Source organism: Chitinophaga sp. S165 (genome assembly GCF_003182155.1).
Classification (GTDB): domain Bacteria; phylum Bacteroidota; class Bacteroidia; order Chitinophagales; family Chitinophagaceae; genus Chitinophaga.
This window is the reverse complement of the sequence record NZ_QGTG01000008.1, coordinates 115,343-230,685: the sequence shown is the minus strand read 5'-3', so window position 1 is coordinate 230,685 and position 115,343 is coordinate 115,343. Positions and strand designations below refer to the sequence as shown.

At 45.9% G+C, this 115,343-nt stretch carries 91 protein-coding genes and 1 pseudogene (2 of these 92 running past the window's edge); 35 read left to right on the top strand and 57 right to left on the bottom strand.

Going from position 1 to position 115,343, the window contains the following annotated elements; translation table 11 throughout:
- From C7475_RS25875 to C7475_RS25855, 5 genes are all read right to left on the bottom strand, one after another.
- Nucleotides 1–2,325, bottom strand: the 5' portion of a protein-coding gene (locus tag C7475_RS25875) for a SusC/RagA family TonB-linked outer membrane protein (protein ID WP_110056314.1). Its footprint begins 798 nt before the window's first position; only the first 2,325 of its 3,123 coding nucleotides appear in the window; it begins with the start codon at nucleotides 2,323–2,325; the stop codon falls past the left edge of the window.
- A gap of 163 nt (nucleotides 2,326–2,488) precedes the next feature.
- Nucleotides 2,489–3,235, bottom strand: coding sequence for a DeoR/GlpR family DNA-binding transcription regulator (locus tag C7475_RS25870; protein WP_110056313.1), 747 nt, complete (start codon nucleotides 3,233–3,235; stop codon nucleotides 2,489–2,491).
- A gap of 113 nt (nucleotides 3,236–3,348) precedes the next feature.
- Entirely contained in the window at nucleotides 3,349–4,542 is a 1,194-nt protein-coding gene (locus C7475_RS25865; RefSeq protein ID WP_110056312.1) for an anhydro-N-acetylmuramic acid kinase, read from the bottom strand.
- Nucleotides 4,539–5,342: an N-acetylmuramic acid 6-phosphate etherase gene (murQ, locus tag C7475_RS25860; protein WP_199236290.1), complete on the bottom strand. Its 804-nt coding sequence runs from the start codon at nucleotides 5,340–5,342 to the stop codon at nucleotides 4,539–4,541. The genes C7475_RS25865 and murQ overlap by 4 nt, the downstream gene beginning before the upstream one ends.
- Before the next feature lie 25 nt (nucleotides 5,343–5,367).
- A complete protein-coding gene (locus C7475_RS25855) occupies nucleotides 5,368–6,864 on the bottom strand; it encodes a sodium:solute symporter (protein WP_110056310.1) in 1,497 nt (498 codons plus the stop codon).
- Between the two features lie 146 nt (nucleotides 6,865–7,010).
- Here C7475_RS25855 and C7475_RS25850 point away from each other — a divergent pair, with 146 nt between their 5' ends.
- Nucleotides 7,011–9,458: a glycoside hydrolase family 9 protein gene (locus tag C7475_RS25850; protein WP_110056309.1), complete on the top strand. Its 2,448-nt coding sequence runs from the start codon at nucleotides 7,011–7,013 to the stop codon at nucleotides 9,456–9,458.
- On the opposite strand, the gene C7475_RS25845 is transcribed toward C7475_RS25850, so the two are convergent.
- Both C7475_RS25845 and proB read right to left on the bottom strand, forming a co-directional pair.
- Nucleotides 9,451–10,698 (bottom strand): glutamate-5-semialdehyde dehydrogenase, encoded by a 1,248-nt coding sequence (locus C7475_RS25845; protein WP_110056308.1) that lies wholly within the window; start codon nucleotides 10,696–10,698, stop codon nucleotides 9,451–9,453. The genes C7475_RS25850 and C7475_RS25845 overlap by 8 nt on opposite strands.
- A 21-nt stretch (nucleotides 10,699–10,719) precedes the next feature.
- A complete protein-coding gene (gene proB / locus C7475_RS25840) occupies nucleotides 10,720–11,754 on the bottom strand; it encodes a glutamate 5-kinase (protein WP_110056307.1) in 1,035 nt (344 codons plus the stop codon).
- Nucleotides 11,755–11,905: 151 nt separating this feature from the next.
- Here proB and C7475_RS25835 point away from each other — a divergent pair, with 151 nt between their 5' ends.
- The 6 genes from C7475_RS25835 to C7475_RS25810 all read left to right on the top strand — a co-directional run bounded on the left by C7475_RS25835 (nucleotide 11,906) and on the right by C7475_RS25810 (nucleotide 18,350).
- On the top strand, nucleotides 11,906–14,215 hold the full coding sequence (locus C7475_RS25835; RefSeq protein WP_110056306.1) for a GH92 family glycosyl hydrolase: 2,310 nt from the start codon (nucleotides 11,906–11,908) through the stop codon (nucleotides 14,213–14,215).
- Between the two features lie 97 nt (nucleotides 14,216–14,312).
- Nucleotides 14,313–14,816, top strand: coding sequence for a hypothetical protein (locus C7475_RS25830; protein ID WP_110056305.1), 504 nt, complete (start codon nucleotides 14,313–14,315; stop codon nucleotides 14,814–14,816).
- Nucleotides 14,817–15,582: 766 nt separating this feature from the next.
- A complete protein-coding gene (locus tag C7475_RS25825) occupies nucleotides 15,583–16,041 on the top strand; it encodes a hypothetical protein (RefSeq protein WP_110056304.1) in 459 nt (152 codons plus the stop codon).
- Between the two features lie 158 nt (nucleotides 16,042–16,199).
- Nucleotides 16,200–16,895, top strand: a complete 696-nt coding sequence (locus C7475_RS25820) for a hypothetical protein (RefSeq protein ID WP_110056303.1) — start codon at nucleotides 16,200–16,202, stop codon at nucleotides 16,893–16,895.
- Nucleotides 16,865–17,701 (top strand): sensor histidine kinase, encoded by an 837-nt coding sequence (locus C7475_RS25815; protein WP_110056302.1) that lies wholly within the window; start codon nucleotides 16,865–16,867, stop codon nucleotides 17,699–17,701. Before C7475_RS25820 ends, C7475_RS25815 begins: the two co-directional genes overlap by 31 nt.
- Nucleotides 17,673–18,350: a response regulator transcription factor gene (locus tag C7475_RS25810; protein ID WP_110056301.1), complete on the top strand. Its 678-nt coding sequence runs from the start codon at nucleotides 17,673–17,675 to the stop codon at nucleotides 18,348–18,350. The genes C7475_RS25815 and C7475_RS25810 overlap by 29 nt, the downstream gene beginning before the upstream one ends.
- Here C7475_RS25810 and C7475_RS25805 read toward each other — a convergent pair.
- The 6 genes from C7475_RS25805 to kduI all read right to left on the bottom strand — a co-directional run bounded on the left by C7475_RS25805 (nucleotide 18,347) and on the right by kduI (nucleotide 24,780).
- Complete coding sequence (locus C7475_RS25805; RefSeq protein ID WP_110056300.1) at nucleotides 18,347–19,603, bottom strand: DUF2264 domain-containing protein; 1,257 nt, start codon at nucleotides 19,601–19,603, stop codon at nucleotides 18,347–18,349. The genes C7475_RS25810 and C7475_RS25805 overlap by 4 nt on opposite strands.
- Nucleotides 19,603–20,802 carry a glycoside hydrolase family 88 protein gene (locus C7475_RS25800; RefSeq protein ID WP_110056299.1) on the bottom strand — a complete coding sequence of 400 codons (1,200 nt, stop codon included), beginning with the start codon at nucleotides 20,800–20,802 and terminating at the stop codon, nucleotides 19,603–19,605. The genes C7475_RS25805 and C7475_RS25800 overlap by 1 nt, the downstream gene beginning before the upstream one ends.
- A gap of 120 nt (nucleotides 20,803–20,922) precedes the next feature.
- The gene (locus C7475_RS25795) at nucleotides 20,923–21,987 is read right to left on the bottom strand and encodes a LacI family DNA-binding transcriptional regulator (protein ID WP_110056298.1); all 1,065 of its coding nucleotides are present in this window, start codon (nucleotides 21,985–21,987) and stop codon (nucleotides 20,923–20,925) included.
- 23 nt (nucleotides 21,988–22,010) lie between these two features.
- Nucleotides 22,011–22,775 carry an SDR family oxidoreductase gene (locus tag C7475_RS25790; protein WP_255412669.1) on the bottom strand — a complete coding sequence of 255 codons (765 nt, stop codon included), beginning with the start codon at nucleotides 22,773–22,775 and terminating at the stop codon, nucleotides 22,011–22,013.
- Nucleotides 22,776–22,795: 20 nt separating this feature from the next.
- Nucleotides 22,796–23,938 (bottom strand): DUF4861 family protein, encoded by a 1,143-nt coding sequence (locus C7475_RS25785; protein ID WP_110056296.1) that lies wholly within the window; start codon nucleotides 23,936–23,938, stop codon nucleotides 22,796–22,798.
- A gap of 5 nt (nucleotides 23,939–23,943) precedes the next feature.
- Complete coding sequence (kduI, locus tag C7475_RS25780) at nucleotides 23,944–24,780, bottom strand: 5-dehydro-4-deoxy-D-glucuronate isomerase (RefSeq protein ID WP_110056295.1); 837 nt, start codon at nucleotides 24,778–24,780, stop codon at nucleotides 23,944–23,946.
- A 277-nt stretch (nucleotides 24,781–25,057) separates the two neighbouring features.
- On the opposite strand from kduI, the gene C7475_RS25775 reads away from it, so the two are divergent.
- Nucleotides 25,058–26,704 (top strand): UxaA family hydrolase, encoded by a 1,647-nt coding sequence (locus C7475_RS25775; RefSeq protein WP_110056294.1) that lies wholly within the window; start codon nucleotides 25,058–25,060, stop codon nucleotides 26,702–26,704.
- Between the two features lie 87 nt (nucleotides 26,705–26,791).
- Here C7475_RS25775 and C7475_RS25770 read toward each other — a convergent pair whose 3' ends face one another.
- The 5 genes from C7475_RS25770 to C7475_RS25750 all read right to left on the bottom strand — a co-directional run bounded on the left by C7475_RS25770 (nucleotide 26,792) and on the right by C7475_RS25750 (nucleotide 33,216).
- A complete protein-coding gene (locus tag C7475_RS25770) occupies nucleotides 26,792–28,144 on the bottom strand; it encodes an MFS transporter (RefSeq protein WP_233259964.1) in 1,353 nt (450 codons plus the stop codon).
- 474 nt (nucleotides 28,145–28,618) lie between these two features.
- Nucleotides 28,619–29,284, bottom strand: a complete 666-nt coding sequence (locus tag C7475_RS25765; protein ID WP_110056292.1) for a bifunctional 4-hydroxy-2-oxoglutarate aldolase/2-dehydro-3-deoxy-phosphogluconate aldolase — start codon at nucleotides 29,282–29,284, stop codon at nucleotides 28,619–28,621.
- A 3-nt stretch (nucleotides 29,285–29,287) separates the two neighbouring features.
- Nucleotides 29,288–30,286: a sugar kinase gene (locus tag C7475_RS25760; protein WP_110056291.1), complete on the bottom strand. Its 999-nt coding sequence runs from the start codon at nucleotides 30,284–30,286 to the stop codon at nucleotides 29,288–29,290.
- Nucleotides 30,287–30,300: 14 nt separating this feature from the next.
- Nucleotides 30,301–31,695, bottom strand: a complete 1,395-nt coding sequence (gene uxaC, locus C7475_RS25755) for a glucuronate isomerase (RefSeq protein ID WP_110056290.1) — start codon at nucleotides 31,693–31,695, stop codon at nucleotides 30,301–30,303.
- 15 nt (nucleotides 31,696–31,710) lie between these two features.
- On the bottom strand, nucleotides 31,711–33,216 hold the full coding sequence (locus tag C7475_RS25750) for a tagaturonate reductase (protein ID WP_110056289.1): 1,506 nt from the start codon (nucleotides 33,214–33,216) through the stop codon (nucleotides 31,711–31,713).
- A 179-nt stretch (nucleotides 33,217–33,395) separates the two neighbouring features.
- Between C7475_RS25750 and mnmA the strand changes: the two genes are divergently transcribed.
- Nucleotides 33,396–34,499 (top strand): tRNA 2-thiouridine(34) synthase MnmA, encoded by a 1,104-nt coding sequence (gene mnmA, locus C7475_RS25745; protein ID WP_110056288.1) that lies wholly within the window; start codon nucleotides 33,396–33,398, stop codon nucleotides 34,497–34,499.
- Nucleotides 34,500–34,561: 62 nt separating this feature from the next.
- Here the strand turns inward: mnmA and C7475_RS25740 are convergent, their stop codons facing one another.
- From C7475_RS25740 to C7475_RS25725, 4 genes are all read right to left on the bottom strand, one after another.
- Nucleotides 34,562–35,431, bottom strand: coding sequence for a hypothetical protein (locus tag C7475_RS25740; RefSeq protein ID WP_110056287.1), 870 nt, complete (start codon nucleotides 35,429–35,431; stop codon nucleotides 34,562–34,564).
- Nucleotides 35,432–35,445: 14 nt separating this feature from the next.
- Entirely contained in the window at nucleotides 35,446–36,606 is a 1,161-nt protein-coding gene (locus C7475_RS25735; RefSeq protein ID WP_110056286.1) for an RsmB/NOP family class I SAM-dependent RNA methyltransferase, read from the bottom strand.
- 112 nt (nucleotides 36,607–36,718) lie between these two features.
- Nucleotides 36,719–38,290 carry a 2-oxoglutarate dehydrogenase complex dihydrolipoyllysine-residue succinyltransferase gene (gene odhB, locus C7475_RS25730; RefSeq protein WP_110056285.1) on the bottom strand — a complete coding sequence of 524 codons (1,572 nt, stop codon included), beginning with the start codon at nucleotides 38,288–38,290 and terminating at the stop codon, nucleotides 36,719–36,721.
- 67 nt (nucleotides 38,291–38,357) lie between these two features.
- Nucleotides 38,358–41,108: a 2-oxoglutarate dehydrogenase E1 component gene (locus tag C7475_RS25725; RefSeq protein ID WP_110056284.1), complete on the bottom strand. Its 2,751-nt coding sequence runs from the start codon at nucleotides 41,106–41,108 to the stop codon at nucleotides 38,358–38,360.
- Between the two features lie 313 nt (nucleotides 41,109–41,421).
- On the opposite strand from C7475_RS25725, the gene rpsT reads away from it, so the two are divergent.
- Nucleotides 41,422–41,676, top strand: coding sequence for a 30S ribosomal protein S20 (rpsT, locus tag C7475_RS25720; protein WP_089815682.1), 255 nt, complete (start codon nucleotides 41,422–41,424; stop codon nucleotides 41,674–41,676).
- A gap of 277 nt (nucleotides 41,677–41,953) precedes the next feature.
- Here the strand turns inward: rpsT and C7475_RS25715 are convergent, their stop codons facing one another.
- Nucleotides 41,954–42,493: a hypothetical protein gene (locus C7475_RS25715; RefSeq protein WP_110056283.1), complete on the bottom strand. Its 540-nt coding sequence runs from the start codon at nucleotides 42,491–42,493 to the stop codon at nucleotides 41,954–41,956.
- Nucleotides 42,494–43,014: 521 nt separating this feature from the next.
- On the opposite strand from C7475_RS25715, the gene C7475_RS25710 reads away from it, so the two are divergent.
- On the top strand, nucleotides 43,015–44,754 hold the full coding sequence (locus C7475_RS25710) for a M14 family metallopeptidase (RefSeq protein ID WP_110056282.1): 1,740 nt from the start codon (nucleotides 43,015–43,017) through the stop codon (nucleotides 44,752–44,754).
- Nucleotides 44,755–44,836: 82 nt separating this feature from the next.
- Here C7475_RS25710 and C7475_RS25705 read toward each other — a convergent pair whose 3' ends face one another.
- The 11 genes and pseudogenes from C7475_RS25705 to C7475_RS25655 form a co-directional block, all read right to left on the bottom strand.
- The gene (locus C7475_RS25705; protein ID WP_158286620.1) at nucleotides 44,837–45,862 is read right to left on the bottom strand and encodes a beta-ketoacyl synthase chain length factor; all 1,026 of its coding nucleotides are present in this window, start codon (nucleotides 45,860–45,862) and stop codon (nucleotides 44,837–44,839) included.
- A 16-nt stretch (nucleotides 45,863–45,878) separates the two neighbouring features.
- Nucleotides 45,879–47,093 (bottom strand): beta-ketoacyl synthase, encoded by a 1,215-nt coding sequence (locus tag C7475_RS25700; RefSeq protein WP_110056280.1) that lies wholly within the window; start codon nucleotides 47,091–47,093, stop codon nucleotides 45,879–45,881.
- A gap of 15 nt (nucleotides 47,094–47,108) precedes the next feature.
- A pseudogene (locus tag C7475_RS25695) lies at nucleotides 47,109–47,375 on the bottom strand (phosphopantetheine-binding protein); the annotation flags it as partial.
- A 127-nt stretch (nucleotides 47,376–47,502) separates the two neighbouring features.
- Nucleotides 47,503–48,789, bottom strand: coding sequence for an ABC transporter permease (locus C7475_RS25690; protein WP_110056278.1), 1,287 nt, complete (start codon nucleotides 48,787–48,789; stop codon nucleotides 47,503–47,505).
- 10 nt (nucleotides 48,790–48,799) lie between these two features.
- A complete protein-coding gene (locus tag C7475_RS25685; RefSeq protein WP_233259963.1) occupies nucleotides 48,800–49,546 on the bottom strand; it encodes an ABC transporter ATP-binding protein in 747 nt (248 codons plus the stop codon).
- Entirely contained in the window at nucleotides 49,546–50,571 is a 1,026-nt protein-coding gene (locus C7475_RS25680; RefSeq protein WP_110056277.1) for a BtrH N-terminal domain-containing protein, read from the bottom strand. Before C7475_RS25680 ends, C7475_RS25685 begins: the two co-directional genes overlap by 1 nt.
- Nucleotides 50,572–50,605: 34 nt before the next feature.
- Nucleotides 50,606–51,004: a hypothetical protein gene (locus C7475_RS25675; protein WP_110056276.1), complete on the bottom strand. Its 399-nt coding sequence runs from the start codon at nucleotides 51,002–51,004 to the stop codon at nucleotides 50,606–50,608.
- A 108-nt stretch (nucleotides 51,005–51,112) separates the two neighbouring features.
- Nucleotides 51,113–52,249, bottom strand: a complete 1,137-nt coding sequence (locus C7475_RS25670) for a beta-ketoacyl-ACP synthase III (protein WP_110056275.1) — start codon at nucleotides 52,247–52,249, stop codon at nucleotides 51,113–51,115.
- A 290-nt stretch (nucleotides 52,250–52,539) separates the two neighbouring features.
- Entirely contained in the window at nucleotides 52,540–53,460 is a 921-nt protein-coding gene (locus C7475_RS25665) for a hypothetical protein (protein WP_110056274.1), read from the bottom strand.
- Nucleotides 53,461–53,865: 405 nt separating this feature from the next.
- Nucleotides 53,866–54,534, bottom strand: coding sequence for a class I SAM-dependent methyltransferase (locus tag C7475_RS25660; protein ID WP_110056273.1), 669 nt, complete (start codon nucleotides 54,532–54,534; stop codon nucleotides 53,866–53,868).
- A gap of 43 nt (nucleotides 54,535–54,577) precedes the next feature.
- Nucleotides 54,578–55,294 (bottom strand): head GIN domain-containing protein, encoded by a 717-nt coding sequence (locus C7475_RS25655; protein WP_158286619.1) that lies wholly within the window; start codon nucleotides 55,292–55,294, stop codon nucleotides 54,578–54,580.
- 134 nt (nucleotides 55,295–55,428) lie between these two features.
- Here C7475_RS25655 and guaA point away from each other — a divergent pair, with 134 nt between their 5' ends.
- The 5 genes from guaA (at nucleotide 55,429) to C7475_RS25630 (ending at nucleotide 62,007) form a co-directional block, all read left to right on the top strand.
- Nucleotides 55,429–56,967 carry a glutamine-hydrolyzing GMP synthase gene (gene guaA / locus C7475_RS25650; RefSeq protein WP_110056271.1) on the top strand — a complete coding sequence of 513 codons (1,539 nt, stop codon included), beginning with the start codon at nucleotides 55,429–55,431 and terminating at the stop codon, nucleotides 56,965–56,967.
- 116 nt (nucleotides 56,968–57,083) lie between these two features.
- Nucleotides 57,084–58,406 (top strand): ABC transporter substrate-binding protein, encoded by a 1,323-nt coding sequence (locus C7475_RS25645; RefSeq protein WP_110056270.1) that lies wholly within the window; start codon nucleotides 57,084–57,086, stop codon nucleotides 58,404–58,406.
- Nucleotides 58,407–58,768: 362 nt separating this feature from the next.
- Nucleotides 58,769–59,833 (top strand): ligase-associated DNA damage response exonuclease, encoded by a 1,065-nt coding sequence (locus C7475_RS25640; protein WP_233259962.1) that lies wholly within the window; start codon nucleotides 58,769–58,771, stop codon nucleotides 59,831–59,833.
- Nucleotides 59,830–61,422, top strand: a complete 1,593-nt coding sequence (locus C7475_RS25635; protein ID WP_110056269.1) for an ATP-dependent DNA ligase — start codon at nucleotides 59,830–59,832, stop codon at nucleotides 61,420–61,422. The genes C7475_RS25640 and C7475_RS25635 overlap by 4 nt, the downstream gene beginning before the upstream one ends.
- Before the next feature lie 81 nt (nucleotides 61,423–61,503).
- Nucleotides 61,504–62,007 carry an Lrp/AsnC family transcriptional regulator gene (locus C7475_RS25630; RefSeq protein ID WP_110056268.1) on the top strand — a complete coding sequence of 168 codons (504 nt, stop codon included), beginning with the start codon at nucleotides 61,504–61,506 and terminating at the stop codon, nucleotides 62,005–62,007.
- A gap of 5 nt (nucleotides 62,008–62,012) precedes the next feature.
- Here C7475_RS25630 and C7475_RS25625 read toward each other — a convergent pair whose 3' ends face one another.
- Complete coding sequence (locus C7475_RS25625) at nucleotides 62,013–62,600, bottom strand: hypothetical protein (RefSeq protein WP_110056267.1); 588 nt, start codon at nucleotides 62,598–62,600, stop codon at nucleotides 62,013–62,015.
- 72 nt (nucleotides 62,601–62,672) lie between these two features.
- Here C7475_RS25625 and C7475_RS25620 point away from each other — a divergent pair, with 72 nt between their 5' ends.
- From C7475_RS25620 to C7475_RS25590, 7 genes are all read left to right on the top strand, one after another.
- Nucleotides 62,673–63,719, top strand: coding sequence for an LD-carboxypeptidase (locus tag C7475_RS25620; RefSeq protein WP_110056448.1), 1,047 nt, complete (start codon nucleotides 62,673–62,675; stop codon nucleotides 63,717–63,719).
- 142 nt (nucleotides 63,720–63,861) lie between these two features.
- The gene (locus C7475_RS25615) at nucleotides 63,862–64,542 is read left to right on the top strand and encodes a hypothetical protein (protein WP_110056266.1); all 681 of its coding nucleotides are present in this window, start codon (nucleotides 63,862–63,864) and stop codon (nucleotides 64,540–64,542) included.
- Between the two features lie 127 nt (nucleotides 64,543–64,669).
- A complete protein-coding gene (locus C7475_RS25610) occupies nucleotides 64,670–65,389 on the top strand; it encodes a hypothetical protein (RefSeq protein ID WP_110056265.1) in 720 nt (239 codons plus the stop codon).
- A gap of 8 nt (nucleotides 65,390–65,397) precedes the next feature.
- Nucleotides 65,398–66,102, top strand: a complete 705-nt coding sequence (locus C7475_RS25605) for a hypothetical protein (RefSeq protein WP_110056264.1) — start codon at nucleotides 65,398–65,400, stop codon at nucleotides 66,100–66,102.
- Between the two features lie 40 nt (nucleotides 66,103–66,142).
- A complete protein-coding gene (locus C7475_RS25600; protein WP_110056263.1) occupies nucleotides 66,143–68,605 on the top strand; it encodes a ligase-associated DNA damage response DEXH box helicase in 2,463 nt (820 codons plus the stop codon).
- 33 nt (nucleotides 68,606–68,638) lie between these two features.
- Nucleotides 68,639–69,286, top strand: a complete 648-nt coding sequence (gene pdeM / locus C7475_RS25595; RefSeq protein ID WP_110056262.1) for a ligase-associated DNA damage response endonuclease PdeM — start codon at nucleotides 68,639–68,641, stop codon at nucleotides 69,284–69,286.
- A complete protein-coding gene (locus C7475_RS25590; protein WP_110056261.1) occupies nucleotides 69,286–70,185 on the top strand; it encodes a histone deacetylase in 900 nt (299 codons plus the stop codon). The genes pdeM and C7475_RS25590 overlap by 1 nt, the downstream gene beginning before the upstream one ends.
- Before the next feature lie 31 nt (nucleotides 70,186–70,216).
- On the opposite strand, the gene C7475_RS25585 is transcribed toward C7475_RS25590, so the two are convergent.
- Both C7475_RS25585 and C7475_RS25580 read right to left on the bottom strand, forming a co-directional pair.
- Nucleotides 70,217–71,194, bottom strand: a complete 978-nt coding sequence (locus C7475_RS25585; RefSeq protein ID WP_110056260.1) for a hypothetical protein — start codon at nucleotides 71,192–71,194, stop codon at nucleotides 70,217–70,219.
- A gap of 365 nt (nucleotides 71,195–71,559) precedes the next feature.
- Nucleotides 71,560–72,312: a LexA family transcriptional regulator gene (locus tag C7475_RS25580; protein ID WP_110056259.1), complete on the bottom strand. Its 753-nt coding sequence runs from the start codon at nucleotides 72,310–72,312 to the stop codon at nucleotides 71,560–71,562.
- Nucleotides 72,313–72,423: 111 nt separating this feature from the next.
- Between C7475_RS25580 and C7475_RS25575 the strand changes: the two genes are divergently transcribed.
- The gene (locus C7475_RS25575; RefSeq protein ID WP_110056258.1) at nucleotides 72,424–72,888 is read left to right on the top strand and encodes a hypothetical protein; all 465 of its coding nucleotides are present in this window, start codon (nucleotides 72,424–72,426) and stop codon (nucleotides 72,886–72,888) included.
- A gap of 91 nt (nucleotides 72,889–72,979) precedes the next feature.
- Here C7475_RS25575 and C7475_RS25570 read toward each other — a convergent pair whose 3' ends face one another.
- Nucleotides 72,980–73,654, bottom strand: a complete 675-nt coding sequence (locus C7475_RS25570; RefSeq protein WP_110056257.1) for an SdpI family protein — start codon at nucleotides 73,652–73,654, stop codon at nucleotides 72,980–72,982.
- A gap of 274 nt (nucleotides 73,655–73,928) precedes the next feature.
- Between C7475_RS25570 and dinB the strand changes: the two genes are divergently transcribed.
- Nucleotides 73,929–75,140, top strand: coding sequence for a DNA polymerase IV (gene dinB, locus C7475_RS25565; RefSeq protein ID WP_110056256.1), 1,212 nt, complete (start codon nucleotides 73,929–73,931; stop codon nucleotides 75,138–75,140).
- A 13-nt stretch (nucleotides 75,141–75,153) separates the two neighbouring features.
- Entirely contained in the window at nucleotides 75,154–78,099 is a 2,946-nt protein-coding gene (locus tag C7475_RS25560) for a DNA polymerase III subunit alpha (RefSeq protein ID WP_110056255.1), read from the top strand.
- 74 nt (nucleotides 78,100–78,173) lie between these two features.
- Here C7475_RS25560 and C7475_RS25555 read toward each other — a convergent pair whose 3' ends face one another.
- The 11 genes from C7475_RS25555 to trpS form a co-directional block, all read right to left on the bottom strand.
- Nucleotides 78,174–79,496: an aspartate kinase gene (locus tag C7475_RS25555; protein ID WP_110056254.1), complete on the bottom strand. Its 1,323-nt coding sequence runs from the start codon at nucleotides 79,494–79,496 to the stop codon at nucleotides 78,174–78,176.
- A 78-nt stretch (nucleotides 79,497–79,574) separates the two neighbouring features.
- Nucleotides 79,575–80,648 carry an Ldh family oxidoreductase gene (locus tag C7475_RS25550; RefSeq protein ID WP_110056253.1) on the bottom strand — a complete coding sequence of 358 codons (1,074 nt, stop codon included), beginning with the start codon at nucleotides 80,646–80,648 and terminating at the stop codon, nucleotides 79,575–79,577.
- A gap of 60 nt (nucleotides 80,649–80,708) precedes the next feature.
- Nucleotides 80,709–81,023, bottom strand: a complete 315-nt coding sequence (locus C7475_RS25545; protein WP_110056252.1) for a DUF3467 domain-containing protein — start codon at nucleotides 81,021–81,023, stop codon at nucleotides 80,709–80,711.
- A gap of 87 nt (nucleotides 81,024–81,110) precedes the next feature.
- Complete coding sequence (locus tag C7475_RS25540) at nucleotides 81,111–82,451, bottom strand: SusD/RagB family nutrient-binding outer membrane lipoprotein (protein ID WP_158286618.1); 1,341 nt, start codon at nucleotides 82,449–82,451, stop codon at nucleotides 81,111–81,113.
- Nucleotides 82,452–82,469: 18 nt separating this feature from the next.
- Complete coding sequence (locus C7475_RS25535) at nucleotides 82,470–85,703, bottom strand: SusC/RagA family TonB-linked outer membrane protein (RefSeq protein ID WP_110056250.1); 3,234 nt, start codon at nucleotides 85,701–85,703, stop codon at nucleotides 82,470–82,472.
- Nucleotides 85,704–85,957: 254 nt separating this feature from the next.
- Nucleotides 85,958–87,394 carry a SusD/RagB family nutrient-binding outer membrane lipoprotein gene (locus C7475_RS25530; protein ID WP_110056249.1) on the bottom strand — a complete coding sequence of 479 codons (1,437 nt, stop codon included), beginning with the start codon at nucleotides 87,392–87,394 and terminating at the stop codon, nucleotides 85,958–85,960.
- 30 nt (nucleotides 87,395–87,424) lie between these two features.
- Complete coding sequence (locus C7475_RS25525) at nucleotides 87,425–90,619, bottom strand: SusC/RagA family TonB-linked outer membrane protein (protein WP_110056248.1); 3,195 nt, start codon at nucleotides 90,617–90,619, stop codon at nucleotides 87,425–87,427.
- A 460-nt stretch (nucleotides 90,620–91,079) separates the two neighbouring features.
- Nucleotides 91,080–93,095, bottom strand: coding sequence for a helix-hairpin-helix domain-containing protein (locus tag C7475_RS25520; RefSeq protein ID WP_110056247.1), 2,016 nt, complete (start codon nucleotides 93,093–93,095; stop codon nucleotides 91,080–91,082).
- Nucleotides 93,071–93,889: a hypothetical protein gene (locus C7475_RS25515; protein ID WP_146217650.1), complete on the bottom strand. Its 819-nt coding sequence runs from the start codon at nucleotides 93,887–93,889 to the stop codon at nucleotides 93,071–93,073. The genes C7475_RS25520 and C7475_RS25515 overlap by 25 nt, the downstream gene beginning before the upstream one ends.
- Before the next feature lie 150 nt (nucleotides 93,890–94,039).
- Nucleotides 94,040–94,705, bottom strand: a complete 666-nt coding sequence (locus C7475_RS25510) for a deoxynucleoside kinase (protein WP_233259961.1) — start codon at nucleotides 94,703–94,705, stop codon at nucleotides 94,040–94,042.
- A gap of 107 nt (nucleotides 94,706–94,812) precedes the next feature.
- The gene (gene trpS / locus C7475_RS25505) at nucleotides 94,813–95,817 is read right to left on the bottom strand and encodes a tryptophan--tRNA ligase (protein WP_110056244.1); all 1,005 of its coding nucleotides are present in this window, start codon (nucleotides 95,815–95,817) and stop codon (nucleotides 94,813–94,815) included.
- Between the two features lie 108 nt (nucleotides 95,818–95,925).
- Between trpS and gatC the strand changes: the two genes are divergently transcribed.
- The 3 genes from gatC to C7475_RS25490 are packed head-to-tail and all read left to right on the top strand — an operon-like array spanning nucleotide 95,926 to nucleotide 97,554.
- Nucleotides 95,926–96,216, top strand: coding sequence for an Asp-tRNA(Asn)/Glu-tRNA(Gln) amidotransferase subunit GatC (gene gatC, locus C7475_RS25500; RefSeq protein ID WP_110056243.1), 291 nt, complete (start codon nucleotides 95,926–95,928; stop codon nucleotides 96,214–96,216).
- 25 nt (nucleotides 96,217–96,241) lie between these two features.
- Nucleotides 96,242–96,967, top strand: a complete 726-nt coding sequence (locus C7475_RS25495; RefSeq protein ID WP_110056242.1) for an ABC transporter ATP-binding protein — start codon at nucleotides 96,242–96,244, stop codon at nucleotides 96,965–96,967.
- Nucleotides 96,968–96,978: 11 nt separating this feature from the next.
- Nucleotides 96,979–97,554, top strand: coding sequence for a cob(I)yrinic acid a,c-diamide adenosyltransferase (locus C7475_RS25490; RefSeq protein ID WP_110056241.1), 576 nt, complete (start codon nucleotides 96,979–96,981; stop codon nucleotides 97,552–97,554).
- Nucleotides 97,555–97,898: 344 nt separating this feature from the next.
- Here C7475_RS25490 and C7475_RS25485 read toward each other — a convergent pair whose 3' ends face one another.
- Nucleotides 97,899–98,561, bottom strand: coding sequence for an ABC transporter ATP-binding protein (locus C7475_RS25485; RefSeq protein ID WP_110056240.1), 663 nt, complete (start codon nucleotides 98,559–98,561; stop codon nucleotides 97,899–97,901).
- Nucleotides 98,562–98,661: 100 nt separating this feature from the next.
- Here C7475_RS25485 and C7475_RS25480 point away from each other — a divergent pair, with 100 nt between their 5' ends.
- Nucleotides 98,662–98,883, top strand: coding sequence for a DUF2795 domain-containing protein (locus tag C7475_RS25480; RefSeq protein WP_012794455.1), 222 nt, complete (start codon nucleotides 98,662–98,664; stop codon nucleotides 98,881–98,883).
- Between the two features lie 319 nt (nucleotides 98,884–99,202).
- Here C7475_RS25480 and C7475_RS25475 read toward each other — a convergent pair whose 3' ends face one another.
- From C7475_RS25475 to C7475_RS25455, 5 genes are all read right to left on the bottom strand, one after another.
- On the bottom strand, nucleotides 99,203–100,015 hold the full coding sequence (locus tag C7475_RS25475) for an enoyl-ACP reductase (protein WP_110056239.1): 813 nt from the start codon (nucleotides 100,013–100,015) through the stop codon (nucleotides 99,203–99,205).
- A gap of 81 nt (nucleotides 100,016–100,096) precedes the next feature.
- A complete protein-coding gene (gene recN, locus C7475_RS25470; RefSeq protein ID WP_110056238.1) occupies nucleotides 100,097–101,746 on the bottom strand; it encodes a DNA repair protein RecN in 1,650 nt (549 codons plus the stop codon).
- 88 nt (nucleotides 101,747–101,834) lie between these two features.
- The gene (locus tag C7475_RS25465) at nucleotides 101,835–103,322 is read right to left on the bottom strand and encodes a lipopolysaccharide assembly protein LapB (protein WP_110056237.1); all 1,488 of its coding nucleotides are present in this window, start codon (nucleotides 103,320–103,322) and stop codon (nucleotides 101,835–101,837) included.
- 145 nt (nucleotides 103,323–103,467) lie between these two features.
- Nucleotides 103,468–104,220 carry a zinc ribbon domain-containing protein gene (locus tag C7475_RS25460; protein ID WP_110056236.1) on the bottom strand — a complete coding sequence of 251 codons (753 nt, stop codon included), beginning with the start codon at nucleotides 104,218–104,220 and terminating at the stop codon, nucleotides 103,468–103,470.
- Between the two features lie 8 nt (nucleotides 104,221–104,228).
- The gene (locus tag C7475_RS25455) at nucleotides 104,229–105,323 is read right to left on the bottom strand and encodes a Nif3-like dinuclear metal center hexameric protein (RefSeq protein ID WP_110056235.1); all 1,095 of its coding nucleotides are present in this window, start codon (nucleotides 105,321–105,323) and stop codon (nucleotides 104,229–104,231) included.
- A 42-nt stretch (nucleotides 105,324–105,365) separates the two neighbouring features.
- Here C7475_RS25455 and C7475_RS25450 point away from each other — a divergent pair, with 42 nt between their 5' ends.
- On the top strand, nucleotides 105,366–106,880 hold the full coding sequence (locus tag C7475_RS25450) for a carboxypeptidase M32 (RefSeq protein WP_110056234.1): 1,515 nt from the start codon (nucleotides 105,366–105,368) through the stop codon (nucleotides 106,878–106,880).
- Here C7475_RS25450 and C7475_RS25445 read toward each other — a convergent pair.
- Nucleotides 106,875–107,543 carry a rhodanese-like domain-containing protein gene (locus tag C7475_RS25445; protein ID WP_158286617.1) on the bottom strand — a complete coding sequence of 223 codons (669 nt, stop codon included), beginning with the start codon at nucleotides 107,541–107,543 and terminating at the stop codon, nucleotides 106,875–106,877. The genes C7475_RS25450 and C7475_RS25445 overlap by 6 nt on opposite strands.
- Before the next feature lie 216 nt (nucleotides 107,544–107,759).
- Between C7475_RS25445 and C7475_RS25440 the strand changes: the two genes are divergently transcribed.
- From C7475_RS25440 to C7475_RS25425, 4 genes are all read left to right on the top strand, one after another.
- Nucleotides 107,760–112,628, top strand: coding sequence for a PKD domain-containing protein (locus C7475_RS25440; RefSeq protein WP_146217649.1), 4,869 nt, complete (start codon nucleotides 107,760–107,762; stop codon nucleotides 112,626–112,628).
- A gap of 51 nt (nucleotides 112,629–112,679) precedes the next feature.
- Complete coding sequence (locus C7475_RS25435) at nucleotides 112,680–113,717, top strand: PorP/SprF family type IX secretion system membrane protein (protein ID WP_158286616.1); 1,038 nt, start codon at nucleotides 112,680–112,682, stop codon at nucleotides 113,715–113,717.
- Nucleotides 113,718–113,774: 57 nt separating this feature from the next.
- A complete protein-coding gene (locus C7475_RS25430) occupies nucleotides 113,775–114,245 on the top strand; it encodes a redoxin domain-containing protein (protein ID WP_110056230.1) in 471 nt (156 codons plus the stop codon).
- 138 nt (nucleotides 114,246–114,383) lie between these two features.
- Entirely contained in the window at nucleotides 114,384–114,734 is a 351-nt protein-coding gene (locus C7475_RS25425; RefSeq protein WP_110056229.1) for a T9SS type A sorting domain-containing protein, read from the top strand.
- Nucleotides 114,735–114,820: 86 nt separating this feature from the next.
- Here the strand turns inward: C7475_RS25425 and C7475_RS25420 are convergent, their stop codons facing one another.
- Nucleotides 114,821–115,343, bottom strand: partial view of a class I SAM-dependent rRNA methyltransferase gene (locus C7475_RS25420; RefSeq protein ID WP_110056228.1) — the final stretch only. 650 nt of this gene lie beyond the right edge of the window; 523 of the gene's 1,173 nt are visible here — the last part of the coding sequence; its start codon lies off the right edge, out of view — the gene reads right to left on this strand; its stop codon occupies nucleotides 114,821–114,823.

Genomic DNA, 115,343 nt, shown 5'->3' with positions numbered 1-115,343 from the left:
CAGTACAACTTCGATCCCTTTGTTCTGCAATGAACCGATGTTATCCAGTCTTGTGCTGTAACCTTGTGTCGGTGCAATAGCGCGGGCTATCAACAGATCTTCCACTTTCTTGGTATAGTAGTTAAAAGACAGATTGATACGGTTATTCACGAATGCCAGATCAGTACCGAACTCCAACTCCTGTTGCCTTTCAGGTTTGATATCAGGATTAGTATAAGTCGTTGGAGAAGTGAAAGAAGCGGCTCCGATAAAAGCTACTGCTCTATAGGTATTGAAGCGGCCATAAGCAGGAATACCTGTCAGGTTACCCGACTGACCAAAGGCAGCCCTGAGTTTAAACAGGTTCCACCAGCTTGATACGTTCAGGCTTTTCCAGTAATCAGTGCCTGACAAAACATAACTACCACTCAGTTTAGTATAAAGCTGATTACGCTCATCTTCACCAAATACGGAAGAACCGTCTACTCTCAATGCACCTGTAATGAACAACTGATCGCGGTATTTAAAGTTCTGCTGAATGTACTGACCGGAGATAGATAAACGTGTACGTTCATCCGACCCTGTGATAGGAGTAGCAGCACCACTCACTGTTTGCACAAAAGGAGGTAAACCCCTTCCCTGCTGCAGGGAATAGTGTTGACGCTGATATTGCAGTGAATATCCCAGCTGTGTAACTGATGACAGATCAGAGGTGATCTTAGCATCATAAGTGACGTTCACATCATGGTTGATCAGGAAGGAATTATTAATACCCGTACTCGCGTACCCATTCTGCGTAGGGTCCAATGATGCGCCGCCGCCGAAGAAACCGAGGCTTACATTATATGCAAAAGGAGGAATAAAAGTAGTACCGTCCTGACTGTAATTATCAATACCCATGTGATAATCGATAGTCAGGTTCTTGATCGGGGTAATTTTTAAACCAGCACCTGCGATCAATCTGTTGGTTTGTTGTTGCTGTTGAAAATCCTCAATAATAGAAACCGGATTAACACGTCCGCGTTCACCTACCGCCAGCAGATTGCCCAATGAATTGCGTTGATGAATATCATAATAGTTACCAATGATGGTCACTGAGTTAGTTGGTGAGAAGAAGGAGTTACCGTCAGGTTTCTCATTTGTTTTACTATAGATGTAGTTCATGGAAGCATTAAAACTGATCCATTTGGTAAGCTCCTGGTCCAGGTTCAAACGGAAGCTGTAGCGGTTGAAATCAGTATTTCTGATGATACCCTGATTATATAGATATCCTGCGGATGCATAATATCTTGTTTTATTCTGACCGCCTGTTACTGACACGTTATTATCAGTACCTACACCTGTTCTGAAGATGTAATCCTGGTAGTCATAACGTTGTACCGGTGTTGTACGGACAATGGTGTCTGTAAGAATGGTTTGCGTAGATATATCAGGTGTACCACCAAACTTAACAGGCGCCTGATTTACATCCAGTCTTTTACGAAGTTCGTTGATATTGAAGCTGGTAGAGAAGCTGACAACCGGAGCACCACCTTTCCCTTTCTTAGTGAAGATCTGTACTACACCGGCATTAGCGCGTGAACCATAAATAGCAGCGGCAGCAGCACCGTTCAGGACTTCTATACTTTCAATATCTGAAGGGTTGATATCCACCATACGGTTCTGACCAACGTTACCTGCGAAGTTACCACCTGCATACGAAGCATCTGCATTTGTTACGCGGGTAGTAGAGTTATCGATGATCACCCCATCAATAATATACAAAGGTTCAGTAGAACCGCTGATGGTACTGATACCGCGTAGTTTTACAGACATACCGCCAGCAGGATCGCCGGAGTTCTGTGTGATCTGTGCACCGGCAGTCTTTCCCTGCAATGCAGACAAAACGTTACCTGTAGCCCCTTTACTCAACTCTTCCGCTTTCACGGTGCTGATGTATGTACCCAACTGCTTACGTGTAGTACCAAGAGAGGCGCCAGTTATCACTACTTCATCCAGTTTAGAAACGGATGTGGTCAACTGCTGATTAAGTGAATAAGAGGTAGCACTACCAATGGTCACTGCATCCTCTTTTTGTTCAAAACCTATCCCTGTAAACACCAGTGTATAAGTACCTGGTTTAAGATCGGCATTGATAGTGTAGATCCCATCTATTGATGTGGTAGCACCAAGTTTAGTTCCTTTAATAGTCACGGTGATACCGGGCAATGTGGCTCCCGTTTCATCGGTTACTTTACCGGATAGCTTTACCTGCGCAAAAGCAGCAACGGCAGTAAAGCATTGCATGACCAGCAAAAGCAGCAGATACCTGCATCTGGCAAGCCGGAATAATTGATACATTCTCATAACTGATTTTTAATAGTAAGCGAAAAGTAATAGCATGGATATCTCCTGTTCTTCAGGAATATTTGCCTTGAATAACTGATTGATTACAGGCTGGTTGATAAGCGCTTTTACGTATTTCGTTAAGCCCCCGTAATATCGCCGGAATAAATAATAAGCTGTTTTATTATAAAATCTGTATACCCTTCTTTCTATATGGCTGCAATTTCTTGGCGTTTGGTGGCAGCTCTGTAATTAATATATCTATCTCTTCCACATCGCAGATCTTCAACTGTTCGGATGTATCTGTTTTTTCTGAAATGGTTAATACCACTACTTTTTTAGCGGTGCTGATCATCGCTCTTTTTACCTGTACTACATCCCAGTCATTGTCGGTTAACCCATCTTCCACATCAATAGCATTGTTTCCCAGAAAACACAGGTCGGCTTTGATCATCTTTATCTTTGAAATGGCCTCACCTCCTACTGTTATCTTTGATCCTTTTGATAACTTATCGCCGATCACGATCACCTCTATATTCGGGTGATTGGCATATTCAAAAGCTGCAGGAAGGCTTACGGTAATAAAAGTAGCCTGCAGGTCACGAGGCAACACACGCGCCAGTTCTGCGATAGTGGTACCTCCCGTAGTTAATACAAACATACCGTCATGTATCAATTCGACGGCTTTTAAAGCAATGGTTTTTTTATCTTTTACGGCATATACATCCTGTGATGTTATACCCTGATGAAATGAATTGGATAATGCGCCGCCATGTACCTTGATGATCTTTCCATCCTGTGCTAATTCCGCAAGGTCACGGCGAATGGTATCTTCTGATACCTGTATCTGTTCACTCAGATGAGAGGACAACACCTTATTGTGCAGGTTTACCTGATGAAGTATATAAGCGTGGCGTTCTTCCTTTAACATCTAAGATGACTTTGGTTGAATTCAAGTTGAATTTCGGCAAAAAAACGCAGAAAGCAAAATATAACCCGCACTTTTTTGCTGCTTTTAGCAGGAATAATTTAAATAATGCGGGTTTATGCGGGAAATGACAGCTTTCCCATTGTAATTGCAGGCATACCGGATTTGCCGAAGTTGATACATTCTCCGCAGATCGCTTCATTGGCAAGTATGGCGAATAGTACTGCTTCCTTCGCATCACCTGCTATACCCAATTCTCCGGTGGTATGCATTTTCAAACGGGGTAAGCTTTCCCTGATCCAGCCCGTCAATAGTGGATTGTGTGCGCCTCCTCCACTTACATACACCGCATAATCCTTGCCCTCCTGAAGTATGCTCTTCAGTGCATCCGTGATCGTATCTGCACTGAAACGCGTGAGTGTAGCCATCATATCATAAGAAGAAAGCGCAGTAGTGTTGGTAGAATCCTGTGCAGCTCTTACATATGCCTTGCTGAATAATTCAGGTCCTGTGGTACGCGGAAATGGTTCTTTGAAAAATGGATTCGCCTTCAGCGTTGTTAACAAACTTTCATTCACAGTACCTTGCCTGGCGAATGATGCGTCTTTATCATATTCCACCTGGAAATACTCTCTTGCAAATGTATCCAGTAATGTGTTTCCCGGACCTGTATCTGTTACGAACACACCTCCCGGATTGAGATCTCCAGGCAGATAAGTAAAGTTAGCGATACCTCCCATATTCAGCATAACCCTGTCCTCTCCTTTTTCAGAGAAGAGACAATAATCGCCATATAAAGCCAGTGGCGCACCTTCTCCACCTGCTGCAATATGTTTCTGTCTGAAATCGCTTAAGGCGATGATGCCTGTTTTTACAGCAATATGATCACCATCTACTATCTGCAAAGTAGCATTCGGAAATTCCGGCAAGCGGTGTAATATCTTCGGACTATGATAAACTGTTTGTCCATGGGACGCGATCAGGTCAACTTCCCTTGCTGCAACATTCCATTTCTTCAGGCACTCTAATATCCATTGTGCATGCAGACCAGCCAGCCATGGATTCAACAGGCAGAGCTGCTGAAAAGATATCATATCCTTTGCAAATACTTTCCTGATCTCATCTTTCACTGCTACCGGATAAGGAACAGTGTCAAAATGTTCCAGCGTAACCCTTGTATCCATTCCGCTTCCGGTGATGGCACACAATGCAACGTCCAGTCCATCCAGCGATGTACCGGACATTAATCCAATAATACGTCTTACCGGCTTTTGTGCAATGGTAAATAGTTGCTGTAGATTTCTGTTCATGATTTCCTGCTTTCTATTGCTGCCCTTACACTTCCTTTTTCTGCTATCAGCTGACGTGCAGTTGCTTCGTCTACGCCTAGTTCACTCATCACCATCCGTGTAGCACGATCCACCAGCTTATGATTGCTCAGCTGCATGTCGACCATCTTATTCCCTTTTACTCGTCCTAACTGAATCATAATAGAGGTGGAGATCATATTCAGGATCAGCTTCTGTGCCGTGCCCGATTTCATGCGGGTACTGCCGGTAAGGAACTCCGCTCCTACTTCCGCTTCAACAGGATATTCTACTGCTGCAGCAAGCGGACTGCCTATATTACAGGTAACACAACCCGTCATAAACCCTCTTTCACGCATGGTTTTCACACCACCGATCACGTAAGGCGTAGTGCCTGATGCGGCAATACCTATTACGACATCTTTGTCATTGATGTTAAAACTATCCAGGTCTTTGGCTGCCTGCTGCTTATCATCTTCTGCAAACTCTACCGCCTTACGAATGGCTTTATCGCCTCCTGCAATGATACCCACTACCAGTTCATGCGGCACACCAAATGTCGGCGGACATTCAGATGCATCAACGATGCCTAATCTTCCGCTGGTACCGGCGCCTATGTAGAACAGGCGCCCGCCCTCTTTCATTTTCTCCACAGCTGCCATTACCAGTTTTTCTATCTGCGGAATTGCTTTCGCTACTGCCTGTGGCACCGTAGCATCTTCGCTATTTATCCCTTCCAGCAGGGCACGGACACTCATCTTCTCCAGGTCATTAAAACGGGAAGACATTTCAGTTGTAAGCATAGCTCTTAACATTAAGTTTTACAGATCAGGATAGCTGTCCTTTTTTCTTTTTCTTCTTTTTCTTATAGACGTCGGAAGTCATCCATAACCCAATAAACATCAACAATCCGTTGATGACAAGTAATTCCAAACCGATCTTATAGTCTTTGAAAAGATATGTCTGGAACATTTCAAGCACATAACAAAGAATAGGCGCTGCGACTGCAATTGCCGGCACCATATTATCTTTCACTACACGTTTGGTCAGGATACCGAAAGCAAATAGCCCCAGTAGAGGTCCGTAAGTATACGATGCTACCTTCAGTATCACAGATATCATACTATGGCTGTCGATATACTTAAACACCAAAACTATCAGCAGGAATATGAAGGTAAAGCCCAGATGCACATACTGTCTCGTCCTCTTCCGCTCCTTCTCTGACAGATCATTCCTACGTTGTATATTCAGGATATCGATACAGAATGAAGAAGTCAGCGCGGTAATAGCGCCATCTGCACTGGGGAATAATGCCGAGATCAATGCAATGATAAAGATCACAGAAATAGCCGCCGGCATACGCTGTGCATCCAATGCGAGTGTGGGGAACAACTGGTCGGAAGCTGCTGTTACACCGATAGTTTCAGCATAGAGGTATAATAATCCACCGAGGAACAGGAACATGAGGATCACTACACCGAAGATCAGGCTTAATGTCATTACGTTCTTCTGTGCATCCACCAACCGTTTAACAGAGATGTTCTTCTGCATCATTTCCTGGTCCATTCCTGTCATTGTGATCGTTATGAACGCCCCACCGAGCATCTGTTTGAAGAAGAACAACGGACTATTCGGATCAGTAAAAAATATCTGAGACATTCCTCTCTCTCCCATCGCCTGCAGGCTACTGCCGATGTTCAGATCAAGGCGGTTAAGAATATAAATAATACAGATCACAAGTCCTGCCAGCATACAAGTGGTCTGCAAGGTATCAGTATACACGATCGTTTTCACACCACCTTCAAAAGTATACAAGAGGATCATCAACAGGATGATCGCTGTAGTTAGCCAGAAAGGCACCTGGAACTGATCCTTGAATGCTTCTTCCAATAAGTTCTGCAGGATATTTACCACAAGGTATAACCTGGCAGTAGCGCCCAACGTTCTTGATAAAATAAAGAAGGAAGCGCCGGTCTTATAAGACTTGTTACCAAAGCGAGTACTGAAATAATTATAGATAGAGGTCAGCTTTAACCGGTAATATAAAGGTAGCAGCACAAATGCGATCACAACATACCCCATCATATTACCCAATGCAACCTGCATGTAACCGAAAGCGGTCTTGCCTACATCTCCCGGTACACTTACAAAAGTGACGCCGCTCAGTGAAGTGCCGATCATGCCGAAAGCTACCAGCATCCAGTTACTATTACGGTTGCCTATGAAGAAAGATTCATTGTTTGAATTGCGGCCAGTGTACCAGGCTACGATCAATAGAATAACGAAATAGGCAATGACAATAGAAAACAAAAGGCCTGGTGTCATAAAGTAGAATTTCAGTTGATTAAAGCCGCATAAAAACGCACATTCACATTTCAATATAAATACAAAAACGCAAAAAACGCAGAATTCTATGCAGAAAAACGAATAAATTTATATTTTCACAGTACTTCCACCAAAACCACGTGCATATGAAAAAGCTGTTCCTGCTGGTATTGTCTGCATTTATCAGTCTTCCTATGTTTGCCGGCTGGATACGCATTAACCAGCTTGGTTATGCGCCTCAGGGCAGCAAAGTTGCAGTATGGTGCAGTAAAGAACAAGATACATTAAAATATTTTGAACTGGTTAACGCCGGCACCGGCCGTGTTGTATTCAAACATGCGGCAGGCAGGGCTGCAGGAGCATATGGCCCTTTCCGGCAAACCAGCCGGCTGGACTTCTCTGCTTTTACTGCCGCCGGCCAGTATTACCTGCAGGCAGGTGGAGCAAAGTCCCCTGTATTTACCATTAGCGATGATGTATATAAAGGCGCTGCGGACTTCTGTCTCCGTTACATGCGTCAGCAGAGGAATGGCTTTAATCCTTTCCTGAAAGATTCCTGCCATACACATGATGGCTTCCCGGTATATGGACCCGATAGCGTGTTTGTGCCTGTTTCAGGGGGGTGGCATGACGCTTCAGATTATCTGCAATATGTTACCACCTCCGCTAATGCTACCTGGCATCTGCTGGCAGCGCACCGGGACTTCCCAAACGTATTTACAGACTCATTACAGGCCAATGGACTGTCGGGCAACAATGGTATTGCCGATGTACTGGATGAGGCAAAATGGGGCCTGGATTGGCTCATTAAAATGAATCCGCAGGATGACAGGATGTACAATCAGGTAGGCGATGATCGTGATCACCAGGGGATGCGTATTCCAAAGCAGGATACGAATTTCTATGGCCGCGGACTGGAGCGCCCTGTCTACTTCTGTACCGGCGAGCCCCAGGGATTATTAAAGTATAAGAACCGCAGTACAGGCGTAGCTTCCACCGCAGGAAAATTCAGTAGCTGCTTTGCACTTGGCACACAGCTATTCAGTCCCTTGCAACCATCTTACGCCGATACATTACAATATAAAGCAAAGGCTGCCTATCAACTCGGTATCAATAAACCTGGTGTTTGTCAGACAGCCCCTGGACGTTCGCCTTATTTCTATGAAGAAGATAACTGGACAGACGATATGGAACTGGCAGCAGCTTCTCTGGGTGGCGTCTATCTCGATAAAGCCTGGACCTTCGCGCGACAGGAAGCAGTTACTCCCTGGCTGGGACACGATACTGCCCGACATTATCAGTGGTACCCGTTCATCAATCAGGGGCATGCAGAGCTGGCCAAACTATCAACCGGAACGAAAAAAGATACGTTGATCAGTTACTATAAAGAAGGTATTGAACGTGTTTGGCGTAAGGCTTCACAAAATGCTTTCTACCGTGGTATTCCTTTTATCTGGTGCAGCAATAATCTTACTGTGGCTTTTGCTATCCAGTGTTACTGGTACCGGCAGCTGAGCGGAGATACGACATATCTACAACTGGAACAGGCCTGCTTTGACTGGATCTTCGGTTGCAATCCGTGGGGCACAGCTATGGTCTACGGACTACCAGAACATGGAGATACACCGGCAGATCCTCACTCCTCTTTTACTCACCTGAAACAATACCCGATTGACGGAGGATTGGTAGATGGCCCTGTGTACACCAACATCTTTAAAAACCTCATCGGCATACAATTGCAGGACGCTGATGAATACGCGGAATTCCAAAGTGACCTGGCTGTATATCATGACGACTATGGCGATTATAGCACCAATGAACCTACCATGGATGGTACTGCAGTGTTGATCTATCTCCTTGCTGCACAGGAAAACGCTGCCAGACAAAAAGGTTATACCGTTACACAAGGTGGCATTACAAGAATGGATAGTACCAGAAAGGAAATTGCTTTAGTGTTTACCGGCGATGAATTTGGAGATGGCTTAAGTCACATCACCAATACACTACAGCGCCAACAAGTGAAAGGTTCGTTTTTCTTTACGGGGAATTTCTATAGCAATACACACTTTCAACAGGATATTAAACGATTATATGCCAATGGGCATTACCTGGGGCCACATTCAGACAAACACCTGTTATACTGCGACTGGAAAAAGCGGGACAGTCTGCTCGTAACACAAGAGCGATTTACGGCTGATATAAAAGCGAACCTGGTTAAGATGCAACAACTCGGTATTGATACAGCAAAGGTGCATTCTTATATTCCGCCTTATGAATGGTGGAATAATAAGGTCGCTCAATGGTCTGAAGAACTAGGGTTACAGATCGTCTGTTTTACACCAGGAACGGGCAGTAATGCGGATTACACCTATCCGCAGATGGGCGCCTCTTATAAAAGCAGCGACGCCATTTTAAGATCTGTAAAAGCATTTGAAAAGAACAGGCCGGGAAAGTTAAATGGGGTGATACTATTGATCCACGCCGGCACTGATGCCAGAAGAAAAGATAAATTCTACCTGCAGTTAAATGCGTTGATCAGTTATCTGAAACAACAAGGTTATGATTTTAAAAAGGTAGATGAGCTGGTTATCTAACCTGCCCATCTCCTCTTACAAACCATTTTTCAGTCACCAGTTTCTCCAATGCAAACGGCCCGCGTGCATGTAATTTCTGCGTAGAGATGCCTATCTCGGCGCCTAAACCGAATACGCCACCATCTGTAAACCTGGTGGAAGCATTCACATATACTGCAGCGGCATCCACTTCATTCAGGAAGCGCTCACTGATAGCTGTATCTTTTGATATAATTGCTTCTGAGTGTTTAGATGAATATTCCTGTATATGTTGCAGGGCTTCCTCTACGCCATTCACTATTTTAACAGAGCATTTGAAGTCAAGGAACTCACGTCCGAAATCGGCGGGTGTGGCACGTATCAGATATGGATATTCCAATGCCTGTAATATGTTGTATGATGTTTCATCGGCAAAGATCTCCACATCATAATCCTGCAATGAATCGGCCAGTAACCGCAATAGTCCGGGTGCTACCTGTTCATCTACCAATACAGTATCCAGCGCATTACATACAGAAGGACGGGATACTTTTGCATTCGTAATGATCGCACTTGCCTTTTCGATATCGGCAGTTTTCTCTACATAGGTATGACACACACCAGCACCTGTTTCAATCACAGGGACTTTGGAATTAGCGCGTACATAGTCTATCAGTTGCTGAGAACCACGGGGAATGATGATGTCAATATATTTTACTGCTGTCAGCATTTCGCCGATCAGCGCTCTGTCTACCGGCAATAACTGCACAGCATTTACGTCCACTTTAAACTCCTCCAGCACCTCGCGGATCAGTTTTACGAGAATGATATTCGTATGGAAAGCATCTGTACCGCCACGCAGTACAGCAACGTTGCCAGACCTGATGCAGAGTGCCGCAACATCCAGTGTAACATTGGGACGTGACTCATAGATCACACCTACCACACCCAGGGGCGCAGTACGTTTCTGAACATATAAACCATTATCCAGCGTTCGTTCCAGCACCAGCTGATTAGCGGGATCGGGTAACTGTGCGATATCTTTCAAACTGTCTGCCAGCTGTTGTATACGGCTGGCATTGAGCAATAACCTGTCTTTCTTCGGGTCCTGGTCAGACATCTTATCCAGGTCCTTCTTATTCTCCGCCACGATATCAGCGGTGTGTTCTACGATGCGGGCAGCCAGCTTATGCAGCAATTGCTGTTTCTGTTCGTCAGGCAGTGTCTTTACAGAACGTGTGGCTGCCTGCGCCTGCACCAGTAGTGGTTGTATAGATTCCATCTTCCGCTTGTTTTACATTATTTATAACAACACAATATCATCTGCGTGTGCGATCTCAAGGTTTTGTGTTTTGCCATCTTCTGACAACAGGTCAGACGAAACCTTTGCACGCGCTACTGCGATCACATTATGTTCTTCGTCGACGATCTCAAAAACCTCTCCTCCTTCAAATGGCTCCAATACGGTCAATACACCGACAGCCAGCAAGCTACGCCTTTTCTGCAGAGCTGACAGCGCACCCTCGTCAACCAATACCCTGCCGGTCACCAGACTGCCGCTGGCCAGCCACTTCTTACGGGCAGGCATGCTGCAAGGCTGTGGCAGGCACAAAGTACCTGTTTCTCCGGCGATAGCATTCAGAATGCCATCCTGGGTATGGATACCAAATATCACCACCTTGATCCCCATGCGGGTGGCCAGACGGGCGAAAGTCAGTTTAGACACCATACCTCCCAGTCCCAGGTTTGATTTTTTGGTATCTGCCAGTGATAAAATCGATTCATCGATCGCATCTATCTTAGGCACCACCTTACCTTCCCTGTCCAGTACCCCGCCTACGGAAGTACTGAACAACAGCATGGAAGCACCAAAACCAACAGCGATCAGGGTTGCCAGTTCATCGTTATCGGAGAATTTCAGTTCGAGGTCGCTCACCACGTCATTCTCATTCGCCACCGGTATTACGCCGCTGGCCCAGAGTTCCTCATATGTTTTTTTCAGTTGCAGAAACTGCGCCCTGTTACTGAAATGTCTGCGTTCACAAAGGCTTTGCGCAATGGCGACGTCATACGGGGCGAAATACCGGGCGTACTTGCTCAGCAACAACGGGTTACCAATGGCGGCTGCCGCTTTACGCTCGCTCATAGTGCCACTGTAGTGTTTCAGGTACTTTTTGCCCGCGGCCACTGCTCCGGATGATACCAATACGATATTGTATTCTTCCTTCAGGTCCGCTACCTGCCTCGCTATGGAGGCTACTATTGTTTCATCCAATTCCCCATTTTCATGTGTAATGGAGGCTGTTCCAAATTTTATTACTAATATCGGTTTCGTCACTGCTCGCTGAATTTGCCGACAAAATATTGAAAATGCCTCATTTTTTCATTATTTACATTTCATTTAAAGTCTTTTACCTGTCTGTGACATCCTGTTAAGGCCGGAACTATTATTTTGCAAGGTTATCTAATCGTTAAAACACTTATTGACAATGGGCGCACGCTTGGCTACTCGTCTTTCTTTATTCACCGCATTTTCTTTATGCACCCAGCTTTCCCTGCAGGCGCAGGACAAAAACCTGGTACAGTACGTAAAACCCATTATCGGTACTGAAAAAATGGGTCATACTTATCCCGGTGCTACCGTGCCATTCGGAATGGTGCAACTGAGCCCGGAAACAGATACGCTTCCATATGAGATGAACGGCCGTTATAATCCGGACGTTTATAAGTACTGTGCAGGTTATCAGTATGTTGATAAGACCATTACAGGATTTAGTCATACTCATTTCAGCGGTACCGGTCACTCTGACCTGGGCGATTTCCTGATCATGCCGACTACAGGTAAACTGTACCTGAATCCCGGCACTGCCAGCAATCCTGAAAGTGGTTACCGCTCCACCTTCTCACATGATAACGAAATAGCCGAAGCAGATTACTATAAAGTAAAACTCGATAAATATAACATCACTGCTGAACTGACCACTACCAACCGTGTGGGCTTTCACCAGTACACTTTTGCTGAAGCAACAGACCAGGCACATATCGTACTGGATCTGATGGCAGGCATTTACAACTATGGCAACAAGAACGTCTGGACATTTGTAAGAGTGGAGAACGATACCCTGGTTACAGGTTATCGTCAAACAAACGGATGGGCGCGTACAAGGACAGAATACTTTGCCATGTCTTTTTCCAAACCTATCTCCCACTACGGTCATCAGAACTATGCTAATGATGTGTACAAAGGTTTCTGGCGTAAGTTTGATGTAGCGCATGATTTCCCTGAAATGGCGGGAAGGCAGATCAGAGCATGGTTTGACTTCAAAGTACAGGCAGGCGAAAAAGTGAAGATCAAGTTTGCATTGTCTCCTGTAAGTACTGAAGGCGCACTGGCCAACCTGCGTGCTGAAATACCAGGATGGGATTTTGAAAAAGTAAAACAGGAAGGACAGGCTCAGTGGAATAAAGAACTGCATAAAATCACCGCACAGCTTAACAGCAATGAGGAAATGATCAGTTTCTACACCGCTATGTATCATGCATTCCTGAGTCCAACAACCTATATGGACATTGATGGCAGCTACCGCGGACTGGACCAGAACAACCATAAAGCAGAAGGCTTTACCAACTATACTACATTCTCACTGTGGGATACTTACAGGGCGTTGCATCCATTATTCAACGTGATACAGCCTAAACGTAATGCTGACATGATCCGGTCAATGCTGGCGCATTACGACCAGAGCGTACAGCACATGCTGCCGGTATGGTCACACTACGCGAACGAGAACTGGTGTATGATCGGTTATCACAGCGTGTCTCTTATTGCTGACGCGATCATTAAAGGCAATGCACCTTTTGATGCAGAGAAGGCGCTGGAAGCGTGTGTAACAACAGCCAGACATCGTACTTACGATGGTATTGGTTATTACATTGATAAAGGTTATGTACCTGAAGATAAAAGCGGCGCATCTGTGTCCAAGACGCTGGAGTATGCTTATGACGACTGGTGTATAGCGCAGATCGCGAAGAAACTGGGCAAACAGGATATCTATGATGAATTCATCAAACGTTCACAGAATTACCGCAATGTATATGATGCGAGCATTGGTTATATGCGTCCGCGTTTGAATGACGGTACATTCCGTGCAGCATTTGATCCGCTGAAAACTGACAACCAGGGCTTCATTGAGGGTAATGCCTGGAATTATAGCCTGTATGTACCACAATATCCTGCAGAGCTAATAGCACTTAACGGAGGTAAGAAAAGGTTCTCCGGACATCTGGATTCCCTGTTCACTATGCATCTTCCGGATGAATTCTTCGCTGAAACTGAAGACATATCCCGTGATGGTATTATCGGTAACTATGTACACGGAAACGAACCATCACATCACGTAGCCTACCTTTACAACTGGACAGGTGAACCATGGAAAACACAGGAAAGAGTGCGTATGATCCTGAAGAAAATGTATCACACCGGCTCAGCAGGATTAGGAGGTAATGACGACTGTGGACAGATGAGCGCCTGGTATATTTTCACTTCTCTCGGTTTCTATCCGGTATGTCCTGGTTCTGATCAGTATATACTGGGAAGTCCAGCTGTTAAGGAAGCTACCATTCAACTGGAGAACGGTAATACATTCACTGTAGAAGCACCTAACCAGAGTGATAAGAACGTATATGTGCAGAAAGTGACGCTAAACGGTCAGCCATTGCAGACCAACAGTATCAGCCATGCAGACATCATGAAGGGAGGACGTCTTGTCTTCCAGATGGGAGCAAAACCAAAAAAATAATCCGCTTTTCACATAGCAAAGAGGGATGGATGGGAGGATAGCCTCTTATCCATCCCTTTTTCTTTTTACGTAAATTTATATGTACTAACCCACATATATGAAAGCGATCCCACATCAGCACAGCTTCAGGTTCCACAACCTGGGCATTGGTGATATACAGCTGGGCAAAAAGCCGGGGCAGATACCCGGCATGTTACCTTTTCCCTCCTATACCGGTAAAAATAAGTTCCGGGTTTACCCTGATGCCGCTCACTATCATGCATTTAACGGAATAGCCAGAGGCACAATTGAGCGGGATGATCCCGGCATCGACCTACAGCATTTGTTTACCGGCGTTAATGAAAATGGATTTATCAATCGCATTTTTCTCTATCCGCAGGAGGCTAATGAACAACTGGCATGGCGATTGAGTCAGTTGTACGGAGAGCCGTCTATAGGGAAGGCACAGGCAGGAACACAAAACGCCTGGATTACGGAGAGTGAAACGGAGGTGACACTATTTAGTCCGGCAGCAAATGCAACAGCCGAAACTGTCATTTCGTTCCGTTTCTTTCATGATCTTCCGGCGCTGAAGGAGTATATCATTGAAGGTAGAACGTAGTTTGTAAGCAGACATTATACAAATGAAAAGGCCTGCTAAAAAGCAGGCCAGTTATGGTACTTTGGGGGGGACAATACAATTAGGGTTTTCAAAGGGTACAATATTTTAAATCAGCATTCAGGCTTAATTGCCTTCTCAATATTAGAGAAAATAAACTTCCGGTAGACGTCAACGGAAGCGTAAACGGGACACCAGATTCTTCACTTAGAGATACCTGTTACAACACCAAAATAAATATCGGTGGAGCAAAATGCTTGTTAGTCATGCCAATAGAGCATTTCAAAGAGATAAATACCTGATAAACAGCAATTCCTATACAGGTAAGTGGGGAGAAAAAACCGGCAATGAATCAAGAGGAAATGTATAAACATGTGAATGTAAACTGCGTGAATCACGGTAAATAGATAACCGGTATTTCACGGTCTAACGCTCACCGATTTTCAGGCTATATATAATAAGTGCCCAATTTTGAGGTCAAAGGCTCAGAAAAAGCTGCAGTTATATGTGAATTTTTTTTCACACCGATATTGTACGGTAAATTTACACCGTTATTAACGCAGAAAATTCTTCATATTTATACAAAAAAGTAGCATAAATACACGGTTTTTATATTATATAAAATTATATATAACCTGAACTAAAAGTAATTATAAATTTCTCATGATTGTAATGTTATGATTATCATAAGATTACAGAGATTCCCATATCTTTTAAAACCTAGTTTTAGGTTGTTAATGAGATTCAGTAAACCTAAAATAAATATCTTATGTCAGCCGCAAAAACCATGAAAGCAGGTCAGTTCGTAGACAAAAAGCACGTTACCATGCTGCGCGAAAATTATGTAGAGAACAGGTGGAAGGCTAATTCAGAGCGCTTGGGCAAGCCTGACTCTCTCAGCGTATGGTACAGCCTGGAAGGGTTGAAGCAATATATTGAGACTGCTGAAGCGGCTGGTGCAGATGGTATCAGGGTTTATTTTGGGGTTTACCCATCTGTTTTCCCTGAAAACATCCTACTTCAGGACAGACAGACGGTGGTTTTTGTAGCTACTCAACAGAAAGCCAGTCAAACCGGTAAAACCGAAAGTAAGGACCTGTATATTTCTACACCGGAGGGGCCTGAAATAATAGCCTTTAACTTTGCGCTGCCCTGTCCACCGGCATGTACAGGCGATCAAAGCAGAATGGGCCAGAGAACTGTTGAGCTTCAGCCTGCTGGAAATTAGCGTTTCCCCATCCATATAAATCGTACTCCTAGCTGCCGGATTAACCATCCGGCAGTTTTTTTACCAGAACGCGAAATTATTTTACCTACACTTTTACTAATTTACCAGCCGCATACAAGTCATTAGTAACAGTTTAAAACATTTGCCACCAATATTCTATGTCCTGCGTACATACACATATACTCCTGTTTTCCCATACTTCTCTGTACCGGTTGCCAGTGGCTGTAGTGATCATGATCATCTGTTTTGTTACAGCACTGCTGGCTAAACTACAGAAAGATCCGCCACGGTATCTGAACTCATTCATTATATATATCCTGGTAACTATTGTCGTGGAAGTGATTGCCTGGTGGTATAGCATCCATAGTAAACGCAACCTGATCTTCTATAACTTTTATGCGATCATCAACTTTACCTACCTGATCTTCCTGCTCAGGTCTTTTATGATCAATGCAAGAATGATCAGTATTATGGGAGTGCTCATGATAGTATATCCGGTCTTGTCACTTATAAATCTGTTCCTTATCCAGGGACTTAACACTGCTTTCAATACCTATACTTTTCTATCCGGCTGTATTATTGTAGTAACAGCCAGCATCTGTTATTTTTATGAGCGTATCAAATATCCCGGACCGCATAGCTTGTTAAAGGAGCCTGCCTTTTGGGTATCTACAGGCCTGCTCTTTTTTTACACCTGCAGTCCGCCATTGACGGGAGTACTGAATGCAATATCACTAATGCCATTTTATAACTATAAGACGCTTTATTTCATCAACCTTATGGTAAATATTATCCTATATTTATTGTTCAGCATTTCGTTCATATGCAATCTGATTTTCAGGAGGTATTCCTAGTCATTTTTACGTCCCTCTTCCTGCTTGTTTTACTGGTAGGCTTCATTGTTATTATGTTGATACTTAATCAGAAGAGCAGGCAGGCACAGGTGCAGGAACTCAGCTTAATGAAAGAAAGGTATGAACAGGAACTATTAAGATCACAACTTGAAATTCAGGAGAATGTGTTCGGGCATTTGTCTCAGGAGATACACGACAACATCGGGCAATCCCTCACATTCGTAGCACTATCTTTATTGACAGTACCGGTAGAGAACAACAGCGAGGCGCAGGAATACATAGAAGAAAGCAGGAAGGCTTTGCAAAAAGCCATCACAGAACTAAGAGATCTTTCACGCAGTTTACATACTGACCGTGTCACCGAAATAGGCCTTGCCAACTCCATTGATTTTGAACTGGAGCGACTGAAGAGGACCAATTTGTACGAAACTTCTTTTAATTTTGCCGACATACGGAACCTGCTGGACCATCAGACGGAAATCATACTCTTCCGGATTGTTCAGGAAATGCTCAACAATATCGTGAAACATGCCAAAGCGAGCAAAGTAGAAGTAAGACTATCCCATAAAACAGATGTTATCGTCCTGGAGATAAAGGACAATGGCGTCGGATTCGATCCTGAGGCCTTATTTGCCCAACAGGAAAGTTTAAAAGGACTGGGATTAATGAACATTCGAAAAAGAGCATCCCTGATAGGAGGCACCTTCCATATCAATAGTGCGAAAAATAGCGGAACCGCCATTCGTATCACTATACCCGTAAATAAACAATCATTCCATGAGCATAACCAGGAAAGCGAAATATAGTGTTGCCATTGCCGATGACCATGTGCTCGTTAGGAAAGCACTTGGCAGACTGATTAACACCTTTGCCGACTACTTCATTCTTTTTGAAGCCAGTAACGGAGAAGAAGTGATTAAGATCATTAATAACCGTGAGTTACAATTACCCGATATACTCATACTGGACGTGAATATGCCCGGTATGAACGGTTATGAAACTGCTACCTGGATCAACAACCATTTCCCTCAGATCAAAGTGCTCGCGCTCTCCATGCTGAACGACGAGTCAGTAATCATTAAGATGTTAAAATCCGGCGCCAAAGGATATATCATGAAGAACGTTGAACCAGACGATCTGAAAGAGGCCTTTGATTCTATTATTAAGAAAGATTTTTATCTGCCTGATTACATCTCAGGAAAAGTAATATCCGGACTGCAGAAAGATGTATTATCACTCAGCGAAAAAATAGAACTGACACCAAAGGAAAAGACATTCCTGCAATTTCTTTGTACAGAATTGTCGTATAAAGAAATAGCACAAAAGATGTTTGTAAGTCCCAGAACCATTGATGACTATAAAAGCAGTCTTTGTGACAAACTGAAAGTTAAGACCCGTGTAGGGCTTGTTATTTTCGGCATCAGGTATGGACTGATAGACATCAATACCGACTAAAGCGCATGGTCTTTCTTCACTGTTTTGCCCGCCCATGCTTTTTGCGCGGTCCACTCTTCGGAGGAAGCCGTCCAGAAAGCATTTTCATCTGGTAATCCTAATGCCAGGAAACCTGTGGTACACAGGTATAAACTGCCGGTGGATGTATATACATCTGCTATTTCCGGCTGATGGCCACAAAAGCCTAATTGCAGCCAACCATCTTTGTCGAACGTACCAGGCGTTTCAAAGATGTTCTTCATTACAGCGGTCAGTGCCGCCCGCACCTGACCAGGTTTCAGTTCCGCCGGTAATTGCTCATATAATGCCAGTTGTACCAATGGCTGAAAAGCAGCATTCCGGTACGTCATTGAACGGCCTACAACCGGGAACGTACCTTCCGGAGATATCAGTCGTTCCTGGATCACGCCATAACGCTGCATCCTCGTGATGGTCTGATCATACTCCCTTGAGTTGATCTTACCTGCCCCGGACAAGACTTTCAGAATATCCGCCAGCATGGGTTGTATCACGAAACCATTGTAATAGTCAAAATGGAAGTCAGCCCCATCGCCATACATACCGTCCCCTTTATACCATTCCTGGTGTTTCTTCACGGCGTAATCCACCCGCATGCCATCCCACTCTTCTCCAAACAACAGCAAGGCAGCTTCAATGATAGCGGCAAATAATAACCAGTTATTATATCCCGGTCTGATACTGCGCAGGCTTTTAAAGCCATCTATCACCCGTTGCTTCACGTTGGCAGGAAGAGGATGCCACAATTGTTTGGGCGCCCTGATAAAGGCATGTGCCAGGAAGGCGCCATCTACTAATGGCTGACCATCAAATTGCCCCGTGAAGTTCATAAAATCAGGTCCACCCGGTTGCACTGCCTGTGCGGTCGCCTTTAACGCATAATCGATAAAACGAGCCCTTATTTGCCCTTCGGCAGTCTGGTCGACCCCAAGTTCCAGCCAGGGAGAAATACCGGCCATAGTACGCCCAAAAGCCTCAAGGTAAGTCACCTTTTCAACAGGCTTATTGTAACCCGGCGCTTTTTCTGTAGGCATCCTTTGCCGGAGTTGCCCCTGGCTCAGATTTTTCATGACCGGTTCTGCTATACGGGTCAACAGCTGTACCCAATATTCCCTGTCTGCCTTAAAAGCAGCACTTCCTGCAGGCATTTGTGCTGCCTGCAGGAAGTTGCCTGATTTTACCGCTCCGGCCATACCGGCTAATGGAACAGCTTTTATGAAGTGACGTCTGTGCATTACTTAGCCCATTGTTTATATCGTAACAAAGCTTCAACAAAATAATAATCTGCATAAGTGAGTGGTACATCCACTTCTGAATTGTGCGGGATTGAACCTACGCTATGCATCAGGATGAAATTGTTATTCTCCCCTTCCTTTGCCAGGTAGGCTGGACTAGCCAGGCTTTCCAGCATATTCTCCCCTGCCTTCCAGTAACGTGCAGACACGTCACCTTTTGTATAACGGCTCAGTTCAAGCAGTGCAGATGCAGCTACCGCACCTGCAGACGCATCTCTTTTTGCATTCGGGATACCGGGAGCATCATAGTCCCAGTAAGGGATCAGATCTTCCGGCATGCGTGGATGCCCCAGGATGTAATCTGCAATATGTTTTGCCTGTTCAAGGTAAGCCTTGTCTTTCGTTTCACGGAACATCATGGTATAACCATACAGTCCCCAGGCTTGTCCGCGTGACCATGCAGAAGTATCGTTAGCTCCCTGGGCGGTATTCCTTGCTACTACAGCACCTGTTGTGGTATCATATCCAATTACATGATAGGAGCTGTAATCAGGTCTATAATGATTTTTGATAGTCGTATTAGCATGTGTACGTGCAATACGGTCGAAAGAAGGATCTTTACTCACCCTGGTAGCCCAGGTCAGTAATTCCAGGTTCATCATGTTATCGATGATCACCGGGAACTGCCATTTACCATGGTCCCATGATTTAATACAACCTACTGTAGGATTGAAACGTGTAGACAGTGAACGGGCACTTGTCAGCAATATCTCCTTATACTTAGGATCTTTGGTGATACGATACGCGTTCCCGGAACTGCAGTACAACATAAAACCCAGGTCGTGCGTTCCCTTGTTGTTCTTTTCTTTTTCCACCTGCGCGGTACGCTTAATTGCCTCCTCTTTCAAAGTATTATCCTTTGAATATTCAAACAGGTACCAAAGTGTACCGGGATAGAAGCCTGCAGTCCACCAATTTGTTTTAGCCGTCACCATACTGCCATCAGCATTGTTGGTAGTACGGGGTAATACGCTATCGGGTACATGCTGCATCATTTGTTTATACTGGCGTACAGCCAGGTCGAGCGTCTTATTTGCAAGCTCGGTCATTTGCTGCTTGCGGCTGTTTTGTTGGGCATATACAGTAGTGATACTACCCGACAACAGGAATGCACAGAAAAGGAGTTGTAGTTTTTTCATCTCGTGTAATTTTATTGACCGCAATACTAATTCTGCGGTTACTTACCAATTATATTTCCGCAATCGTTTGCACTCATGCAGATAGTGATGAACAGGCATGTTGCGGGGAACCGGCCTGCTTTATTTTGCTTTCTTCTTTACGGTCGTTTTAGATGTTGAAACAGGAGCAGCTGAAGAGGCGCGCTCTATCAGCTGGATAGGCACCAACTCTTCAGAGTAACGTTGCGGCGCTCCCGGTTGTTGTAATAATTCAAGTAATGCCTTCGCCACACGCTCTCCCATGATGGCAGGGAACTGGTCAACAGAAGTAATAGAAGGCGTAATGATCTCTGCACGCGGGTCATTGGAATACCCTACTATCTTGATATCTTCAGGCACGCGTAGGTTCTTCTTCCGGCAATACTCAAGAATAGTGATCGCTGTAGTATCATTGGCAGCAAATACACCATCCGGATAAGGGGGCCGGGCAAAGATCTTTTCACAGGCTTGCAAGGCATTTTCTTTGGTAAGTTCCTGGTAGAAGATCCTTGATTTCTTAAACGGGATCTTATGTTTGCGCAAGGCATTTTTATATCCGGCCACACGTTCTGTATACAGACTACATGTTAATGGGCCGGAGATATGCACAATGTCTTTACATCCCTTTTCAATCAGGTGCTCTGTTACTGTATAACCACCCAGATAATCGTCCCCCTTAACCACTTTTACCTTGTAGTCTTTCGGTACACGGTCAAAGAATACCAGGGGAATATTATTATCCTTGAAGATATCAAAGTGTGAAAAATCAGTTGTGTAAAGTGTACTGGAAACAGCAAGTGCATCTATCCTGGTAGAATATAAGGTTTCTGCCAGCGCTATCTCCTGTTCCAGTGAATCATTGGATTGACAGATCAGCACATGATACCCATGTTCGTGCAATTTATTCTGGATGACAGTACTGATCGTAGCAGGAAAGAACATGGAGATACGTGGCACTACCAGTCCGATGGTGCGGCTTTTATTGTTCCGCAAACCAGCAGCCATGGCATTGGGCCGGTAACCGAGCTTATTCGCCATCTTCTTCACCTTTTCCTTTGTGCGTGTGCTGATGTTCGGATGATTGTTCAGCGCACGGGAAACGGTAGATACGGAAAGTTTCAGCTCCTCCGCAATATCAACAATTGTCTTTTCTGTTCTTTTGCTCATAGATCATTATTCAGGTGCAATTTTTATCGCCCCATCCATCCTCCGTCAACAGTCAGAATGGTACCATGCACATAGTCGGATGCGGCAGATGCCAGGAACACAGTAGGCCCTTTGAAATCGGCAGGTTCGCCCCAACGGCCTGCGGGGATACGCTCCAAGATAGAAGCACTGCGCTTTTCATCTGCACGTAAGGCAGCTGTATTATCAGTAGCAATATATCCGGGAGCAATAGCATTTACATTCACGCCCTTACCTGCCCATTCATTGGAAAAGGCCTTTACCAGTGAACCTACGGCTCCTTTGCTGGCGGCATAACCAGGTACATTAATGCCCCCCTGGAAGGTGAGCAGCGATGCTGTAAAGATAATCTTTCCGCTGCCACGGGTTATCATTCCTTTACCTATTTCGCGGGTCAGGATAAACTGTGCGTTCAGGTTGATATTGATCACTTCATCCCAGTACTCATCCGGATGTTCTGCTGCAGGCTTGCGCATGATAGTGCCTGCATTGTTCACCAGGATATCTGTTACAGGATGCTTTTCCGTCACTTCTTTAATGAAAGCATACAGTGCTTCACGGTTGCCAAGATCACACTGATAACCGTAGAACTTACGTCCCAAAGCCTTCACAGCCTTTTCTACTTCGCTGCCTTCCTTTTCCAGCGATGCTGATACGCCTATTACGTCTGCTCCTGCTTCAGCCAGCGCTACGGCCATGCCCATTCCTATTCCTCTTTTACAACCTGTTACCAGCGCTGTTTTACCTGTCAGGTCAAATGATTGTAAGATCATGTTAGTATCTATACTGTTTACTGATTGATATTTACTTCCAGCGGAGCGGATAACTTAGCTGCAAATGCCTGCAAATAAGCGAACCATTGATCAGCACTGGTATAGCGGCCTGCCTTGTTCCAGGCGGCGCCAAAATAATATACGAAGGGTGCTTTGCCACTGGCTTTTGCTTTTGCAAGCAAATGCTGATCCGTGACCTGCATGCTACCGGCATGTACCGGTAATACCAGCCCCAGTCCTGTGATACCATCTGCTCCATGTTCAGGCTCCCAATAACCTGTAATACCTGTATTCTCATCCAGCAGGATAGTACCAGGCGTTGGCCTTTTCACAATACCTGCTGCTACCGGCAAACTATCACCTTGTTTCAGGGTGTATTGCACACTCATTTTATTGAGCTGGGAACCTGCGTCGAGACTGATCGTTTTCACGACAGAGACTGTTGTATTGCCCACCTGCCAAGCTTCATAACCCAACTGGAAGGTGCAACGTAACGGACCACTGTCTAGTACTTTCCATGTTCTGTAATTACGCGGATAGTATATAGAGTCGTTCAGATAAGGAGCTATATCACCACCGCCCAGCGTCATACCGACATGATAATAGTCAAGTCCCTGGCCATTGTCATGATGATAGTCGTTTGTTTTATACCACCTGTTCAATACAAGGTCACTGGTACGTTTTGTCCATACATCAATACCATGTGCATTTTCAGCCGGGAAATTTTCCAACGCTGCTCCATACATACGGAAAGCAACACGGTCATTTTCCCAGGCAAAATCATCCTTACGCTCGGGTACAAAACGTGCGTATGTACGGGCCGGCACTGTAGCAGGTTTACCTGCTACGGCAGTGAGCACCACATTGGCATGTGCAGGAACACTCACCTGCACCAGCAGCAACTGGGGCTGTGGCGTACCTTCGTATGCCAGCTGGTAGGGTACTTCTTTGCCGGTTTGCTTATTGATCAGTTTAAAAGGGCCAGCTACAGCATTGAGTTTAGCATAAGGTATTTCCACGATCTCTTCATTGCGTGCAATAGCAGAAGTATTTTTAATCGTGATACTTACCGGTGCGATAACTGGTTTATCCGTGGAACCGGCCAGCAGGTTAGAGTGCCATAATCCTGCGACCATTAACAATAAAAAGATCCGCTTCATGGTTTTTATTTGAGATCAGGTATTGCGCAAACATCCATATCCCCATAATCAAGATTTTCACCAGCCATGCCCCAGATGAAAGTATAGTTGCTGGTGCCTGCACCGGAGTGAATGGACCACGGCGGTGATATCACCGCTTGTTCGTTCTGCATCCAGATATGTCTTGTTTCCTGTGGTTGCCCCCAGAAATGGCATACAGACTGACCCTGCGGCACTTCAAAGTAAAAATATACTTCCATACGTCTGTCATGGGTATGAGCAGGCATGGTGTTCCATACGCTACCGGGTTTCAGTTCTGTCATTCCCATCTGCAACTGGCAGGTAGGCAGTACAGTACTAACCAGTAATTTATTGATAGTACGGTGATTAGCTGTTTCCATGGCTCCCAGTGTCACTACTTCCGCGTCTTTACGGGAAACATGCCGAGTAGGATATTCATGGTGAGCGGGCGTTGAGTTCAGGTAGAACTTCGCCGGAGCACTATTGTCTTTACTGCTGAATAACAATTCCTTTTTGCCTTTCCCTACATATAAAGCTTCTTTGAATCCGATCTCAAACGTCTCTCCGTCCACTTTTACTACGCCGGCGCCACCAACATTGATAATACCCAGCTCTCTCCTTTCCAGGAAGTAAGCGGCTTTAAACTGGTCGGGCGGAGTCAGTGTCAGGGTCTTTCCAACAGGAAAGATCCCTCCGGTCACAAAGCGATCATAATGACTGTAAACCAGTTTGATCTCATCCTGTACAAAAAGCTGTTCTATCAAAAGTTCCTTCCGGGTCTGTGCTGTGTTCCAGCTCAACACTTCTGCCGGGCTGGCGGCATACCTGGTTTCTGCAGTCATAATCTCGACATATTAAATTAAGAAATGATAATTCATGATGGGGATGCTGTATCAGTGCATCTTTTTTCATAACCTGAATGAAAGGTAACGCATAATGCCGAAAATTGCAAACGTTTGCATAAAATACCGGCAGGTGCCAGAAGCACCTGTCTCAACAGGGCTGAAATGGTTTGGTTGAACACTTGTACGGCCCTGGTTGTTCTAAAGGTAAAATCTCATCATGGATTAAGATTTTAGTATTAACAGTGGGTGAGGTTATTTCATACTTTAGCTTATTATGAATACGTTTCTACAAATACATCCTGGCGACAATGTACTGGTAGCCCTGCAAGACCTGCAAAAAGGCTCAGAAGTCAGGTTTAATGGTTCCACAATTACTTTGCTGAAAGATGTTCCCGCTAAACATAAATTCATGATCACCGACGCTCAGACCGGCGATCCTATTACTATGTACGGTGTACTGGTAGGTAAAGCGAATACCCCCATTCATAAAGGGGAGATCATTACTACTGAAAATGTTAAACACGATGCCAATGCTTTCCATGAAAAAGACGGTATTATAGAATGGCAGAAACCTGACGTTTCAAGCTGGAAAAACCGCACCTTCATGGGCTTTCCCCGTAAAGACGGACAAGTGGGTACCCGTAATTACTGGCTGGTGATCCCATTGGTTTTCTGTGAAAACCGCAATGTAGGTGTTATTAAAACTGCCTTTGAAAGAGGCCTGGGATTTGCTCCAACCGAAATATACAATGAGCAGGTACAAGATCTCGTATCACTATACAAAAGCGGCGACCTGGATGCGATCAAAACATATAAAGCAGAAGCAGTAACGCTGACCAACAAACGCAATACCGTTTTCTCCAATATTGATGGTATCAAGTTCCTGACACATGAAGGTGGCTGCGGCGGTACACGCCAGGACTCAGATGCGCTCTGCGCCCTGCTGGCAGGTTACATACACCATCCTAATGTGGCTGGGGCCACTGTGTTAAGTCTGGGTTGCCAGCACGCACAGGTATCCATCCTGCAGGAATCACTGCGTAAACTGAACCCTGATTTTGATAAACCGGTATTGGTATTCGAACAGCAGAAAAGTGCTTCCGAGTTTGAGATGCTGTCTGACGCGATCAGGGATACATTCCTGGCACTGGTAGAAGCCGATAAGATCTCCCGCCAGCCAAGCCCCCTGTCGAAACTGGTGATCGGCCTGGAATGCGGTGGTTCTGATGGGTTCTCCGGCATCTCTGCCAACCCTGCTGTTGGACATACTTCTGACCTGCTGGTAGCTTTAGGAGGCAGTTCTATCCTGTCTGAGTTCCCGGAACTGTGCGGTGTAGAACAGGAACTGATCAACCGTTGTGTTGAAAAACAAACTTCTGATAAATTCATCCACATCATGCGGGCTTATGAAAGCCAGGCAGAGTTGGCGGGATCAGGCTTTTATATGAACCCTTCACCTGGCAATATCAAGGACGGTCTGATCACTGATGCTATCAAGTCGGCCGGTGCTGCTAAAAAAGGCGGTATTTCCCCTGTAGTGGATGTGCTGGACTATACAGAATATGTCACCAAACCAGGACTGAACCTCCTATGTACCCCTGGTAATGACGTGGAGTCCACTTCCGCAGAAGTAGGTTCAGGCGCTAACATCGTTCTATTCACCACAGGTCTTGGTACGCCAACCGGCAACCCGATCGCCCCTGTTGTTAAACTGGCTACCAATACCAAGCTGGCGACGCGTATGCCGGATATCATCGATATCAATACCGGTACGATTATCAGCGGTGAGAAAACCATTGAACAAATGGGAGAAGAGATCCTCGAATATGTGATCCAGGCTGCAAGCGGTGAGGTTAAAACAAAGGCTGAACTGTTAAATCAGGATGACTTCATTCCATGGAAACGCGGAGTAAGTCTGTAAACAACATAACTTCTTCAAGCATAAAAGATAAGGCTCAATTTTACGTGGTAAAATTGAGCCTTATCTTTATAATGAGTTCTAATCCTTTTAAAGCTTTACCTGCTCCATTCTTGGCGCGAACAGGTGCATGATGAGCCAGGCTAACAGATACATGCATCCACTGATAATGAACAGGATATTGTACCCTGCACCAATGTTGCCCTGTTCTTTATAGTAATCCAGCAAGTAGCCTACCACTATCGGAAACACACTCCCTCCTATGGACCCGGCCATGCCACCGATTCCTACTACTGAGCTTACCGCGTGTTTAGGGAACATGTCTGATGCAGTTGTGAAGATATTAGCAGACCATGCCTGATGTGCTGCCGCCGCTAAACTTATTAAACCAACTACTACCCAAATATTGTTAGTGGTTTTTGCAAACATGATCGGTACTACACAGATAGCAAAAAGCAACATGGACGTCTTACGTGCTTTGAACACAGGCCATCCCTTTTTGATCAGCCAGGACGATAAATATCCACCGCCAATACTTCCTACCGTAGTAGCGGTATAAATAACGAATAACTGCAAATTCGGCTTTTTGAAATCCAGGTTAAATGTAGTGGCAAAGTAAGAAGGCAGCCAGAACAGGAAGAACCACCAGATGGGGTCTGTCAGCAATTTACCGAATACGAACGCCCATGTTTGTTTTACTCCCAACAACTGTTTCCAGCTTACGCTCTTATTTTCATGAGGAGCGGACGCTGATGCTACTGCAGCTGCGGTTACCGGTTTAACTCCTGCCGGGATCTCTTCAGTAGTTACAGCATCATCACTGTGGATATGATCGTATTCTGCCTGAGTCAGTTTTTTATGACGGGCAGGGATCTCATACATAACCGCCCAGAAGATCAGCCACACAAATCCTATTAATCCCGTCCAGATAAACGCGTGTTGCCAACCGTAATTACCTGCAAGCCATGGAACTACAATGGGAGCAATTACAGCGCCGATATTAGCGCCGGAATTGAAAATACCGGTTGCCAGCGCACGCTCCTTCTTCGGGAACCATTCCGCTACGGTCTTAATCGCAACAGGGAAGTTGCCGGATTCGCCCAGACCGAGGAATACACGCGCCATTCCAAATCCAAATGTTGTTTTGGCCAGGGCATGTCCCATTGCAGCGATACTCCATACTACAATGGAGAGAATATATCCCATCTTCGTACCTATCTTATCTACAAGACGGCCGAACACTAACAGGCCCACTGCATATGCGGCCGCAAATGCGGACATCATATTACCAAAATCTTTCTCCGTCCAGTTAAATTGATCTGGCCCCATTAATATAGGCTTCAACAGCCCAATTACCTGGCGGTCTATATAGTTAATTGTAGTTGCAAAGAAGAGTAATGCACAAATGCGCCAACGATATTTTCCTATGGTAGTGGAATCCATGCCTTTCATTTTGGAATTTATAAAGTGCTATCAATTTACAACACTCTGCTGAATAATGCAAACGTTTGCATCTTTTGATGTATGAACGGTATTTTAGTTTGAATCGGACTTATGCGGAGCGACGGCAGTGGTACGCGGCTTTCAGGTGGGATCCCTGGCTGTAGTTCTTTGAAGTTCTTTACTATCAGGCGTTGGCAGACGGTTTAGCTTTGGATTATCCATTAACCCCCTGGTTGATCGCGTCAGCACACTTCAAATAACTAAGGCCAGGGATCTCCACCTGAAACCGCCGGATGCTTTTGGTCTTACTATCAAATTAAGGAGGCACAGCCGGACCTTTGTCTGTTTGACAATAATATATTTTCCTGTTTAGCTTTACTGATCCTTCTGTCTGTTGCTTAACAGTGGAAGCCGCTATAATTATCAGTAACCAGCATGGTTATCGTATGGGTAACAGCTGATCCTTGATCGTTATTATTTACTTATACTTTTCACCAGCTCTACGAGGCTTGACATCTGCGCACGCAATGCAGTCCAGTCCTTCTTGTCTATCAGGTCTTTATTCAGCAGGTTAGAGCCCATCCCTACACATACTACTCCTGCGTCCAGCCAGGATTGTACGCTTTCCTTCGTGGGTTCTACACCACCTGTAGGCATGAACTTCATTTTAGGGAATAAGGGCTTGATAGCTTTTACGAAACCTGGTCCCAGTACATTGCCGGGAAATAGTTTTGTTAACGGCGCCTGATGTTTTTCCGCTATGGCAATTTCAGAAGGCGTCATACAACCGGGTATCCATACAATGTTCTCTTTCCTGCAACTCTCTGCTACACCGGCATCTATGATAGGGCTTACAATGAAATCAGCGCCCATATCTGCAAATGCTTTTACATCTTCCCCATTCTTAATGGTACCAATACCCAGATACATATCTGGCATAGTAGCTTTCTTCTTTTCCTGCATGGCGGTGAAATTACGTCGTGCTCCTTCTCCGCGGTTGGTAAACTCAAACACACGAAGTCCGGCGTCATAACAAGCCTGCAGTACTTCTATACATACTGCTGCATCATCATGGTAGAATACAGGAATTACTTTACTACGCTCAAACGCGCCTATGATCTCTGCTGCTGGTGCTGCCATGTCTTATATCAGTTTTAAGATGTCTGCTTTATCTGTTAAATTAAAATCTCCTTTCAGGAATAACTTTGACCAGGCTGCGGCTGCAGCAAACGAGATCGTTTGTTGTGCGTCCATACCGCTTACCTGCGCATGTATCAGTCCTGCCATAAAACTATCTCCACTACCCACACGGTCCACTACTGCATTTGTTTCATATTGTTTTGATACTTTCAGTTCTCCTTTTTCATACCAGGTAGCATAGTAGAGGTTATGCGTAAATGCATTGGAAAAACGGAAGGTGAAAGCTACCTGTTTACAGCGGGGATATTTCTCGGTAATATCTTTAGCAACAACTGCTGCTTCCGCGAGGTATGTTTCTTTACTAGCTGTTTCCAATGCTACAGTGTTCAATTTGGTATCCAGCATCTGATGGGCGGCCCATATGTTACCCATGATCACATCGCAATACTGCACCAGTTCCGGCATCACTGCAAACGGCTGCTTGCCATACTGCCACAACTTACTGCGATAGTTCAGATCTGTAGATATCTTCAATCCTTTACGGGATGCTGCTTCTAACACTTCTTTACAGATAGTGGCTGCATCTTCATTCAACGCAGGTGTTAGCGCACTCCAGTGAAACCACTCTGCATCTCCCAGCAAACTATCCCAATCCACCGTACCTGGCTGGATCTGGCTGAAGGAAGAATATTTTCTGTCGTATACTACGCCTGCATTTTTCAGGTCAGTGCCTTGTTCCAGGAAATAAATGCCGATACGGTCACCTCCTTTCAACATGCGGTCTGTTGCTATTCCGAGCGACTCCAGTTGTTCCAGTACCTGCGTGGCAATACCATTGTCAGGTACTTTACTGATGTATGATACCGGTGTGCCCCAACGCGCCAAAGCAGCTGCTACGTTGGCTTCCGCGCCGCCTACATACAAGGCTGCGCTGTTTTTGCCCCACTCCGGCGACAAGCGTAATAATATCTCTCCGAATGAAATTACTTTAACTGGCTTCATGCTTCTTGTAGGGTCTAAAATCCAAAATACGATCTGGCGTTATTGTAACTGATGTCCTGCACCATCTTGCCCAGCCATTTAATATCTGCGGGCAACTCGCCGTTTTCTACATCGTTACCTATGAGGTTACACAAAATACGGCGAAAATACTCATGTCGGGAATACGAGAGGAAACTTCTTGAATCGGTCAGCATTCCTACAAACCTGCTTAATAGGCCCATATTGCTCAACGTATTCATCTGCTTCTCCATCCCGTCTTTCTGGTCCAGGAACCACCAGCCGGAACCGAATTGCATCTTTCCCGGAACAGTGCCATCCTGGAAGTTGCCTACCATAGTGGCAAACACTTCGTTGTATGCAGGGTTCAGGTTATATACTACCGTCTTTGCAAGTTTATCTTTTTTGTCCAGCCTGTCCAGGAATGCTGACATTGCCTGCGCTACCTGCCAGTCGCCGATCGAATCCACACCGGCGTCTGCACCTACCCTGCTTACCAAACGGCTGTTGTTATTGCGGATGGCGCCTACGTGGAACTGTTGTACCCAGCCACGTTCATGGTTCCATTCGCAGATAATATGTAGTGTGCCTGCTTTAAAAGCATCTGCTTCTTCCGGTGTCAGTGGCTGTCCCTTACGCAGTTTTGCGTAAGATGCAGCCAATCCTTCCTGCGTAAAATTACCCGCGTAGAAGGTGCTGATGCCATGATCGGACAGGCGGCCTCCGTTTGCATGGAAATAGTCGTGGCGGCTGCGTAACGCGTCTATGAACTGGCTGTAGGTATCTGTATTGACACCTGCTGCCGCACCTAGTTTATCTGCGTAAGCATTAAATGCTGCAACGTCCTCCACTCCTATGGCCCTGTCGGGTCTGAATGTCGGCAATACACGCACTTTAAAAGAAGATCGGCTGATCTCTTTATGATGCTCCAGGGAATCACAGGGATCATCAGTAGTGCACAATGTGTCTACTTTAAAATGCTGCAATAATGCCTGGGTCGTCCACTTAGAAAGTTGTTCGTTACAATGCTCATACACCCGCTCCGCACTGTCCTTATCTAACAATTGCTTTACGCCAAAAGGGTTCAGCAATTCCATATGTGTCCAATGGTACAACGGATTCCTCATCGTATAAGGCACCGTTTCCGCCCATCGTATGAATTTGGTATAGTCATCTGTATTGCCCGTGATATCCTCTTCCGCTACCCCATTTGCACGCATAGCGCGCCATTTATAGTGGTCGCCTTTCAGCCACATGGCTGTCAGGTTCTCAAACTGACGGTTAGCGGCAATCTCGTCCGGCGGCAGGTGATTATGATAATCGATGATAGGCATCTCTTTTGCATAATCGTGGAATAGCTGTTTTGCCGTTTCTGTCTGTAACAGAAAATCAGCACCTAAGAATTGTTTCATAAACGATCTGGTTCCTTATAATACTTTACTATAGCTGTCTGCATATGCTTTCACTCCTTCCTGTAACATACCGGTTAAGTGAGCGGCTACCGCATCCACAAAACCAGGGATCTGCGACAGGTCAGTTTCCCATAAACGCTTGTCGGCACTGACAGCGTGTACCATTTCCGTAACAGCTGCACTTCCCTTACCGGTTATGCCTGCCCAATACGCTGCAAAGATGGCGATATTATCATCTGTGATGGCATAATATTCTGTTCCCCGCTTACCAAAATACTGCCCGTTCTCCTGCTTTTCAGGTCGCAGGAACAACAGCATTGCTGCAAAGCCCAGACACATGGACGCTGGTAATGCCTGCTGCTGCTCATAATAACGGGTGATGGTACGCACGTTCCTGGCATTCATCTTCATACTTTCCTGGAAGGTGATGCTCAACAGCTTATGCGCAATGTTCGGATTGGCAAAGCGGTCCAGTACATCTTCTGCAAATTCAGGCGCCTGCGGACAGATCCCCTTCAGCGTAGGCAGGATCTCATCTATGACCACTGTACGGAAGAAGGAACGCATATACGCATCTTCCATACATTCAACAACGGTGTTCAGACCACTGAGATAACCCAAAGGCACTGATATTGTATGGCTTCCATTCAGGATCCTGAGTTTCTGTTCGCGGAAAGGCGTAATGTCCGGGGCTATCAGCATCCGGGCGTCCGTTTGATGGAATCCGAGGATGTCCTTTACCCGTACATCTCCTTCTATCGCCCAAAGCAGGTATGGTTCAGCGTCTATCCACAGGCTGTCCTTATATCCTGCTTTTTCTTCCAGGGCTGCCAGTTCTTTTGGTTTGCCAGGTACGATCCTGTCCACCAGTGAACTGCAGAAATGATTGTACTTTTCGACCCATTCCGTGAAAGCCGGTGGCAGATCGTTATATTTTGCCAGTTTCAGCACGATCTCTTTGAGTAACTGTCCGTTATTTACGACCAGCTCTGTCGGTACGATCACAAATCCGGTGTTAGAAGCGCCTTTGAAGTACTGGAAGCGCTTCCAGAGCACTGCCAGCAGCTTTCCGGGAAATGATGCCGGTACGCCGTCTATTTTTTCTTCCACATATTGGATCCCTACCTCAGTGGTATTGGAAATGATCGTTTGCAGGGTTGGCTGGTGCACAGCCTCCAAAACCTTCTGCCAGTCTGCATTCGATTGCAAAACACGGCTAACAGAAGCATTGATAAGCACATCATTCACCAGTTCCCCCTGGGAAATCCCCTTAATATTAGTAGTATATAAGTTATCCTGCTGGCTGAACTCCAGGGTATCGCCCCCCGTAGACTTCACCACTACGATCCTTCCCTGGTATACTCCCTGTTTGTTGGCTTTATCCACCAGGTAATCCACAAGGCCCCGTAGCAGCACTCCTGTGCCAAACTGTAAAATTTTCTCCGGATAGTTGAAATAGCTCTCTGACACCCCCAGTTCCGGATGCTTCAATACATGAGCTTTATTTAAAATAGGTAACATATTAGGTTTTTTAATAAACGCAGAACTCCGACCATTAAATATAAAACGAATACTTGACAGTCCATAGCCATTACTCAATATCCGGATAGATTTACTCTTTCCGATTCATGTCATAATATTACCCCCAGGGAGGTGTCTCGACTAATTTCTGTAATTTTGCGCACTTAATATTAATAACAATGAGCAGACATGGTAAGGTTCTGGTAGCGATGAGCGGCGGTATAGATAGTACCGTTACCGCCCTGATGCTCCATGAACAAGGGTATGAAGTGGTGGGTATCACCATGAAGACCTGGGATTATGCATCTGCCGGCTCCAGCAAGAAAGAAACCGGGTGCTGTAACCTGGATTCCTTTAATGATGCCCGCGCAGCAGCCGTACACCACGGTTTCCCGCACTTCGTACTGGATATCAGGGACGAATTCGGGGATTTTGTTATCAATAACTTTGTAGACGAATATATAGCAGGCCGCACGCCCAATCCTTGCGTTCTGTGCAATACCCATATAAAATGGCGCGCGTTGATGAAACGTGCCGATGCCATGGACTGTGCCTTTATTGCAACAGGACACTATGCACAGATCAGGGAAGAAGACAGCCGCTTCGTACTCAGCAAGGGTATTGATGAACTGAAAGACCAGAGCTACGTATTGTGGGGCCTCCAGCAGGATGTGCTGGCCCGTACCATACTTCCCCTGGGTAAATACCGCAAAACGGAGATCCGCCAGATGGCGTTTGACTTCGGCTACCCGGAACTGGCAAAAAAAGCAGAAAGCTATGAGATCTGCTTTGTACCTGACAATGACTACCGCGGTTTCCTGAGACGTAAAGTGGATGGCCTGGAAGAACAGGTCAATGGCGGCAATTTCGTACTGAGAGACGGCACGATCGTAGGTCATCATAAGGGTTACCCCTTCTACACGATCGGACAGCGTAAAGGGCTTGATATTGCCCTGGGACGCCCGGTGTTCGTTACCGAGATCATCCCCGAAACCAATACCGTTGTATTGGGTAATGAAGATGAACTGAACAGGAACGAAATGACCGTTTCAGGTATCAACTTTATCAAGTACGATCACATTCCGGAAGGTATGGAAGCGATCACCAAGATCCGTTATAAGGATAAAGGCGCGCTCAGCAACCTGTATAATGTAGACGGTAAGGTGAATGTGAACTTCTATGAGCACGTGAAAGGTATCGCTCCGGGTCAGTCAGCCGTCTTCTATGAAGGAGATGATGTGATTGCAGGAGGTATTATTCAGAGAACTGTTCTACCACAGTAATATTTACATCCAGATATAAAAAAGGTGCTTCAATAAACTGAGGCACCTTTTATTTTTATTTTCTACCTGTAAGTGATCTTTCTCGTTGTCACTCCGGACCAGCCTTTATCTTTCGGCTGCTCTTTCTTCATTGTCCAGTTACCCGTGTTATCGTATGTATATTCTGTCGCATAACTGAGCGCCTCATTCATCATCTTACCAAAGCCTTCTTTCGTCATATGATCACCTGTGTATTGTTCCCATGATACAGGATTCCCCTGACTGTCATATTTCCTGGTCACTTTATACGATGCCTTATTATCCTCGTACACATATATTCCAACCAGCTGATTATGCTGATCAAATTCATATACTATTGTTCCCGCATTGATAACGTTCGTTACAGTTATGTGATCTTCCTTTGTACCAATATAAATGTCCTTAATTTTCACACCATCCGCTCCATTAACGACTAAGGAATCGCCTGCCTTATTATACACGTACGAACGACGGCTTTCTGTACTATAAACACGGTTCGTTTTTTCTATCCGTCTGCCGGAAGCATCGTATTTAAAACGATCTACATTATAAATGACCCGACGATCATCAGAATTGATCAGTTCAAATATTCTTCCTGCCGAATCGTACCGGATGGTCAGTGTATCATAGGGCATTCTTTTAGTCACAGTAGCAATCTGGTACAAACGATGGTCCTTAAACGAATACTCCTTTAATGTCGTATCTCTCTTCACATAACCATCGCCTGCTTTGAGCTCTCTGCAATAAACTTCTGAGATGTGTGCAATGTCACCTTTGAATGTCTCAGGGCGGTATGCCACAGTGATATCCTCATTCAGTACTCTTTCCCTGATCAAAGCGATCCTGTCAACTTCTTCCTGCGATGATGATTTACATGCTGTAACGAACAGCAACAAATACAGTACTTTTTTCATGAAGCTTTTAGGGTTTATTTCTTTATCATCTTTACTGCAAACATACTGTCTGCACGCTGTCCATAGCCCGTTATTACGCCACCTTCCTGTTGTTCCAATCCACTTCCTTCTTCAAGGAATGTTACCACGTCTTCATTCTCCTTTTTAAACACAGAACAGGTAATATACGTCAGCGTTCCTCCGGGTTTTAACAGCTGTACTACATTGGAAGCGATCTTTTGCTGCAACTGCTGATATTCCGTGATCTGTTTTTCGTTGAAGAAAGACAGACTTTCCGGTGTACGCCCCCAGGTACCTGATCCGGAGCAGGGAGCATCCAGGATAATATGATCGAAGCGGCGTTCTTTTATAACTGATAATAATACCGGCGCTGTCAGGTCCATTACAACACTCTCATAATGCCTGATCCCAGCCTCTTTAAACCGTTGATGCAGATTTTGAATGATAGAGGCCCGTACATCACTCACCAGCAGTTTTACGGCCGGTTGTTTATCTAATAACAGGATCGATTTTCCTCCGCTGGCAGCGCAGCTGTCCCACCACAATTCTCCTGGCTGTGCATTGAACAATGCACCCACCTTTTGCGATGACGCATCCTGGATCTCATACCAGCTTTTATCTGTAATGATAGCATCGATCTTGGTGCTGTTGGGCAATGCGATCGTATCTTCGTCCAGTACTTCAAATGTGACTTCTGCTTTTTCCAGCAGGCGTACTATTGAGAACCGTTTATTGTTCCGTGTCCTGATGAACAGCTGCGGCTGTACAAAGAATGAACGGCAGAAGGCTTCAATATCTATACCGGCCGACAATTCCTGGATATACGGAAATACCTGTGTAACATCATTTATCCCTAACAACGACAACTTCGCTTCAACCGGCAATGTGATCTTTTCATTCAGTTCCGGATGAAAATGCCGCAGCAGTTCATTCCCTTCCTGTTCACATAAAAAGGCGCCCAGCAATATTCTTTCAGAAGTGCTCTTCGCTCCTTTCAACAGGTATCCCATCCGGTAATACTGATATACCAGTTGAGAGATCTGTCGCCTGTCCCGGCTTCCCATATAAGGATGCTCTTTAAAGAACCCTTTCAGAAAATGATGCAATGGCAGGCTGCCATCGTAAGCGACAATGATCTTTTCAGCAGCAGCTAAATAATTTTCCCAACGGATCATATAGCGATTAATGCGGGCGGCTCAAAAATGCAAAACGCTTAACGCGATTGGCAATAAGGCAATCAGGCGTTAAGCGTTTCCGCAATTATGTGCGTTCCGCGTTTTGCGGTGATTAGAGTTTAAGTAATGCTTTCAGCGGATCTTTTCCGAACAATAACTGTTCAGGATTTTCCAGCATTTCTTTTACACGTACCAGGAAGCTTACTGATTCACGACCATCAATGATACGATGATCGTAGCTCAGCGCCAGGTACATCATCGGACGGATCACTACCTGTCCGTTTACAGCCATCGGGCGTTCCTGGATCTTGTGCATACCTAAGATCGCAGACTGAGGAATGTTAATGATCGGAGTACTCATCAGTGAACCGAACACGCCTCCGTTGGTGATAGTGAAAGTACCACCGGTCATTTCATCCATGGTGAGTTTGTTGTCACGGGCTTTGGTAGCCAGTTCTACTACTTTCTTCTCGATCTGCGCCATATCCAGGCTTTCTGCGTTGCGGATCACCGGTACTACCAGACCTTTCGGTGCAGATACGGCAATTGATACGTCACAGAAATCGTGGTATACCAGTTCTTCTCCGTCGATATATGCATTTACAGAAGGGAATTCCTTCAATGCAAAACAACATGCTTTTGTGAAGAAGCTCATGAAGCCCAGGTTCACCTCATGCTGTTTCTTGAAGATCTCTTTGTATTTAGCGCGCAGGTCCATGATGTTGGTCATGTCCACTTCATTGAAAGTGGTCAGCATCGCTGTTGTATTCTTAGCTTCAACCAGGCGGCGGGATACGGTCTTACGCAGGTTGCTCATCTTCTCGCGGCGTTCTGCGCGGGTGAACATTTCCTGACCGATAGCCACACCAGGGTTCTGAAGTGCTGCGAATACGTCGTCTTTCATGATCTTGCCATGTGCACCTGTACCCTTGATGGAGGATGGGTCCACGTGTTTGTCTGCAATTACAGCAGCAGCTACAGGACTAGCCTTTACATCGTTCGGGATAGCGGTCACCGGCGCCTGCTGTGCCTGCGGAGCAGCCTGTGGTTTTGCAGCAGGAGCTGTTGCGGCAGCTGGTTGTGCTTTACCGGCAGGACGACCTACACTGGTATCTATTTTAGCGATAGGATCACCTATCTTTAATACGTCTCCTTCTTTACCGAGTGTTTGTAATGCACCGGCTTCTTCGGCATTCAGTTCGAAAGTCGCTTTCTCTGATTCCAGTTCACAGATGACTTCATCACGTTCCACATACTCACCATCTTTCTTCAGCCATTTGATCAGTGTTACTTCACTGATAGACTCACCCACAGTAGGCACCTTCATCTCAATGGTTCCTTTGTTCACCGCCGGTGCTGCAGGAGCAGCTTCGGCAACGGGAGCAGGTGCAGATGCAGCGGCAACAGGCGCAGCTGCGGCCGGAGCGCTGGCGCCCGCAGGAGCAGCAGCATCCGTATCAATTGTACAAGCAACATCGCCTACTTTTAAAGTAGCGCCTTCAGGGGCTGCAATTTTTAATACCCCTGCCTTTTCTGCATTCAGTTCAAAGGTGGCTTTTTCAGATTCCAGTTCACAGATCACCTCATCCTGCTGCACATAATCTCCGTCTTTCTTCAACCACTTTGCAATTGTTACCTCGCTAATAGATTCTCCTACCGTAGGAACTTTGATTTCGATAGCCATATTTCTAATTTCTGTGTGCAATCAATGTTTAAAAGTGAAATCATCCTTCACTTTGTTCTCTATTCATCTAAATGTTAAATGCAGTCTCAATGATCTCGAGCTGTTCACGTGCATGTACCTTCGCGTATCCGGTTGCAGTGGCTGCACTTGGATTACGGCTGATCACACCGTAGTTGATCTGTTTCAGGTTCATCTGCAGATAAGAAGCAGCACCCATGTTCAGCGGCTCTTCCTGTACCCAGAACCAGGTAGCAGCTTTGTACTTCTGGTTCAGTGCTTCCAGTTGAACTACCGGCAGCGGATACAATTGCTCCAGCCTTACAATGGCTACATCTTTTCTATTCTCTTTCTGCTGTTTTTCACTCAGGTCAAAGTACATCTTACCGGTACACAGCAGTACTTTTTTCACTTTAGATGGATCATCAATATAATCATCATCCAGCACCTCTTTAAATCCTCCTTCTGTGAAGGCTGATATTGGTGAATAAGAACCTATATGCCTTAAGTTGGCCTTAGGTGCGAAGTTCACCAGCGGCTTGCGGAACTGCCAGGTTAACTGGCGGCGCAATGCGTGGAAGAAGTTAGCAGATGTCGTAATATTTGTAACGATCATATTGTATTCAGCACATGCCTGGAGGAACCTTTCAGGACGGGCATTAGAGTGGTCTGGTCCACCACCTTCATAACCATGTGGCAATAACATCACCAATCCGTTCTGCGTAGTCCATTTCTGTTCTCCACTGCTTATGTACTGGTCAATGACAGTTTGTGCACCATTGGCGAAGTCGCCATATTGTGCTTCCCACAGTACCAGGGTATGCGGATTTGCCATAGCATATCCGTATTCAAAACCCAGTACGGCAAATTCACTCAGCAACGAGTTATAGATACGGAACTGGCCCTGTTTTTCCTGCAGCTTGGCCAACCTGTTATAAGTTGCATTTGTATTTTCGTCAGTCAGGATCGCGTGACGGTGCGAGAAAGTACCTCTTTTCACGTCTTCACCACTCATACGTACATCCTTACCTTCAGCCAGCAGGCTTGCATATGCCAGCAGCTCGCCGGTTGCCCAGTCCAGCTTTCCTTCTGATTCGAACAGTTTTATTTTGTCCTGCAGCAGCTTTTCAACTTTACGTAATGGAACGAATTCTTTAGGCCATTCCATCAGCTTGCCAACCAGGCGTTTTACCTCTTCTTCTTTGATGGCAGTCACCGGCGACTGTTCAAAATCTTCGGGTTTAGACTTGCGTAATTCAGCCCACCACTGTTCAGGTTTCTGGTAAGTGTAAGGCAATGGGTGTTGTCTTACCTCATCCAGGCGTTCCTGCAGATCGGCCCAGAAGCTCTTTTCCATTTCCTTTGCCAGTTCCTGTACTTCCACTTCTCCTACCTGCAGCAATTTCTGCGTGTACACTTCTCTTGGGTTCGGATGTTTATCGATCAGTGCATAGAGGCTTGGCTGAGTGAACTTAGGTTCGTCACCTTCGTTATGCCCGTGCCGGCGGTAGCACAGTAGATCGATAAAGATATCTGAATTGAATTCCTGTCTGTAACGGGCTGCTATCTCGGCTACTTTTACTACCGCCTCTGCATCGTCGCCATTCACATGGAATACAGGCGCCTGTACGGTAGAAGCGATACTGGTACAATAGTCGGAAGAACGGGCATCGTCAAAGTCAGTTGTGAACCCGATCTGGTTATTGATCACCAGGTGCATGGTACCACCGGTATAATAGCCTTTCAGGTTGCTCATCTGGATGAGCTCATATATTACGCCCTGTCCTGCTACCGCGGCATCGCCGTGGATGAGGATAGGCAGTATTTTATCGTAATCGCTATTGTAGATCACGTCCGCTTTACTACGGGCAAAACCTGTTACCAGCGGGTCAACTACTTCCAGATGGGAAGGGTTAGGGATCAGCTGGAGGTTTACCTTGTTGCCGGATGGTGTTTCTACGATAGAATGGAAGCCGAGGTGATATTTTACATCACCGCTACCCATTGTCAGGTCAGGTACGGCATGTCCTTCAAATTCGTTGAAGATCTGCTCATACGTTTTACCCAGGATATTTGCCAATACGCTCAGACGGCCGCGGTGCGCCATACCGATCACTGCTTCCTGCACGCCTTCGGTAGCAGCAGTGTTGATGATAGCGTCCAGTGCCGGGATGGTGTTTTCTCCACCTTCCAGCCCGAAGCGTTTCTGACCTATATATTTAGTCTGGAGGAATTTTTCGAACATTACGCCCTGGTTCAGTTTCAGCAGGATGCGCTTTTTCTTTTCAAGGGTTACAGGTTGTTGCAGGGTGGTTTCCATTTCACGCTGCAGCCACTCTACCTTTTTGGCGTCGTTGATGTATGTGAATTCCAGGCCCACTGCAGCAGCATATACCTGCTTCAGTCGGTTCACGATATTTTCCAGGCTGGTCTTACCAAGACCCAGTACCTGACCGGCATAGAATTCTGTTTTCAGATCTGCTTCACCAAGTCCGTAAAAAGAGACGTCCAGGTTGGCCTGCCTATCCTTTCTTTCGCGGATAGGATTTGTTTTTGAGATCAGATGGCCTTTTTTACGGTAGGCCTGTATCAGTCTGTAAACATTGAGTTCCTTTGTTAACTGGTCACTGCTTACCGGTAAACCGGCGCCCGCCGCTCCCGGCGCTCCTGCCTTCCCATTAACATTATTTACCGCAAAGTCAAATCCTTCAAAAAACTTGCTCCATTCCGGGTCTACTGCGCCAGGGTCTTTACGGTAATCCTGGTATAACGATTCTATGTAGGCAGGATGTGAGTTGGTAACAAATGAGAAGTCCTTCATTTACAACGAGTTTTGCTAAAGCTTCGATTCAAATTGCTATTCTGTCGAATGCCCCATATATAATATATGGGATTGCAAATATCGTTGCTTTTTTGTGAAAGAAAAACGGAAAAATGGTGAAGGTTTAAAGCTTAATCCGAAACACTTAATCTACAATTCTTATATTAACCACTTTTCACTTGATTTTATTCAGTTTTAACTAACTTGCCGCCTTCTCAGGGCATCTGACCAAATATTCCCCTCAATTTCCATTTTATTTGTTTTCTAAATAACTAATCCATACCTTTGCCGTCCGAAACTTGAAATTAGAAAAATGGCAAACCATAAAGCAACGAAAAAAGACGTACGTCAAAGCAGAAAACGCAATGAGCGTAACCGTTACTACGGTAAAACTACCCGTAACGCGATCCGTGATCTGAAGAAATTGACTGAAAAGGCGGCTGCTGATGAAAAGTTGTCTGATGTGATCTCTATGATCGACAAGTTGGCTAAACGTAATGTTATTCATAAAAATAAAGCAGCCAACCTGAAAAGCAAACTTTCCAAGAAAGTAAACGCTATCGCGTAAGCGCTTTAGTCTAAATAATTCATACAACAGCTCTTCCTTTAACCGGGAAGGGCTTTTTGTTTTGTACATATACCATCTGAGCCTCTTCCCTTCCTGCTGTTTTCCCAGACCAACTTGAATACCTGGCGATTGGGGCGATTAAGTCAAAGCTACGCCTATCCACTTATAGCGCGGAATAACATATATCAAAAATATCCAAACCAGCTGGCAAATTAAAGCGTATTCGGGAATGGTCCCCCTTCTGAAAGAGGCCATTTGTAAACAGTGAAGACGTTTTTTAGGTAAGCAGCAATTCCTTTATGGTTGAATTCCCAGGCAAACTTTTCGCCACCACAATGACTTTACCACCCGCGGGCAGTGCCGCTGCTTTATAATACCAATCTACTCCATTCCGGCCCAAAAATGCCCGACCGCTTTCTGTAATAACCCCTTCAGCGTCTATCACCCTTACCTCCACTTCTGCTACCCGGAACTCATTCTGGGCTGTCACTACCACTTCCTCCTTTTCTAATCTGATATTCTGGACCTCAGGACTGCGGTAAGCATCCTTCACAGCCATATTATAGGCATTTTGCCCCGGCCCTGCCAGCGATTGGTAGTAAGCCTTGATCTGCGGATCTTCCAGCATCATATGCGCGCGCATCGAAGCGATAGCCATCTTATGCCTGGCCTCCAGCTGCTTTTGTGTAGGCTTTTTCTTTGATGGGCCGCGTTTCTTCGCCATAATGATCTGCCCGTTCCTTTCGTAGATCGTGATCTGCTTGCCGAGAGAGCCTCGTACAAGCTGCATGAGGATATTGTCTTTAACAATGGCCATAAAAAGGTCGTTTTGAGGTTAGTAATACAAGTTTCCTGTATCGTTTCTCTAAGGTACGTATAAGGATACTAAATTGACATCAAAATATCATTTAAAGGTCACTTCAATATCGATTTGATATATAGATAACCTCTTAATACCCTTTTGGTAACCTTTTAGTAGCCTTATATGAAGCCGATAGAAAGCCTATTGAGACACTCAATGCCCTACCTTTGAACTATTCTTGTTACCACCGCATGGCATGCCGCTGGCATACTTCATACACGAGACATATACGACGCATATACGACGCATCTCCGGACGTCCTGAACCAGACCGAGGTATAACTTTATTGTTTATTCCCTTTTATCCTGCCACCGCTCGTACAACAAGCCTATAAAAACTGAAGATATTCCCCTATTTTGTTCCCCCCTCAGTGCTCATATGCCTGTTGTAATTACAAGATCTAAACATATTCGTCTCAATAGGACTGCAGATGCCCTACTGAAGGCCAGAAATATCATCCAAACGTCGCTTTTTACATGAAGAGAATTATCAGAACTGCCGCCCTGCTTGCATTATGTTACACCTGCCTGCCCGCTTCGGCACAAGACCTGACCACCCGCTTTGAGAAAACGCAAGGGCAGGAAACGGCCACCTATGACGAATGTATCGCCTATTACAAACAACTGGACAAGCGCTTTAACCAGATCTCCATGCGGGAAATGGGCAACACAGATGCCGGCCTCCCGCTTCATCTTGTAGTCTACTCCCCCTCCGGAGATTTCGACTTTGCAAGCCTGCGTAAAAAGAATAAACGTATCATCCTCATTAACAATGGCATACATTCCGGCGAACCCGACGGCATTGACGCCTCCATGATGCTGTTACGTGACCTGGCATTTGGTAAAAAGAAACTCCCTGACAATATCGTCCTGGCCGTCATCCCGGTCTATAGCATCGGTGGCGCCCTGGACCGCAGTACCGAGTTCCGGGTTGATCAGAATGGTCCGGCTGCTTTCGGTTCCCGTGGCAATGCCCGGAACTACGATCTGAACCGTGACTTTATCAAGGCCGATTCCCGTAACGCCCGCTCCTTCCAGCAGATCTATCAGCTGACCGATCCGGACGTTTTCATAGACAACCATGTGAGCAATGGCGCTGATTATCAGCATGTCATGACCCTTCTGTCTACCGAACATAACAAAATGGGCGGTACAATGGGCAGCTTCCTTCATAAGGAATTCGAACCCGGCATTTACCGGCTCATGAAAGAGAAAGGATATGACCTGGTACCTTATGTCAATCACTTCGGCGAAACGCCTGAAAATGGCTGGATCACCTATGCTGACGGTCCCCGCTATTCCAGCGGTTACACCACCCTCTTTCATACCTTCGGCTTTGTGCCCGAAACACACATGCTGAAACCATATCCTCAAAGGGTACAGGCCACATATGCCCTGATGGAATCTTTCATCAGCTTTGTAAGCACACACAGCGAACAGATCAAAACCTTACGTGCTCATACAAAAGAGCAGGAAAAAACACAGGCCTCCTTCCCTCTCGAATGGAACGTCGATACCAGCCATTACAGCTATATCACCTTTAAAGGATATGCCGCCGGCCATAAACCAAGCGATATTTCCGGAGAGCCACGCCTGTATTATGACCGTACCAAACCTTTCGAAAAACAGGTCAAGTTTTATGACAATGTCATAGCGGGCAATTTTGTACAGAAACCGGTAGCCTATGTTATTCCACAAGGCTGGTGGAACGTCCTCGATCTGCTAAAGAACAATAAGGTCCAAATGAGGCGCTTTTCCCAGGATACAGCCATCTATGTCGAAACCTACCACATTGCGGATTATAAGACCGCTCAGCGGCCCTACGAGGGGCATTACATCCATAGTGCGGTGAAACTGACCACTACAATGGACACCATTCGTTTCAGAAAGGGCGACTATTACATCCCGATGAACCAGGTGGCGAACCGCTACCTCATTGAAACACTGGAGCCTACCGGCGGTGATTCCTTCTTCGCCTGGAACTTCTTTGATCCCATCCTGGCCAGGAAAGAAGGCTATTCCCATTATGTGTTTGAAGATATTGCGGCAGATTATCTGAAGTCTGATCCCGCCCTGCAACAGCTGTTAAAGCAGCGGCAAACTACAGACAGCACCTTTGCGAAGAGCGGCGAAGCACAGCTGCGCTTTGTCTACGAACATTCGCCATACTCAGAACCAGGATACCTGAGATACCCGGTATTCAGGATCGTTAAATAAACATCCATAACATAAAAGATTCGAGGGCGGCCTGAATACAGGCCGCCCTCGAATCTTTTATGTTATGGATACCTAAGATTATTTACACGGCGTGCAACAACATAAACGTATGCTGTTCACCAAAGAAGTGATTATAGATCAGGATATTCCGCAGCTTTGCAGGCTGTTGCTGCAACATAGGGAACCATTGTGAAGGAAGTTGCTGATGTTTCAGTATCTGCGCGGCCAGCCACATGGCGAAAGCGCCCACAGTTTCATAGTCTCCGCTAAGATGTTTGAAAGGCAATTGGGGATAACCCTTCAATATTTCGTAATAGTGTGCATGATTAGTGTCAGCATTTTCACCAGTCAGTACCAGGTCTATATCTGCAGCCTGTAAACCATGTTGCTGCAAAAACTCAGGTAACGCAGCATGTAGTTTTTCGGGGGATGGTTTATATAACATCTGCAGCCCTCCTATTTGTGCATAACTCTGCGCCGTAACTGCCGGCGTCAATGCGAAGAACACGGCTCCCTCTCCCGAAATCGTTCCGGGTGATGGATGTTCATATAGCTTATCGTTGGAGATCGTTTCCTTTTTCCAATGTCCTATACGTCCTTTAATGAAAAAATGTTCCGGTGTGATCTCATCAAAAGCTCCTGTCAATACATCGGCAGTTCCTTCATGCAGTAACAGCATACTATCCAGTAAAGCATGTTCAAAGGAAAACCCACGATGTACGAAAGTGTTGTTATACTGTGTACACTTCTGCTGTAAAGCGATCAGGCCATTTACTGCGTTGTATGTGGATTGAATAAACGGTGTAGGGTTCAGTGCTTTTTCCTGGTAATCCCGAATCTCTTTTATAAAGCGTTCTGTGTCCTGCAAACTGCCTTTGCCGGTCCCGGTCACAATAGCGCCGGGAACAGCAATACCACTGTCCTGCAGGCATTTCAGGGATGCTGTCAGACCCATTTTCAGCACGCGCGTCATACGACGCAGGCTGTTGGGGGCGATAAAAGATTTATAATCCGGTTCTGCACAGGAAAGCATATTTCCGTGGGTAACCACCATGGGCTGCGCCATCAGGTCTCCGTCAAACGTGTGTTGAGGAGTAATGGCTGCCATTCCTTGTATGTAACACTTACCCTTCATATTTACTGATCAGCAGGGAGGCATTGTTGCCGCCAAAACCGAATGAATTTGACAACACATGACGCACGGGATATTGCTCCAGCAGCTGGGTTTCCGGCGTAATGTACAGTTCCTCCATCTTATCTTTAAAATGGAGATTAGGAAATATTGTCTGATGAGAAATTGCGAGTACCGCGTAGATAGCTTCTATCCCTCCTGCGGCCGCCAATGTATGACCGGTAAAAGGTTTGGTACTGCTGAACTTTGGAACGTTCTCTCCGAACAACCGTTGTAATGCCATGCCTTCTGCTACGTCATTGCTGAGTGTAGCAGTACCATGTACATTCACATACTGGATATCCGAAGGTGTACAACCGCCCATTTCCATTGCTGTTTTCATAGCAGCATAAGCACCGTCTCCTTCGGGTGAGGGAGCTGTAGGATGGAATGCTTCGTTGGTATTGGCATAGCCGTCCAAAGTGGCGAGTACTGCGGCATTCCGCTCTTTTACGAGCGACTCGCTTTCCAGTACCAGGTAGGCCGCACCTTCCCCAAGATTCAGTCCATTCCTGTCCTGATCAAAGGGGCTGCAGGGCCGTTTATCTACATTCTTGAGTGAATTAAAACCATTGAGAGTAAAGCGGGTCAGCGCTTCAGTACCTCCGCAAACGACACGGCGTACGAAGCCTGCTTTGATCAGTCTTGCACCATACATCAGTGCATTGGCGGAAGAAGAACAGGCAGTGCTGATAGTGGTAACAGGACCATCGAAACCAATTGTATCAGCAATCCGCTGTGTACAATCGGCACAATCCAGGGTATCGATGTAATTCAGGAAATCACCTGATTTCTCAGGGTCTGCAATATCGAAATATACATTCTCTGTATCGCACATTCCGCCTACTGTAGAAGCATTGATAAACCCTGTCACTTCATCCTGAACATCGCTGATGCCGGCATGTTTCAATGCTTCCTGCATAGCGATCAGTCCCAGCAATGTAGTGCGGGTAAACCCTTCCCGGCCGGTCATACCTGCCATTGCAAGCAATTCAGCAGTAGTATGCTTTACTTCGGCGACGGGCAATACTTCCTTGTAAATAGTATCCAGCTGCCTGGTGAAACCGAGGCCGCTTTCCTGTGCGCGCAGACTTCGAAGATTGTCTGCTACATTGTCACCTATGGCGGTGATCATCCCTAACCCTGTTATAAACACTCTTTCCGCCATACCGGGATTGCCTGCTTATGCAGGCTGTTTTGATTGAATGAATTCAGCCATAGATTGAACAGACTGTAATATCTTTCTTCCTTCGCGGGGATCTTCTACTTTGATCTGATATTGTCTTTCGAGTAATACCATCAGCTCAAGGGAGTCAATGCTGTCCAGACCCAAACCTTCACCAAATAAAGGTGCATTGTCATCAATGTCTTCAGGACGTGTATCCTGCAGGTTCAACGCCTCAATAATCTGAACTTTCAATTTCTGTTTTAAATCTTCCATAGTATTGTTGCAGGTTTTTGCTTCCTTTAGTTATTCCGAAGCCTGGCCACCATCCGCAATATTCCTGCCAGGTGGCCGTAAAAATACAGTTTTACCTTCAATAGTCAATATACACCAGCCTAAGTCACACTTTCCCCTAGCTGAGTCTCCTCTTTTCTATCACCGCCGCAATGCATAACAGCGTTATTGCAAATAACACGAGTTTCCCCATATGCCCCCAGATATGTCCTACACCTGCGTTCCGCAGATAAATATCATTGATGGCATCCAGTCCCCAGCTAAGCGGTGACAAGTGACCAATCAACTGCATATGCGATGGCATGATCTCCAAAGGTATCCAGATACCACCAATGGCCGACAAAATAACGATGGAAATAGCGCCAAAGTTCAATGCCTGATTAGGTGTTTTAAATACCGTACCTACCAGTATGCCATAAGAGGTGGATGCCAGTCCGATACCGATAGCTACGATGAATGCTGCCAGCAAACTCTGTCCCAGTACCAGTTTGGGCAATCCCAGCAATGGGAGCAGGTAAATGCCTACCTGCATCATCAGATAAAACTGCACCACACACACTGCTACGAAGAACAACATTTTGCCTGTCAGGATGGCCAGGTAAGAACCGGGTATCAGTTTCATTCTCAGCAGACTGCCATCTTCTCTTTCCCTGATCATATTACCTGCGATCGGGATCACGATAAAGAACATCGCGAAGATGCTCCAGGCAGGTACATTATGTTGTACAGAGTTCGATATAACATCTATCTCCTGCGATGGCCCTGTGAGCTGCTCTTTCAGCCCTACAGCTTTGAGTTGTATGACCATAGAATCATTCTCGGGAACATCTTTCTTTTTTAATTGTTGTTTGATCCTTTCCAGCAGCAGATCTGTTTCTACCTGTGTCAGAAAATTATCCAATGCCTGATGAATGGCGCTTTTAAACGCTTTCTTCGAGGCAGGATCGAAATAGACGATCACATTCAGTGAATCTTTCCGGCTGCTTACAGGCAAAACACCGGGCATGCCCATACGCTTTGAAATATCATTAACGATCTTGTTCGCATTGCTTACAATTGCGCCGGTAGCGCCTTTGGGGATGATGATGCAGATCTTGTACTCCCCTTCATTGACAAGGTCCCTGGCCTGCTGTTCTGTTAAGGCGTGCCCTTTCACCGTATCTATCACCCTGAACTGTTCACTATGTTCCAGTCCCTCCCTGATATATTTTCCCAGACGGCCATGATCATTATCTACTGCCAGGATGTCAAATTTCAGTTCCTGGTAGTCACGGAAAGGCGCATCTTCTATCATTGCCATTACCGTGATCAATACCACCGGCATGGCAAACAACAATGTCAACCCTGTCCTGTCCCGCAACAGTAATAACCATTCTTTTCGTATTGTAGCCAGTAGTCGTAACATCCGGTTTTTATTAGTCTCTCAATGCGTGCCCTGTATAATGTAAGAACACGTCTTCCAGGTTGCGGCATTCAGGATGCCTTGCTATTAATTCGGTCGTATCTCCCTGCACCACCGCTTTTCCTTCATCTATGATCGCTACTTCCCGGCAGATGGTCTGTGCTTCATCAAGCAGGTGAGAAGTATATACAATGCTAACGCCCTGCTGATTGTAATCACGCAGGAACTGCAATATCATACTACGCGACTGCACGTCCACACCGGCAGTAGGTTCGTCCAGTACCAGCAGTTGCGGCTGATGTAAGATAGCCGCAATGATATTTGTACGGCGTTTCATCCCACCTGAAAAATGACTGACTTCTTTATGTCCGTTCTTTTCCAGTCCGAAGATCTGCAGGTATTCATCAATACGGCTGCGCAGCAGTTTTCCTTTCAGACCGTACAGGTTACCGAAGTATTCCAGGTTTTCAATAGCAGTAAGATGAGGAAATAGTGCGATCTGCTGGGGCACAACACCTATCAGTCTTTTAATGGTTTCCCGGTTCATGGCATTTTGTGGCAGATCGAAGATCTGTACCTGCCCTGCATCTGCCTTCACCAGACCGCATAAGATGGAAATAGTGGTGGTCTTTCCTGCGCCATTAGGACCCAGCAGGCCAACAATGGCGCCTTTGGGGAAACTAAAGTTCAGACCTTTCAATGATGGTTCCAGCGCTCCCTTGTATGTTTTGTGCAGGTCCTGCACCAGAATGCTGGTCATTATAATTTTACTTTCGACAATTTACGGAATAGTACTTCTTCCTCTGCTGCGCATTGCATCAGCATTTCACTCAGTTCCGCGTAAGATACGTTGTTCACACTTCTGCTCTTACATACCCTGCCCGCATTGAACGCAAAGTTGCGCCAGGTATCGCCAATGCGTGTCAGTTCTGCTGAGAGTTCTGAGAGTTCATCCCTTTTGAGAATGCCCGCAGCTTCCTGTAAAAAGGCCGCATACATGAAGCGGAAACCTGCACCACCGGTACCGATCTCCTCCTGCATACGGATGATGTTACCGAGGTATAATACAGCCTTCCTGTCTCCTACTTTCTCCGGATAATGTTTCAGGCGTTTCGCAAGGAAACGCATTCCTTTCACACCAAACATCGGCAGCGGAATATTCAGCATATCACTGCAGGCCTGTTTGATACCATCACGTATCGGCTGTTCGAATGATACTTTTTCAGGTACTGACACGGGATAATACATCTTTCCTCTTGGAGCAGGAAACCCTTTTGCAAAGCGGGCTTCAGCCAGGCTTTTTGCATCTATCTGTGTAACGGTTTCCATAATAGGATCACTGATACGATAGTTATCGCCATCCTTTCCAAATGCAACAAGGTTATGTGCATTGAAATGGAAACGGTATGCCGGTGGAAAGTAAGGGAGGTAGTATACACTGGACAACAATCCTACAGGCCTGCCTGCTTCCAGCACACGGTCAAGTGCTTCCATTCCTTTTTCAGGACCGGAGAACGTCTGTGATTCCATTTTAACGCCGAGACGCTTGCACACTCTTTTGAAGATAGCACCTGGAACCACGCGGTAAGTTGTTCCAGGCACACCGTTCACCTTTACGAAAGGCAGGTGACCGAAGAAAATACCGGCCCCGATACCAAACGCCATAGGCTCACTGATATGCAACCCATAATGACGGAAGATATTTGAAATAACCCCGCTTTCACAATGGGCGGTCTGCTCGTGGTTAAACTGAATATCACTCATAACTTCCAGTACCTCATCCATTTGGATATAATTTATTGAATACTCCCCTTCAGGATTATTTGATGTTTTTTAATTCCTGTACACTGATCTTGAATGCTGCTGCATACTTGCGCAACATGTCATCGCTCAGCTTATTAAAAACGGCTGGTTTCATATGGCGTTTTACCTGCCACTGGAACTTACCCACATAACTGGCCAGCAGTGGCAGGTCCATGATGGTCTTTTCCATGTAGTATACTACGGGACTTATCTCACCTGCCAATACCTGTGCTTTAGCTTTTTCCACACGTTCATTGATCTCTTCCCACGCCTGTTGCATAGCTACGTTTTCAGGTTCCCAGCCCACGCTGGTTACCGGTACATACTGGCCTGCATTGTCGGTGGCATAAAACAACTGTTTGAAAGTACCGTCATGCATGTTATTGCCATCCTGGGGAACTTCCTCTTTTTTCATGTGTATTATGTTTGAGCCAAATTTACATTTATATTATGTATCATATACCAAAAAAGAAAGGAGCTTACGCCCCCTCTTTAATTAGTTATTTGTAACATACCGTTTTGTTTACACTACGGTAATGTGTGCATATGCATATGAGAATCTTGCACTCTCGGGCACCATCATTACAATAGTCTGTCCTTTCTTCAGCATATTATTATTCATCAGTTCTTCCAGCATAAAGTAAGGAGATGCTGTACCTACGTTACCCACTTTAGTCAGGTTCGTAAACCATTTTTCCTGAGGGATAGGTACTCCCAGACGGCTGATCTCTTCGTCAATTTTAAAACGGAAGAACTCAGAAGATAAGTGTGGCAGGAAATAATCCAGCTTATCCAGGTCGATATTATGACGCTCTACCAGTTCCTTCCACATTTTAGCGCCGGACGGAACAATGTTCTTACCAAGCAGGCGGGTATCCTGTTTAAAGGAGAATACGCTGTGTTGCGCCCACTCTTCAGGCGTCATATCTATCCAGCCTTTTGTAGAACCATCTTCGTTTTTGATTGAACCGGCGTACATGCATGTTTCCAGTTCATGTGCATAAGATGCTATTTCAACCCAGTCTACACGCAGGGAGAGACCTGTTTCATTAGGTTTATCCTGGAACAGGGCTGCACTGGCGCCATCGGAGAGCATCCAGCGGAGGAAGTCTTTTTCGAAGGCGATGATCGGGTTATCTTCCAGTTGTTTCAGGTTATCGGTTTCAGGCTGGAACTTTTCAGCAAGCATCCAGCTGGAGAATTTCTCGGAACCGGTACTAACAGCGTTGCTGGTGTTACCACATTTGATGGACATCCAGGCATATTTGAACGCCTGCATACCGGCAGCACAAGCACCTGTAGCAGCGATGAGCTCTACCGGCTGGCATTTCAGCAAGCCATGTACCATTGCGGCATGGTTAGGCAACAGCTGATCAGGTGAAGTTGTACCACAAGCCAGCAGCTGCATTTTACTGATAGGAAATTTATCGTCAAACAGATTGTTTACAGCCGCGGCTGTCATTTCAGCATTTGAGTGAGTTGATTTACCCTCTTTATCCAGTGAATAATAACGTGTTTTGATCTTATTATTTCCCAGAATCCTTAATCTGGCACGAGAAGGTTTTCCATCCACTAAACCCAGAATGCTTTCCATTTCATCATTCCCTACAGGTTCATTTGGCAAAAACTTAGATAGCCTGGTAATATAAACTTCCTTCATTTGAAATAGATTCCTTTTTTATAAGTTATGCCTATCCTCCTTTAAAGACTGGCTGTTGATTTACAATGGTATGTGTGACAGTGCAAACTCGCAATCATTCATTTCGGATAGGTCATCCCCTCTGTTACGTTAATCACATGAAATGGCCGGTTTACGCCCCTTCCGTCTTTTTTGAAATACACAAACGCCCGTAAATATAGAATACTCTACGGATATAACCGTAAAACAGTCATTTACATGTTGTCCCCTATAATAATTACTTGATAACTATTACATGACCAGTGGCTGGGTTAGCGCAGATGTATACCTTTATAGTATTCAACATCTTCCTGGAGCTTCTTCTTATTTAATGCCAGCTTGAAAACGGATGTTATTTTGGCAATAGGCGATAATACGAAAATACCGATCAGCAACAACCTTCTGTACATCAACACTCTTCCCTGACGTTCCGGAGCGCCTGGACCGCCTTTGGCACTGATAAATTTGGACCAGAAGCGAAATGCCTTAATTCCCCTGTCTTCCAGCAGGACCAGGTTCGGTAGCAGGTCCACAGCTCCTAATGTTATCAGCTGAGACTGCAATGAATCCCACTGTTTATTTTCCAATGCCTGGGCTATGGGTGCTGCAAAACGCGCTGACTCAATAATATCTTTTTCCTGCACACCTGCCTGCGGCAACCACTTTGTCGCTTCTTTCTTTCCCTTGAAGCTCCATCTTAATATAGTGATCACTGACAACAGGTTCGGAGACTTATCTACCAGTACGATATTACCTACCAGCCGTGCACCTGCCTTCTGCAAATATGATTTCACTCTTTCCTGCGCATTCAGCCACATATTACGGCAACCCATTAATGTGATAACAGGTTTACCTTTCAATAAGCGGCCTGCTATTTCACTATGCAAAAATGCTGCCGTAGGCTGAGAAGGAGACAGGAACCAGGCCTGGTAAGCAAGAATAACCAGGTCAAAATGTTCGTCCGGGTTCACCTTAAGGGGCTGAATGCCTCTGGGACGATCTAACACCGTTTCCGGCATGGTATCATAAAAAACCTGCTTTTTCCATGGGAACTCAAATGGTTGCAATGGTTTCAATTCCTCGTATACAATAGTTGCTTTGTCCTGGAGCGGACCGAGCACCGTATCGATTATTCTTTTCAGTTGTCCCGTTTGCGTGTAGTATACAACCAGGATCTTAGGTCGTTCAGTCATAAAAGGAATAGGAGTGTCAACAAAATGAAGCCATAAACATACGAAAAACAACGAAAGCCGAAAGATATTTTTTTATTATATGAATGAAGGTCGTTAGTAGACGCTTGCCCGGTTTGAGGTGCGGACTTTAGCTATCAGGAACAAAACGCCGGTCCTGACATAAAGCGCTACTAAAACATACTTAAAGAAGGAAGAAGCACAATGAAAAAGAAAGGGATGAGGGAGGCGCAAATAACATTATCCGGTATCGGACCATCAGCTGAAAACTGCGTCTTGTGCCTTAGCCAGGTACTGCCATATCCTCTGCATATTGTTTACAGCAGTACCGTGGCCAAAGGACTTAATTAGTTGTTAAACAGCTACAAAGATGCTGTTTTGTACGATAACCTAACTGTTAAAGAGAACTTAAATTTTAATTCCTCTTAAACAAATGTTCTCAAACTGTACTGTCATACTGCCGTCTGCCGACGGCCGGGCATCCTCTAATGCTGTCTGCACCTCACTTACCCTGAAGCCATTCGCTTCCAGCAATGATCTGGCTTCTTCTGCGCTGTATAACGTAAACCCGTGGGCGCTGAAGGGCATTGGCTGCATGGTTTCTCTGGATCGTATAGCCAGCACCAGCTCTCCTCCGGTATCCAATACACGGTGTATGGCTTTAAGTGCTACTGCAGGTTCGTCCCAGAAGTACAGCACATTCGCCGCAAACACTTTCGTGAAAGCACCTTCGGAGAAAGGCATTTCTTCCGTTCTGCCAAGATGCAGTTTCACACTACCTTCGGAGATACGGTTTTCGTTTACCCGGGCAGCTTCCGCCACCATTGTTTCAGACATATCCAGGCCGGTATACTGTATAGCGTTCTCTTTTTCAAAAAGTGCAGGAATGAAATATCCGTTACCGAATCCTATCTCCAGTAGCCGGTCTCCGGCTTTTATACCCAGGAAACTCAACATCATATTATAAAGAACAGCGTTGGACTTATTCATCGCAGCCCCTACCCTGATCCCATCTTCTCCATCCGGTTTACGTAGCTGACTCGCTATTTCTTCGGCACTCATTACAGGTTTATCCATCGTGTAATATCTGTTTACTTATCTTAAGATGTCGGATTGAGCATCAGTCTTTATGTACGGACCCTGAACCAGCGATCTTTGAAGATACCGAAGGATTGCCTTTGTAGCGTACATCTCCCGAACCGGCTATTTTTGCCTCAAGCTTCACACTGGCATGTACATTTACATTACCGCTGCCGGCAATGGTCACTTCGGCATTTTCGGAATGCAGATCGGCTCCTTCAAAATTGCCACTGCCAGCCAGGCTGATGTCCAGGTCTTTCGTTTCACCAGACAGTTTGATATTGCCAGAGCCTGCAGAAGAGGCGTTTACTTCCGGGCTGTTCACCGCACCATCAATATTGCCGCTACCGGATAGCTTAAGCCTTACCGGCTCATTATTCTCCAATGTATTTGTAATATGGATGTTACCGGAGCCTGAAAGGGCCAGCTCATTTACATTAGGAGCTGTCAATTTCACTTTGATCCCTCTACGGGTCTTTAATGAAATATGGTCCTTCAGGTCCACTACCAGCTCATCCCCATCTATTTCCAACCTTACGTACTGGATAACATTATCTTCTGCCTCTATCACGGCAGCCTGAGAGGGACCTTGTGTAAACTCTATATCCATAGAGCCTTTCAGCTTTACTTTTTCGTATTCTCCTACATTCCGGGTCTCGGTGGTAACGTTACCACTTCCATTAATACGCTGACCGTCGCAGCTGATTTGTGTTGCTACTAATAAGGTTAAAGCGGGAATGCAAATGATCTTTTTCATAAGGGCAATAATTGTTTGGGTTCTAAAATGGCGATTTAAACACATGTATATTACGAATATAAGTACAAACATCCGCAGACTATTCGCATTTTCAGACTTGGGATTTCATATTTGGCCTTTATCTTTGCACCACCATGACAGAAAAGATACTTATACTAGACTTTGGCTCTCAATATACGCAGCTGATCGCACGCAGTATCAGGGAGTTGAATATTTATTGTGAAATCAAGCCTTGTCTCCAGCCGGTACAATGGGATGACACAGTAAAAGGCATTATTCTTTCCGGTAGTCCGTTCTCAGTGAACGATGCCGGTGCACCGATCGTTGACATAGCTGCCATGGCGGCAAAGGTTCCTGTATTAGGAGTGTGCTACGGCGCCCAGCTTACAGCAAAAGTATTCGGAGGAGAAGTAGCCAAGAGCTCCATCCGCGAATATGGCCGTCAGTTTATGGAACATCAGAACAAGGAAGAAAAGCTCCTGTATGATATCTCTTCCCGTAGCCAGGTATGGATGAGCCACTCAGACACTATCGTGCGTATGCCCGAAGGATTTGAGATCATCGCCCATACCGACAATATCCCGGTAGCGGCTTTCAAATCAGAGACCGTAGCCAAGCACCCCATCATGGGTCTCCAATTCCATCCGGAAGTAACACACTCACTGGAAGGTAAACAATTGCTCCGCAACTTCCTGGTACACATCTGCGGATGTAAACAGGACTGGACCCCGGCTGCATTTGTACAGGAAACTGTTGACAAGATCAAGGCGCAGGTAGGCGATAAAAAAGTAGTAATGGCGCTTAGCGGCGGTGTGGATTCTACCGTGGCTGCCGAACTGATACATAAGGCGATAGGAAGCAACCTGTATTGCGTATTCGTTGATAATGGACTGCTCCGTAAAGATGAATTCGAAACTGTACTGGATTCCTACAAACACATGGGCCTTAACGTAAAAGGCGTGAATGCCAAAGATCTCTTCTATGGAGAGCTGAAAGGCGTAAGTGATCCTGAGAAAAAACGTAAGATCATTGGCCGTCTCTTCATCGAAGTGTTCCAGCAGGAAGCTATTCAGCTGAAAGATATCTCCTTCCTGGGTCAGGGTACAATTTATCCTGATGTGATAGAATCTGTTTCTGTAAATGGACCTTCTGTTACCATCAAGTCTCACCACAACGTGGGCGGCTTGCCTGAGAAAATGAATATGGGACTGGTAGAGCCACTACGTTTCCTCTTCAAAGACGAGGTTAGACGTGTAGGCCGTGAAATAGGCATCAGTGAGATCTTCCTGGGCCGTCATCCTTTCCCGGGTCCTGGTCTGGCTATCCGCATCCTGGGCGAGATCACTCCTGAGAAAGTGGCCATGCTGCAGGAAGCAGACGCCGTATATATCGACGGACTGCGTGAAGCGGAACTGTATGATAAAGTATGGCAGGCAGGTACCATCCTGTTGCCGGTACAGAGCGTAGGGGTAATGGGAGATGAGAGGACCTATGAATTTACAGTTGCTCTCCGTGCAGTAACCTCTGTTGACGGTATGACCGCCGACTGGGCACACCTGCCGTATGAGTTCCTGGCTAAAATGTCGAACGATATTATCAATAAAGTGAAAGGTATTAACCGCGTGGTATACGATATCAGCTCCAAACCACCGGCTACCATCGAATGGGAATAAAATTCCATGAGCTGTAGGTAGAAACGCTTAACGCTGAGCACATTATACATTTGCACCTCAGTGTTAAGCGTTTCTTGTTCAGCGCCTGGGAACGATTTTTGTAATTAATCATCGCTATGAGTAAATCCAAAATATGCAGTCTGATGGTCACTGCATGCGCACTGACCATTGTGCTGTCTGCATGTTCGCTGTTCAAAAGCAGCAGCAGCAGCCCTACTGCTCCGCCAACAACTGTCACAAAGCCTAAGGAGGAAGAAAAGAAAAAGGAAGAGAAAAAGAATGAAGAAAAAGCAGCCCCTTTCAACGTACCGGCTTTTGCCCGTGAAGTAAAAAAAGGCTCCTACAACATTGCGCTCTTTGCTCCGCTCTACCTTGATTCTGTTTTCACCAATGGTACAGAAATTTCCGGCCGTACGTTGCCACGTTACGTATTGCCAGGCCTTGATTTTTACGAAGGCGCCCAGCTGGCACTGGACAGCCTGCAACAGCAGGGCGTAAAGCTCACTGTAGCCGTATATGACAGCAAGTCCCGCGCTAACAGCATCGAGAACTTAAAGAGAGTTAAAGCCCTGGATAGTGTAGACCTTATTATTGCTGCAGTAAGCTCTCCTGAAATTCAGGAGCTCAGTAATGTGGCCAGACAGAAAGAGATCAACCTCGTGTCTGCTACCTATCCTAATGATGGCGGTATCACAGCCAATCCTTTCCTGCTGATCACCAACAGTATGCTCCGCACGCACGGTGAAGCCCTTCAGCGTTACCTGCAGGAAACATTCGCTAATAAGAATATTCTGTTGCTGCACCGTAACAGTGCTTTTGAAAAACGCCTCGCTGCCGATTTCAAAGCTGACTACGAGAAACTGCAGAACCCGAAGAAATCACATATCCGTGAAGTGATCTGGAGCGATGCCATGACCGATGGAGAACTGTCCCAGTTCCTGCTGACGGACAGGCCCAATCTCTGCATCGTTACGGCCCTGGATGAGGCCAATGCAAAGGCCATCCTGCGTAAGCTCAGTGTACAAACAGCTACTTATCCTATTCAGATCTACGGTATGCCTACCTGGGATATCATGAAATTTAAAGAGCCTGAATTCAAGGATATGCAGATCTACTACACCTCTCCTTACTTCAATGATAAGACGGATTCCTACAGCAGGTATATCACTGATTATTTCAAACGTATTTACAAATCACGTCCGTCCGACATGGCTTTCAAAGGCTTCGAGCTGACCTGGTATTTTGTAAAACAGCTGAATGATAAAGGGGTTTATTTTAATGCCGGCCTGAACGATCCTTCCAAAAAGGTGTTCAACAACCTTAATTACCAGCCGGTATACCTGAAAGATGGCGCTACCATGCCAGACTACTTTGAAAATAAGAACATTAATATCATACAGAAGAACGACAGCGCTGATGTGAAGATGAATTTTCAGTAAGCATTGTTTTGCTTCTTCAATGGAAAGGGTGTCCGCTTATGGCGAACACCCTTTTACTTTTTCATGAATTAATTGAAAGGGGTTACATTGAGGAGACAGACCGGGCGGCTTTCGGTAAATAGTTGTTTGTGTCTTTCTATAGTATAGTATCAGAAAGTGCTTAAATCGGGGTGCTATGATATAAATTTCTCCACCTCAACCCGTCATTATAGCCTATTAAGTTCACCTAAAATGGACGCATGAGGCACATAAAAAGCACACATCCCCCATAACCACACTGGATTTACAGGTATTTTAAAACTTTTTTTCAGCGATTTCGTCCGTCATGTCAAAATAATATCAGGATCAGGGTCTATTCGCGCATGAAAATTGTATACTTTGCCTTTATGCAGGTATTACAGTTTACGGATAAAGGTATTTACTGCCCGGCAGGTGATTTTTATATTGACCCCTGGCAGCCCGTAGAGCGGGCCATTATCACCCACGCACATTCCGACCATGCCCGCTATGGTAACAAACATTACCTCTGTCATCATGATAGTGTTGCACTTCTTCAGTTACGGCTTGGCCAGGATATCAGCGTACAGGGTATTGCCTTCGGCGAAACTATCCGGTATAATGGCGTAACAGTATCACTGCATCCCGCAGGGCATATTATCGGATCGGCCCAGGTACGGGTTGAACAGGAAAACGAGGTATGGGTTTTCAGTGGTGATTATAAAGTAGAGAATGACGGTATATCCGGACAGTTTGAACCGGTACGCTGTAATACGTTCATCACTGAATGTACCTTTGGCCTTCCTATCTATAACTGGCAGCCGCAGGCTGTTATCTTCAGCAATATCAGACAATGGATACAGGACAACCAGGCGGCCGGTAAGAACAGCGTGCTGTTAGGGTATAGCCTGGGAAAGGCTCAACGGCTGTTATATAATCTGAGAGATGTGACGGAGCAGATATGGGCGCATGGGGCTATTTATATTCCTCACCAGTTACTGAGAGAAAAGGGCTGGGACCTGCCGGAGATCCATCGTATTACCCCGGATACACCGCCTTCTGCGTATAAGAACAATCTTATTATCGGCCCTCCGTCTGCAGCAGATTCCTCCTGGATGCGCCGCTTTAATCCATATGCATTGGGCGTATGCAGCGGATGGATGCAGATAAGGGGAAACATGCGCCGCCGTAATGCAGACGCCGGCTTTGCCTTGTCGGACCATGCCGACTGGACAGGGTTGCTGCAGGCAGTAAAAGCTACTGGTGCGGAGAAGGTCTATACCACGCATGGCTTCAGCAGTGTTTTCGCCCGTTACCTGACGGAAAACGGGATCCCTGCACAGGAAGTAAAAACGGAATATGGCGATATGGATGAAGAAACTGGTATCCCGGAAACCGTTAATAGTGAGAGCAATAATACTCCGTTATGAAAGAATTTGCCGCACTCATAAAAATATTAAGCAATAGCACCAAGACAAATGAAAAGCTGGACGCCTTAAGCCGCTATCTGGCTATTGCAGACGCTCCTGACCGGCTTTGGGTATTGGCGCTGTTCACCGGCCGTCGGCCAAAACGTACGGTCAACGCCACTCAGCTCAGTAACTGGTGCCTGCAAATGACAGGCTTACCTGCCTGGTTATATGAGGAGTGTTATCATACAGTAGGCGATCTGGCAGAAACAATTGCCCTGCTGCTTCCTCCCGGTAAAAGCATATCTGTGCATCCGTTGCACTACTGGATCGAACAGCTCATACAACTTGAGAAAGCCGAAGAACCTATTAAACAGGCCTTTATTCTCAAAGCCTGGGAAGAACTTGATACCAGTGAGCGATTTGTGTTCAATAAGCTGATCACAGGCGGTTTCCGCATTGGCGTGTCGCAGAAGATGATGGTGAATGCGCTGGCGAATACCTATCACATTCCCGCCCCTACCATCTCGCATATGATCAGTGGGAACTGGGACCCTCAAAAGACCACTATAGAGGCCTTGCTCAGCGAAAACATTACAGAGGCCGACGCTTCCAAACCCTTTCCTTTTTACCTGGCTTATGCCCTGGAGAATGACCCGTCAGAACTGGGTACTCCGGAACAATGGCAGGCGGAATGGAAATGGGATGGGATTCGCGGACAGATCATCAAACGTAATGGTCAATTGTTCGTATGGTCGCGTGGGGAAGAGCTGATCACTGAAAAGTTCCCCGAATATCAGCCACTTCTGGAAATACTACCGGAAGGCACGGTACTGGACGGAGAGATACTCACCTTTGCAGATGGCTTCCCCCTTCCCTTCCAGACATTACAAACCCGTATAGGACGGAAGAATGTAACCAGGAAACAATTACAGGAAGCGCCCGTGGTATTCCTTAGTTATGACTTGCTGGAATGGAAAGGAGAAGACATACGTACAACGGCATTGCAGGAACGTCGTTTACTTTTGGAGCAGGTAGTGGAACAGATCAATCATCCGGCACTACGCTTGTCGCCAGCTATTACCTTCCACGACTGGGAAGAACTGGCCCGGTTCAGGATGCAGGCACGGGAAAAAGGCAGTGAGGGATTGATGCTGAAAAAGCTGGACTCTACCTACCAGGTGGGCCGCAAACGTGGCGACTGGTGGAAATGGAAGATCGATCCGCTTACCATCGATGCCGTCATGATCTATGCCCAGAAAGGACATGGGCGCCGTTCCAATCTATATACAGACTACACCTTTGCAGTCAGGGACGGAGATCAGCTGGTATCATTTACCAAAGCTTATTCCGGCCTGACCGACAAAGAGATCAATGAAGTAGATAACTGGGTAAAAAGGAACTCGATCGAGAAATTTGGTCCGGTCAGAACGGTCAAACCGGAACTCGTGTTCGAGATCGGCTTTGAGGGAATTGCTGCATCCAACAGGCATAAGTCGGGAGTAGCGCTGCGTTTCCCCCGTATACTCAGATGGCGGAAAGACAAACCTCTTGCTGAGATCAATACCCTGGAAGATCTGCAGCAACTACTGCAAACACATAAACAATAAGGATTTTTGAAGGAATATTGAAGCAAATTAGTATATTGTACTTAATTTTGCTTTTGAAACGGAACATTATTCTATACTGACATGAATAACCTGGGAAATACCAAAAAAGATAACGCAACTGAAAACATTGCGCTGGATGAAAAGGACATTGCCATTCTCCAGTTATTGGAGGAAGATGCCAAGATGACCATCCGCGACCTTGCTGCAAGGCTCAATCTGAGCGCCACCCCTGTCTATGAACGTATCCGTAAAATGGAGCAGGCCGGCGTTATCAGACAGTATGCCGCTATTGTTGATCCCAGTAAGATTGATAAAGCCCTCACCGTACTATGTTACATTTCCCTGAAAGAACATGGTAAAAAAGCAGGTTCTAAATTCATTAAGGAAATCACTTCCTTCCCTGAAGTAATGGAATGCCTCAACATCTCCGGTCAGTTTGATTTCATGCTGAAGGTGCAGGTAAAAGACATGCTTGCCTATCATGAGTTCAACGTAAACAAACTGGGAGAGCTGGATAATATCCGTCACATGGAGAGCGTATTCGTAATGTCAGTGATCAAGGCTACCCACCGGGTGGTATATTAAGCTACCTACAGTTTTTCAAAGCCTTCATAGCCGGGGAAAAGAATATAAGTATTGATGCTTTCCCCTTCCGGATGAATAGTAATAGCGGTACATACCTGTCTACTACCTTTTGCTGTTGTCATTTCAAATGCGATACCTTCTTTTTTCACATCGTAAAGTGTGATCTTTCTGCCCTTCGTTTTATCCTGATATTGTGCCACGACTTTGATAGCGGGATGTAGTTTTTTTACTTCAATATAAGAGCTCCCTACTTTCAGTCCTCTTGCTGTTTTAAAGGATGGTGTATTTACACGGATCTGTTTTACCACCATCGCTTCTTTACCATTGGTTTCTTCTCTTACAGAGTAAACAGCCAGGTAACGGGAGGAATCGATGCTATTATCTTTTTTGTGGCTGTACCATATACCCCAGGCTTTTCCCATAGCGGCGTCTCCTCCATCTGCTGGCCCGAGCAGTGTAGCCATCTCTTCGGTCGTAGCACCTATTTTTGTGTTTCCGATATACTTGCCCGGTTCTATTTTCCAGGCTGTCTGTGCCATTGCCGGTGCTATCATCAGCAGTAATGCCGCCCCTAAAATGTAAAGGTGTTTCATAGTTCTTCTTTTATGCAAAGAAAACAAAAAACAGGCCACATCGCTTTTATAAATAATGCTTACATTAATATTATGAATCGTAAACACTTCCTGTCAGCACTTGCCACCACAACAGGACTCATCACCTTACCGTCACTCAGCCGTTTACAACAGGCCGCTGCCGCCATGCAGCCACATGAAGAAAGGTCCCTTATTCCTCCCTATCTCAAACGCGGCGATACTATCGGCATTACATGTCCTGCGGGACACATCACATTTGATGAAATAAAACCGGCTATCAACATCATGCAAAGCTGGGGTTTTAAAATACGTGTAGGCAGCACTGTTGACAAAAGCGATTTCAGTTTCGGAGGTACAGATCAGGAACGCCGGCAGGATATGCAACAAATGCTGGATGATCCGGGTATTCACGCTATTATGTGCGCCCGTGGCGGTTATGGAAGTGCGCGTATTATAGATCAGCTGGACTTCTCCCGTTTCATACAACAGCCAAAATGGATCATCGGTTTCAGTGATATCACCGTGTTGCATTGTCATATTAATCGTCTGTATGGCATTGCTACTTTACACTCAAAAATGTGTAATAGCTTTCCGGATGATTTCAGCAAGGCAGAACCGATCGTACAACAAACAATTTCATCTATCAGAGATGCATTGTCCGGCCAGCAATTGCACTATACTACTTTTTCTGACTCACGCAATCGTATAGGCAGTGCCAAAGGTATTTTAGTCGGCGGCAATCTGTCTATGATCCAGAGTGTACTAGCCACTAATTCCGAGTTAAATACTAATGGTAAGATCCTTTTTCTTGAAGAAGTAGGTGAATACTTATACAGTCTTGACCGCATGTTCAACAGCCTGCAGCGTGCACATAAACTGGACAATCTCGCCGGATTGATCGTAGGCGGTTTTAACCGCATTAAACCCGATGATCCTGGAGAAGAATTTGGAAGAACGGTGTACGATATTGTGATGGAGAAAGTAAGGGATTTTAAGTATCCGGTATGCTTTGGTTTTCCTGTAGGGCATCAGAAGGATAATTATGCATTGAAGTGTGGTGTGATGCATCAGTTGGTGGTCGGGCAGCAGGAAGTGGCGCTGGATGAGGTGAGGGGGTAAATGCTCGAATATAAGTATCTGAAATAATTAGGGCTCAGTTACCTGAGCCCTAATTCGTTTACCTGATTACGTTTCCACGAAGGAAAGAGGCTTTATCAGGCCTGTATGATACAAATATAGTTTTTTTCTCGAAATTGCTCAAATGAAAATAATCTTAAGAAATCAATATCTTTCACGTCAGCGCTTCAATAGATACCTTATTGCTACGGGCAATAATAACAAAAGAGCAAAGAGTCTCTATGCAGCGAATATAAAGTTGGCACAGGCTTTCCATCCGGTTTTAAGCCAATTTGAGGTCGTTTTTCGCAATGCACTAAACACAAAGTTAGCTACATATTTTAGAGATCCCGATTGGATCATTAATCAAAAAAGAGGCTTTATGAGTAACCCTATATTGGCCAGATCACAATTCTTCCTACGTAGCTCTGTTGAAAAGGCTGAAAACAATCTACGTTATAAATCTATTCCAATTACGGCAGGTAAAATAATATCCGACCAGATGTTTGGCTTTTGGCTCGCGTTCTTTGTTCCTCACCACTATTCACTAGTAAGCGGACAGCCAATTTACATTTTTCCCAATAAGCCTTCAGGGGAAAACAGAACTAGTTTACATCAGAAATTAGAAGATATTAAGAATTACAGAAATCGAATGAACCATTGTGAGCCACTTTGTTTCAATGCAAACGTTATCGATTGCTCTCACGCACTAGCAATAAGAACTTTGCTATATCAGCTTATAGATTGGATGGATCCTGCATTAAGATCTTATTTCGAAAGCATAGATACTATCCAATCAAAAGCAGAACGGATTATGCGAATATAAATGAGGCCTCAAAATAGTATAATATCAGGTTTACTGTAGATTACCTGTCCCTTAAGCCCCATGTAGCTCTCTTGTGTTTGTTTTTACTAACCCATCTTCTTATCTTACAGTAGCAATCCCACGACCCATGAAAAGACATCTGACGCTGTTAATATTCTGTATTACTGCCCTCATTTCCTGTTCAAAAGATGATGAAAGTCCCGTCTTAAGAGGAGGTACCTATTCCAACAACGGCCTTGCTGTTGCTGGCCCGATTACCTTGTACGTTGGCGATAAAACCATCACTGAAAGAAACTTCATCCATAGCTTCCTGGAAAGAAGGGCTGATTACTGGCTGAAAGACAGCACTTTCAACGAATATACGGGGACGAACATCAGGTATTACCCCACGTCGTTAATCATCAAGGGTGATAGTATTGCAATTGATACAGTCTCTCTCATCGATAAAGACACCTTTTACATCAACACTCTTTCCAATAATACCAAGCTATTGGTATCCAAAAGGGTACATCAGGTAAACCCCACACTGTGGGGAGACTTAGGTTGTGCGAACGTCGGGAAATACATCCGGCGGAATCCTGCGTCCTATCACTGTACCTACTTTGATTATCCTTACTACAACAGCTCCTGCACGGGCCACAAACAGTTTCAGTTAAATATAGAAAATGATCATATCGTAATTCCGGTATTGACATATTACTTTATCAGACCTGTTGCTCCTGGTGTTAATTGCTATACCAATGAACGTTACATCAACGATGATTTTAACACGGACATACAGCACAAATTACGTCCGGAAGATACGTTGGCCGTGCAAACCTATTTTGTAAAACTCTACAAGCAATAACATTCAATATGAAAAACTCCCTGTTACTGATATGCGGGTTATTAATTAGCTATAGCTGCGGTAAGGACGATATGCCAACTATATCTGCCGGTAATTTTGAAAGTACTGATATGATCAAAAATGATCCCGTAGTTTTATATACCAAAGGTCAAGTCATTACAGATACGCTCTTCATTAAGAACTTTCTTGAAAGAAATCAGGCATCCACAACGTTCGACTTTCATGCCGGCGCGGTCACATCTCCCATTCAGGTATCATTTAATAATAGTGTTGCCGACAGTGCCTATTTAACATACAACTCCGATGCCGGCCGCGGGGAGTATATCTTCAGCCAGGTTAATTACAAAAATAATACAGCAATATTTACAACACGCGATCGTCTATGGACACCTGCTGCGGAAGATGGCGAGTTGAGCTGCACAAATGTTCATGCAGGCATCCGCCAATATCTGCTGCCGCCTGATTGTGCTCCTGCAGGTGGAATAGGCGACTGGACATGTCATGCACAGTATCAGATCCCGATTATGATGATTGGAAATGATATTGCCATTGTTGTTCTCAATTACTACTTCAGCAGTAAATCGGCAACTTCATACTGTAAAAGTGGGGAGAGATATATTCTTGCCCAGTTTAATGAAGATGCGCTGAAAACGATCCATACGGAGGATACACTGGTGGTGCAGACGAGGACACTGGTGTTGGAGAAGAAGTAGACATTGACATGTCCATCCTTTTCCCTAATTTCATTACCCAATGAAAAACAAAGCGCGCGGATGGCAAGTGATAACAGAATGGCTGGCTGCAAGGGACAGAAAGCCTTTTACATTCCAGGAAGATGCCTGGAAACATTACCTGCAAGGCAGATCAGGCCTTGTAAACGCCCCTACCGGTTACGGTAAAACCTTCTCTCTCTTCCTGGCTGTAGTGATCGACTGGATCAACCAGCACCCGGAAGATTATCAGCGGAAAACGAAGAATGGCCTGCAAATGCTCTGGATCACCCCGTTAAGAGCATTAGCTAAAGACATTGCACGGGCAATGGAAGAAGTGCTACAGGAACTGGATATGTCCTGGCAGGTAGGCATACGCAGCGGGGATACCCCCGTGTCTACCCGTCAGCAACAAAAGAAACAGATGCCGGAGATACTCATTATTACTCCGGAAAGCCTGCACCTGCTGATGGGACAAAAAGAATATGCGAAAGTCTTTACCCATCTGACGACTGTAGTAGCCGATGAATGGCATGAACTGTTGGGCAGCAAGCGCGGCGTAATGGTAGAGCTGGGGCTTAGCAGGCTCCGCGGACTAACGCAGAAGGCGGGCAGACCTCCACTTAAAGTATGGGGCATCTCAGCTACGATCGGAAATCTGGAAGAAGCCCTGGATGTATTATTGGGGAAATCAGATCCGAAGGCAGTGATCGTGCGGGCCAAACTGGATAAGAAGATCGAACTGAAAAGCATCCTGCCGGATGAGATCGAGAAATTTCCCTGGGCTGGTCACCTGGGTACAAAGTTGCTTTACAAAGCACTCCCGGTGATCATGAACAGTAAGACTACCCTCATATTTACAAATGTCCGTTCTCAGACGGAAATATGGTACCAGGAAATATTACGCCAATGTCCTGACCTGGCTGGAGCTATTGCTATTCACCACGGATCAATTGACGCCGAGCTTCGCGTATGGGTGGAAGAGGCCTTACACACCGGTGTACTGAAAGCTGTTGTTTGTACTTCCAGCCTTGACCTGGGCGTGGACTTCCGGCCTGTGGATACGGTGATACAAGTGGGCAGTCCGAAAGGCGTAGCCCGCTTCCTGCAAAGAGCAGGCAGAAGTGGTCACCAGCCCGGCGCTACCAGCAAGATCTGGTTCCTGCCAACTCACAGCCTGGAACTGGTAGAAGCGGCAGCGCTGAAAGCTGCGATGGAAGAACAGCTGGTAGAAAGCCGGATGCCTGTTCTGCTGGCCTTTGACGTGTTATTGCAATACCTGATGACACTTGGCATATCAGATGGCTTTCATGCTTCAGAAATATGGGAAGAGGTAACCGGCACATTCTGCTTCCGCGATATGACGGAAGATGAATGGGGCTGGATCTTATCTTTTCTATCCACCGGTGGAGAGGCGCTGTACAGTTACGATGAATTCAAAAAGCTGGAAAGGGAGGGCGACTTTTTCATTTGCCGTAGCCGTATGCTGGCCATGCGGCACCGTCTGCATATCGGCACCATCGTCAGCGATGCGATGCTAAAGGTAAAGTTCATGGCAGGAGGTTTCATCGGTATGATCGAGGAATGGTTCGTAGCCCGTTTGCAACCGGGTGATGCCTTCAGCCTGGGAGGCCGTAACCTGGAATTTGTGATGATCAAAGACATGACCGTACTTGTACGGAAGTCTAATGCCAAAAGGGCCATTGTGCCCAGCTGGATGGGAGGAAGATTACCACTTTCGGCTAACCTGGGTAGAATATTACGTCAAACTTATAACGATGCACTATCAGGCCAATCGGATATGCCGGAGATCAAAATACTGCAGCCTCTTTTCGACCTGCAGGAACAATTGTCTCACGTACCTAAAGACAATGAACTGCTGATAGAAATGATCCATACACGGGACGGTTACCACATGTTCGTTTATCCTTTTGAAGGGAGGCTGGTACATGAAGTAATGGCGGCATTGCTGGCCTATCGGATCAGTAAACGGCAGCCTATTACTTTTTCCATGGCAATGAACGACTATGGATTTGAACTGCTGTCCGACCAACCTATACCAGTCAGCGATGGGGATGTGTATGACCTGTTCTCATTGGAAGATCTTGGCATAGATCTGCAGGCCAGTGTGAACTCGACAGAAATGGCCCGCCGGAAGTTCCGGGATATTGCGGTCATTGCCGGTCTTATATTCCAGGGTTATCCGGGTAAGCATAAAGCGAGCCGTCACCTGCAATCGTCCGCCTCTCTCCTGTTCAATGTGTTCAGGGATTACGATCCGCAGAACCTGTTATTGCGACAGGCGTTCAATGAAGCGTTCTTCTACCAGATGGAAGAAGCCCGTTTGCGGGAGAGCCTGGACCGTATCTATAACAGCAATATTGTAATTACAGAACCTTCCGCGCTGACACCGTTCTGTTTCCCGATCAAGGTAGACAGTCTGAGGGAGGAACTGACCAGTGAAAAACTGGAAGACAGGATCAAAAAAATGCGTCCACAGATATAGTTTAGCAGAGATGCTGTAGTTTTACCGGAGATTATGGAGGAAGTGATTTACAGACACCAGGACCAGACCTGGCATTTATCTGCCCACAAGGCTATTTTCTGGAAAGAAGAACAGGCACTGATCGTGTCTGACCTGCATCTGGGTAAATCCGCCCATTTCAGGAAAGCGGGAATAGCTGTTCCCGCCAATATCGGGCAGGACGACCTCTATCGCCTGCAATTACTCATTACCGCATACGAACCTTCCCAGATCATTATTGTAGGAGACATGTTCCACAGCCGTGAGAACAATGATGTGCCTTACTTTAAACTGTGGCGTCAGCAATTTGCCCATATCAGTTTCAAACTGGTAAAAGGCAATCACGATATCATGCCGGCAGCTATTTACGATTCGCTGAACGTTGAGGTGTTTGACACGCTGGTGATCCGTGATATTCATTTCATACACGAACCTTGCTATGAAGAAGATGCACAGGGTTATACTTTCTCCGGGCATTTACATCCAGGCATTATCGTTGCTGGGGCCGGGCGGCAACGCTTACGGTTGCCCTGCTTCTACTTCGGACGGCATTGCAGCATTTTGCCCGCTTTCGGGCGTTTTACGGGCCTCGCGATGCTGGAGCCGGAAGTTGACGAGGCTGTATTCGTTATCGCTGAAAACAGCGTCTTAAAAGTCAATTAATGCTGGTCGCCTACGATCCTATATATGCACACCCTTTACCGGAAGGTCACCGGTTCCCGATGGTCAAATATGAGCTCATTCCGGCACAGCTATTACGGGAAGGTGTGATCACCGAAAGACAGCTGCATACACCCGCACCGCTGGATGAAGCCACCATCCTGCTTACCCATACGCCGGAGTATTGGCATAAGTTACAATATCAGTTATTGTCTGAGAAAGAGCAACGCCGTATCGGCCTGCCACAGTCGCCGGCACTTACTTTAAGGGAGATCGTGATCTGCCAGGGAACGATAGATTGTGCACTGCATGCACTGGACCATGGTGTAGGGCTTAATGTGGCTGGAGGAACTCATCATGCGTTTGCTGACCATGGTGAGGGTTTCTGTTTGCTGAATGATTTCGCTGTTGCTTCCAACTACCTCTTACAACAGCGGCTGGTTAAACAGGTACTGATCATCGACCTGGATGTACATCAGGGGAATGGCACAGCCGCACTCCTTGCAGGCCGACCGGATGTGTATACTTTCAGTATGCACGGTGCACATAATTATCCTTTCCATAAAGAAATTTCAGATTGGGATGTACCTCTTCCTGATGGAATGAATGATAGCGATTATCTGCGTACACTGCGGGACTGTTTAGCTGTACTGATCGACAAGGTAAAACCTGACTTTGTGTTTTATCTTTCAGGAGTAGATATCCTGCAAACAGACCGTTATGGCAAATTGCAGGTCACACCACAAGGATGTCGTGAACGGGATGAGCTGATCTTTCGGACCGTGAGGAAACATCACATTCCCTGTGCAGTAGCAATGGGCGGTGGATATTCGACACATATCCGGGATATTGTCAATGCACATTGCAATACGTTCAGGGCAGCGGCGGAGATATTGGGATAGCAGTCATTATCGGGTCATACGAAAATAATTATCAGACGTTACCTTTAGAGAGATCTACAACAGACCATCCATGTCCATTTACATCCCCTGCGCCTGAATTTTTGATCCAATCACCCGTTGAGTCTTTAGCTCTTACAGGGCTAAGATGTCCCAGGCCACCTACAGATTCAATTCCTACCCTGGCATCGTAAAGGCCCTTTGATATAGGAGTAGGTGGAGCTTCCGTAGTAGTAGCAAAATTGTTATAATGAGGATCTGGCTTAGATTGAATACTACTGTTGGTACCGGCATCACCAATGTAATAATTGGAACTCGAAGCGTCAATTAACTCAATAAGATTATTGACAGCATCCACGCAGATTTCAGCTGAAGTCTTTGTTGCCGTGGCATTTGTTGCACTGTCAAGTATATTCTTCAGGAATGCGATACCCATGACCTGTGCTGTAATATCTCTTGTTGTAAGTATCTTTATCCAATTCTCCATCTGGGCATACATATTAACCTTTACAGTAGCACTCTTATTTGCAAAGTTCACGAGTGTATTTTCTACATCGTCAATAGAGTTCTTATGACAGATAGCACAATTGTTTGTGCTAAGCCAGTTATTACTACGCAATTCGTACAGCGCTTTTACCTTACCCAGGGCCTCCAGTTTTTTCTCATGAGCATTCATTGCTCCATAGGTAAATATATCGTCAATAATCGCCTCCTGCACGGGCTTTGTTGTTCTCTTGGCAGGTCTCCCATTGGTCAGCACCACAAATGTCTTTCCCGGATCTACTTCCACCGGATATCTCTGCGCGACAGCATTATTAACCTGCAGCTGCACAACCGCTCCACTTGTTGCTTTCATCTGAACAGCTGATGCTGATGCGATCTGCGCTCCTTCCTTCTTACTGAACTGAAAGGGGGAGACTGCCGGTAAGGCAATACCTGCAGATGATCTGTCATTGGCAGCAGCGGTTTTAGAATCGGGAACGGGCTGGGTTTTCTGTAGTTGCAGTGGCATAATCAGGGATATTCATTTGTCATGATAACTCATAAAATCCGCTAGTGACGCAATCAAACAGACGTCAATGTAGCGGATCCATATAAATGTACGAAATTATCCCATTCTCCCGATAGTTCCGGCAATTGCCTTAACAAATAACGAAGCGGCGCTCTTACAGTGAGGAGCATCCAACGGAGTATTCGTTTTAGATGCACCTCACTGTGAAAGCGCCGCTTCAAATATCTGATAAGTCAGTTGTGATAACATCAGAGGGGATCTAACAATAAAAGTTTTCTGACTATAGTCACTTGTCAGTGTTTTCCGTTTACGACAGAAACAAACAATCACAACAACAATCTATAATTTCTTTCTGTGGATTGATCTTAGTCTTTGATCCGCTTCTTCAGCATACTTACCTGGTCCTGCAGATGGCTGACCATATCGGCCAAATGGTTCACGCTCAGACGGCTTTGCTGTCCCATCTTACTAATAACCGCATCTGATTGCCAGAGTTCAAGTATTTCATCCATGCCTACTGCATAAGGCTCGTATTGTGGGTTGTCTGACACCAGCGTAACCTTTCCTTTGGTACGGTTGCTTTTCAGGACACGTTTATAAACAATGCCTTCACGGCTGGTTACGACTACATAGGCTTCATTGTTACGGATTTCATCCCAGCCATCTACTTTATGGCAAACGATCACTGATCCGGAAGGGGTTGGTAACATGGAATCACCTGCAATCTCGAATGCTCTGTAGCTGCCTGCCCCCATCATGGGGAGTGTGAAAGTGTTCAGTTCTTCAATAAATTCATCATCGTTGTAGCCTGCCAGGTATCCTGCCGCAGCTTTTACGGGAACGAATTCTATCTGCTGACGATCATTCGCCATTTTCTGTTGCCTGCGTTTTTCCAGGAAGCTTTCTTTTTGGGAACCGACATCACGACGTAAGAGGTCGTCAATGGATACACGGAACATGTCACTGACCAGTTCAAGCACTTCGGTGCGGGGTTCTGCACGTTCTTCTTCGTAAGCGCCTAACAGGGAACGTTTAATCCCTAATTTATCAGCAAACTCCTGCTGCGTCCAGCCTTTCTGCTTGCGCAGGAACTTTAAATTGCGGCATACTACTGACATAATCTAAATAATTTAGTACGATACTAACAAAATTAGTATATAATTTTTATAATTACCAAATATATTCCGGTCAGCTTGACTTATTTTTGCCCGTAAATCCAACTCAATATTATGCATAACACGTTGTTATTTATTCACTCGCTGTTAAGGTGGGCAATCGTACTGGCTGGACTATGGGCCGTGATCCGTGCATTGAAGGGCGTTAGCGGTAAGACTCCTTTTACCGGCGCTGATAATAAAGCAGGCCTATTTTTCATGATCTTTCTTGATACGCAGTTACTGATAGGTTTATTACTGTATTTCGTAACCAGCCCTCTGGGAGTAAAGGCATTCCAGACAATGGGTGGTGCCGTTATGAAAGATTCCTATTACCGTTACTTTGCTGTTGAGCACATATTTGTGGCTATCGTAGCTATTGCACTTGTACACATCGGTCGTGCGAAAGTGAAAAAAGCAACGCTGGATGCACAGAAGCATAAAACATCCCTGATCTTCTTTGCTATTGCGCTGATATTACTGGCATCACGTATTCCATGGCCAGGTACATTCGCCGGCGTGGGAAGAGGCTGGTTCTAATACAACTCTTAGTATATATCATAAAAGAAAAAGGCTGTCACGCTTACCGCGGACAGCCTTTTTCTTTTATGATTAAGGACCACTATTGTTCTTATCCTTTATCCGTATTGAACAGCCGGTAAGAATAAATATAAGGCAACGCGGCAAGGATACCTCCGATAAAGATCAACAGGAACGTGCCCGTTACTACCGGCAGGAAGAATCCTGCGGCAATCATGACAACACCTGTACATAACCAGAGATTGCCGGCGAATGCATGCGTTTCCCGCCAGATGTCGTCACTCTTTAATGTCCAGGGCGTTCGTACCCCTATAAAATAGTTCGGCTCAAGCCGTCTCAGATAAATTCCTATTACACCTATCAGTAATCCTACGCCCGTAAATACCCAACGCTCTACGACAAATGGATGGCCCTGACTAGCCATAAAAATGATAGCAGCGGTGAAAATTGCCAGGTAGATATGGATCATGAAACGGATCTGGTAATATTTCCGGTGAAATACAGCCATGTCCTGGTGTTGCATATCCGGCTCATCCACATGCGGAATATACCGGAACAGAAAATATAACAGGAGGTTAGTAAGGAACAGGAACGTCATCAGCAGTAGAAAATCACTCTTGGTACCTACCCGGTCGGCAACTCCATTTACATTGAAATTAGTCGGCATGACATCCGGCATAGAGGGCCAGATAATTCCCAGATAGACCATGGGTAATAACAGTAGCAACAATAACAACAGTTCCTGGCCAATATCAGGCTTTTTCATGAGAAAGTGTTTTGTTTGAAAGTAAGTTGACAAATACTGTACCTGCTTACGGCACCTACTTAATTAACCATTATCCCCGGCAATTTGTTATTGATTGGTTATAGTTACTAACATTATTAGCACAAACTAAAAATATTAGTAAATTTGATACAGATCTACGGTCCATGGGCGATAGTCTGGTACCGGCAGCGTATCATAACCTATGTCGCAACCGCTGCCATGCGCCGGCTATTGCCTGTGTACCGTAGGTCATCCGTGAACCATTATTAAGCTTATGATTTCTTTGCACAGGTCCATCGCTCACTTCGACATGGACAGCTTCTTTGTATCAGTAGAATGCAGGGATGACAACAGCCTGAAGGGAAAGCCTTTGCTGATAGGCGGCGTGAGTGATCGCGGCGTAGTTGCCTCTTGCAGCTACGAGGCCCGCCGTTACGGCATTCACTCCGCCATGCCCATGAAAATGGCGTTAAAACTATGCCCGCATGCCATTGTCAGGAAAGGCGATATGGAGAAATACAGCGAGCTTTCCCGGGAAGTGACCGAACTCATAGCCGAAAAGGCGCCACTCTACGAGAAATCTTCTATCGACGAATTTTACCTGGACCTGACAGGCATGGACAAATTCTTCGGCTCCATGAAATGGACCGCCGAACTACGCCAGCATATTATGAAGGAAACACAGCTACCAGTTTCCTTCGGATTAGCATCCAATAAAATGATCTCCAAAGTGGCTACCAACGAAGCCAAACCAAACGGACAAATGGAGATCTGCTTCGGAGAAGAAAAAGCTTTCCTCGCTCCCATGCCCGTGGAAAAACTACCCATGGTGGGTAAAGAAACAGCCGGTCAGCTCAGACGCCGGGGTGTAGAAACAGTAAAAACACTGAGCGAAATACCCATTGCCCTCCTGGAAGCATGGCTGGGGAAGAATGGTATTTCCCTATGGAATAAAGCCAATGGCATCGACGAGTCGCCCGTTGTGCCCTACCATGAACAAAAATCTATCTCTACGGAGAACACCTTCTCTTCTGATACTATAGATATGCAATTCATTCATGCAGAACTGGTCCGCATGACAGAAAAGATCGCTTTTGAGCTCCGCCAGCAGGACAAACTTACCGGCTGTGTGACAGTGAAGATCCGCTATTCAGATTTTGAGACCGTAACTAAACAAATGACCATCCCTTATTCCGGTAGCGATCATATTCTCCTGGAAAAAGTAAAAGAACTGTTTAATAAACTCTACGACAGAAGACTGCTCATACGTCTGATAGGCGTACGTTTCAGTCACCTGGTACAGGGTAACTACCAGATCAGCCTGTTCGACGATACACAGGAAATGATCGCACTCTACCAGGCCATCGATAATATCAAAAACAGATTCGGCTGGCAGTACCTTATGAAAGGTACCAATGCTGTCCCTCCATCAAAAAGAGGAACGGTTAAAAAACCTGATGTCATGCCTTATCCTAAAGTGAGATAAAACGCCTGCTGATATGTATCTCAACTGCAAAACATTCTTCAGCCTGCGCTATGGCACCATCGATACAAAAGACCTTGTCAGGATGGCCCGGGAAACAGGCGTCACGTCACTGGCGTTGACCAACATCAACATTACATCTGACACCTGGAACTTCGTTAAAGAATGCCAGGAGCAAGGCATTAAACCTATTATAGGATTGGAATGCAGGAATGAACATGATTTCAAATACGTCCTCCTGGCACGTGATACAGAAGGATGGTTTTATATCAACCGCTTCCTGTCCGATCACCTGCATAAATCTTTGCCTTTCCCTGACCGCGCGCCTGCATTTCCCGGCGTGTTTGCCATCTACGCCTGGGGCACCGTTCCGCTGGCTGACCTGTATGCGCATGAACTGGTTGGCATTCGCCGTCGTGAGATCAATAAATTGTTCCGCGTAGACACTCTCTCCTACCAGGACAAACTGGTCATTCTGCAGCCCGTTACTTTCCAGGATGCAGATCATTATGAATTGCATCGCATATTACGTGCTGTAGACCAGAACATCCTTATCAGTCAGTTGCAGGCCCATACTACTGCTCAACCGGATGAACAGTTTCTTTCGCCAGCTGCATTATTTGACTGCTTTGAACAATACCCGCACATCATCAATAATACCGTGCGGATCATGGATGCCTGTCAGATCAATTTTGACATCAAAGCTCCCCGCAATAAAAAGTATTTTACGAGCAGTGAAGCGGATGATCATGCACTGCTCCGCCACTTAGCTTATGAAGGCATGCTTAAACGCTATGGCCCCGACAATGCAGAAGCGAAAGCACGTATAGAAAAAGAACTGGATGTAGTACAGGCACAACACTTCAATTGCTATTTCCTCATCACCTGGGATATCATCCGTTATGCACAGGAACGGGGTTTCTTCTATGTAGGCAGAGGCAGCGGGGCTAACTCTATCATTGCATATTGCCTTAAGATCACCGATGTAGACCCCATAGAACTGAATCTTTATTTCGAAAGATTCCTGAATCCTTACCGAAGCTCTCCTCCCGATTTTGATATCGATTTTTCATGGCGGGACAGGGATGAGATCATTGACTATGTTTTCAAAAAATATGGTAATGCACACACAGCCCTGTTGGGCACAGTTACTACGTTCCAGCAGAATGCCACCATCCGTGAGTTAGGTAAAGTATATGGTTTGCCCAAACATGAAATAGATAAGATACTGGACACGCCTTTCGCGCCCGATCTTTCCGGAGACAGTGTACAGAAAAACATACTCCGCTACAGTCAGCTAATGTCCGGTGCAAAAGCTTTCCCCAATCACCTCAGTATTCATGCAGGTGGTATCCTGATCAGTGAAGCACCCATTCATCAGCATTGTGCGACTTATATGCCTCCCAAAGGTTTTATCACCGCACAGCTGGACATGCATCAGGCAGAAGCGATCGGGCTGTTTAAATTCGACATACTTAGCCAGCGAGGTCTGGGACATATCAGAGATGCAATATCTATCATCAAAGAGAACAAAGGAACTGACATCGACATTCACGATGTGAAAACATTCATGCAAGACCCGAATGTACAACATGCGTTGAAAACAGTTAACACCATCGGCTGCTTCTATATTGAGTCGCCCGGTATGCGGCAGCTGCTTCTGAAGCTGCAATGTGAGGATTACCTTACCCTTGTAGCTGCCAGCTCTGTAATACGTCCTGGCGTAGCACAATCGGGAATGATGCGACAGTATGTGTACAACTATCGTAACCAGGATAAAGTCGTATACCTGCATGAGATCGTGAAGCGGGTATTAAGTGAAACTTTTGGGATCATGGTATACCAGGAAGATGTTATTAAAATCGTGCACGAATATGCTGATATGGACCTTGCAGATGCTGACATTCTGCGTAGGGCCATGGCTGGTAAGTACCGTGGGCAGGGCGACTTTCAGAAGATAGAACATCAGTTCTTCTCTAACTGTAAACGACTGGGGCGGCCTGATGATGTAACGCAAGAACTCTGGCGGCAGATAGCCAGTTTCTCGGGCTTCTCGTTTTCAAAAGCACACTCCGCAAGTTTTGCGGTGGAGAGTTATCAGAGCCTTTTCCTGAAGACATATTTTCCTGCGGAGTTTATGGTAGCAGTTATTAACAACTTCGGCGGCTTTTATAACAGGGAGTTGTATTTCCGGGAATTACAAAAAACAGGTGCAGTCATCAAAGCACCCTGCATCAATAACAGCGACTATTACACAAGAATAACAGGCAATACTGTTTATACCGGCTTCATTCATATTGAAGGACTGGAAACAAAATGGATGGAACAAGTATTGGAGGAACGCAAGCAATATGGGTCTTACACCAGTCTTGAAGATTTTGCTGCACGTATTGCACCGCCGCCGGAACAACTGGATATACTCATCAGGATAGGCGCTTTTAACTTTGACACGTATACCAAGAAAGAACTATTGTGGAAGAGCAGCCTGTTACTGAAAAGTAAAGCACCATATGCAGAACATATACAACCGCTATTCCAGGAGCAGATACCCAATTGCCAGTTGCCGATGTTGTCATACCATGAGCACGAACATGCATTCGAAGAAATTGCATTACTCGGTTTTCCGCTGTGCTCTCCGTTCGATATCCTGCAGCACGAGCAGAGCAGCTATGTCCCTGCAAGAGATTTTAAGGCTCATAAAGACAAGATCATCTCTACGTTGGGATACTTGGTATGTACGAAGGGTATTCATACCAGCAAGGGCATTCCTATGTGTTTTGGCACTTTCATGGATGTGAACGGCCACTATATTGATACGGTACATTTCCCTGATATTCTCAGGAAATATCCTTTCCAGAAAGGCGGGTTCTATATGCTGCAGGGCAAGGTGACAGAAGAATACGACGTATATACGATAGAAGTAAATTACATGCGCAAGATCGGGTACTTTGAGGATAAGTGATCGCTCATACGTCATAAAAAGCAAAGGGAACATCAGCAGATGCTCCCTTTACTTTTTATATACTTTTCCAGCTACTATTCCAGGTTGAACAACCCTTTATTCAGCAGCTGTAATGTTTTCTCTTTGTGCTGTCCGCCTATCAGGATAGAAATATTATGACGGCTGCCTCCGTAGGAGATCATGCGCAGTGGCACTTCATTCAGCGCATCGAACAGTTTCTTCAGGATGGAAGGCGTAGCAGCTACTTCATTACCCACAATAGAAACTATTGTCTGGTGATGGTCCAGTTCAACGGAACCGAAAGGCTGTAATTCCTTCAGCAGTTGATCCAGGTAAGGCGTATTTTCTATAGTCAGTGATACGGCTACTTCTGAAGTAGTGATCATATCAATAGGCGTACGGTATTTCTCAAATACTTCGAAGATCTTGCGGAGGAACCCGTAAGCCAGCAGCATACGGCTGGATTTGATCTTGATAGCGATAATACCGTCTTTTGCAGCGATCGCTTTTACGCCATCACCGTTAGGCAGTTCGGTAATGATAGTACCTCTTGCTTCCGGCTGCATGGTATTCAGCAGCTTTACAGGGATGTTGAAATGCTGCGCTGGCCAGATAGAAGCAGGATGCAGGATCTTGGCGCCGAAGTAGGCCAGTTCTGCTGCTTCATCAAAAGACAGCTGTTCGATCGGGAAAGTTTTCTTAACTACTCTCGGATCGTTGTTGTGCATACCATCTATATCTGTCCAGATCTGTACTTCGCTGGCCTGTATGGCAGCGCCGATCAGGGAAGCAGAATAGTCGCTGCCACCGCGTTTCAGGTTATCTATCTCTCCTCTTGCGTTACGGCAGATGTACCCCTGAGTAACAAAGACAGTGTTTCCTTTATGTTTTTCCAGCAGGTTGCCCAGCTTTATCTTGATCTTCGGGATCTCTGGTTCTTCGTATTCATCGATGCTCATGAATTCCAGCGCCGGCAGTAATACTGCCTCTACGCCAGCTTCCTGCAGGTACACGCTGAACAGGCGGGTGGACAGCAGTTCACCTTGTGCCAGTATATCCTTGTTCAGCGCTTCGTTGAAAGATATCTTAAGAATGATGTTCAGGAACTCGAAATGTTCATCAACAACAGCAGTAGCCTTGGCACGTGCGCCGTCCTGCTTGACCAGGGCCTCGCAAAAAGTTCTGTAATGTGCTTCCAGCTTGTCTATCTGGCCTTTTGCCTGTTCTTTTTTACCCTCGGAAAGGGATTGACCGATTTCTACCAAAGCATTGGTAGTACCGGACAATGCGGACAATACTACTATTTTAGGAGTATTATCAGCAGTCACCAGACTGGCCACGGCATGCATACGTTCCGGTTTACCTACAGACGTACCACCAAATTTTAAGATCTTCATTACTGTTGAATTGTTATATGTTTGACGCTACAAGATATTGTGCTTAAAAAGCCGCAAGTTCGGGTCTTTATAGCGACTTTAAAAATTCAATTTAAATTTTCCTGCTACTTCCTGCAGATCTTTCACTACCGGGTCCAGTAAGGGGATACCTGCGGTACGCCTTTCCTTTTCCATTTCCCGTTCAGGATCTCCGGGTATCAGCACCTGTTCTCCTGCTACAGGCGTGGCCTGGCGGAAACGGTTGATCCATTTGTCCATATGTTCCTTGAATTCGTCGGCCGGGCGGAATGCGTCCACCCTCATAGCTCCCAGGAAATGGCCCAGTCCCTCTCCTACCGGATCGGGCGCCAGGGGCAGGAAGCTAACAAAAGGCGGGGCCCAGGGCCCGTAATTGGCGCCGGAAAGCACAGCAGAGAAAATATCCACAATAGCCCCGAGGCAATAGCCTTTATGGCTACCATGGTCACGGTCGCCACCCAGTGGCAACAGCGCTCCGCCCGATTTCAGTTCGTGCGGGTTTGTGCTGGAATGACCATCCTTATCCTGGATCCAGCCGGTAGGCGCTTCTTCGCTTTTCCGCTGGAGGATCTCCAATTTGCCATTGGCAGCCGTGGTAGTGGCAAAGTCGGCCACGAAAGGCGGCTGTTCTTTAGCCGGTATGGCCACCGCAATAGGATTTGTGCCCAGCATACGCTCGGTGGCGAAAGTCGGGGCTACCAGCGGACTGGCATTTGTCATGGCCATCCCGATCATATCTTTTTCCAGGGCCATCATAGCATGCTGGCCTGCTATACCGAAATGATTGGAATTTTTCACGCTTACCCAGCCACTGCCCACTGCGGCCGCTTTCTCGATGGCCACTTTCATGGCGAAAGGCGCAACTACCAGTCCCAGACCGGCATCACCGTCAACAACGGCCGTACTGGGTGTTTCATGTACCACACGTACGTTGGGCGTAGCATTGATCCTGCCGGCTTCCCATAATCTCACATAACCTGTAAGGCGGGCTACTCCGTGGGAGTCTATGCCCCGGAGGTCGGCGGATAACAATACTTCACTGGCTGTGTCGGCATCCTGTGGGGGACACCCCATTTTTATAAATACTTCCCTTGTAAATTCCCGCAGATGGGGATAGGAGAATGTTTGGCTCATCGTCGATTAGTCCTGTTTCCTGTATATAGTTTCCGTGTGGTGCTTCTGCAGAAGGAACGCTTATGCCTGGGCAGTAGGTCCGCCAAAATTCATGGGCAGGGAAACAGGGTCCTGGTCCTGAATAGCTCCATGTACAGATTCGTATTTCTTAATATTATCCACCATGGCTCTCATGAAGCGTTTGGCATGTTGAGGAGTCAATATGATACGTGACTTTACTTTAGCCTTAGGCAGTCCGGGCATCACATTTACAAAATCCACTACGAACTCCGCATTGGAATGGGTAATGATCGCCAGGTTGGCGTATACACCTTCTGCTATTTCCTCGCTCAATTCAATATTAAGCTGCTGCTGTTCTTCCTGCTGATTTTCCATATTATTTGCTTTTGCGCTACAAATGTAAAAAAGAGACCTTAAAATGAAAGGTCTCTTTTTCAAACGACGGTACAAGGATGAATACCGTTATTGTGCATCCCACCATACGCGGCGTGTCAGCCTTGTATTGGCAGGTGTATTAGAATTATAGCGGACTTCACTGCTTGGATAGAACAAAGAACGAGGCAGCTGGCCATCCAGCACGTTACCGTCAGGAGCGGTTAACACGGGGAACCCTGTTCTGCGCCAGTCGCTCCATACCTCGGGACTGAGGAACAGGGCGATATATTTCTGGGTGATAATATCACTCAGTGTAATGTTCGCGGCTGTTCTGTCCACTTCGGTCAGATAACTGTCATCATTAATAGTCCTGATCAGGTTTGCAGCTACTGCGGCATTATAGGCGGCGGCTGCTCCTGCAGGATTGTTATTTCTTAATTGCAGTTCTGCCTCAATGAATTTCAGCTCGTCGTAAGACATGAAGTACACCGGTGAGTTGGGAGAACCATATAATGTTCCGAGGGCGCTGGGATCTCCCGGATCGTAATACACTTCATACCGGGGATCGCCGGCTGCATCCATGATGTCGTTCAGGTGGCCGGTGAATATAATATCGGCACGCTGCGTATTGAACTGGTACCACGGCGCCTGTGTAGTAGTGGCATTACTTCCGATAAACCTGACAAAGGCGCTTTCACCTTCTTGAAAACCATCGTCAATTTCTGCCAGTGCTTTGGCCAGGGCCGTATTGTCCACCTTTACTGTATGCAGATAAAACTTGGCCTTCAGTGAGTGGGCAAACTTAAGCCATTTGTCCAGGTCTCCTTCAAACAGGAGATCGTCATTGGCATTTGGCTGGAAAGGACTGCCATCATCTTCTTCGAGCGATTCAATGGCCTCGTCCAGGAGCCTGTGCAGGGTGGCATAAATAGCTGCCTGGTTGTCATACCTGGGCTGGGAATTGCCAAGTCCCTGGAAAGCTTCCGTATAAGGTACATCGCCCCAAAAATCACTCACCTGGCCAAGATCGTTCGCCATCAGGATCTTACCGACTGCCGCATAATGTCCCTGACCGGCAGCGGTAGCAATAGTTATCAATGTGTCGATATTTGTCATAATGGCGCCATAGAAGCCGGCATACCACATGTTATCCACATCGTCGGGCGTGATATTGTAGATGTTTGCGCTGGCCGATTGGTTCGCGGCGCCTGTTACCTGCTGCATAAAGAGGGCAGGAAAACGGGAAGCGTCGCCTCCCCAGGTATAGGCGCTCTGCAGGATCACACCTGGTAGCAAGGACGTTGCCGTCGGATTCCTTAACTGGGAAGGGTTATCATTGATACCGTTATAAAAATAGTCTTTCCGGCAACCCTGCGATATAGTAAGCAGGAATAATACTGGTAGTATATATTTAGTAATTCGTAACATGGTCATTCGTTTTAAGGGTTAGAATTTAAACTTGAAGTTCAGGCCAAAGCTGGCTGTACCAGGCATATTGAAATAGTCAATACCCTGTGCATTTGTGGCTCCGGTTAAACTGGTTTCCGGATCTATCCCCTTATACGGTGTCCATATTATGATGTTACGGGCGAATAAGTTAACGTTGATCCCCTTAAAGAACCTGGAGTTTTTAAACTTATCAGCCGGGAAATCGTAAGACAAGGTTACTTCACGCAGTTTCACAAATGAAGCATTATCGATAAATGTTTCTGTCTGTGCGCCAAAGCCACCACCATTTCCAAGATACCAGTTCTCATCCAGCGGTACGGAAGTGGTATTCACCGCACCAGGACCAGGTTTTTCAGCCCCACCGTCGTTATGTACGATCTGACCGGACTCGTTCAGATGTCCCATTACACCTTCAAACACCTGTTCCCGTCCTCTGTCCAGTGTATAGTAAGAAGTACCTATTGCTAACAGAGACGCACGTGTACCATTCCACAGGTCGCCCTTATGTTTCCAGTCTACCAGGGTATACAGTGAGAATCCTTTGTAGCTGAAGGTATTTCCGATACCCATCAGGAATACAGGATTAGGGTTACCTACTCTTTTCTGAATAGGTGATACGACAGGATAACCGAAGTCGCCGGTAGCATCGCTGATAATTACACGGTTCTGGTCATCCCTTGCCCAGCCATAGGCGTAAATAACACCCGCAGGTTCCCCCGGCAGATGTGCTACCAGTGTACCTGTAAAACCGTTCACAGTTACCTGGTTGATGCCAGGCGCCAGTGACAATACTTTACTGCGGTTCATGCTGTAGTTCACAAACACGTCCCAGGTAAAGGCTTTGTCAACGATCGGCTTGCCGCTTAAGGCTATTTCGAGACCATTATTCCTGATAGACGCAGCATTGCGGTTTACATACTGGAACCCGGCAGATCCTGCGATAGGCAATTCAACCAACAAATCAGTTCCCTTTGAATGGTACGCAGTTGCATCTATACCTAAACGATTGCGGAAGAATTGTAACTGCAGGCCGACTTCGTAGGAAGTTGTCTTTTCAGGTTTTAATGTAGGATTACCCAAAATATTGTCCAGGCTGAAACTTCCCTTTCCTCCATATGGGAAGGAAACACCTGTGGTGTAACCATCCGGATAAGTAGTAGGTTCTGCGAAAGACTTAGTCAGGAAGGCACCCGGGTCTTTACCCACCTGGGCAACTGATAACCTGAGTTTACCAAAGCTGAGTACATCGCTTTTCAGTCCATCCAGTTCTGTGAATACAAAACCGAGGCTTGCAGATGGATAAAAGAATGCGTTATTATCCGGTGGCAAAGTAGATGACCAGTCATTACGCCCTGTGATTTCCAGGAATAACATTGATCTGAAATCAAGGTTGATATCAAAGTAACCTGATATCCTTCTGTAAGGCGTAATATAGTTGTATGATTTCTGTACTGTCGCATTACTGATGTTGTCGTATCCTGTAGAGGTCAGACCATCACCTTGTACATACAGTTCATCCATTCTGCGGGAATACAGGTTGTTACCTACCTTCACATCCAGACGGAAATCTTTTGAGATCTGTTTTGCATAAGTAATGATCGCGTCTGAGTTCACGCTTTTATAGGTATATCTGTCATCAAAAATACGACCACCATTATAAGCACCTGACTGGATTTCATAGAACTGATGACGATTATCGCCATACACGTCCGTACCGATACGGTATGTCAGCGTGAAGTTTTTGATGAAATCCCAGTCAACCTGCAAACTTCCTATCAAACGTTGTACAGCAGTTGTGTAAGGAGTATTGTTGATAGTCCAGTATGGATTATCGTATATACCATTCCGGTAAGAACGCTGTAAGCCGTTGGAGAAGAGATAAGCACGCGGATCATCAGGTTCCAGTCCTCCGTTGGAGTTATCAAAGGAGATAGGTGTTCTTGTCAATCCTAGCATGATACCTGAGAGGTTACTACCATTCTGCGGCATGCTACCGTTAGAAACATTGAAATTGATGTTTGCTGACGCCCTTACCTTTTCAGATACTTTCAACTGGCCGGCTAACCCGATGGCAGTACGTTGCTTATACTGCAATGGCACAATAGAGCTTTGATAGTTGTGAGAGACAGACATACGATAAGTAGCCACTTCCGTACCACCGGTGAATGACAGGCTATTATTATAAGTTACGCCTGTATTCCAGAAATCGTTGGTATTGTCATAAGGTATAAACTTGATATTGGCGTTAGGGTCGGAAGCGCCAACTACATCCCCATGGAAATCATATTCATTAGGAGTGCCTGTCCAGAACAGCGTGTCAATATTAGGGCCCCAGGAATAACGGTTGGTAGACTCGAATGGCGCGAGTAAACCTCCTGAACCTTTTGCAAACTGTTTCTGGATCTTAGGTAACCTGTTCACTACATCAAAGGAAACACCGGTGCTGAAATCGACAGAGATCTTACCTGCTTTACCTTTTTTAGTATTGATGATAATTGCTCCATTTGCGGCATCAATACCGTAGAGCGCTGCGGCAGCAGGGCCTTTCAGTACGGTAATGCTTTCAATATCATCGGGGTTGATATCGGAACCACGGTTTGTATTGGTAGCACCTTGCAGCACCTGGTTATCACCATCGGCGGGGTCGCCGGAATAGTTCTGTGAATTATCTACAGGAATACCATCTATTACAAACAAGGGCTGATTTGACCCGGTCAGAGAGTTTGTACCCCTGAGTTTGATAAAAGTAGATGATCCCGGAGTACCGCCGGAACCTGTTACCTGCATACCGGCCACTTTACCGGCCAGGCCCCTGAGTGCATCACCCTGGCTGGCTTTTACCAGGTCATCTCCCTTTACGTCCTGTACAGCATATCCTAACGCCTTTTTAGAACGTTGGATACCTAACCCTGTAACTACGACTTCCTGCAAGTTCCTGTTATCCTGCGCAAGTGAGACACTGTAGTTGCTTGCTGTGCCGACGGGTATTTCCTTAAGCGTAAACCCAACGCTTCTTACCTGCAGAATGGCATCGTTGCCATCCACCATCAGTCTGAAATTACCGCTCTGATCGGCCGTAGTACCCCTGGAGGTACCTTTTATCTGAACAGTGGCATAGGGTATAGGAACACCATCTGTTCCCGTCACCTTGCCTGTAACCTCACGCTGTTGTGCGTAAAGCGCTGTTGTTAAACCAATAAAAATTAAAAGACATAGTAAATGTTTTAGCATAACGGTTCGGATTTTATTTTATACACCGGAGAGGTGCGTGAATAAAACATGGTCCTGGAGAAATAACCCGTATGTCGGTTTTAGATTCTGGCGTTAATTAAAATCCAATCTTTCCATTTCTGTTGATTGATTTACAAGGGGTTCTACTCTATAACAAATATGATAAGGTAGGGTTCAATACACAAATAAAAAAGACCCTCCCCAAACAATTGAGGAGGGCCTTGTTAATCAATTCTAAATCTTATGCAGTGGGATTATTTGTCCCAGAATATTTTAGTAGTCACCCTATCACCATCTCCACCTAAAGATAAAGAACCTTTATCATAGTTCTCTTTATTCAGGTTCTGTTCATTTACAGGATAAGTAAAGCGTACAGGCCATGCACTTATTGCGCCAGGACCAGGTACAAATACCGGGTAATCCAGTCTTCTTGCTTCTACCCATGCATCGAAACCACGGTTATAGAAGGCGATCCATTTCTGCAGACCGATCTTCTGTTTGTAAGTACCGGTAGCTGTTGCGTAAGCTACAGTAGGCTGAGCCAGGTAAGCTGTTACTTCAGCAGGAGTACCACCCCAGGAAATGATAGAGTTTGCAATCGCATTGTTATAGTGCGTAGCTGCATCACCAGCCAGTAAAGTTCTTTCGATGGCTTCTGCACGGAGGAACTCTATTTCAGTGTAGTCAATGAACACACCCGGCAGATCTTTTTTCTCCAGTTTATCGCCCGGATGTGAGTAATTCACGTAGGAACCTTTAGTGCCATACTTTAATCCCACAAACTGTCCGCCAACTTTAGTGAAGAACTGACCTATTCTCGGGTCATTCAATGCTTTCAGCTGATCGAGCATTACAGTGGTAGCGTTAAAGTCATGACGGCCGCTCTGTACCAGATCTTCCCACAGCGGGTTTGTATTAGGAGGAACGGTAGAGTATGGGAATACTGCAATTTCACCCTGTGTATCGAATGCTTTAGGTTCAGCTTCGGTAACAGCTGTAGCCGCCTTTTCCGGAGCAGCGTCAATCAGGATCATACCTAATCTGAATTTCAGGGAGTTGCCAAATTTGATCCAGTTACTGATCTCGTTATCCTTGAACAGCATGTTAGCCGCACCGAAACCTTCGTCACTTGCATCGAAAGATGCCAATGCAGCATCCAGACGGGTGAGCAGGTCATTGTAGATAGCCTGACCATCTTCATATACCGGGAATGGATTATCGATGTCCATTGACTTGCTGTATGGAACATTACCGAAAGTATTCACCGCTACTGATGTTGCATAGATTGACATGATCTCAATCTGCGCCAGGCGGTTCTTTTTAGTAGCAGCACTGATAACCGCGTCTTTTTCTACTACACCTTTCGCCTCTTTCAGGTCTTTCAGCACATCTGTATAAATGGCTGACCAAAACAGATCCGGAATACTCCTTTTGATCAGGTTGTAGTTTGATTCATCCAGATACGTATTTTCTGTCCAGTGCTGAACGATCAACCTGTAAATGTTCAGGTTTACGTTCGTACTTGTCAACAGATCGGCCAGTTCTTTCGTTGCACTGGAATATAATGCAGAAGCAGCTACTACTTCCGGTTTCTTTATATCATTGTTAAGTGTAGTCAGATCTTTTGTACAGGATACTGTAGAAACCATACCTGCTATAGAGAGTGACGTATATAAGAGTATCTTTTTCATTTTACTTTTTTTGATTTTAATTCACCTGTACTAGAACCTGAATCTCACGTTAGCACCAAAAGTTCGTGTAGAAGGATAGCTACCGCCGATATAACCCTGGAAGTTACCGGAGCTGATAGCGTCATCTGGATCTGCATAAGGCAGATTTTTGTGAATGATCCAAAGGTTCCTGCCGATCAGGGAGAAGTCGATACCTTTGAAAGGCGCCATACGTTTTGTTATAGAAGCAGGCAGGGAATAGCTCAGTGATACTTCACGCAGTTTCACATAGCTTGCATCGTATACGAATGCTTTATCCGGATTAACGGAATAACCATATGTCTGGAATTCGTTCGCGATCCTGGTAGTGTTAGGCTTACCATCTGCATTCACACCTGGCATGATGATACCACCGGATGTTTTAGGATCATCGGTCAGTGGAGCTCTTGATTCATTACCCAGGTCGTTCTTACCAGCTGTTTCAGGCAGCAAACCAGTAGCCAGACCATAGTACATATCCAGAGAGAAGAGATCACCACCCTGACGTACGTCAACCAGGAAGCTCAAGGATACATCTTTATATTTAAGGGTGTTGGTGATACCGCCGATCCAGTCTGGGTTTGCGTTACCAATGATGTTGTTGGATGTTGGAGAGATCTTGTAATATCCATCTTCCATCAGCTTTTCACCTTTCTCATTGTATACATAATCTGTACCGATGATAGTACCGTAAGGCTGACCCACAGAAGCATTAACAGTAATGTTACCAGGGAAGCTAGCCAGCTGCAGGGTAGTGATACCAGGTAAGGACACCACTTTGTTACGGTTACGGGACCAGTTAAGGTTGATGTTCCAGGAGAAATCTTTAGTTCTTACAGGTGTACCGAACAGAGACAACTCTATACCGTGGTTCTGGATATTACCAGCGTTGATCACTTTGTAATCAAAACCAGTAGCAGTAGATACCGGCAGTGGAACGATCTGGTCTACAGTGTTCAATCTGTAATAAGTTGCATCAAAACCGAGGCGGTTCTGCAGGAAAGCCATTTCAAGACCTGCTTCAAAGCTCTTTGTACGCTCTGATTTCAGATCAGGATTATATTTTGTACCATCCACAGATGCCAGCGGATTTCCGTCGATACCTGTAGCAACCTCGTAATAGTTTTTGGTGTATAAAGGAGGAGCAGTGTTACCTACTTCAGCATAGTTGATCCTTGCTTTACCACTGCTTAACCATGTAGCCTGTGGCATCAGTTTCGAGAATACGAAGCCTAATGAAGCTGCTGGATAGTAGTAACTGTTATTGTTGTCTGGCAAGGTCGAAGACTGGTCCCTTCTCATAGAGAGATCAAGGAATAAGTATTCTTTATAACCGAAGTTAGCAGAAGCAAAGATACCGTCTACTTCTTCGATGGTAGCGATTTCCACTGGTGCTTCGATCGGGTTTGCAGTGTTCAGCAGTGCATACAAACGAGGGATCAGCAGCCCACCGTTCGTTTTAGAAAGAATGGAGCTGTTCCTTGTTCTTCTGACGTTTCCACCGAGGATACCTTTGAAGGTCAGGCTCTCAGAAATATTCTTATTGAAATTCAGTAACAGGTCGTAGTTATACTCGCTGAAAGTATGCTCGAATCTTTTGTACTCAGAAACATCCAGTGAACCTACAGCTGTTCTTTCTTCCTGCATTTCATTGTAAGTATCCAGAGACACACGACCTAATACGTTAAACCAGTCGGTCACGTTGTAGTTCAGCGCGATGTTACCGAAGTTACGGGTACGTTTGTCGTTCTCGAAGTTCTCATATCTTGTCCAGTATGGGTTATCCCAATATGCCGGGTCAAGGCTGCCAGGATATTGCTGGTTCCAGGTGATGTTCTTTTTCTCTTTCTGGTAAGCAGCTTCCTGATCTTTTACGTCAACGTTCGTTTCCCACCACTGCCTGAAGTTAGTCATCAGGTTTCTGGAATCGTAACCAGTACCATAACGGCCCTGGCCTTTGATGAGGGATGTATTTACGGATGCACTTGCAGTCAGTTTGGAAGACAGGTTGTAAGATGCACCAAAGTTGATGAGGTCTTTACCGATGCGGCTGTTAGGCATGATACCCTGGTCAACGCTTTTGGTATATCCCAGTTTAAAGTTGCCTTTGTCGCTGCTACCATCGATCACCGCACTATTGTTGGTACCAACTGCGGTTCTGAAGAAATGGGTAGCATCATTAGCTGGTGCTACATAAGGTCTTTTTTTACCGAAGTTCGGAGAACCTTCATAGAAAGCGTCCCAATGATAAACCATCAGGTTCGGATCGTATTTAGGACCATAAGAAGCATCATCTACAGTATTCACAACCTTATCCAGATTGCCGTCACCATCGATATCTTCTTCAGTCCAGTAGTCGCCATAACCTGCGCCATAATCCTGCTGGTATTTCACGAAAGTGCTTTTATCTACTTTACCGATGTTAACGCCACTGTTCACCGTAACGTTCACACCGCGGTTACCTTTTTTAGTAGTGATCATCACAACACCGTTGGATGCACGGGAACCGTACAACGCAGCAGCAGCAGCACCTTTCAGTACGCTCACAGAAGCGATATCATCAGGGTTGATATCCGCAGCAGCGTTACCGTAGTCGTAACCGGAACGGCCGGTACGCTGGTCTTTACTGTTTGTGTTTGAGTTATCCACCGGTACACCATCTACTACGAACAAAGCCTGGTTATTACCAGTCAGTGATTTCGTACCACGCAGCACGATATTGGTAGAACCGCCGAGTGTATTGTTCTTACGAATTTCCAGACCGGATACTTTACCGGACAGGGAAGTCGTAACGTTCGCGTCTCTTGTCCTGTTCAGCTCTTCAGCGTTCACTATCTGAGCGGAATAAGGCAGTTCATTTTTATTTCTTTTTACGTTCAATGCTGTAACCACAACCTCCTGAAGATTCTGATCATCTGCTTTTAATGATACAGCGATGGTTGCGTTAGATCCTACAGCAATATCCTGCGCTTCATAACCCACACTTCTAACAATCAATACTGCATTGTTGCTATTTACGTTCAGTTTGAAATTTCCATTCTGATCTGATGTGGTTCCTGTGTTTGTCCCTTTGAGTTGGATTGTTGCGAAAGGTATAGGTAACCCATCGGCGCCGGTGACTTTACCGGTAACCTGACGTTGTTGAGCATACGTCAGCGTTACGCTCACCATAAGCACGGTGAAAAAGAGTAAGGCTCTTTTCTTCATAAACGATTTAGATTTAATTGACAATAAAAAATACTTAGTCCCGAGGCCTGTAATCAATTGGCATAGACCATCTTATACAAGCCCCTAACTTGCAAAAACCACTTTATATTTACTAATAACTCTGTTGTTGAAATAACCATCCGGGGAGAAGGCGGCAAGAACCTGGATGGTTGTTTGTGGTACGGAATTGAACTCATCCTTCTTACCAACGGAAATAGGATACCGCTGAGAACAGGTTGACATTGTTGTTTTACTAGCAGTAAGACAGGAAAAAGAGATTCCGACCTCTTTCATATTACGATTTAGATTTTGGTTGAGACCCACAATTTAGAGATTTTTTTTCCTCTCATCCAAGAAAAATTTAACCTTTTTTTAAGAGAGAAAAAAAATAGCATATATACTAGATTATTTGGCAGCAAGATATAAGGCAAAACTTAACATTGGTTTTGTAACCAGATTCCTAGAACAAGTATTGCATCTGGCACTGTACCATTCCGGAACGATTTCCTTCTACTTCATCCCAACCACTACCGGTGCTCTCCACCTGCCCATAAACCGTTTGCTGATAACGTACCCAGAGTATCACTCCCTTCTTAAATTTCCAACGTATACGGCATTGATACTGATGCCCTTCGCCAGACAAGCGGGAAACAGCGTACTCGTACAACATACCTGAAGTGAGTGTATACATGCTGTTCTCACCCTCTCCGGCAACAAACATGGTATAACGCATATATAATTGTAGGGGCCAGCGGGTACACTGATAATTCACTTCCTGGAATAACAGAAACCCCTGTTGTTCCTTTCCTTCCTGTTTACGCCGGGTCACCTCTACCCTGTTCTTTATCGCGATGTTCTTTTTCATCTGTATTCCTGACTGCAGCCGCCAGCTTTGATACGCCACCTGTACAGGTGGAGGGAGAAGGGATATATTCTCTTTTCCATTCGTTTGTTTTATCGTGTAGTTATATCTGAAAAAGACCTCTGTCCGTTTGTCCGGTGTATAGGTGAGTGCAGCCAGCAGGTCCCTACCTCCCCCCGGTGCGGAGGAACGATATTGCAACCAGGGGAAACGGAACTGGTCCGCATAAGCGTTTATTTTCAGCCGGTTGTTCACTTTCAGGCTGATACCCGTATAGACGCCGTTTTCATTAACGGGCCTGTAAAACTCTCCCCAGGCATCTGCATAAAAAGATTGGTAGGCTTTGTTGTAATTGCGATAGAGCAACACCAGATCCACATTCGCTGTTGCACTGACCAGTACTCCACTTATCAAAGCTGTTTTTCCGTTGCCGCTCACTGCTCCCTCTCCGAAGAAATGCATGCCTTTCCAGGTGACTTCAAAATCAGTGCTGGCCGCTGTCAGCGTACTGCCTTCAAATGCGAAACGTTGATAGGGGACATCCCCTTTTTCTATGGGGGCGGATAATGTATGATGGATCACATTTATGCCTACTTTCCAATCACGGTCTGCTATAGAGATATTCCCGCCTGCCGTCATTTGCCCCAGTGTATGCCGTTTAGCCAGTTCTGTTAATGACCTATGGTAACCGCTGCCGTTAGTTATACTGCCATCCAGCCGGCGTGAGGATAGAAAGGCTGTGCCTTCCCATTTTCCATAAGACATAGTGATACCTGCTCCGCGATAGAAATTAGTTTCTCCTGCTGATGCATATGGCTTCAATAATTCTCCTTCCCGTTTTACCTGCATTACGGCGGCTCCTTTTCCAAAGGCCAGGGATTGCCAGTTTAACAATCCTTGCCCCATATTGATTGTAAAGTCGCCAAGCGCCAATGCCCTGATCCTTTTATATTTTTTCACAAAAAGGTGTGCACTGTAAAAGTCAAAGCCCTGTGGATTGGAACGGCCGAAAAACGACTCCCCTGCATCTTTTTCCATTACCAGTCCCCAACTCATGTAACGCGGAAAATTATACCTGTAACGCAGTAACAATCTATCAGGGCTTCCCAGGTATTGTGCGGCGGTACTATCCGTATGCAGATATCCCCTGCTGGTTTGCAGCTGCCTGCCATACCGGAAGAACAGGGAGTGCTCCCCTTTTTTCATATAGTCTTTCAGTGTGTACACCGGTTCCAGATCATTACCTGCCCGGACATAAGGCAGTATGCTGCTGATCAGCTGTTCGTCCCAACCAGGTATGGCTTGCAGCTCATAAATACTGACAAGCTGTCCCATTTGTTGCCTGTATAATAATAGCTGATGGATCTGTGCAGCGGATAAAAGTCCCAATGATCGCAAGACTGCTGCGTCAGCCCTGTTCAGGTCAATTTTACGACGCGTATATCCCTGCAACTGTTGCCAGTGACCATCATCTTCAGGTATGTTTTCTGCATGCGCTGCAACGCCTTCCAAACGGCTTTCTTCAATAGCATTCAGTCCGGGTTCTGTCTGCCTCGCACCGGCTGATTGACAAACGAGCAGCAGGCATATCAATGCTGCTGTTTTAGTTGCCATACGATTGCAGTTGCAGGTGTAATACCTAATTGTGGATGATAGCTGGAAGAAAGCAGGATGTATAACTGACGTAATGTGATGCCAATGGCCGCGTTACTAAGCTGCGGATCGGTACATATACCCAGTTGTAAGGACAACTGTTTAATGATCCGGTACTCGCACATAATCTTGGTAGCTGTTGATGTACCTGTTTCCTGCGTAACGGCAGCGCTTAGCAGAAAGGTGGGCGTTACTTCATACCCGAGGCCTGCCCTGTAAATGGAAGGTACCTTTTCATTATCGAGGCGTTGTAGTTCGCTGCCGGCCGGATTAAATGCCTGCATCCCTATATGCAGCTGTGGCGTAAGATGCATCAGGCAACTCAACTCAAAAACAAGAGCATGGGCGCTTGTATACTGCGGAATGATCCTGGACAGATAATTTACCTGCATGCCTATACTGAAACGATCGCCGAGTGTTCTGCCATATGCAAGTCCTATTGTTTGCCGGCGATAATCAGTATAACCGGATTGCTGTAAATGCAATCCAAAACCGCCATGCCTGACAGGCAATGCCACGGCGAGGGTATGCGTACTGATCTCCTTTAACATAAAGCGCCGCTCAGTTCCTGCGCCTGCAGTCACTACGGGCACGTACGACAGTGCCGCCTGGTTTTGCAGGGCTGTTAATAACTGTTGGAAATTCCGGCTGTATGTGCCGGCAAAAGGCTGCTTGTCTACTGCGAGCCAAACAAGTTGCGCACAAATAGCTGCTGTGCACATTGTGCAAACAATGGTTGCAATGATCTTTTTCATCTGCTTTAAAATGGTTGGATTAGCTGGTTTTTCAAATGGCATGTTAAGCCGGTACAGGTCAACATGTTAACAAACAAAAAGTCTCCTTACGTGTGTAAGGAGACAATATTAGAATTAAATCTTTATTTAAAAAAAACTATATCATAATGATCAGAACAGACCATATAACTGTGAGTCTATTTTCGATATGATCTCACCGAGATCTTCTTCACTTTCCGGGAACTTGTTCTTGTCGATATCTATGATCAGGAGCGGGCCTTCGGAATATTTTTCTATCCAGTTATTATAATATTCGTTCAGTCTTTTCAGGTAATCGAGGCGGATATTTTCTTCATATTCTCTTCCTCTTTTCTGGATCTGTGCTACCAGTGTTGGTACAGATGCACGCAGGTAGATGAGCAGGTCCGGAGGTTTCACCATAGACTTCAGTGTTTCGAAGAAGTTGAAGTAGTTATCAAAATCACGTTTGGTCATCAGTCCCATTTCGTACAGATTGGGTGCGAAGATGTGTGCATCTTCGTAGATGGTACGGTCCTGGATCACGATCTCATTTCCGTTCTGTATGTCGAGTAACTGTTTTAAACGGCCGTGCAGGAAGTATACCTGCAGGTTGAATGACCAGCGTGGCATATCTTCATAAAAATCATTGAGGTAAGGATTGTGCTCAACGTCTTCGAACTGGGGCGCCCATTTATAATGTTTTGACAGCAGCTCAGTAAGTGTGGTTTTGCCGGCGCCAATGTTCCCGGCTATAGCTATATGTTTGATCTTGCTTTGTTTTGCCATGATAATATCAGGGGTCACTAATCGTTGCATTGCAGCCGGTAATGGCAGCAAGTTATTAGTTGACAACCTAAAATTTACAAATTATTTGATTATCAATTGAAAAAACTTGCTACCCTATACGGCAATATAAGTAATGACTAGTAATAATTAATTCCTATGAGTTTCCTCGCTTGTTGCAAAGTTTGTGCCGCACTTTCCCTGGCTTTTTCCGCACCCTCTTTCATGATACGGTTCAGGTAGGCGGGGTCATTCTGCAACGCGAGTGCCTTTTCCCTGATAGGCGCAATGAAGTTCACCATATCATCTCCCAGCTGCTTTTTCATATCTCCGTAACGGATAGTCTGATTATCGTAAGTATCGCGGAAATGCTTGATCACTTCCGGAGTACTTACCTGTTCCATCAAGAGAAAAAGATTAGTGATGGCTTCAGACATTGGAGTTCCTGGTTCAACAGGGCCGCTATCGGTTTTAGCCTTGGCCAGTTTTTTACGGATCAGGTCATCTGTATCAGCCAGATACAAGGTTGCCATCTGGTTTTCGCTCTTACTCATTTTTCCACCGCCATCCAGGCTAGGTATTTTTACCAGGTCATCTCCGAAATTGAATGCCACAGGGTCTGGGAACAGTTCGCCATAACGCTCGTTGAAACGCTGTGCGAAATTGCGGGCCATTTCAAGGTGCTGCTCCTGGTCTTTACCTACCGGCACTTTTACAGCACGGTGGATCAGGATATCGGCACTCATGAGCACCGGATAAGTTAGCAAACCTGCATTCACATTTTCAGGTTGCAAGCGTACTTTATCTTTAAAGGTGGGCACCCTTTCAAGTTCCCCCTTGTAAGCCATCATATTGAGTAGAAGATACAATTCCGCGATCTCCGGAACATCGCTTTGCGCATACAAAGCTACCTTTTCAGGGTCCAGACCGGACGCAATATTTTCTGCCAGTACGCGGAACACGTTGCCGCGCAGGTCTTTAGGATCAGGATGGGTGGTGAGGGAATGCCAGTCAGCTACAAAGAAATAACAGTTAAATGTTTCCTGCATCCTGATGTAGTTGCGGATAGCGCCAAAATAATTGCCTAAGTGTAAATACCCGGTAGAGCGGATCCCGCTTACCACTATTTCTTTTGATGTAGCCATAATGGGGTGCAAAATAAGGAATTTGCCCATTATGGACTATCGACTATTTAAGGTAACTTTAACGCGGACCATGTCCGATAATTATTATTTTTTCATTTAATTTGATTTATGGAAGTGAATGAGACGCTGGTACAGCAACTGGCAGACCTGGCCAGGCTTGAATTCAGCGACCAGGAGAAAAAAGAGATCAAAGGAGACCTGCAGCGAATGATCACCTTTGTGGAGAAGCTAAATGAGCTGGATACTACTCACGTAAAACCATTATTGCATCTGACGGCAGACAGAAACGTGCTGAGAGAAGACACTGTAGTCCCTTCCATAACCCGGGAAGAAGGCTTGAAGAACGCCCCTGCTGCCAACGATCAATATTTCAAAGTGCCGAAAGTTATCAAGAAATAGATCAACCTTGTAATGCTATAAATCTATGCGCCCAGTTTCCGTCATCCATTTAGAAAACATTCGTAAAAGCTATTTCATTGGCAAAAATGAACTACCGGTACTGAAAGGTATTGACCTGGACATTTTTAAAAATGAGTATGTAGCGCTGATGGGCCCTTCAGGCTCCGGTAAATCCACGCTCATGAATATGCTGGGTTGCCTCGACACGCCTACCAGCGGTAAGTATATACTAAGCGGGCACGATGTGAGTAAAATGGAAGATGACGCCCTGGCAAGTGTGCGCAATAAAGAGATCGGTTTCGTATTCCAGCAGTTTAACCTGATGCCCCGTCTCAGTGCACTGGAAAACGTAGCGGTACCACTGATCTATGCCGGCATTCCGAAGAAGGAACGGGACGACAAAGCCCGTTTTATGCTGGAAAAAGTAGGTTTGGGCCAACGTTATAAACATAAGCCTAATGAGCTTTCCGGAGGTCAGTGTCAGCGTGTGGCCATCGCCCGCGCACTGGTCAATGACCCCTCCCTGATACTGGCGGACGAGCCTACCGGTAACCTGGATACAAAGACCTCCATTGAGATCATGGAGATATTCGGAAATATACATGCTTCCGGCAATACAGTGGTGCTCGTAACCCACGAAGAGGACATCGCCGCTCACGCCCGCCGTGTAGTACGTTTACGCGACGGCCTCATAGAATCTGACAGGCTGAATGAAGAAATACTGGCAGATGCCATAAAATCCAATCAGTAAACACCTCACTGATGTCATTTAAGATCTACACCAAAACAGGCGATCAGGGTAAAACCGCCCTGATCGGGGGGACAAAAGTACCTAAAAGTAATCTCCGCATAGACGCCTACGGAACCGTAGACGAGCTCAATTCATATATTGGCCTGGTAAGCGATCACCTGTCTGCCTATACCGACACGATTGCCCTCCTACGCGAAATACAGGACCGTCTTTTCACGATCGGCGCGTCCCTGGCATGTGACCCTGATAAGGACACAAAGATGCGTATTCCCGACCTGCATGCGGCTGATATCACATTGCTTGAAACCAGCATCGATAAAATGAATGAAGTGTTGCCGGAAATGAAGTCATTCATTATTCCCGGCGGTCATGTAGCGGTATCTACCTGTCATGTTGCCCGTTGCGTATGCCGGAGGGCAGAACGCCTCTGCGTGGGACTGCAGGAGGAACAGCAGTTCATAGAACCACTGGTGCTGCAATATATGAACCGGCTGAGCGATTATTTGTTTGTGTTAGCCCGCTGGATAGGACATCAGCTACAGGTAGCGGAAATTCCCTGGAAGGCGAGGATTACGGATAAACCGTGATCCGGGTTAGATAAACTTAACGATTCCTGTTCGGCTTCCTGGTTCGATTAATATTCCGATTCCCCCGGGATTGATTTCAATTCTATTCCCCAATTCCATTTCCCGGTCCGGTTGATATCCCGATTCCCCGGGTTACGAACCCGGGGAATCGATATTATGCCCCTACGGGGTCGATCCACCTGGGATGATTATGTTATGTACGCTTTATACATGACGTATACATGCTTTATACACGACGCATACATGACGTTGAGTTGGACTTGAAAAGTCCCTGATATGCCTTTAATATGCCTTATATATGCCTTATATATGCCTTATATATGCCTTTAAGTTGGACTTGAAGGTTATACCAACTCCCCTACTATTCCCCCGTCTTTCATCACTAACTGCCTGTCGCTCAATGGGGCAAGCTCTTCGTTGTGGGTTACGATGACGAAAGTCTGCTGGAACTTATCCCGCAGTTCAATAAACAGTTGGTGCAGTTCCCTGGCGTTTTTAGAGTCCAGGTTACCTGTAGGCTCGTCGGCCATGATAATGTCCGGCTGATTGATCAAGGCCCTGGCAACCGCTACACGCTGCTGCTCACCGCCTGATAACTGGTTCGGCTTGTGCTCCATCCTGTTGGCAAGACCCAGTGTTTCGAGCAGGAATGCGGCTCGTTCCCTCACCTGCGACTTACGGGTACCGGCAATAAACCCCGGAATACATACGTTTTCTAATGCAGAGAATTCCGGCAAAAGATGGTGGAACTGGAAGATAAAGCCTATATGTTTGTTCCTGAAATCGGCCAGCGTGTTTCCTGTCAGCAATCCCAGATTGATGTCGTTTAACCAGATTTCCCCGGAACTCGGGGTATCCAGCGTGCCGAGTATATGCAAAAGAGTACTTTTGCCTGCGCCCGAGGACCCTACTATAGTAACGATCTCTCCTTTGGATACGGTAACACTCACTCCCTTCAGGACGTGTAAGTTGGAATAATTTTTGGTAAGATTGCGTGCGGTTAGCATACTCAAAGAAAAGTAATTTAACCTTTAAAATAGTAATAGTTGTTTATTTCAAATTAAATAATACTTTTGCGGAAATTCAGAAAGTAAAAATTTCGATAACATGTACTGGACCTTAGAATTAGCTTCATACCTGGAGGATGCTCCATGGCCAGCTACGAAAGACGAATTGATAGATTACGCCATCCGCTCCGGTGCACCGATTGAAGTGATTGAGAACTTGCAGGAACTGGAGGACGAAGGGGAAATTTATGAGGGAATAGAAGATATTTGGTCTGATTACCCGTCGCAAGACGACTTTTTCTTCAATGAAGATGAGTATTAGACGGATTATTTTCCATTATTGTTGCCTCAGCAATTCGCCTATGCTTAAAAAGTTTAGCCGTTCCTTTTCTTAAAGGGGAACGGCTTTTTTTTATATCCTGATCAAAGGTATTATACCTGACTAGGTGAAAAAGTGCGGAGTGAGCTGACATTGTATGCCCTGAAATGATCGTCTCCCGATGGCCCATCTAAAGACGGAGGGCCTGTATTTTCGTATTATAAATAACGTGAGGCCATATGGCTGCAAACATAAGAAACGCCGTGAAAGAGGAATATTCCTTTCTCACGGCGTTTCTATATGTTGTTATAACTGATTCGTCTTATTCTCCCATCTGCTCAATTACCTCTGCGGAAACGCCGGTAAATGAGAAGCCACCATCATGGAACAGGTTCTGCATAGTTACCATCCTGGTCATGTCAGAGAACATTACCACGCAGTAGTCAGCACACTGTTGTGCAGTGGCGTTACCCAACGGGCTCATTTTCTCTGCATAGCTCATGAAACCATCAAAGCCTTTCACACCACCACCTGCAGTAGTTTTGGTAGGAGACTGTGAAATTGTGTTTACACGTACTTTCTTCTTGAAACCATAGTGGTAACCGAAGCTGCGCGCTACTGATTCCAGCATGGATTTAGCATCCGCCATTTCGCTGTAATCAGGGAATACTCTCTGAGCAGCGATGTAGCTCAATGCTACTACGGAAGCCCATTCATTCAAAGCATCCAGCTGATATGCAGTCTGCAGTACACGGTGCAGGGACATAGCTGAAATATCGAATGTTTTGTGAGAGAAATCATAATCCAGGTCAGTGTAAGATCTGCCTTTACGCATATTGATGCTCATACCCACAGAGTGCAGTACGAAATCTATTTTGCCGCCAAAATGCTCCATGGATTTAGTGAAAAGGGTTTTCAGATCATCCATATTGGTAACATCAGCGGGTATAACAGGAGCCTTACATAATTCAGCCAGTTTGTTGATCTCTCCCATGCGTAATGCTATCGGAGCATTGGTCAGCACAATTTCGGCGCCTTCTTCCACACAGCGCAATGCTGTGCTCCAAGCCATAGACTTCTCGTCCAATGCACCAAATATGATACCTTTTTTTCCTTTTAATAAGTTATGAGCCATTGGGTTCAAAAATTAATTTCGGCAAAAATAGCTGTTATAGTTGAAAAAAAAAGATTAATTGAAAAGCTACCAGGTGATTAGCTATTTCACCAGCTCTCTTGCGTTCTCCAACGCTGCCGCAGTGGGCTTTTCACCGCTCAGCATCTGGGCTATTTTATTGATGCGTTCTTCTCTTGTCAACAGCCTGACATTGGTAGTTATTTTACCGTCGCGGGCATCTTTAAATACGAAGTAATGAGCGTCTGCCTTGCCTGCGATCTGCGGCTGGTGGGTGATGCAGATGATCTGATGACCACGTGCCATATCTTCCATAATAAAGCTTACCTGGCGGGCTGCTTCTCCGGAGATACCGGTATCAATTTCATCGAATATCAGCGTTGGCAGGGCTACAGACTGTGCTACCAGCGACTTAATACACAACATCAGCCTGCTTAGTTCACCACCGGATGCTACTTTCCTGATGGGGGCAAACTGACCGCTCTTATTCGCGTCAAAGAGCAATTCTACGGTATCCTGTCCATATGGGTTCAGCCCTCCCTGTGCGATAGACGCTTTCAGGCGGGCATTTGGCATTCCCACCTGGGCCAGCAATGCATTCACTTTCTCCTCGAATGGCGCTGCGGCTTTCACACGTGCATCCGTGATCGTGTCCGCCTGTTGCTGCAATACTACTCTTAATGCCTCCAGTTCGCTTTCCAGGTCTGCCAGCTTTTCATCCATGTTCAGTGCACCTTCAACGCTGCTGGTCAGTCGTTCCTGGATCTGCAGCAGTTCGGCGGTTGTTTGCACACCATGCTTTTTCAGCAGTTTATAGCCCATTGACAGCCGCTCGTTCACCAGTTCTATACGGGCGCCGTCAAACTGTACCTGATCATTCATATGGCCTATTTCTGAAGAGATATCCTGCAGCTCTACATAGGCTGATTGCAGTCTTTCAGCTACCGCCGGCGCATCTTTATGAAAAGCGGCCAGCGCCTGTACGGAAGACTGTATCTGTTTCAGTTGCTGAAGGATGGGGTGTTCATCTTCGTTCAGCTGGAAATATACACGGCTCAGCGTGTTGCGGATCTCTTCCGCATGACTCAATACTTTCAGTTCAGCGTCCAGTTCTTCGATCTCATTTGGCGTGAAGGCCGCGTCTGCCAATTCATCCAGCAGGAATTTGTTGTAATCAAGTTCCTTATTGGCACTGTCCCGCTGATCTTTCAGCTGTTTCAGCTGACGCTGCACCTGCGAGTAGCGCTGGAACTGCTGCTGATATTGCTGCAGCACGGCAGGCTGGTTCACCAATGCATCCAGCACTTCACGCTGGAAGTCAGATTTTTCCAGTTCATGCGTATCGAACTGCTGATGGAGGTCTACCAGGTATTGACTCAGCTCTGTGAGCTGGTTCAGGTTGACAGGAGTATCATTGACGAATGCGCGTGACTTTCCGGCAGCACTGATCTCCCGGCGGATGATCAGCTGATCTTCCATATCCAGTTCGTACTGTTGAAAGAAGGCTGCCACCTGTGATTTTTTAACTTTGAACGCGCCCTCTATTACACACTTTGCCTCTTTGTCAAGCAACATTCCCGGGTCTGCACGCTCTCCCAATATTAATGACAATGCACCCAGCACGATTGACTTACCAGCACCTGTTTCCCCTGTAATTACATTCAGGTTGCCGGAGAAATCCACCTCCAGGTGATCAATGATAGCGTAATTCTTGATAGTTAGTTTCTGTAGCATAAGGAGTATTGGAAATACGAATATATCACATTGGATTATTCCGCAAATTAATGCGCCTGTTACGAACTGTATCTGCGTAGCGACAGGCTCAACTGCCGTTTAAACGTTGTATGCCTGCCTTTGCCCGCTGATCGAGTGAATTCTTATAGTCATGTCCTTTCATGTCCAGGCACGCCTGGTAACACTTCTGGGCTTTGGCTTTATCATTCCTTTTCTCATAAATATATCCCATCTGTAAAGAAGCCCTGGCCGCAAAATATTCCTGCCGGTTAGCCCCTGTCCTTACCGTTACCTCGTACATCGTAATAGCACTATCGTCCATTCCCATTTCATCGTAGATACGGCCCAGGCGATACGCATACTCCAGCTTTTCTTCCATAGACGCAAAGTCGGCTGCTTTCTTTGTTTGCAGTAATTTCAATGCATCCGGGAAAAAACCACCATCACTCAACAAACGAGCTTTCAGCAATAACGGGTGCGGCCACCTGCCGCTCTTCGCATCTTTTAATGCCTGCTTGTCTGCATCGGTTTCCGTGTTCCCCCTGGTCAGGATCATATTACGATACTTGTTGGCAGCATCCATATTATTGTGCAGGTAATAGTACCAGCTAAGACGTTGCAACCCTTCCTTAAGATAGAACTTCCCTTTGAAGCGGTCTACGAACTTCAGCAGGTAAACATTGGCATCTTCATCTCCACGGCACAGTTTCAGTTGTCCCAGTACATAATATACATATGGGATCTCTTCATACTGCACACTGTCATTCCGCTCTGTCAGTATTTTAATACCCAGCGTGGCTTTCTGATTGTTCATGGCAATGTTGGCCACCATCAGAGCGAAAAGGTAGTTATTTTTTGTATCCAGCTTATACTTCTGGATAAATCCCCAGACGTCTTCCGGTTTATTTTCGATGAATAATTTAAGATAGCAATAATAGTAGCAGGCTTCTTCCCTGAATAACTTCGCCACTTCCGTATTACTGTCAATCACCTGTTGTACCAGCTGCATACCTTCCCGGATGCTTCCTTTCATACCAAGCGTATTGGAGATCCAGCGGTATCCTTCGGGAATAGTACCGAAAACGGTCTGCATGGAGCCGGCCAGCATGTTATTAGGAAGGAACTGCGGGAACTTTTTCTGATTATCCTTCAGTAGCAGATAAGCTTTGCGAATATCCCATACAGCATCCCATTTTTCGCTGAACTTTACACGGATCATTCCCCATTGGAAACGGATAGCAGCCTGGGTATAGAGGTAATAAGGCGAATTGGTGGGACCTTCTTCCATACGTGCAAGGCGATCAGCCCTGAGTGCTTTTTTCTGCGCATACAGCGCAGGATCTTCATTGAAGAAGAGGGTAAAAAAGTCAGCATAGTTTTCCAGGAAATATGGAATGAGATTATCCGGGTGCGCCTTTTTCTCTTCTTCGAGCAACGCGGCGCCGGCATCGAGACGCAATTGCATGATAGCATCATATGCCTGCTGGCAACGGATATTAAAGTCGTAAACTTTTTGCCGCCCTGTTAACGAAATTGTAATACTTAAGAATAACCCCAGCAGGAATGATATGCGCATGGACACAAATATATCTGATTATTAACTCCGGGCCTATCTACCAAATTCCAAACCAAATTTTTCACTGCCCTTCCAGCCTGAATGTAAAAGTCCCGGCCTTAAAGCCGGGACTTCCTACACTATTTAAATAAGTTATTGCTTACTATTAGATAGTTACTGTCGCTTCCAGGTCATTATCAACCAGGATACGGCCACAGTGTTCGCAAACGATGATCTTCTTACGCTGGCGGATCTCAGCCTGACGTTGAGGAGGAATAGCATTGAAGCAACCACCGCAGGAATCGCGGGAAATGGTTACTACTGCCAGACCGTTACGATAGTTGCTACGGATCTTTTCGTAAGCAGCCAGCAAACGGGCTTCTACCTTAGTACGCGCTTCATCGCTCTGTTTGCGGAAACCTCTCTCTTCTTTCTCAGTTTCACCGATGATCTTTTCCAGTTCACCTTTCTTGTGCTTCAGGTTAGACTCCTTATCAGCGATAGCCTTCTTAGCGCTTTCCAGGTTACGGCTCTTATCCTTTACCTCTTCGTTAGCGTCTTTGATATGCTTTTCGGCCAGTTTGATCTCGAGCGACTGCATTTCGATCTCTTTGGTGATAGCTTCAAACTCACGATTATTCTTAACGTTATCCTGCTGCTTCTCGTATTTCTTCATCAGGGCCTCTGACTCTTTAATTGCCGATTTCTTGTTGGCAATAAAGTCCTGGATGCCACGGATCTCATCCTCTACATGAGAGAGACGGGTGTTCAGCCCTTCGATCTCATCTTCCAGATCCTTTACTTCCATTGGCAACTCTCCCTTCAACACCTGGATTTCATCCAGTCTGGAGTCCATCTTCTGTAGCCTAAGTACAGACGCCAATTTTTCTTCTACGGAGTATTCTTTTACAGTAGCCATGTATGTTTTTATAAGTAATTTACCGGATTTGTACGAATTGTAGATTTAAGAGGCGCAAAATTAGGGAATTTTTCAGTCAATATATGATAAAATAATTCAACCGTAAACTGCTCACTCTCGAAATGCCCTACATCCGCTATAACTATTTGATTTTCAGCATCAAAAAATTCATGATATTTAAAGTCGGCTGATATATACGCATCGGCCCCTGCTGATATGGCCTTTTTCAGGAGAAAACTACCGGCTCCTCCACAGAGGGCCACTTTCTTTACAGGTTTCCCCCTGAGTGGTGTATATCTCACGCATCCCGTGTCGAATTGCTGTTTTACCCAACGCAGAAAGGTGTCCTCATCCATCGGCTCTTTCAGGTACCCTACCAGTCCGGAACCCACCTGCGCATATGCATTCTCCAGTTTCACAATATCATATGCCACCTCTTCATATGGATGGCTGTCCAGCAATGCTCTGATCACATATTGTTCCAAATATACGGGAAATATCACCTCCACCTTTGTTTCGGCCTCCGTGTGCTGCTCTCCGGCCTTACCCACGTGGGGATTCGTGCCTTCTTCCCCTTTAAAGGTACCCGTTCCCTCCACGTTGTAACTGCACTCGCTATATGCGCCAATATGTCCGGCGCCGGCTGCAAAGAGGGCAGTCCGCACCTTCTCTGCATCTGCCTGTGGCACAAATGTATAGAGCTTACGCAGCAACTCCTTTTTGGGCGACAGAACGGTACAATCCTTCAATGCCAGGCGGCGGGCCATCATTTCACACACGCCGTTCCGTACATTGTCCAGGTTTGTATGGGCGGCATAAACGGCAATATCGTTCTTGATGGCTTTTATAGCCACCCTTTCCACATAGTTACTGCCATTGATCTTTTTCAGTCCGCCGAAAACAATGGGATGATGAGCCACCACCAGATTACATTTTCTGGCAATAGCCTCGTCTATCACAGCTTCGGTAGCGTCCAGCGTCAGTAATACACCGGTTACCTCCCAATCCGCACTGCCAAACAGCAGCCCTGCATTGTCGTAACTTTCCTGGTATTGTAATGGTGCAAATGCCGCTATGGCATTGGTAATATCCCTTATCTTCATATTGGCGGTAATTTACCCCTACTTTTGCACAAAATCAACAGCATGGCACAGACCTTATCTACAGCAACACAATACGAAACCTATAAAGGGAAGATGCAGCAGATCGCAGACATCCGGAATGCGATTGCCGTACTTAGCTGGGACCAGGAAACCTATCTGCCGGAGAAAGGAGCGGCGTTCCGCGGACAGCAGATCACGACCCTCAGTTCCCTTTCCCATGAACTGTTCACGGCAAACCAGCTGGGAGAACTGCTGGAAACGCTCAACAAAGAGAAACAAAACCTGGAACCTGTAGCAGCAAAGAACATTACGCTGTCCCTGGAGGATTACCAGAAGAACAAAAAATACCCGGCCAGCTTTGTCGCGGAACTGTCGCAAACTACCAATGAATGTTATCACGCCTGGATCAATGCCCGCAAGGAAGGCAGCTATGCTGTTTTTCAGCCTGTGCTGAACAGGATGGTAGAATTGAAAAGAAAAGAAGCCGACATCCTGGGATATGAGGGACACCCCTACAATGCCCTGCTGAATGAGTATGAAAAGGGAGCCACAACCACCATGCTGGACAAGGTGTTTGCTGATGTTAAAACAGCACTTACCCCTTTGCTGCGCAGCATTGAGCAACGGCCGCAAGTGAAAAAGGATTTCCTGCACCTGCATTATGACCGGAACCGTCAGTGGGAGTTTGGTATACAGCTGTTAAAGGCTATGGGCTACGATATGGGCGCGGGCAGGCAAGATGTATCAGAACATCCGTTCACCACCAGTTTCAATCCACAGGACGTAAGGGTGACCACCCGGATTGACGAGAAAGATTTCGGCAATATGACCTGGAGCTGTATCCACGAAGGCGGACATGCTTTGTATGAGCAGGGACTTGATACAGCGGCTTATGGACTACCCTCCGGAGAGGCTGCCAGTCTGGGCATTCATGAATCGCAGTCCCGGCTATGGGAGAATAATGTAGGGCGCAGTCTCGTTTTCTGGGAACATCATTATCCGCAGTTACAGCAGCTCTTCCCTGACAACCTGGGTACTGTCAGTCTGCAGGACTTCTACAAAGCCATCAACCTGGTACAGCCGTCCCTGATCCGTACGGAGGCAGATGAACTGACCTATCATTTTCACGTGATGGTACGTTACGAAATTGAGAAAGGATTACTGGATGGGACTTATCAGACTAAGGACCTTCGCGAGATATGGAATTCCTACTATAAGGAATTTCTGCATGTAGATGTTCCGAATGATACGCAGGGCGTTTTACAGGACATCCACTGGTCGCACGGCAGCTTTGGTTATTTCCCAACCTATTCTCTTGGCAGTTTCTATGCAGCGCAGTTCTTTGCTACAGCGCAGCAACAGATCCCCGGTTTAACCGGCCAGATCGCTGCCGGCAAGTATGATGAGCTGCTAACCTGGTTACGTCAACAGGTACACCAATATGGCCGTTATTACACCTCCAATGAGTTGTGTGAAAAAATAACCGGTAAGCCCCTGGACTTCAGTTATTTCCTGGAGTACGCCACACAAAAATTCGGAGATATCTACGGCTTATAATTTATCGGATACCCCCTCTTTGCGCCACACTTCCCTGCCGTCTTTGTAAAGGATAAAAGTAGGCAGGGAAGTGGCGTTAATAACCTGCATCACCTCGCGGTCACGCCCTCCGTCCACTTTCAACAGGTGTACTGCCTTATGCTCTTTCAGGTATGCCTGTAATACGGGTTCCATCTTTTTGCAGGGAGGGCACCATTCAGCGCCGACATCCACCAACACCTCTCCGGATGCTATAACCGTGTGAAAAGTATCTACACTCATCTGTTGCTGGTTGGTTACACCCTCCACGGCCAGGCCGGCCTGCTTCCAGGCGTTGATCCCGCCTTTCAGTTCTATCACCTCCCGGAAACCATTGTCACGCATCCATTTAGCCGCCGCAGTACTGCGTCCGCCGCTTAAACAATATACATATATGGGTTGTTGTTTGTCCAGGTATTGTACTCTTTCAGCAAATTCCTGCTTTTTGGTATAATCGGCCTGTAATGCATTGTGAAGATGGCCGGAATTGAACTCCCCGGCCGTCCGTACATCAAAAACCTGCGCCTCCTTTTTCTGTATAGACTGCTGAAACACAGCTACATCTACCTGCTGCGCCTGTGCACTACTCATTACTGAAACAAGTAAACCTACCGATGCGACGTATGTATAATATTTATAAATCATATTTTTGCTATATATTGTCGAGCTTGTACTTCCGTAAATTGTTCGTAAGTGCTGCATTGGAATAACATTTGTGTGCTATTGGGACAGCCCCTGAACTGTTTGTGCAAAGTTTACGTTTTAATCGTTACGGATCAGTATTTTTTTCAATTTGTTTATTTTTTACAATTTATTTTTCACCCTGTGCTGGAGTCTATTGACAAAGGCCATATCCGGAAAATGAAACACCAACACCTACGCCAATTTACGCACTTCTGGTATGCTTTGTCATACTTCGTAGTGTTTTTCCTGCTTTCTGGTGCCAAGGCACAGTCTCAGAACACGGTAGAGTTTACAGCCGACAACTGGAGTGGTTGCGGCGCCGTCTTCGTTCAGTTTTTAAATCAGTCAAGCCCTGTCGGAAGTGCCTCATGGGACTTTGGAGACGGTGGGGCCAAATCAACCTTATGGAACCCTACGCGCTCCTTTAACAGGCCAGGTACTTTTAACGTGGTCCTGACTGTAACTTTTCCTAACGGACAAGTAAGTTCGGTTCAACATGTCGTGAATGTTTACGACAAACCGAATGTAGTGTTTTCCACCTCCCCTATCACGGGTTGTACTCCCCTGAACGTAACATTCCGGGACCAGTCAACTCCTGGGGACGGAACGATCACCAGCATCAACTGGGACTTCGGGGACGGTAATGTAGCCACGGGATCGAGCGCTACGCATACCTATGACAAAGGGGGCGGCATTGTAGCCACGTCCATTGTTACAAACAGCTTTGGCTGTACTAACAGTGGCTCGCAGATCCTGCAGGTGAATCCTACCCCACAGGTATCTTTTACAAGTAACAACAGAGGCGGTTGCCGTATACCGGTTACTGTCAACTTTACCAATACAACTACGTTGAATACAGTCGGTACACTACCGGCTGTTACTTATTTATGGGACTTCGGAGATGGTACTACCAGCCCCGATCAGCACCCCAGCCACGATTATACCAGCAATGGCAATTTCACAGTAAGACTGACAGCTACCACGGCGGATGGATGTACACAGACCATCACATCTAACAACTATATCGTAGTAGCTACCGCACAGGCCAATTTCTCCATTCAGCAGGCTGCCTGTTCCGGTACTAATGTGACTTTCACCAATACTACGCAACCTGCTCCGGTTTCTGCTGTCTGGACATTCTCTGACGGTACCGTGCAGAATACCATAAACGCGGTAAAGAGTTTCGCTACTCCGGGTAATTATTCCGTTAGCATGCGGTCTATTACTTCGGATGGTTGTGAAGCTGTTGTTACCAGGAACTTTACTATTTCTGCACCGCCGACAGTGAATTTCACTATGTCGCCAACCAGTGCATGTTCCGTTCCGGTAAATGTACAGTTCACCTCTTCCGGCACCGGTGCTAACGCCTGGGCATGGAACTTCGGAGATGGTACTACGGGCAACATACAGAACCCGCTGCACAATTTCACGACAGAGGGCACCTTCAACGTGAAAGTGATTGCCACCAGTGCTGCAGGTTGTAAAGATTCCGCTATCAACTCAATTACCATCCGGAAACCAACACTGGCCATAACCGGGACAAACAGAGGTTGTATACCGCTGACCGCAAACTTCGGCACCACCATCGTGAGCCCTGATCCGGTTGTATCCTACGCATGGAACTTTGGAGATGGAACTACTTCTACCCTTCCAACTCCTTCACACGTATATGCAACGCAGGGCAGGTATAACATCTCCCTGACCATTACCACGCAAGGAGGTTGTACACAGACAGCCACCTACCAGGTGCTTGCAGGCCGCCCTGTAGCACCTGACTTCACTGTCGATAAAACAAGTGGTTGTCAGCCGACCGTGTTCAATTTTACGAACCTTACACAGAACCTCAATGGTTTAACATACCAATGGATATTTGAAGAAAACAGTGGAAGTAACGGTACTGCTACAGTGAGGAATCCATCATATGTGTTCAATACCATCGGCATGCACGATGTAACGCTGACAGTTACCAACAGCGGCTGTTCACAAAGCATCACCAAGACGGATTATATTGAAACACTTGCGCCGATCGCAAACTTCACGATCAGTACACCGGATTGTAACAACCGTTATACAAGGACATTTACAGATAATACCAACTGGGGAACAGGTCCTGTGGGAACTTACTCCTGGGATTTCGGAGACGGCACCACCGACAATACCCCATCCCCTACCCATACCTGGGCGGGCGATGGTACGTACACTGTTGTGCTGACCGTATCTAACGGTACGTGTACCTCTACTTATTCTGCGGTTATCAGGATCATTACTGAAAAGCCGACCATCGATGCAACGCCAAGTGTTGTTTGTCTCGGTTCTTCCATCGCCTTTAGTTCACCTCCTCCTATTCCTGGAACTATTCTTTCCTTCAGATGGAATTTCGGCGACGGCAGAACAGGTACCAACACCAGGAGACCAGTGATCACTTACAGAAATGCAGGAACTTACATCGTAACATTCAGCGCTACTGACGTAAACGGTTGTGTGCTCACATCAGATCCATTAACAGTAGAAGTAAACGGCTCTGTATCAAACTTCACAATTGATCCGCGCCAGTGTAAAGACGAGCCTGTTACATTCACCGATCAGTCAACCACCCGTGCCGGTAATACGATCGTCAACTGGAGATTTGATTTTGGCGACGGTTCAGCTCCGGTAGATTATACCACTCAACCAATCGGTATCACACATACTTACAGTACACCGAACACTTATCCGGTAAAGCTTACTGTAACAGACAATACAGGTTGTACTGACGACTCAACACTGATTGTCGAAATCCCGAATATCACGGCCAGCTTCAATGGCAGGGACAGCATTGCGTGTCTGGGTATACCTTTCCAGTTTAATAATACTTCTGTAACCGAACCGCTGACCTATGCCTGGACATTCGGCGATGGCGGTACAAGCACAGATAAAGATCCGGCACATATTTATACCGCCGAGGGTAAATACACTGTAACACTGGATGTAACCAGTGCCAACGGTTGTACTGCTCACACGGAAGCAACAGATTTCCTCAGAGTACCTAACCCGATCGCAGACTTTATCTTCCCTACTGTAGCAGGAGATATCTGTCCGCCGGTGATAGTACAGTTTACTAACCGCTCTTCCGATTATGTCAGAACATCCTGGTCTTTCGGAGACGGTAGTTCATCTGACGAGGTAAATCCAACACATAACTATATCAGGCCCGGCACCTTCCCGGTTACGCTGACCGTTTATTCACAAGGCGGTTGCGCAAGCCCGGTAGCAGGACCTAAAGACATCGTGATAGCAGGACCTGACGGAAGCTTCTCCGTAACACCTGAATCAGGCTGCTGGCCGCTGACAGCTACCATGACAGCAGTAGCGCCGACGGCACAACGTTTTATCTGGGACTTTGGAGATGGATATTCCGTACGTACCACTACTCCTGTTTCTCCGGCTTATACTTATCAGAAAGAAGGTGTGTACTATCCGGTAGTATTGCTGGAAGACCAGCGCGGATGTACTGTTGCTGCGATAGGTAGTCCAAAGGTAACGGTGGACAAGATCACACCGGCTTTCTCGGCTGACGTGACCCAGGCTTGCGATGGCGGAACAGTATTCTTCAGTGATTCTACCAAAGGCGTTTCCATCGATGATGGTTTTACACCTACCTATGTATGGGACTTCGGTATCTCCGGCCGTACAGATGATGTGGCTACAGGTCCTAATCCTTCTTTCCTTTATGATACTCCGGGCAATTATACCGTGACATTAACTGCTACCAGTTACTATGGTTGTGTGAAGGATACGACAATGCAGATAGTAATAGAAGCGAAACCTCTTGCAGAGATCACACCAATACCTCCTGTATGTCTTGGCACCGCGATACAGCTGGTAGGAACAGACACCAGGAATCTGCCAGGTACTACCTGGAACTGGACTACGAACGGTCAGCAATATCCGGTACAGACGCCTCCTTCTATCACTTATCCGCAACCGGGCATCTATCCTGCAGAACTGATCATCACCACTGCCAGCGGTCTTTGCGCCGACACAGCTACTCAGAATGTCGAGATAGCAGCTTATCCGACACTTTCGCCAACGCCAACTGAGGCTGTACTTTGTCAGGGTCAGACACTTACGTTGCAGGCAAATACAGAAGCGGGTGTTGATATCACATGGACAGACTACAATATTTCTGATTTTAAAAGCGCCTCACCGACCGTAACGCCAGATATCGACACAACTTACCACGTAACAGTTGTAAACACTGCCGGTTGTAGTGCCGAAGCGGACGTTAAAGTGACCGTATCAGAACCGTTCACTGTACAGGTAAGTGATGCAGATGTTTGCGCCGGCGGAGCAGTACAGTTACATGCAGAAGGAGCTGTTACTTATAAATGGACGCCTTCAGACGGTCTGAGCAATCCGGATATCGCAAATCCACTTGCTACTCCTTCCCAGACCACTACTTACCAGGTAACAGGATATGGTAACGACAATTGCTTTACAGATACAAAAGCGGCCACTGTTACCATACATGAAGCGCCTGTTGTAAATGCAGGTCCTGACATGGAAGTACCTGTAGGTACAGCGGTACAGTTACCGGTTACAGGCAGCAACGATATTACCCAGATAGAATGGTGGCCGGTCAACTCACTGAACTGTGTGGATTGTCTGACGCCAACAGCTACTCCGAGAGAGAACACTACCTATCATGTAAAAGTGACTAACGCTTATGGTTGTACTACACTGGACGATGTAACCATCAACCTGGTATGTTCACAAGGCGTGATATTCCTTCCTAACACGTTCACACCGAACAATGACGGAGCGAATGACATCTTCTACATCAGGGGTAAGGGTATGAAAGCAGCTAAATCATTCAGGATATATAACCGTTGGGGACAACAGGTGTTTGAAAGGACCAACTTTAACATTGAAGATCCGGCATATGGATGGGATGGTCGTGTGAATGGCCTGCCAGCTAATCCGGACGTGTTTATTTACGTGGCAGAACTGGTTTGCGACTCAAACGAAACTTTTACACTTAAAGGAAACGTAATGCTGGTAAGGTAATATACCTGCCAGCATCCCATCAACAACCGTATGACTATAAAATATGCCAGCATGAGAATGAATTGTAGAAAACTGTTAGTGGCACTGTGCCTTTGCAGCACACAATCACTGGTAGCACAGGACATTCACCTGTCCCAGTTTTATGAAACACCGATCTTACGTAATCCGGCACTGATAGGCCTCTTTAACGGCGACTACCGTATCCAGGCTGTATACAGGAATCAATGGAACAGCGTTACTATACCATACCAGACAGGCACCTTAAGCGCAGAACTTAAATTCCCCGTTGGGAATAGCGAGGATTTTGTGACCGCAGGCCTGCAATTCACATATGACAGGGCTGGTACGGCCCGCCTGCAATCAGTACAGGCATTACCAGCTGTGAATTACCACAAATCACTCAGCCAGGACAAGAACATGTTCCTTTCGGTAGGATTTACCGGGGGAATTGTACAGCGACAGTTCGACGCCACCAAGCTGACCTTCAATAACCAGTACAACGGCGGCCAGTTCGATCCTACGGCGGCCACCGGAGAAGAAGGCAGACTGGCGCTGCGCGGATACTCTTACCTTGACGCAGGCGCCGGTATCAGCTTTAACAGTACACTGGGTGTGGACGAGCAGGTGACCTATTATATCGGCGCTGCCGTGTTCCACTTCAATCGCCCGAAACTGTCGTTCTTCAAAGACGCCAGCATCGCGATGGACCCCAAGTTTACTGTCAATGCCGGGATCACCTTCCCGCTGCAGGAAAGACTGAAGTTCATTGCCCAGTACAACGAGATCCATATGGGCGCCTACTCAGAATACCTGGGAGGAGCACTGTTGGGTTACAGCCTGTATGACGATGGCATGGAAAGTACCAGGGCATTCTATTTCGGGGCCTATATGCGTTATAAAGATGCTATTATCCCTTCTTTCCGTCTCGACATGGAAAAGTATGAGGTGGGCGTAACATACGATGCGAATATTTCGAAGTTAAAAACAGCCAGTAATACTTTCGGAGGTTTTGAGCTTTCACTGGTATTCAAAGGATTCCTTAACAGCCGGAACAGCACGCTGGAAAGCATACACTGTCCGCGGTTCTAAATTGCAGCACCAATTGTTACCTTTACATCTGACTTCAATAACGTAAACAGATAACAGATGAATGTAACAATTGGTGCCAAAGCTCCGGCCTTTTCGCTCGTTAATACCGAAAGGCAGAAAGTCTCCCTGGACGATTTTAAAGGACAGAACCTGGTGATCCTATTTTTCCCGATGGCATTTACCAGTACCTGTACCGCGGAACTTTGCAGTATCAGGGACAATATAGCGACTTATGAGGGTTTGAATTCGACGGTGGTGGGTATATCTGTCGACTCTCCTTTCACGCTGAAGCAGTTTAAAACGGACCAGAACCTGAATTTTCCGTTGTTGTCAGACTTTAATAAGGAAGCTTCTCCGGCTTACGGCGCTTTTTATGAGCAATTTATGCTGGACCTGAAGGGAGTTTCTAAAAGAGCAGCCTTTGTTGTGGATAAAGATGGGGTGATCAGATATGCGGAGGTGTTAGAAGAGGCAAAACAGTTACCTGATTTTGAAGCAGTTAAGAACACGCTCAGTAGCCTGCAATAAAAAATATCAAAAAGCGTTAAATTTTTTAAAAAACTAATGGCAAGTCATCTTTTTTGGCTTGCCATTTGTTATTTTTACATAGGATGATATTGTGAAATAAATCGACTAATATTTGAAAAAATCTTTATCTTTACGGGTATGTGGAAAACCTCTACACTATTACTTACTTGCTTCCTCTGCCTGGCGTCCCTAGCCAGCCGTGCACAAAGCGCTAAAACTTCTCCATTTTCCGATGGAGGTAGTAAGATCGTGAAGCTATATCCAAACCCGGCAACCAGCAGGATTAATTTCGAATTACAGAACAATAACGAGCAAGGTTATGATCTTATTGTCTTTAATTTTCTGGGAAAGAGAATAGATCAGTTTAAAAACCTGAACGCACGTACTACGATTGAATTAGATAAATATTACAGTGGTGTATATATTTTCCAGTTGAGGGACCGTCAGGGTAACCTGGTAGAATCGGGTAAGTTCAACGTAGTTAAATAATTCTTCAGACATTTCCTTCTAACGACTTATAAAAGAAAAGGGGTCCGTATAAAACGGGCCCCTTTTTATGTTTTGCTGATATCCGCTTACTGTACTTCTACGATAAGGAATTTCAGGTAGGTCGTGTTCTCAATATTCCACAGGATAGGATGGTCCTGGGCCTGTGTCTGGAAGGTTACCTGACGCAGTTTCTTTTTAGCGTCCTTTGCAGCCATATCGATGATCTCCAGGAAGAGGGAAGGCGGTACCAGGTTTGTACAGGAAGCTGTTACGAGGAAACCTCCCGGTTTCAGCAGCTTCATACCACGCAGGTTGATCTCCTTATACCCGGTGATCGCTTTCTGGATGTTTTCACGGCTTTTGGTAAAGGCCGGCGGGTCCAGGATGACCACATCGAACTTCTTCTCCTCACGTGTCCACTGTTTCAGGACATCAAATGCATTGACAGCCTGGAACTTACAGATGTCGTCCAGATTGTTCAGGGTGGCGTTACGGCGGGCGGTATTAACGGCATGCTCGGAAATGTCCAGGCCCAGTACGCTCTTAGCACCATAATGACCAGCATGGCAGGAGAAGGTACCTGTGTAGCAGAATGCTTCCAGGACGTCG

What these genes read in the sequence shown, in the direction of transcription:
- C7475_RS25870 (WP_110056313.1), bottom strand. Translation starts at nt 3,235, where the DNA reads ATGTTAAAGGAAGAACGCCACGCTTATATACTTCATCAGGTAAACCTG.
- C7475_RS25865 (WP_110056312.1), bottom strand. Translation starts at nt 4,542, where the DNA reads ATGAACAGAAATCTACAGCAACTATTTACCATTGCACAAAAGCCGGTA.
- murQ (WP_199236290.1), bottom strand. Translation starts at nt 5,342, where the DNA reads ATGCTTACAACTGAAATGTCTTCCCGTTTTAATGACCTGGAGAAGATG.
- C7475_RS25855 (WP_110056310.1), bottom strand. Translation starts at nt 6,864, where the DNA reads ATGACACCAGGCCTTTTGTTTTCTATTGTCATTGCCTATTTCGTTATT.
- C7475_RS25850 (WP_110056309.1), top strand. Translation starts at nt 7,011, where the DNA reads ATGAAAAAGCTGTTCCTGCTGGTATTGTCTGCATTTATCAGTCTTCCT.
- C7475_RS25845 (WP_110056308.1), bottom strand. Translation starts at nt 10,698, where the DNA reads ATGGAATCTATACAACCACTACTGGTGCAGGCGCAGGCAGCCACACGT.
- C7475_RS25835 (WP_110056306.1), top strand. Translation starts at nt 11,906, where the DNA reads ATGGGCGCACGCTTGGCTACTCGTCTTTCTTTATTCACCGCATTTTCT.
- C7475_RS25830 (WP_110056305.1), top strand. Translation starts at nt 14,313, where the DNA reads ATGAAAGCGATCCCACATCAGCACAGCTTCAGGTTCCACAACCTGGGC.
- C7475_RS25825 (WP_110056304.1), top strand. Translation starts at nt 15,583, where the DNA reads ATGTCAGCCGCAAAAACCATGAAAGCAGGTCAGTTCGTAGACAAAAAG.
- C7475_RS25820 (WP_110056303.1), top strand. Translation starts at nt 16,200, where the DNA reads ATGTCCTGCGTACATACACATATACTCCTGTTTTCCCATACTTCTCTG.
- C7475_RS25815 (WP_110056302.1), top strand. Translation starts at nt 16,865, where the DNA reads ATGCAATCTGATTTTCAGGAGGTATTCCTAGTCATTTTTACGTCCCTC.
- C7475_RS25810 (WP_110056301.1), top strand. Translation starts at nt 17,673, where the DNA reads ATGAGCATAACCAGGAAAGCGAAATATAGTGTTGCCATTGCCGATGAC.
- C7475_RS25805 (WP_110056300.1), bottom strand. Translation starts at nt 19,603, where the DNA reads ATGCACAGACGTCACTTCATAAAAGCTGTTCCATTAGCCGGTATGGCC.
- C7475_RS25800 (WP_110056299.1), bottom strand. Translation starts at nt 20,802, where the DNA reads ATGAAAAAACTACAACTCCTTTTCTGTGCATTCCTGTTGTCGGGTAGT.
- C7475_RS25795 (WP_110056298.1), bottom strand. Translation starts at nt 21,987, where the DNA reads ATGAGCAAAAGAACAGAAAAGACAATTGTTGATATTGCGGAGGAGCTG.
- C7475_RS25785 (WP_110056296.1), bottom strand. Translation starts at nt 23,938, where the DNA reads ATGAAGCGGATCTTTTTATTGTTAATGGTCGCAGGATTATGGCACTCT.
- kduI (WP_110056295.1), bottom strand. Translation starts at nt 24,780, where the DNA reads ATGACTGCAGAAACCAGGTATGCCGCCAGCCCGGCAGAAGTGTTGAGC.
- C7475_RS25775 (WP_110056294.1), top strand. Translation starts at nt 25,058, where the DNA reads ATGAATACGTTTCTACAAATACATCCTGGCGACAATGTACTGGTAGCC.
- C7475_RS25770 (WP_233259964.1), bottom strand. Translation starts at nt 28,144, where the DNA reads ATGGATTCCACTACCATAGGAAAATATCGTTGGCGCATTTGTGCATTA.
- C7475_RS25765 (WP_110056292.1), bottom strand. Translation starts at nt 29,284, where the DNA reads ATGGCAGCACCAGCAGCAGAGATCATAGGCGCGTTTGAGCGTAGTAAA.
- C7475_RS25760 (WP_110056291.1), bottom strand. Translation starts at nt 30,286, where the DNA reads ATGAAGCCAGTTAAAGTAATTTCATTCGGAGAGATATTATTACGCTTG.
- uxaC (WP_110056290.1), bottom strand. Translation starts at nt 31,695, where the DNA reads ATGAAACAATTCTTAGGTGCTGATTTTCTGTTACAGACAGAAACGGCA.
- C7475_RS25750 (WP_110056289.1), bottom strand. Translation starts at nt 33,216, where the DNA reads ATGTTACCTATTTTAAATAAAGCTCATGTATTGAAGCATCCGGAACTG.
- mnmA (WP_110056288.1), top strand. Translation starts at nt 33,396, where the DNA reads ATGAGCAGACATGGTAAGGTTCTGGTAGCGATGAGCGGCGGTATAGAT.
- C7475_RS25740 (WP_110056287.1), bottom strand. Translation starts at nt 35,431, where the DNA reads ATGAAAAAAGTACTGTATTTGTTGCTGTTCGTTACAGCATGTAAATCA.
- C7475_RS25735 (WP_110056286.1), bottom strand. Translation starts at nt 36,606, where the DNA reads ATGATCCGTTGGGAAAATTATTTAGCTGCTGCTGAAAAGATCATTGTC.
- odhB (WP_110056285.1), bottom strand. Translation starts at nt 38,290, where the DNA reads ATGGCTATCGAAATCAAAGTTCCTACGGTAGGAGAATCTATTAGCGAG.
- C7475_RS25725 (WP_110056284.1), bottom strand. Translation starts at nt 41,108, where the DNA reads ATGAAGGACTTCTCATTTGTTACCAACTCACATCCTGCCTACATAGAA.
- rpsT (WP_089815682.1), top strand. Translation starts at nt 41,422, where the DNA reads ATGGCAAACCATAAAGCAACGAAAAAAGACGTACGTCAAAGCAGAAAA.
- C7475_RS25715 (WP_110056283.1), bottom strand. Translation starts at nt 42,493, where the DNA reads ATGGCCATTGTTAAAGACAATATCCTCATGCAGCTTGTACGAGGCTCT.
- C7475_RS25710 (WP_110056282.1), top strand. Translation starts at nt 43,015, where the DNA reads ATGAAGAGAATTATCAGAACTGCCGCCCTGCTTGCATTATGTTACACC.
- C7475_RS25705 (WP_158286620.1), bottom strand. Translation starts at nt 45,862, where the DNA reads ATGGCAGCCATTACTCCTCAACACACGTTTGACGGAGACCTGATGGCG.
- C7475_RS25700 (WP_110056280.1), bottom strand. Translation starts at nt 47,093, where the DNA reads ATGGCGGAAAGAGTGTTTATAACAGGGTTAGGGATGATCACCGCCATA.
- C7475_RS25690 (WP_110056278.1), bottom strand. Translation starts at nt 48,789, where the DNA reads ATGTTACGACTACTGGCTACAATACGAAAAGAATGGTTATTACTGTTG.
- C7475_RS25685 (WP_233259963.1), bottom strand. Translation starts at nt 49,546, where the DNA reads ATGACCAGCATTCTGGTGCAGGACCTGCACAAAACATACAAGGGAGCG.
- C7475_RS25680 (WP_110056277.1), bottom strand. Translation starts at nt 50,571, where the DNA reads ATGGATGAGGTACTGGAAGTTATGAGTGATATTCAGTTTAACCACGAG.
- C7475_RS25675 (WP_110056276.1), bottom strand. Translation starts at nt 51,004, where the DNA reads ATGAAAAAAGAGGAAGTTCCCCAGGATGGCAATAACATGCATGACGGT.
- C7475_RS25670 (WP_110056275.1), bottom strand. Translation starts at nt 52,249, where the DNA reads ATGAAGGAAGTTTATATTACCAGGCTATCTAAGTTTTTGCCAAATGAA.
- C7475_RS25665 (WP_110056274.1), bottom strand. Translation starts at nt 53,460, where the DNA reads ATGACTGAACGACCTAAGATCCTGGTTGTATACTACACGCAAACGGGA.
- C7475_RS25660 (WP_110056273.1), bottom strand. Translation starts at nt 54,534, where the DNA reads ATGGATAAACCTGTAATGAGTGCCGAAGAAATAGCGAGTCAGCTACGT.
- C7475_RS25655 (WP_158286619.1), bottom strand. Translation starts at nt 55,294, where the DNA reads ATGAAAAAGATCATTTGCATTCCCGCTTTAACCTTATTAGTAGCAACA.
- guaA (WP_110056271.1), top strand. Translation starts at nt 55,429, where the DNA reads ATGACAGAAAAGATACTTATACTAGACTTTGGCTCTCAATATACGCAG.
- C7475_RS25645 (WP_110056270.1), top strand. Translation starts at nt 57,084, where the DNA reads ATGAGTAAATCCAAAATATGCAGTCTGATGGTCACTGCATGCGCACTG.
- C7475_RS25640 (WP_233259962.1), top strand. Translation starts at nt 58,769, where the DNA reads ATGAAAATTGTATACTTTGCCTTTATGCAGGTATTACAGTTTACGGAT.
- C7475_RS25635 (WP_110056269.1), top strand. Translation starts at nt 59,830, where the DNA reads ATGAAAGAATTTGCCGCACTCATAAAAATATTAAGCAATAGCACCAAG.
- C7475_RS25630 (WP_110056268.1), top strand. Translation starts at nt 61,504, where the DNA reads ATGAATAACCTGGGAAATACCAAAAAAGATAACGCAACTGAAAACATT.
- C7475_RS25625 (WP_110056267.1), bottom strand. Translation starts at nt 62,600, where the DNA reads ATGAAACACCTTTACATTTTAGGGGCGGCATTACTGCTGATGATAGCA.
- C7475_RS25620 (WP_110056448.1), top strand. Translation starts at nt 62,673, where the DNA reads ATGAATCGTAAACACTTCCTGTCAGCACTTGCCACCACAACAGGACTC.
- C7475_RS25615 (WP_110056266.1), top strand. Translation starts at nt 63,862, where the DNA reads ATGAAAATAATCTTAAGAAATCAATATCTTTCACGTCAGCGCTTCAAT.
- C7475_RS25610 (WP_110056265.1), top strand. Translation starts at nt 64,670, where the DNA reads ATGAAAAGACATCTGACGCTGTTAATATTCTGTATTACTGCCCTCATT.
- C7475_RS25605 (WP_110056264.1), top strand. Translation starts at nt 65,398, where the DNA reads ATGAAAAACTCCCTGTTACTGATATGCGGGTTATTAATTAGCTATAGC.
- C7475_RS25600 (WP_110056263.1), top strand. Translation starts at nt 66,143, where the DNA reads ATGAAAAACAAAGCGCGCGGATGGCAAGTGATAACAGAATGGCTGGCT.
- pdeM (WP_110056262.1), top strand. Translation starts at nt 68,639, where the DNA reads ATGGAGGAAGTGATTTACAGACACCAGGACCAGACCTGGCATTTATCT.
- C7475_RS25590 (WP_110056261.1), top strand. Translation starts at nt 69,286, where the DNA reads ATGCTGGTCGCCTACGATCCTATATATGCACACCCTTTACCGGAAGGT.
- C7475_RS25585 (WP_110056260.1), bottom strand. Translation starts at nt 71,194, where the DNA reads ATGCCACTGCAACTACAGAAAACCCAGCCCGTTCCCGATTCTAAAACC.
- C7475_RS25580 (WP_110056259.1), bottom strand. Translation starts at nt 72,312, where the DNA reads ATGTCAGTAGTATGCCGCAATTTAAAGTTCCTGCGCAAGCAGAAAGGC.
- C7475_RS25575 (WP_110056258.1), top strand. Translation starts at nt 72,424, where the DNA reads ATGCATAACACGTTGTTATTTATTCACTCGCTGTTAAGGTGGGCAATC.
- C7475_RS25570 (WP_110056257.1), bottom strand. Translation starts at nt 73,654, where the DNA reads ATGAAAAAGCCTGATATTGGCCAGGAACTGTTGTTATTGTTGCTACTG.
- dinB (WP_110056256.1), top strand. Translation starts at nt 73,929, where the DNA reads ATGATTTCTTTGCACAGGTCCATCGCTCACTTCGACATGGACAGCTTC.
- C7475_RS25560 (WP_110056255.1), top strand. Translation starts at nt 75,154, where the DNA reads ATGTATCTCAACTGCAAAACATTCTTCAGCCTGCGCTATGGCACCATC.
- C7475_RS25555 (WP_110056254.1), bottom strand. Translation starts at nt 79,496, where the DNA reads ATGAAGATCTTAAAATTTGGTGGTACGTCTGTAGGTAAACCGGAACGT.
- C7475_RS25550 (WP_110056253.1), bottom strand. Translation starts at nt 80,648, where the DNA reads ATGAGCCAAACATTCTCCTATCCCCATCTGCGGGAATTTACAAGGGAA.
- C7475_RS25545 (WP_110056252.1), bottom strand. Translation starts at nt 81,023, where the DNA reads ATGGAAAATCAGCAGGAAGAACAGCAGCAGCTTAATATTGAATTGAGC.
- C7475_RS25540 (WP_158286618.1), bottom strand. Translation starts at nt 82,451, where the DNA reads ATGTTACGAATTACTAAATATATACTACCAGTATTATTCCTGCTTACT.
- C7475_RS25535 (WP_110056250.1), bottom strand. Translation starts at nt 85,703, where the DNA reads ATGCTAAAACATTTACTATGTCTTTTAATTTTTATTGGTTTAACAACA.
- C7475_RS25530 (WP_110056249.1), bottom strand. Translation starts at nt 87,394, where the DNA reads ATGAAAAAGATACTCTTATATACGTCACTCTCTATAGCAGGTATGGTT.
- C7475_RS25525 (WP_110056248.1), bottom strand. Translation starts at nt 90,619, where the DNA reads ATGAAGAAAAGAGCCTTACTCTTTTTCACCGTGCTTATGGTGAGCGTA.
- C7475_RS25520 (WP_110056247.1), bottom strand. Translation starts at nt 93,095, where the DNA reads ATGGCAACTAAAACAGCAGCATTGATATGCCTGCTGCTCGTTTGTCAA.
- C7475_RS25515 (WP_146217650.1), bottom strand. Translation starts at nt 93,889, where the DNA reads ATGAAAAAGATCATTGCAACCATTGTTTGCACAATGTGCACAGCAGCT.
- C7475_RS25510 (WP_233259961.1), bottom strand. Translation starts at nt 94,705, where the DNA reads ATGCAACGATTAGTGACCCCTGATATTATCATGGCAAAACAAAGCAAG.
- trpS (WP_110056244.1), bottom strand. Translation starts at nt 95,817, where the DNA reads ATGGCTACATCAAAAGAAATAGTGGTAAGCGGGATCCGCTCTACCGGG.
- gatC (WP_110056243.1), top strand. Translation starts at nt 95,926, where the DNA reads ATGGAAGTGAATGAGACGCTGGTACAGCAACTGGCAGACCTGGCCAGG.
- C7475_RS25495 (WP_110056242.1), top strand. Translation starts at nt 96,242, where the DNA reads ATGCGCCCAGTTTCCGTCATCCATTTAGAAAACATTCGTAAAAGCTAT.
- C7475_RS25490 (WP_110056241.1), top strand. Translation starts at nt 96,979, where the DNA reads ATGTCATTTAAGATCTACACCAAAACAGGCGATCAGGGTAAAACCGCC.
- C7475_RS25485 (WP_110056240.1), bottom strand. Translation starts at nt 98,561, where the DNA reads ATGCTAACCGCACGCAATCTTACCAAAAATTATTCCAACTTACACGTC.
- C7475_RS25480 (WP_012794455.1), top strand. Translation starts at nt 98,662, where the DNA reads ATGTACTGGACCTTAGAATTAGCTTCATACCTGGAGGATGCTCCATGG.
- C7475_RS25475 (WP_110056239.1), bottom strand. Translation starts at nt 100,015, where the DNA reads ATGGCTCATAACTTATTAAAAGGAAAAAAAGGTATCATATTTGGTGCA.
- recN (WP_110056238.1), bottom strand. Translation starts at nt 101,746, where the DNA reads ATGCTACAGAAACTAACTATCAAGAATTACGCTATCATTGATCACCTG.
- C7475_RS25465 (WP_110056237.1), bottom strand. Translation starts at nt 103,322, where the DNA reads ATGCGCATATCATTCCTGCTGGGGTTATTCTTAAGTATTACAATTTCG.
- C7475_RS25460 (WP_110056236.1), bottom strand. Translation starts at nt 104,220, where the DNA reads ATGGCTACTGTAAAAGAATACTCCGTAGAAGAAAAATTGGCGTCTGTA.
- C7475_RS25455 (WP_110056235.1), bottom strand. Translation starts at nt 105,323, where the DNA reads ATGAAGATAAGGGATATTACCAATGCCATAGCGGCATTTGCACCATTA.
- C7475_RS25450 (WP_110056234.1), top strand. Translation starts at nt 105,366, where the DNA reads ATGGCACAGACCTTATCTACAGCAACACAATACGAAACCTATAAAGGG.
- C7475_RS25445 (WP_158286617.1), bottom strand. Translation starts at nt 107,543, where the DNA reads ATGATTTATAAATATTATACATACGTCGCATCGGTAGGTTTACTTGTT.
- C7475_RS25440 (WP_146217649.1), top strand. Translation starts at nt 107,760, where the DNA reads ATGAAACACCAACACCTACGCCAATTTACGCACTTCTGGTATGCTTTG.
- C7475_RS25435 (WP_158286616.1), top strand. Translation starts at nt 112,680, where the DNA reads ATGAGAATGAATTGTAGAAAACTGTTAGTGGCACTGTGCCTTTGCAGC.
- C7475_RS25430 (WP_110056230.1), top strand. Translation starts at nt 113,775, where the DNA reads ATGAATGTAACAATTGGTGCCAAAGCTCCGGCCTTTTCGCTCGTTAAT.
- C7475_RS25425 (WP_110056229.1), top strand. Translation starts at nt 114,384, where the DNA reads ATGTGGAAAACCTCTACACTATTACTTACTTGCTTCCTCTGCCTGGCG.